We start from the raw sequence: 109,863 nt of genomic DNA on the forward strand, positions 1-109,863 counted from the left end.
CTGCTCGAGCTGGTGGAAATGGAAGTGCGCGAGCTGCTCTCGAAGTACGACTTCCCGGGCGACGACACTCCGATCATCAAGGGTTCGGCCAAGCTGGCGCTGGAAGGCGACAAGGGCGAGCTGGGCGAAGTGGCGATCATGAACCTGGCCGACGCGCTGGACACGTACATCCCGACGCCGGAGCGCGCGGTTGACGGTACGTTCCTGATGCCGGTGGAAGACGTGTTCTCGATCTCGGGCCGCGGTACCGTGGTGACGGGTCGTATCGAGCGCGGCGTGGTGAAGGTCGGCGAAGAAATCGAAATCGTGGGTATCCGCCCGACGGTGAAGACGACTTGCACGGGCGTGGAAATGTTCCGCAAGCTGCTGGATCAAGGCCAGGCTGGCGACAACGTGGGCCTGCTGCTGCGCGGCACGAAGCGCGAAGACGTGGAGCGCGGCCAAGTGCTGTGCAAGCCGGGTTCGATCAAGCCGCACACGCACTTCACGGGTGAGGTGTACATCCTGTCGAAGGACGAAGGTGGCCGTCACACGCCGTTCTTCAACAACTACCGTCCGCAGTTCTACTTCCGTACGACCGACGTGACTGGCTCGATCGAGCTGCCGAAGGACAAGGAAATGGTCATGCCGGGCGACAACGTGTCGATCACCGTCAAGCTGATCGCCCCGATCGCCATGGAAGAAGGTCTGCGCTTCGCCATCCGTGAAGGCGGCCGTACCGTCGGCGCCGGCGTCGTGGCAAAGATTCTCGACTAAGCAATTGTTCCTGGGACAGGTCTTCGGGCATGTCCCCTTTTATCTGGGCGCACGCGCTCATCGCTCTTTCAAGGAAATATCATGCAGAACCAGAAGATCCGTATCCGCCTGAAGGCTTTCGACTATCGCCTGATCGACCAGTCGGCCGCCGAAATCGTGGATACCGCCAAGCGCACGGGCGCGATCGTCAAGGGCCCGGTGCCCCTGCCGACCCGCATCCAGCGTTTTGACATCCTGCGTTCGCCGCACGTCAACAAGACCAGCCGCGATCAGTTCGAGATCCGCACCCACCAGCGCCTGATGGACATCGTCGACCCGACGGACAAGACCGTTGACGCGCTGATGAAGCTGGACCTGCCGGCCGGCGTGGACGTCGAGATCAAGGTGTAAGCTTGCCTGACCCGGGCCGGTTCGCCGGCTCGCTGCAGCACAGAACGGCGGACGCAAGTTCGCCGTTTTTGCTTATTGGCAACACGAGTGCTACCCGGATGGCGCCCGTATCGGCACGCAACGTGTCGAAATTTGCTCGGAAGTGCGGGAATCGGCCCACTTTCAGGCGGAAGAAGGCTGGCACCCTCAAGAAAAGGCGCGGTGCATGTTGCCCTTTCCAAACTACTGCGATATAGTGTAAGGCTACCCGTTTATCCGGGTAGTGGGGACCGTTTTGGTCGTGCGCAATCCTTTTCGCGCAACCCGCACATCGCACAGTTTTCGTGTATCAATCAGCCCCGGCCAATCGCAGCTGGGAATGGAGCAAACCATGAGCCTTGGCCTTGTAGGTCGCAAGGTTGGCATGACCCGTATTTTCACGGACGACGGTGATTCGATTCCCGTTACCGTGGTCGAGGTCGGCGACAACCGCGTGACGCAAATCAAGACGGACGAGACCGACGGTTATACCGCGGTTCAAGTCACCTTCGGCAGCCGCCGCGCAAGCCGCGTTACCAAGCCGCTGGCGGGTCACCTCGCCAAAGCCGGCGTGGAAGCCGGTGAAGTCATCAAAGAATTCCGCATCGATGCAGCCAAGGCTGCCGAGCTGCAAGCTGGCAGCTCGCTCTCCGTCGACCTGTTCCAGGTTGGCCAGAAGATCGACGTGCAGGGCGTGAGCATCGGTAAGGGCTACGCCGGTACCATCAAGCGCTATCACTTCGCATCGGGTCGTGCCACCCACGGTAACTCGCGTTCGCACAACGTGCCGGGTTCCATCGGTATGGCGCAGGATCCGGGCCGTGTGTTCCCCGGCAAGCGCATGACCGGTCACCTGGGTGATGTCACCCGCACCGTCCAGAACCTGGAAATCGCCAAGATCGACGCAGAGCGCAAGCTGCTGCTGGTCAAGGGCGCCATTCCCGGCTCCAAGGGCGGCAAGGTCGTCGTTACCCCGGCCGTCAAGGCCAAAGCCAAAGCTTAAGGAGCGCATGTAATGGAACTCAAGCTCCTCCAGGACAACGGCCAGATCGGCGCCGGCGTTGCCGCGTCGCCCGAAGTGTTCGGCCGTGACTACAACGAAGCCCTCGTTCACCAGATCGTCGTCGCTTACCAGGCCAACGCGCGTAGCGGTAACCGTAAGCAGAAGGATCGTGAAGAGGTCAAGCACACGACCAAGAAGCCGTGGCGCCAGAAGGGTACGGGCCGTGCTCGTGCCGGTATGTCTTCCTCACCGCTGTGGCGCGGGGGTGGTCGTATCTTCCCGAATTCGCCGGAAGAGAACTTCACCCAGAAGGTCAACAAGAAGATGTTCCGTGCCGGTATGCGCTCGATTTACTCGCAGCTCGCACGTGAAGGTCGTATCAACGTGGTGGACGGTTTCACTGTCGACGCGCCCAAGACCAAGCTCTTGGCCGACAAGTTCAAGGCCATGGGCCTGGACTCGGTGCTGATCATCACCGACAGCCTCGACGAAAACCTCTACCTGGCTTCGCGCAACCTGCCCCACGTGGCAGTCGTGGAGCCGCGCCAGGCCGACCCGCTGTCGCTCGTGCACTACAAGAAGGTGCTCGTGACCAAGGCCGCCGTCGCGCAGATCGAGGAGTTGCTGAAATGACGCAAGTAGCCAAGAACGATCATCGTTTGATGCAGGTGCTGCTCGCGCCGGTGGTTTCCGAAAAGGCAACCCTGGTCGCCGACAAGAACGAACAAGTCGTGTTCGAAGTGGCTCGCGATGCCAACAAGGCAGAAGTGCGCGCCGCCGTTGAACTGCTGTTCAAGGTCGAGGTGCAGTCCGTTCAGATCCTGAACCAGAAGGGCAAGCAAAAGCGCTTTGGCCGCTTCATGGGCCGCCGCAACCACGTAAAGAAGGCTTACGTGTCGCTGAAGCCGGGTCAGGAAATCAATTTTGAAGCGGAGGCCAAGTAATCATGGCACTCGTCAAGACCAAGCCGACTTCCCCGGGCCGTCGCTCGATGGTGAAGGTCGTGAACAACGACCTGCACAAGGGCGCCCCGCACGCTCCGCTGCTGGAAAAGCAATTCCAGAAGTCGGGCCGTAACAACAATGGTCATATCACCACCCGCCACAAGGGCGGTGGTCATAAGCACCACTATCGCGTGGTCGACTTCAAGCGCAACGACAAGGACGGTATTCCCGCCAAGGTCGAGCGCCTGGAATACGATCCGAACCGTAGCGCCAACATCGCGCTCGTGCTGTTCGCCGACGGCGAGCGCCGGTACATCATCGCCACGAAGGGCATGGTGGCTGGCCAGTCGCTGATGAACGGCTCGGAAGCGCCGATCAAGGCCGGTAACAACCTGCCGATCCGCAACATCCCGGTTGGTACCACGATCAACAACGTGGAAATGCTGCCTGGCAAGGGTGCGCAAATCGCCCGCGCTGCTGGTGGTTCCGCTGTGCTGCTGGCCCGCGAAGGCGTGTACGCCCAGGTGCGTCTGCGCTCCGGCGAAGTGCGCCGCGTGCACATCGAGTGCCGCGCCACCGTTGGCGAAGTGGGTAACGAAGAGCACAGCCTGCGCGTCATCGGCAAGGCCGGTGCGACGCGTTGGCGTGGTATTCGCCCGACCGTCCGCGGCGTGGTGATGAACCCGGTGGATCACCCGCACGGTGGTGGTGAAGGCAAGACCGCCGCTGGTCGCGATCCGGTTTCGCCGTGGGGTACCCCGGCCAAGGGTTACCGTACCCGCAGCAACAAGCGCACTGCCAGCATGATCGTGCAGAAGCGCCACAAGCGTTAATCGGTAGGTAGGAGCCTAGAACATGACACGTTCCGCAAAAAAGGGTCCGTTCTGTGACGCCCACCTGCTGAAGAAGGTGGAAACGGCTGCAGGCGGCAAGGATAAGAAACCCATCAAGACTTGGTCGCGTCGCTCGACCATTCTGCCGGAGTTCATTGGCCTGACGATCGCCGTTCACAACGGCCGTCAACACGTGCCGGTGTACGTTACGGAAAACATGGTTGGCCACAAGCTCGGCGAATTTGCGCTCACGCGCACGTTCAAGGGCCACGCGGCTGACAAGAAAGCCAAGAGGTAAGGTGCCATCATGGAAGTGAAAGCGATTCATCGCGGTGCCCGTATCTCCGCCCAGAAGACGCGTCTGGTTGCTGACCAGATTCGCGGTCTGCCGATCGAGCGCGCGCTCAACGTCCTGACGTTCAGCCCGAAAAAGGCTGCCGGGATCGTGAAGAAGGTGGTCGAATCGGCCATCGCCAACGCCGAGCATAACGAAGGCGCCGACATCGACGAACTGAAGGTCAAATCGATCTTCGTCGACAAGGCAACCTCGCTCAAGCGCTTCACCGCACGGGCAAAGGGCCGCGGCAACCGCATCGAGAAACAAACCTGTCACATCACTGTGACGCTCGGCAACTAAGGAGTCACGATGGGACAGAAGATTCATCCGACTGGCTTCCGTCTGGCCGTCAGCCGTAACTGGGCTTCGCGTTGGTACGCCAACAACACGAAGTTCGCCGGCATGCTGAAAGAAGACATCGAAGTTCGCGAGTTCCTGAAGAAGAAGCTCAAGAACGCATCGGTTGGCCGCGTCGTGATCGAGCGTCCTGCCCGTAATGCCCGTCTCACCATTTACAGCTCGCGTCCGGGCGTGGTGATCGGCAAGAAGGGTGAGGACATCGAACTGCTCAAGGCCGAGCTGCAACGCCGCATGGGTGTGCCCGTGCACGTGAACATCGAGGAAATCCGCAAGCCGGAAACCGATGCGCAGCTGATCGCCGACTCGATCACCCAGCAGCTCGAGCGCCGTATCATGTTCCGCCGCGCCATGAAGCGCGCGATGCAGAACGCGATGCGCCTCGGTGCCCAGGGTATCAAGATCATGAGCTCGGGTCGTCTGAACGGTATCGAAATCGCACGTACCGAGTGGTACCGCGAAGGTCGTGTGCCCCTGCACACCCTGCGCGCCGACATCGACTACGGCTTCTCCGAAGCCGAGACCACCTACGGCATCATCGGTGTCAAGGTGTGGGTCTACAAGGGTGATTACCTGGGCCGCAATGACGCGCCTGTGGTGGAAGAGCCCCAAGAAGACCGTCGTCGTCGCCCGGGTCGTCCGGAAGGCCGTCGCCGTGAAGGCGAAGGTGGCCGTCCGGGTGGCAACCGCCGCGGTGGTGCAGGTGCTGGCGCTGGTCGCCGCGCTGCGCCTGGCGATGCGAAGAGTGGAGAATAAGAATGCTGCAACCGAAGCGTAGGAAGTATCGCAAGGAGCAGAAAGGCCGCAACACGGGTAAGGCTACCCGTGGCAACGCCGTGTCTTTCGGCGAATTCGGCCTGAAGGCAATGGGCCGTGGTCGTCTGACCGCGCGCCAGATCGAGTCGGCACGTCGTGCGATGACCCGTCACATCAAGCGTGGCGGCCGCATCTGGATCCGGATTTTCCCGGACAAGCCGATCTCGAAGAAGCCCGCCGAAGTCCGTATGGGTAACGGTAAGGGCAATCCGGAATACTACGTGGCTGAAATTCAGCCGGGCAAGATGCTGTACGAAATGGATGGCGTGAGCGAAGAGCTGGCGCGTGAGGCATTCCGCCTTGCGGCCGCCAAGCTGCCGATCGCCACGAATTTCGTGGTGCGTCAGGTCGGGACGTAAGGAGAGCAGGGATGAAAGCATCCGAACTTCGCGGCAAGGACGCCGCAGGGCTGAACCAGGAGCTCTCCGAGCTTCTGAAGGCCCAATTTAGCCTGCGCATGCAAAAGGCCACCCAACAGCTGCAGAACACCAGCCAGCTGAAGAAGGTGCGCAAGGACATCGCGCGTGTGCAAACCGTGCTGAGCGAAAAGGCAGACGCGAAATGACTGAAGCTGCAAAGACTGAAACGTCGCTTCGCCGGACTCTCGTAGGCCGTGTCGTTAGCGACAAGATGGACAAGACCGTTACGGTCCTGATCGAAAACCGCGTCAAGCATCCTCTGTACGGCAAGTACGTGCTGCGTTCGAAGAAGTACCACGCACACGACGAAGCCAACCAGTACAAGGAAGGCGACAAGGTCGAGATCCAGGAATCGCGTCCGCTGTCGCGGACCAAGTCCTGGGTGGTTTCCCGGCTGGTAGAAGCTGCGCGCGTCATCTAAGAACAACAGTTCTTCGCTGACTTGCAAGTCCAGGATTATGTTGCTATAATCCTGGACTTCCGCTTTGTAGCGTTCGTCGAAGCTTCACCAACACGGCGTACCTCTGAAGCGAGCCAAGGCCTGGTGGTCCTGGAGTTGTCCGGGCTGCCTGGTGACTACCGACTTCCAAGTTGATCAACCCAAGCGGTACTGGCGCAAAGCCGGGGCCGACGGGACCAAGACTGACCGGCGGACTTCCATCTTGAGAAATCCGGCGGATTAAGTTGGGAAGATAACACCATGATTCAGACAGAAAGCCGGCTCGAAGTGGCCGATAACACTGGTGCGCGCGAAGTGCTGTGCATCAAAGTGCTGGGTGGGTCCAAGCGCCGCTATGCGAGCGTGGGCGACATCATCAAGGTGACCGTCAAGGACGCAGCGCCGCGCGGTCGCGTGAAGAAGGGCGATATCTACAACGCCGTTGTTGTACGTACCGCCAAGGGCGTGCGCCGTGCAGACGGTTCGCTCGTCAAGTTCGACAGCAATGCCGCTGTCCTGCTGAACACCAAGCTCGAGCCGATCGGCACCCGTATCTTCGGGCCGGTGACTCGTGAACTCCGTACCGAGCGCTTCATGAAGATCGTGTCGCTCGCACCGGAAGTGCTGTAAGGAGCCGCCATGAACAAGATTCGTAAAGGCGACGAAGTCATCGTCCTGACCGGCAAAGACAAGGGCAAGCGCGGTACCGTGCAAGCCATGCTCGGCGACAAGGTCGTTGTGGAAGGTGTGAACGTTGCCAAGAAGCACGCTCGCCCGAACCCGATGCTGGGCACCACCGGTGGTGTGGTCGACAAGGTCATGCCGCTGCATATTTCCAACGTTGCGCTCGTGGATGCCAATGGCAAGCCGTCGCGCGTCGGCATCAAGGTTGAAGACGGCAAGCGCGTGCGCTTCCTGAAGTCGACCGGCGCCGTCGTGGCCGCTTGATTCTGGGCACAGATAGGAGTTGAGCATGGCAGCACGTCTGCAAGAGTTTTACAAAGAGAAGGTTGTGCCGGCGCTCATGGAGCAGTTCGGTTACAAGTCGGTCATGGAAGTGCCGCGCATCACCAAGATCACCCTGAACATGGGTCTTGGCGAAGCCATCAATGACAAGAAGGTCATTGAGCTGGCCGTGGGCGACCTGACCAAGATCGCTGGTCAGAAGCCGGTTGTGACGAAGGCCAAGAAGGCCATCGCCGGTTTCAAGATCCGCCAGGGCTACCCCATCGGTGCGATGGTGACCCTGCGTGGCGAGCGCATGTTCGAATTTCTCGATCGTTTCGTGACCGTGGCCCTGCCGCGCGTGCGTGACTTCCGTGGTGTGTCGGGTCGTTCGTTCGATGGCCGTGGCAACTACAACATCGGTGTGAAAGAGCAGATCATTTTCCCCGAAATCGAGTACGACAAGATCGACGCACTGCGTGGTCTGAACATCAGCATCACGACGACGGCAAAGAACGACGAGGAAGCCAAGGCTCTTCTGAACGCGTTCAAGTTCCCGTTCCGCAATTAAGGGGTTACCGTGGCTAAACTGGCTCTGATTGAACGTGAGAAGAAGCGCGCCAAGCTGGTGGCGAAGTACGCCGCCAAGCGCGCAAACCTCAAGGCCATTATTGACGACCAAGAAAAGTCGGAAGAAGAGCGTTATCTGGCGCGCCTGGAGCTGCAACAGCTCCCGCGCAACGCGAACCCGACCCGCCAGCGTAATCGCTGCGCGATCACCGGTCGTCCCCGCGGTACCTTCCGCAAGTTTGGCCTGGCGCGTAACAAGATCCGCGAAATCGCCTTCAAGGGCGAAATTCCGGGTCTGACGAAAGCCAGCTGGTAATTACGCACAGGCTACAGGAGAAACAGTATGAGCATGAGCGATCCTATCGCCGATATGCTGACGCGCATCCGCAACGCCCAGGGCGTGCAGAAGGCGTCGGTGGTCATGCCCTCGTCGAAGCTGAAAGCGGCGATCGCCAAGGTCCTGAAGGACGAAGGCTACATCGACGACTTCGCAGTGCAGGAAGAAGGCGGCAAGGCACAACTGAGCATCGGTCTGAAGTACTACGCCGGCCGTCCGGTCATCGAGCGCATTGAGCGCGTCTCGAAGCCCGGCCTGCGCGTGTACAAGGGCCGTAGCGAGATCCCCCAGGTGATGAACGGCCTCGGCGTGGCGATCATCTCGACCCCCCAGGGTCTGATGACCGACCGCAAGGCACGTGCCACCGGCGTGGGCGGCGAAGTTCTCTGCTACGTCGCTTAAGGAGCAAACATGTCCCGTGTAGGTAAGGCTCCCATCTCGCTGCCGAAAGGCGCGGAAGTGAATGTGGCGGCTGGCGTGCTCTCCGTGAAGGGCCCGCTCGGTACGCTGTCCCAGCCGATTCACAGCCTGGTCAAGGTCAATGTCGAGAACGACACGCTGACCTTCGCGCCGGTTGACGAATCGCGTGAAGCAAACGCCCTGCAAGGCACCATGCGCGCCCTGGTGGCAAACATGGTCAAGGGCGTGACCACTGGTTTCGAGCGCAAGCTGAACCTCGTTGGCGTGGGCTACCGTGCCCAGCTGCAAGGCGCTGCGCTGAAGCTCCAGCTTGGTTTCTCGCATGACGTGATCCATGAGATGCCGGAAGGCGTGAAGGCGGAAACGCCGACGCAGACCGAGATCATCATCAAGGGTGCGGACAAGCAGAAAGTCGGTCAGGTTGCCGCTGAAGTTCGCGCGTACCGCCCGCCTGAGCCCTACAAGGGCAAGGGTGTTCGCTACGCTGACGAGCGCGTCATCCTGAAAGAAACCAAGAAGAAGTAAGGGGTGCAATGATGAACAAGAAAGACGCTCGTTTGCGCCGTGCACGTCAGACCCGCGCCAAGATCGCGGAACTGAAAGTCAATCGTCTGACCGTGTTCCGTACGAATTCGCACATTTACGCTCAGGTGTACTCGCCGTGCGGCACGCAAGTGCTGGCATCGGCCTCGACCGCCGAAGCAGAAGTGCGCAAGGAACTGACCGGCAGCGGCGCGACTGTTGCCGCCGCCACCGTGGTTGGCAAGCGCGTGGCCGAGAAGGCCCGTGCAGCCGGCGTGGAAACCGTCGCGTTCGATCGTGGCGGCTTCCGCTTCCACGGCCGCGTGAAGGCCCTGGCTGACGCTGCGCGCGAAGCCGGCCTCAAGTTCTAAGCGCACAAAGAGAGATACGTCATGGCAAAGATGCAAGCAAAAGTCCAGCAGGACGAACGCGACGACGGCCTCCGCGAGAAGATGATCTCGGTCAACCGTGTCACCAAGGTGGTGAAGGGTGGCCGGATTCTCGGTTTCGCTGCGCTGACCGTGGTGGGTGACGGCGATGGCCGCATCGGCATGGGCAAGGGCAAGGCCAAGGAAGTTCCGGTGGCCGTGCAGAAGGCAATGGACGAAGCCCGTCGCAAGATGGTCAAGGTTTCGCTCAAGAACGGCACGCTGCAACACGAAGTCATCGGCAAGCACGGCGCTGCCAAGGTGCTGATGATGCCCGCCAAGGAAGGTACCGGCGTGATCGCCGGCGGCCCGATGCGCGCAATCTTCGAAGTGATGGGCGTGACGAACGTGGTGACCAAATCGCACGGTTCGACGAACCCGTACAACATGGTTCGCGCCACCATCGATGGTCTGCAAAAGATGAGCACGCCGGCGGAAATCGCTGCGAAGCGCGGCAAGTCGGTTGAAGACATCCTCGGCTAAGGTGAACGATATGTCGCAACAAACCGTAAAAGTGCAACTCGTGCGCAGCCTGATCGGCACGCGCGAGGATCACCGCGCCACCGTCCGTGGCCTGGGCCTGCGCCGCATCAACTCGGTGTCGGAGCTGCAGGACACGCCCGCCGTGCGCGGCATGATCAACAAGGTCTCGTACCTGGTGAAGGTTCTGGCCTGATCCCGGGGACTTGGAGAGCAACATGCAACTGAATAACCTGAAGCCGGCCTCCGGTTCGAAGCACGCCAAGCGTCGCGTCGGCCGTGGTATCGGTTCCGGCCTGGGCAAGACCGCCGGTCGTGGTCACAAGGGTCAGAAGTCGCGTTCGGGCGGCTTCCACAAGGTGGGTTTCGAAGGCGGTCAGATGCCGCTGTATCGCCGCCTGCCGAAGCGTGGTTTCACCTCGCTGACCAAGGCGTTCAACGCCGAGGTGACCCTGCGTGACATCGAACGCCTGGAAGCTGCTGAAGTGGACCTGCTGGTCCTGAAGCAAGCTGGCCTGGTGGGCGACCTGGTCAAGAACGCCAAGGTCATCAAGGCTGGCGAACTGACCCGCAAGGTAACGATCAAGGGTCTGGGCGCCACCGCTGGTGCCAAGGCCGCGATCGAAGCCGCTGGCGGCCAGATCGCTGAGTAATTCTGCAGCAGTATTCGCAGCATAGGCGAAGTCACAGTCGGAGCATCGTTTGGCCACGGCGAAACCCAATGCAAGCGCGCAGGCTAGGAACACGGCGAAGTACGGCGATTTGAAGCGCCGGCTGATGTTCCTGGTGCTGGCCCTGATCGTCTACCGCATCGGTGCACATATTCCGGTGCCGGGAATCGATCCGGAACAGCTCGCGAAGCTTTTCCAGAGTCAGTCGGGTGGCATCCTCGGGATGTTCAACCTGTTCTCGGGCGGTGCGCTGTCGCGCTTTACCGTCTTCGCGCTCGGCATCATGCCGTACATCTCGGCGTCGATCATCATGCAGTTGCTGACGATCGTGCTGCCGCAGCTGGAGACGCTGAAGAAGGAAGGGCAGGCGGGGCAACGCAAGATCACGCAGTACACGCGCTACGGCACTGTGGTTCTGGCCACGTTCCAGGCGCTGTCGATTGCGGTCGCACTGGAGTCGCAGCCAGGTCTGGTCATCGATCCGGGCCTGATGTTCCGAGCGACGGCGGTGATCACGCTGGTGACCGGTACGATGTTCCTGATGTGGCTGGGTGAGCAGATCACCGAGCGTGGTCTGGGCAACGGCATCTCGATCATCATCTTTGGCGGTATCGCAGCGGGCCTGCCCAACGCGATCGGCGGACTGTTTGAACTGGTCCGCACGGGTTCCATGAGTGCGTTCGCGGCGATTGTCATCGTAGCGATCGTGATCGGTGTGACCTTCGCCGTGGTGTTTGTCGAGCGGGGCCAGCGCAAGATCCTGGTGAACTATGCCAAGCGTCAGGTCGGCAACAAGGTGTACGGCGGTCAGTCGTCGCACCTGCCGCTGAAGCTGAACATGGCAGGGGTGATTCCGCCGATCTTTGCATCGTCGATCATCCTGTTCCCGGCGACGATCGCGGGTTGGTTTACGTCCGAATCGACGGGCGCGGTGGGACGGTTCATCAAGGACCTGGCCGCCACGCTCTCGCCGGGCCAGCCGGTCTACATCCTGCTGTACGCTGCTGCAATTGTTTTCTTCTGCTTCTTCTATACGGCTCTGGTGTACAACAGCCGGGAAGTTGCGGATAACCTGAAGAAAAGCGGTGCCTTCATTCCGGGCATCCGTCCGGGCGAGCAAACGACGCGCTATATCGACAAGATCCTGGTGCGCCTGACGCTGGCTGGTGCGATCTACATCACACTGGTCTGCCTGTTGCCGGAATTCCTGGTGCTGCGCTGGAACGTTCCGTTTTATTTCGGCGGAACCTCGCTGCTGATCATCGTGGTCGTCACGATGGACTTCATGGCCCAGGTACAGTCCTATGTCATGTCGCAGCAGTATGAGTCGCTGCTGAAGAAGGCGAATTTCAAGGGTAATCTGACCTTGCGTTGATGCCGGGTCGGAACAGGCTCTAGGTATGGCAAAAGACGACGTCATCCAGATGCAAGGGGAGGTCCTGGAAAATCTCCCCAACGCGACGTTCCGCGTCAAGTTGGAGAACGGCCACGTAGTACTCGGGCATATCTCGGGCAAGATGCGAATGAACTACATCCGGATACTTCCGGGTGACAAGGTGACTGTCGAGCTGACCCCATATGATCTGTCACGCGCACGCATCGTCTTCCGGACGAAGTGAAGCGAACAGGAATTGAAGGAAAGAGGAAAATCATGAAAGTGCTGGCTTCTGTGAAGCGCATTTGCCGCAACTGCAAAATTATCAAGCGCAACGGTGTCGTGCGCGTGATCTGCTCGTCGGATCCCCGCCACAAGCAACGCCAAGGCTAATCGGAAAGAGGATTGACGAATGGCACGTATCGCAGGGGTTAACATCCCGAACCACAAGCATACCGAAATCGGCCTGACGGCTATTTACGGTATCGGCCGCTCGCGCGCTCGCAAGATTTGCGAGGCCACCGGTGTTCCGTTTGACAAGAAGGTCAAGGACCTGACCGACGCCGACCTGGAAAAGCTTCGTGACGAAGTGGGCAAGGTCACGGTCGAGGGTGACCTGCGTCGTGAAACCACGATGAACATCAAGCGTCTGATGGACCTTGGTTGCTATCGTGGCGTCCGTCACCGCAGGGGCCTGCCGATGCGCGGCCAGCGTACCCGCACGAACGCCCGCACCCGCAAGGGTCCGCGTAAGGCCGGCGTGGCTCTGAAGAAGTAAAGCCGAAGGCATAGGAAGAAACTAATGGCAAAAGGTCCGAACAACGCCGCCCAGCGCGCGCGTAAGAAGGTCAAGAAGAATGTTGCCGACGGCATTGCGCACGTCCACGCTTCGTTCAACAACACCATCATCACGATCACCGACCGTCAGGGCAACGCCCTGTCGTGGGCGACCGCCGGTGGCCAGGGCTTCAAGGGTTCGCGCAAGTCGACCCCCTTCGCTGCCCAGGTTGCTGCCGAGAACGCCGGCCGCGTGGCGCAAGACCAGGGCATCAAGAACCTGGAAGTGCGCATCAAGGGCCCCGGTCCTGGCCGCGAATCGGCTGTCCGTGCGCTGAACGCGCTGGGCATTAAGATCGCCGTGATCGAAGATGTGACGCCGGTGCCGCACAACGGCTGCCGTCCGCCGAAGCGCCGCCGTATCTAAGCGCCCGGTTGGTCGGGAGGCGAGCAAGGTTTCTCGCTCGTCGCCCGAGATGTGGTAGTATCGCGCGTTGACCTGCTGCAATTCATTGCGGCAGGTTTTCGTTTTGCGTTCGCGCTTTGCAGGGCGCCAGGCAACTGGTGCGCTCGGCGTGGGCGATATCGTTATGCTTTTGCGTTGCCTCCGCGTGGCCTCGGCCGCTGCGGATGAAGAACCATAAGCCCACCGTCCGTCACATGCAGATGACGGACTCGCGGCGCGTCCGAATGGCGTCGCGATCGATCAAAGGAAGATAAAGTGGCACGTTATACCGGCCCGAAGGCCAAACTTTCCCGCCGCGAAGGCACCGATCTGTTCCTGAAGAGCGCCCGCCGCTCGCTGGCTGACAAGTGCAAGCTGGACAGCAAGCCGGGCCAGCACGGCCGCACCTCGGGTGCCCGTACGTCTGACTACGGCAACCAGCTGCGTGAAAAGCAGAAGGTCAAGCGTATCTACGGTGTGCTCGAGCGCCAGTTCCGTCGCTACTTTGCCGAAGCCGACCGCCGCAAGGGCAACACGGGTGAAAACCTGCTGCAACTGCTGGAATCGCGTCTGGACAACGTCGTGTACCGCATGGGCTTCGGCTCGACCCGCGCTGAAGCACGCCAGCTGGTGTCGCACAAGGCGATCCTGGTGAACGGCGTGGCCATGAATGTGCCGTCGGCCCAGATCAAGTCGGGCGACATCATCACCGTGCGCGAACAGTCGAAGAAGCAAGTGCGTATCGCTGAAGCGCTGTCGCTGGCCGAACAGTCGGGTTTCCCGACCTGGGTGGCCGTGGATTCGAAGAAGTTCGAAGGCACCTTCAAGCAAGCCCCGGATCGCACCGATATTTCGGGCGACATCAACGAAAGCCTGATCGTCGAATTGTATTCGCGTTAATCGCCGAATCGATCATCGGACGATTCAGCGCTTGCCCCTACCGCAAGGCTTCGCTTTCAGCCCGACGCGCCGTTTGGCGCGCCGGGCTTATTGCCCATCGTGCGATGGGATTTTCAGGTTCCAAACGTCAGCCTTATCGGTGTAACGAGCCGAGGGTATTGAAAAGGACAACCTAATGCAAACAGCACTCCTCAAGCCAAAAATCATCGCCGTCGAACCGCTTGGCGACCATCACGCCAAAGTCGTGATGGAGCCGTTCGAGCGCGGCTACGGCCATACGCTCGGTAACGCCCTGCGTCGCGTGCTGCTGTCGTCGATGGTCGGCTATGCCCCGACGGAAGTCACGATCGCTGGGGTGGTCCACGAGTATTCCACCATCGATGGCGTGCAAGAAGACGTCGTCAACCTGCTCCTCAACCTGAAGGGCGTGGTATTCAAGCTGCACAACCGCGACGAAGTCACGGTGTCGCTGCGCAAGGATGGCGAAGGCGTGGTCACGGCTGCCGATATCGAGCTGCCGCACGACGTCGAGATCATCAACCCGGGTCACGTGATCGCCCATCTGTCTGCCGGCGGCAAGCTGGACATGCAGATCAAGGTCGAGCAAGGCCGTGGTTATGTGCCGGGCAACGTGCGCAAGTTCGGCGACGAGTCGGGCAAGGTCATCGGCCGTATCGTGCTGGACGCGTCGTTCTCGCCGGTCCGCCGCGTGTCGTACGCCGTGGAATCCGCCCGTGTGGAACAGCGTACCGACCTGGACAAGCTGGTGATGAACATCGAAACCGACGGCGTGATCTCGCCCGAGGAAGCGATTCGTCAGTCGGCTCGTATCCTGGTTGACCAGCTGTCCGTGTTCGCTGCGCTGGAAGGCACCGAGTCGGCCGCCGAGGCCGCGTCGAGCCGCACGCCGCAGATCGATCCGATCCTGCTGCGCCCGGTGGACGACCTCGAGCTGACGGTGCGTTCGGCCAACTGCCTGAAGGCCGAAAACATCTACTACATCGGCGATCTGATTCAGCGTACCGAGAACGAACTGCTCAAGACCCCGAACCTGGGTCGCAAGTCGCTGAACGAGATCAAGGAAGTCCTCGCCTCCCGTGGCCTGACCCTCGGCATGAAGCTCGAGAACTGGCCGCCCGCAGGTCTGGAGAAGTAATTGGCGGTGCGGGATTCCGGTAACGGGGTCCCGCCTGTCATCGCGCCAAGGGCATGTCGCCCGCGGCATTGAAGCACTACCGGCCCGCGCCCGTGCCCACGCATTGGCGATAGAAGAGCTGGTCAAACACTGAAATCGAAAGGAATCATCATGCGTCACCGTCATGGTTTGCGGAAACTGAACCGCACCTCTTCGCACCGTCTCGCGATGCTGCGCAACATGTCCAACTCGCTGTTCCAGCACGAGCTGATCAAGACCACCCTGCCCAAGGCCAAGGAACTGCGCAAGGTTGTCGAGCCCCTCATCACGCTGGCCAAGAAGGACACCGTTGCCAACCGCCGTCTGGCTTTTGCCCGTCTGCGCGACCGCGACATGGTCACCAAGCTGTTCACCGAACTGGGCCCGCGCTACAACGCTCGTCCGGGCGGCTACACCCGTATCCTGAAGTTCGGCTTCCGTCAGGGCGACAACGCGCCGATGGCGCTGGTCGAGCTGGTGGATCGTCCGGAAATCACCGAAGCTCCGGCTGAAGAAGCTGCGGAATAAGTGATGGCCGTGCCCGTCCTCGCTGACGGGCAATCGAGCACCGCTTTACAATCGAGCCAGGCTTTTTGCCTGGCTCTTTTGTTTTTGGCGACGTTTTCCGAGAATCACATGACCGTTTCAGAATCCGCTGATATCCAGCCGGCCGGCGAGGCGGCAGAATCGATACTCGTGGCGATGACGAACCTGCCCGACGAGGCTTCAGCAGCGCGTGTGGCGCGCGCTGTGCTGGAGGCTCGCGTGGCGGCGTGCGTGAACCGGCTCGCCCCGTGTCAGTCCGAGTACTGGTGGCAGGGCAGGCTGGAGCAGGCGCAGGAGTGGCCATTGCTGATCAAGACTACGCGCGCCCAGTATGCGGGCCTCGAAGCGGTGATCCGCACGGAGCATCCTTATGATGTCCCGGAGATAGTCACCTGGCCGGTTGGAGCAGGTTTTGCGCCGTATCTGGCGTGGGTGCGGGAGGAGGCCAGCGGCAAGCCCGCTGGCGACGCGACCGCACCGCGCTAACACATTGAAGCATCGGAAAAGCGACATGGGATCGACGGGAACGGGCATCGGCATGGGGTGGAGCGCCGGAGCGGGATGGCAAATGCGGGGTCGGCGAGTGCGGCAAATCGTCGCAATGCTGCTGATGCTGTGCGCCTGCCTGCTGCTCGGGCACGTGGCCCATGCCGCGACCGAGGAGGATTTCCTGCCGCCAGAGAAGGCGTTCCAGTTCGCGGCGAAACAGTTGGACCCGCAGACGATCGAAGTCCGCTTTGATGTGGCGGACGGCTACTACATGTACCGTGAGCGATTTGCGTTCGCCACCCAGCCGGCCACGGTCAAGCTCGGGCCGCCGGCGTTGCCGCAAGGTCAGGTCCATTTCGACGAGAACTTCGGCAAGAACATGGAGACCTATCGTGGCAGCGTGGTGGTGCGCGTGCCCGTGATCCAGGCCCCTGGCGATGGCCGTTGGTCCCTGGTGGTGACCTCGCAGGGCTGCGCGGACAAGGGGCTCTGCTATCCGCCGATGGAGAGCATCTACAAGGTGGGCGGGTCGGTGCTCGGCAACCTGTTCGGCGACCGTGCGACCCCCGCGCCTGCAACGCAGGCGCCTGCAGCGCCCGAACCACCTGCCGCATCCGCCCCAATGCCGCAGGAAACAACCGGGGCCGCCGTCGCGCTGCGGGACGACAACGATCGGATCGCCGGGGCGCTGGCTAGCCGCAACCTCGGTCTCATCGCCGCGCTGTTCTTCGGACTGGGCCTGCTGCTGACCTTCACGCCGTGCGTGCTGCCCATGGTGCCGATCCTGTCGTCGATCGTCGTAGGCGAGCATGTGACGCGCGGCCGGGCGCTGCTGGTCTCGCTGGCCTACGTGCTGGGGATGGCGGTGGTCTACACTGCCGTGGGCGTGGCGGCCGGCCTCGCCGGGGAAGGGCTTTCCGCCGCGCTGCAGAACCCGTGGGTGCTGAGCGCATTCGCTGCGCTGATGGTGGCCCTGGCCCTGTCGATGTTCGGCCTCTATGAACTGCAATTGCCCCAGCGCTGGCAGACGAGGCTTGCTGCATCGTCCAACCAGCGCCGGAGTGGGCAGATCTTCGGGGCGGCGGCCATGGGGGCGATCTCGGCCCTGATCGTCGGCCCGTGCGTCACCGCGCCGCTGGCCGGTGCGTTGGCCTACATCGCCCAGACCGGCGACGCGTTCACCGGCGGTGCAGCGTTGTTTGCGATGGCCATTGGCATGGGGGTGCCCCTCGTGCTGGTGGGCGTGGGCGCTGGCAACCTGTTGCCCCGCGCGGGCAAGTGGATGGAAGCTACCAAGCGCTTTTTCGGATTTCTGCTACTTGGCGTCGCGCTCTGGATGGTGACGCCCGTGGCGCCCGTATGGGCCGTGATGGCTGCCTGGGCCGCCTTGTTGATCGTGGCGGCGGTCTACCTGGGGGCCTTCGATGCGCTGGGCCCTGATCCGCGTGGGCTGATGCGGCTGGGCAAGGGCCTTGGCCTTCTGGCCGCGCTGGCGGGCGCTATTCAACTGGTGGGGCTTGCGTCGGGCGGGCGTGACCCGCTGCAGCCGTTGTCTCATCTTGGGCTGGTGAGCGCTGGTGCCGCGTCGCAGGTGCGTGCGGATCACATTCGCTTCGAGCGCATCCGGTCGGTGGCGGAACTCGACGCCCGCGTGGCGCAGGCAGCCGCCAGCGGCCGGCCGGTGTTGCTAGACTTCTATGCCGACTGGTGCGTGAGTTGCAAGGAAATGGAGAAACTGACGTTTCCCGATGCGAAGGTGCGCGCCCGGCTTGCCGACGTTGTCCTGTTGCAGGCTGACGTCACCGCCAACAATGCCGACGACCGCGCGCTGTTGAAGCGCTTCGGGCTGTTCGGGCCCCCCGGCATCATCCTGTTCGGCCCTGACGGGCGCGAGCGCCCCGTTCGCGTGATCGGTTATCAATCGGCCACACGCTTCCTGGATAGCCTCGAACGCGCGCTCGGCCCCAAGACGCGTACCTGAACCCGCGTCAGCGGTCCAGCCAGCGACCAATCGCCCAGATCGCGCCGATGGTGGCCACCACGCCGCCCATCAGGCCGATCGACCACCAGAACCCATTCGCTTCCCGCAGCCACGGCATCCGGTCGAAATTCATGCCGAACACGCCGGTAATCAGGGTCAGCGGCATGAACAGCGCGGTGATGACGGTGAGCGTGCGCATGGTGCGATTGGTCCGGTGGGCCACCGCCGAGAAGTGGATCTGCACCGCCGACTCGATCGAGTCCTCCAGCCGCCGCGCGTGGGCCAGCACGCGCAGGATGTGCTCCATCAGGTCCGCGATGCGGACCAGCAGGACCTCATCCCGGCCTGCCACCACGGTGCCTTCGCTCCCGTCGGCGGCTTGGGGATCATTGTTGCTGTAGCGATTGTCGAGCAGGCTGTCGCGGAACTCCTGCAGCGCGTCGCGTTGCTCCTCGCTCAGGTGCTCGAGCCGGCGCAATTGGATCCGCGCGTCGAGCAGGCCCTCCCAACTCGAAAAATTCTTCTGCGTGCTGAGCAGGGCGCGTTGCCAGCGGTCCAGCTGGCGAGTGAGTGGCGCGCGCAGGTCGAGGTAGCGGTCCACCATCGCATTGAGCAGCCGCAGCATCAGGTCCTCGGGGCGCGTGGGCGGCCGCACGCCGTGCACGAGCGGCGTCTGGCCATTGGCGCGCGCGGAGGCGGGGCGCGGGGCGCCGCATAGTTCGAGCAGCCGCTGCCGGACCTGATCGACGGTTCTGGAGGGCCCGGGGCGCACCGTCACCAGCACGCTGTCGAAGACGAAGAAGGTCACGGGCTGGGTGTCGATGCGGGCTAGCGCCGGCAGGAAGCCGGCCGGATACTTGCGTGCGGGCTTCTGCGACGTGCTGGCCGGTGCTACGGGCACATCCGCCACAGGCGCGGGTGCCGCAGGCGAGCCCGCCACGGGAGCGATCCCCGCCGCCGGCTCGACCGAGGCCCCGGGCGTACTCACCGCTGCGCCCGCTGCCACGCCGCTCGCGGCGTCAGCTTCCGCGAAGAGCCTGCTCGTTTCAAACGTGAGCTTCCGGAAGATCATCATGTCGTACGCATTGGTCGTGTCGAAGAACGACGGATGCGTGGGATTGATGGCATCGACCAGGTGCAGGTCGTGGATCGGCGAGCCGGTCAGGCCCGCCAGACGATCGCGCCACGCGGCTGGCGCCGGGCTGACTTCGTCGAAGAGAAAGTCGGCCCAGACAAAGCGCGCGGCGGCGTTGCCGGCCAGGAAGTCGTGGGCCTCGTCCAGCGTAGCCAGCGGATGGACCTGGCTGGCCGAGAAGCCAAGCAGTTGCATGCGCGGGGATCAGCCGGCCAGCAGCCGCGCGGCGTCTCGCGCGAAATAGGTCAGGATGCCATCGGCACCGGCCCGACGGAACGCCAGCAGCGACTCCATCATGACCTTGTCGTGGTCCAGCCAGCCGTTCTGCGCCGCCGCCTTGAGCATGGCGTACTCGCCGCTCACCTGGTAGACGTAAGTCGGGAAGCGGAACTCGTCCTTCACGCGCCGCACAATGTCCAGGTAGGGCATGCCGGGCTTCACCATGACCATGTCGGCGCCTTCCATAATGTCCTGGGCCACCTCGCGCAGCGCCTCGTCCGTGTTGGCGGGGTCCATCTGGTAGGTCATCTTGTTGCCCTTGCCCAGATTGGCCGCCGAGCCCACCGCGTCGCGGAACGGGCCGTAGAACGCCGACGCATACTTGGCCGAGTACGCCATGATGCGCGTGTGGATGTGTCCGGCGTCTTCCAGCGCCGCGCGCACGGCGCCGATGCGGCCGTCCATCATGTCCGACGGTGCGACGATGTCCACGCCGGCTTCGGCCTGCACGAGCGCCTGCTTGACGAGGATCTCCACCGTGATGTCGTTGATCACATACCCGTTGTCGTCGAGCACGCCGTCCTGGCCGTGACTGGTATACGGGTCCAGCGCCACGTCGGTCAGCACCCCCAGCTCGGGGAAGCGGTCCTTCAGCGCCCGCACCGCACGCGGCACCAGGCCTTCGGGGCGCGTCGCCTCGATGCCATCCGGGGTCTTGATCGACGGATCGATCACAGGGAACAGCGCGATTACCGGAATGCCGAGCTTCACGCAGTCCTCGGCGATGGGCAGCAGGAGGTCCACCGACACGCGCTCCACGCCGGGCATCGACGCCACTTGCTGGCGCTGGTTCTGCCCTTCCAGGATGAAGACCGGATAGATCAGGTTGTCGGGCGAGAGACGATTCTCACGCATCAGACGGCGCGAAAAATCGTCGCGACGCATGCGGCGGGGGCGGTACTCGGGGAAAGTGGACATGTCGGGATCGAGGCAGATAACTGGACGAAAGCGGGACGAAAGCGGGACGAAATGCGGGACGAATGCGCGGGGCGCATCACCGCGAAACCCCGCGGCCGGCCATCTCGATCGCGCGCCGAAAGAAAAACTAAACTTTTGTGCCTGCCCGCTATCATACTCGCGGACACCTTGTGTTGCTTCGCGCAGCGCGGATGTCCCCCGCTACTCCTCCCTGAGCGGGTACCCGCCCTGAACCGGTGGGAAAGTTCGTCCCCGTTGCTTGCAACGGGGCTTTTTTTTGCCGGTTCGATGGAGAGCGATTCAGGCGGCGGGCGCCTCCGGGGCCACCGGCGGCTGGGCCTCGGGCAAGGACAGCCATCCGGCCACCACGCGCTGGGCTTCCTCGATGCCGCGACGCTTGAGGCTCGAGAACAGCTGGGCGCTCATCGGCGGCGGATTGTTCATCTGGGCCGAGTATTCGGCCAGGATGCGGCGCGTCTCGCGCAGCGCATTGGCGTTTTCGTTGTTCGTCAGCTTGTCGGCCTTGGTCAGCAGCACGTGGATCGGCCGCCCCGTGGGCAGGAACCACTCCACCATCTGGCAGTCGAGGTCCGTGAAGGGGCGGCGTGCGTCCATCATCAGCACCAGGCCGGCCAGTTGCTGGCGTGTCTGCACGTAGTCGGACAGCAGGCCCTGCCAGTGGAACTTGGCCGAACCGGACACCTCGGCGTAGCCATAGCCGGGCAGGTCGACGAGGAAGGCCAGCGGGTCCGGCGCCTTCACCGGCGCCACCGAGAAATAGTTGATGTGCTGCGTGCGGCCGGGCGTGCGCGAGGAGAACGCGAGCCGCTTCTGGTTGCACAGGATGTTGATGGCCGTGGACTTGCCGGCGTTGGAGCGGCCGGCGAAGGCCACCTCGGGCACGGCCGTGGCGGGCAGGTCGCGGAGGTGGTTGACGGTAATAAAGAAGCGAGCCTGGTGTAGGAGCGACATGCGGGCGGTGCGTTGAAGCACGGTGAGGCGTTGAGGCGGACGAGCGCGCGCGCCGTGGGCGCGCGGGCGGTTTGCTCGCGCCGCGGGAAGGAGAGCCGGGACGGCTGGTGCGCCGGAGCCACACGGGCAGGGCCAAGACCTGAGCCAAGTCAATCCGGAAAGCGATTTATTGTACAATAACCCGGTTTACGGTCTCCTGAGCGGGTGACGTGTGGCATCCTTGCGGGTTGTAGTGCAGGGTGCCCTGTCCGGTCCGGGGCACCTTCGTGTATCCGGTTCCATCGTGGTCGGATGCACGATGCTCAGGCTCTTGCAATAAGGCGCGTCCTCACCGCCAGCAGGGGCAGATCGGCATGCATTACGGTGTTCATAACAATTCTGACAAGGTGTGCGAATGAACCGCATTGCGAAACTTCTGGGAGTCATGGCGCTGGCTGTTCCGGCTGCCGCGATGACAGGGCTGGCATCTGCCGCAGAGCAGGCCGCCGCCAAGGCTGATCCCGCCAAGGGCGAAACGCTGTATACCCAGGGCGCGCCCGATCGCAATGTTCCCGCATGTCTTTCCTGCCACGGCGCCGCCGGCAATAGCGGCGCGGCCGCCAATCCCAAGCTGGCAGGCCAGCAGGCCGAGTACACTCACAAGCAGCTCGCCGATTTCAAGGCCAAGACACGTTCCAACGCCATCATGACGCCGTATGCGTCCGCCCTGAGCGACCAGGAAATGAAGGACGTCGGCGCGTACCTGGCCAAGCAGCAGCTGAAGCCGGCCACGGCCAAGAACAAGGAAACGATCGAGGCTGGTCAGAAGATCTACCGCGGCGGTATCGCAGCCAAGGGCGTGCCCGCGTGCGCGGCCTGCCATGGCCCGACCGGCGCCGGCATTCCGGCCCAATACCCGCGCATCGGCGGTCAGTACTCCGAGTACACCGAAGCGCAACTGGTGGCGTTCCGCCAGGGCACCCGCAAGAATAATTCGGTCATGAGCACGATCACAGCCAGGATGTCGGATGCCGAGATCAAGGCCGTGGCGGATTACGTCGCTGGCGTCCGTTAAAGTCGTACCGGCCCGCGCGCCGCGGCACCTCCAGGGGTGAACCGGACGCGCGGGCAACAATCGAAGAGGGTGGCCTGCTTGCAAGCGGGACCACCCTTTTTTCATGTTTTTGCGACATCAGCCGCATGCTGCACCGGCATTACCCAGAAACCTGTCACCGCCCATGTCCACCCCATCCACTTCAGGGCTGCACCTGAAGACCCCTCACCGCGTGCTGCGCGACGGCGTGGAATTGCTGTCCTCGATGCGCTTCGCCATCACGCTGCTAACGGTGATCGCCATCGCCAGCATCATCGGCACGGTGCTCAAGCAGAACGAGCCGTATCCGAACTACGTCAACCAGTTCGGGCCGTTCTGGGCGGACCTGTTCCACGCGCTGTCGCTCCAGAAGGTCTACAGTTCCTGGTGGTTCCTGCTGATCCTGGCTTTCCTCGTGATATCCACGTCCCTGTGCATCACCCGCAACGGCCCGCGGATGATTGCCGACATGCGCTCGTGGAAGGATCATGTGCGCGAACGCAGCCTGCGCGCGTTCCACCATCGTGCCGAGTACGAGGCCCCGCGCAGCCGTGACGAGGCGGTGGACCGGCTGACCGCACTGCTGCGCAACCGTGGCTACCGCGTGAAGCCGGTGGCGCACGAGGGCGCCACGCTCCTGGCGGCCAAGGCCGGGGCGGCGAACAAGCTCGGCTACATCCTGGCGCACACGGCCATCGTGGTGATCTGCATTGGCGGCCTGCTCGATGGCGACATGCTGATTCGCGCCCAGATGTGGTTCGGCGGCAAGAGCCCGATCGACGGCAACGCCATCATCAGCGAGATTCCGGCCAAGCACCGGCTGTCGGCGAGCAATCCCGGGTTCCGGGGCAATGCCTTCGTGCCCGAGGGCGCCACGGTGTCCACAGCCATCCTGAACATTGCCGACGGCGCGCTGGTCCAGGACCTGCCGTTCACGATCACGCTCAAGAAATTCTCGGTGGATTACTACACCACGGGCATGCCTAAGCTGTTCGCCTCGGACGTGGTGGTGACGGACCGCGCCACGGGCAAGCAGACCGAGGCGACGATCAAGGTCAATGAGCCGCTGATCGTCGATGGCGTGGCAATCTACCAGTCGAGCTTCGAGGATGGCGGCTCCAAGCTCAAGTTCGTGGGCTATCCAATGTCGGGCGCCGCGCACGGCACCTTCGCGCTGGCCGGCACGGTTGGCGGCAATGCCAAGCTGGCCGGCACCGGTACCGGGGCGGACCAGGATGATCTGACCGTCGAATTCAGCGATTTCCGACTGATGAACATCGAGAACGTCACCGATGCCTCGGGCAAGCCCGATGCCCGTGGCGTGGCGCGCAAGTCGCTGAACCAGACGCTCGAGCAGCATCTGGGCGCGGCGGCAAGCACGGACAAGGACAAGACGCTGCGCAACGTCGGCCCGTCGGTGCAATACAAGCTCCGTGACCGTACCGGCCAGGCGCGCGAATACAACAACTATATGGTGCCGGTGCAGCTGGAGGGCCAGTCGGTGTTCCTGGCGGGCATGCGGGAGTCGCCGAGCGAGGCGTTCCGCTACCTGCGCATTCCGGCCGACGACCAGAACAGCGTGGCCGACTGGATGCGCCTGCGTGCCGCGCTGCAGGACAGCGCGATGCGTGGCGAGGCCGCGCGCCGCTTTGCGGCCATCTCGATGCCCGGCGCCGACAAGGACACGCTGCGCAAGCAACTCGCCGAGAGCGCCCAGCGCGCAATGGACCTGTTCGCCGGCGCCACGCGCAGCGCGCCCGATGCGCCGCCTGGCGGCTTTACCGCCATCGCCGCGTTCCTCGAAAAGTCCGTGCCGCCCGCCGAGCAACAGAAGGCGGCCGATGTGCTGCTGAGGATTCTCAATGGCTCGATGTGGGAATTGTGGCAACTGTCACGCGAACGCGACGACCTGCCGGCGATCGCCAACGATGCGAAAAGCGGCGCCTTCCTGCAGCAGGCCATCAACACGCTGTCGGACAGTTTCTTCTACGGCGCGCCGGTTTTCTTGCAGCTTGACGACTTCCAGCAAATCAAGGCCAGCGTGTTCCAGATGACGCGTGCGCCGGGCAAAAACATCGTGTATCTTGGCTGTTTGCTACTGGTTCTTGGCGTTTTTGCGATGTTCTACATCCGCGAGCGGCGCGTGTGGATCTGGATCAAGGACAGTGCCGCGCAGGGGCCGGACAGTGCGGCGCAGCAGGCCGCCAGTCATGTGCTGATGGCCATGTCGACGCAGCGCCGGACGATGGATTTCGAGAAGGAGTTCACGGCATTGCGCGACGACATCGGGCGCGCAGCCGGCGCCGGGCCATCGCCGGAGACGCACCCGTCAGCCGATCCGTCGGTACATTGATGCGCATCGATCACTGGGATTCACGGCATCAATGCCCGGTGATATGCAGGTGCGATCGATATAGTACATATGCATAACTCCCAAAAGCGCAGGAAATAGAGCAGGAATGTCATGTCGTCCAATGTCAACCACGCCAACCCGGGCCTGAGCCCGTCGCGCGCCAGCACTAACGCCGCCAATGTCGCCAACGCCACGATGGCGATGGACGCGTCCGAGGCCTACCTCGAACCCTCGTTCCTGCGCCGGCTGGGCTGGCTCGACTGGGCCTTCGCACTGTTGCTGGTGGTGGGCGCGGGGTTTGCGCTCACCCGCTACGGCGCCTGGATGAATGTGTACGACAAGGCCGTGCTGGTGGCCGCCGTGCCCACCTTCGCGCTGCTTGGCTGGCACTGGAAGCCGGTGCGGCCGCTGATGGTCGGCATGGCCGTGCTGGCGCTGTTCGCGATCCAGCTCTATCAGGGCAACCTTGCCCGCGCCGAGCAGGCCTTCTTCCTCAAGTACTTCCTGTCGAGCCAGTCGGCCATCCTGTGGATGAGCGCGCTGGTCTTCCTGTCCACGCTGTTCTACTGGATTGGCTTCACGGCGCGGTCCGATACCGGGTCGAGCCTCGGCAGCAAGCTGCTGTGGGCAGCCGTGGTACTCGGCTTCACTGGCTTGCTGGTGCGCTGGTACGAGTCCTACCTGCTCGGCGCGGACATCGGCCATATTCCCATCTCGAACCTGTACGAAGTCTTCGTCCTGTTCACATTGATCACCTCGCTGTTCTACCTCTATTACGAAAGCCACTACGCCACGCGCGCGATGGGGCCGTTCGTGATGCTGGTGGTGTCGGCGGCGGTGGGCTTCCTGCTCTGGTACACGGTCAGCCGCAATGCGCAGGAGATTCAGCCGCTGGTGCCGGCGCTGCAAAGCTGGTGGATGAAGATCCACGTGCCGGCCAACTTCATCGGCTACGGCACGTTCGCGCTGGCTGCGATGGTATCGGTGGCGTACCTGCTCAAGGAGCGCGGGATCCTGTCTGAGCGGCTGCCTTCGCTGGAGCTGCTCGACGATGTCATGTACAAGGCCATCGCGGTCGGCTTCGCGTTCTTCACCATCGCCACGATTCTGGGCGCGCTCTGGGCCGCCGAGGCCTGGGGTGGGTACTGGAGCTGGGATCCGAAGGAGACCTGGGCGCTGATCGTCTGGCTCAACTACGCGGCGTGGCTGCATATGCGCCTGATGAAGGGCCTGCGCGGCACGGTGGCGTCGTGGTGGGCGCTGGTCGGACTGCTGGTGACGACCTTCGCGTTCCTGGGCGTCAACATGTTCCTCTCGGGTCTGCACAGCTACGGCGAACTCTGACCCGACATTCCCGGTTGGATCGACAAAGGCCCGCTCTCCGTAGCGGGCCTTTTTCTTTGCGGCTCGCCCACAAACATGACGTATTCGTCTCTTATTGGCGTCTGCACCACATTTTTTTAACTTTTCGGGAATAAACGGATCACATCAGGTGTTTACTGAGGAAGTACGGCGTCGACTGGCGGCGCCGCCTGGAGAAAAGGAGACCCAATGATGACCACTCATCGTCACACCGCTGCATCGCTGCTGCGTCCCGCCCTGCTGGCCGTGGCTTCCGCGTCCGTCGTGCTGCTGGGCGCGTGTTCCAGCATGGGCATGGGCGGCGGCAGCATGCCTCCGACCGTCAAGGTGACGAACGGCGCGCTGACCGATCCGCAGGGCCTGACGCTGTACACGTTCGACCGCGACCCGGCGAACGGCGGCAAGAGTGTCTGTAATGCCACGTGTGCGACCAACTGGCCGCCGCTGCTTGCGGAACCGGGCACCAGCGGCTCGGGCAATTACACCATCATCACGCGTGACGACGGCACCCGCCAGTGGGCCTACAAGGGCATGCCGCTGTACCGCTTCGCCAAGGACGCCAAGGCTGGCGACCGTACCGGCGACAACCTCAACAACGTTTGGCACGTGGCCAAGCCCTGACCGTCCACGCATGGCTCCCCGGGCCACGTCCGGGGAGATGTCGGGCGGCAAACGGTGGGGAAATAGTTGTCAGGTTTCCCCGCACCATCCGACCAAGCCCCATGTCCAACAGAACATGCGGCCATCAGGAACGCTCCCATCATGTTGATCCCTTCCCCCAAATGGCTTCGTGGTGACGATATCGCCACGTCCGAGATTACCCCGCGCCATATTTTCGAATCGCGTCGTCGCCTGCTCGCGCTGGCCGCCGCCGGCGCCGCAGGCAGCGCGCTGACACCGTGGTTCGCGCGGGAGGCGTTCGCACAGGCCGGCCCGGGCAAGGGCCAGCGCCTGGCGGCCACGCCGAACAACAGCTACGTGATCACCGAGAAGCGCACGCCTTACGAGGACGTGACGACGTACAACAATTTCTACGAGTTCGGCACGGACAAGTCCGATCCAGCCCGCAATGCCGGCACGCTGCGGCCCCGGCCGTGGCAGGTGTCGGTGGAAGGGCTGGTCAAGCAGCCGAAGGTCTACGACATCGACGAACTCGTGAAGCTCGCCCCGCAGGAGGAGCGCGTCTACCGGCTGCGCTGCGTGGAGGGGTGGTCGATGGTGATTCCGTGGATCGGCTATCCGCTCGCCGAACTGATCCGTCGCGTGGAGCCGCTTCCCGGGGCGAAGTTCGTCCAGTTCATTACGCTGGCTGACAAGAAGCAGATGCCCGGTATCAGTAGCTCCGTGCTCGACTGGCCGTATAGCGAAGGGCTGCGCATGGACGAGGCGATGCACCCGCTGGCGCTGCTCACCTTCGGCCTGTACGGCGAGGTGCTGCCGAACCAGAACGGCGCGCCGGTGCGCATGGTGCTGCCGTGGAAGTACGGCTTCAAGAGCGCCAAGTCCATCGTCAAGATCCGCTTCCTGGACAAGCAGCCGCCCACCAGCTGGAACCTGGCCGCACCGAACGAGTATGGCTTCTATTCGAATGTGAACCCGGACGTCGATCACCCGCGCTGGAGCCAGGCCACCGAGCGGCGCATCGGCGAAGAGAAGGGCGGCGGCGGGTTCTCCGCGCTGTTCGCACCCAAGCGCAAGACGCTGCCGTTCAACGGCTACGGGGCGCAGGTGGCGTCGCTGTATCAGGGCATGGATCTGAAGAAGAACTTCTGATGGCGGAGCCGGACATGATCGCGAATCAAGCCACGGTGTCACGCGCGCCGCCCGCGCCACGCGCCGGCGGGCTGGCGACGCTGTCGCCTTCGGGCGTGCGCGCCATCAAGGTGTTGGCGTGGATCCTGGCGCTGCTACCGTTCGCCCGGTTGCTCTACCTCGGCGCCACGGCGCAGTTCGGCGCCAATCCGCTCGAATTCGTCACGCGATCCACCGGAACCTGGACGCTGGTCATGCTCTGCGCCACGCTGGCCATCACGCCGCTGCGCCGCTTCACGGGGTGGAACTGGCTGATCAAACTGCGGCGCATGCTCGGGCTGTTCGCGTTCTTCTACGCCGTGCAGCACTTCCTGCTGTGGCTGGGCGTGGATCGTGGGTTCGACGTCGCGTACATGATCAAGGACATTGCAGAACGTCCATTTATCACGGTGGGGTTTGCCGCGTTCGTGCTGTTGGTGCCGCTGGCGGCCACATCGACCAACGGCATGGTCAAGCGGCTCGGCGGCAAGCGGTGGCAGGCGCTGCACAAGGCGGTCTATGCGATCGCCGTGCTCGGCATCCTGCATTTCTGGTGGCACAAGGCGGGCAAGAACGACTTCAGCGAAGTATCGATCTACGCCGCCGTGGTGTTCGTGCTGCTGGGCCTGCGGATGTGGTGGTGGGCGCGCAAGCGCGCCGCGTAGCGAGTACTGCGCCCCCCCCCGCCGTGGGGAGAGGGGCGCCGCCGGATCAGCCCTTGAGCAGGTGCTCGCCCTTGAACAGGTCGGCCGGCAGTTCGCGCTCGCGCACCAGGTGCACGGCGTCGCCGTCGACCATCACCTCGGCGGCGCGGCCCCGGGTGTTGTAGTTGGAACTCATCACAAAGCCATAGGCGCCGGCAGACATCACCGCCAGCAGGTCCCCCGGCTGCACGGCCAGCGCGCGGTCGCGGCCGAGCCAGTCGCCCGATTCGCACACCGGGCCTACCACGTCATAGGTCACGGGCGCGTCGGCGCGCGGCGCCACGGGTTCGATCCGGTGGTAGGCCTCGTACATCGCCGGGCGGGCCAGGTCGTTCATCGCCGCATCGACGATGCAGAAGTTCTTGGCCGCGCCGGGCTTCAGGAATTCCACCTGCGTCAGCAGCGCGCCGGCGTTACCCACCAGCGAGCGGCCGGGCTCGAACAGCACCTCGCGGTGGCCGTGGCCACGGGCGGCCACGCGGTCCAGCAGCGTGGTGGCGAAGCCGGTGATGTCCGGCGGGGTTTCGTCGGCATAGGTAATGCCCAGGCCACCGCCCACGTCGATATGGTCCAGGCGGATGCCTTCGCGCTCGAGCGCTTCCACCACGTCGAGCACCTTGTCGAGCGCTTCCAGATAGGGCGCCACTTCCGTGATCTGCGAGCCGATATGGCAGTCGATGCCGACCACTTCGAGGTGCGGCAGTGCAGCCGCGGCGCGGTAGGTCGGCAGTACGTCCTCGAACGCCACGCCGAACTTGTTGCCCTTGAGACCCGTTGAGATATAGGGATGCGTCTTGGCATCCACGTCCGGATTGATCCGCAGCGACACGCGCGCGCGCTTGCCCAGCCGGTCGGCCACGGCGTTCAGCCGGTCCAGTTCGGGGATCGATTCGACGTTGAAGCCGCGTACGTCGTGCGCCAGCGCCAGCGCCATGTCGGCCTCGCTCTTGGCCACGCCCGAGAACACCACCTTGCGCGGGTCGCCGCCGGCGGCCAGCACGCGCAGCAGTTCGCCGCCGGACACGATGTCGAAACCGGCGCCCAGCTGGGCAAAGACCTGCAGCACGGCAAGGTTCGAATTGGCCTTCACGGCGAATTGCACATGCGCGTTGCGGCCCTTGCAGGCGGCGGCGTAGGCCTGGTAGGCCGTGGTCAGTGCGGCGCGCGAGTAGACGTAGGTCGGCGTGCCGAACTCGGCCGCGATACGGGCCAGCGGCACTTGTTCGACAGCCAGGGCGCCGTCGCGGCGGGTAAAGAAATCAGTCATGTTCAGCGTGCGGAGGGGCGAGGCGCCCGGGTTACTTCGTCGAATTCGTGGTCGTGGCCGGTTCGGCGGGAACCGGCGCGCTGGTGGCGGGTTCGCCCATCGGCCGTGCCGGCGCCACGGCGCCTGCCTGGCCCAGACCCGGATCGGGCACGGTGGGCGGGGTCGGGGCGGGCGGTACCCGGGGCATGGTCAACGGGCCGCGAACGCCGCATCCGGCCAGGGTCATCACGAGTGTGGCGGCAAACGCCGATACAATCGCACCACGACGCAGCTTCGGGGAGTCCTTCATTGTCTGAATGCCTTGGATGGCTTGGGGTGACTTTCTGGATGGCTGGTGAAACGGCCCGGAATCCGCAGGAATCCGCGGCAAATCCCGACAATTTTCCATTTTTCCGCCAGCCGGATCGCGCTCCGGGACGTCTGTCCGGGCGCGCTGCCGGCGGCCTTGGAGTGTAGCATGCCCCCCCTCACCGAAAGCGAGTTCCTGGTACTGGCCGGCAAGGCCCTTGACCGGCTTGAAGCCGATATCGAAGCCGCCGCCGATGCGGCCGATGCCGATGTCGAGATCAACCGCACCGGCAATGTCATGGAGCTGGAATTCGAGGATGGCTCGAAGATCATCGTCAACAGCCAGGCGCCGATGCAGGAACTGTGGGTGGCGGCCAAGGCCGGCGGTTTCCACTTCCGCCACGACGGCGCCAAGTGGATGGACACGCGCAGCGGCGCTGAACTTTATGCGGCGCTCTCCACCTATATGAGCCAGCAGGCGGGCGCCACGCTGACGCTCGGCTGAGACCGCACCGGTCCCGGCCAACAAAAAACCGGCCACGAGGGCCGGTTTTTTGTTGGGGCGAAAATAATCGTCCGGATGCCGTTCTGGGATTCAGGCGCCGCCGAACATTTCCAGGATCTTGCGCTTCTCGGCTTCGGTATCCTGCACTGGGCGCGCGCTCTCGTCGGGTTTGCCGGGCCACGGATCGCCCAGCCCCACCGAGGCCACGCCGGCACCCGCGGCGTTCTCCTCGAGCGTCCAGTCGCCGGCCACCATCACCACGCCCTCCGGCGCCTGCCGCTCGGGGCTCTCGGGCACGCCCTTGAGCGCTTTGCTCATATAGCTGACCCAGATCGGCAGCGCCAGGCCGCCACCGGTCTCGCGCACGCCCAGGCTCTTGGGCTGGTCGTAGCCCATCCACGCAATCGCCACGAGTTTCGGTGTGTAGCCGGCGAACCAGGCATCCACGGCATCGTTCGTGGTACCGGTCTTGCCGGCCATGTCGTTGCGGCCCAGGCGCTGCTTGGCCGGGTTGGCCGTGCCGCTGCGCACCACCTCGCGCAGCATGCTGTCGGCGATGAACGCGGTGCGGGCGTCCAGCACGCGCACGGCGTCCTGGCCAGCCTTCTGCGGACGGGTCTCGGAGATCACGTTGCCGCGCGAATCCACCACGCGCTGGATCAGGTACGGGTTGACGCGATAGCCGCCGTTGGCGAACACCGAGTAGGCGCCGGCCATCTGGAGCGGCGTCACCGCGCCGGAGCCCAGCGCCATCGGCAGGTAGGCTGGGTGTTTGTCGGCCTCGAAGCCGAACCGCGTGATGTAGTCCTGCGCGTACTGCGTGCCGATGGCGCGCAGAATTCGTACGGATACGAGGTTCTTCGACTTGGCCAGCGCGCGGCGCATCGTCATCGGGCCCTCGAACTTGCCGTCATAGTTCTTCGGCTCCCAGACCTGGCCGCCGGTGTCAGGGCCGATCGTCAGTGGGGCGTCGTTGATCACCGTAGCGGGCGAGAAGCCCTTCTCCAGCGCGGCCGTGTAGATGAACGGCTTGAAGCTCGAGCCCGGCTGGCGCCAAGCCTGCGTCACGTGGTTGAACTTGTTGCGGTTGAAATCGAAGCCGCCGACCATCGCCCGGATCTCCCCATCTTCAGGATTCAACGAGACGAAGGCGGCCGCCACCTCGGGCAGCTGCGTGACGGACCACGTATTGTCCTTGGCATCCTGCGTAACGCGGATGATCGCGCCGGGGCGGATCTTGACCTTCGGCTGGGCATTGGCCGACAGCGACGGCGCGATAAACCGCAGCGCGGTGCCTTCGATCGTCGCCACCTCGCCAGAGAGCAGCGTGGCGCGCACCTGTTTCGGCGTCACGCTGGTGACCACGGCCGAGCGCAGGTCGTCACTGCCCGGGTGCTCTACCAGGGCGTCGTCGATGGCCTGTTCGCGTTCGGACGGATTCGACGGCAGGTCGATAAATGCCTCCGGGCCGCGATAGCCGTGCTTGCGCTCGTAGGTCATGATGCCGCCGCGCACGGCGTCGTAGGCGGCATCCTGGTCGGCCTTGTTCAGCGTTGTGTAGACGTTGAGGCCGCGCGTATAGGTTTCCTCGCGATACTGTGCGTACATGAGCTGGCGCACGATTTCCGCGACATATTCGGCATGGGTGGAGAACTCGTTGCCCTCGCCACGCACCTTCAGCTCCTCGCGCACGGCCTGCTCGTACTGCTCCGGCGTGATGTAGCCGAGGTCGCGCATGCGCTGGAGGATGTACTCCTGGCGCACCTTGGCGCGGCGCGGGTTCACCACGGGGTTGTAGGCCGACGGCGCCTTCGGCAGGCCGGCCAGCATGGCGGCCTCCGCCGGCGTCACGTCCTTGATCGACTTGCCGAAGTAGACCCGCGCGGCGCTGGCGAAGCCGTACGCGCGCTGCCCCAGGTAGATCTGGTTCATGTACAGCTCGAGGATCTGGTCCTTGGTCAGGTTCGCCTCGATCTTGTACGCCAGCAGCATCTCGTAGATCTTGCGCGTGTAGGTCTTCTCGCTCGAGAGGAAGAAGTTGCGCGCCACCTGCATGGTGATGGTGGAGGCGCCCTGCGACAGCCCGCCGCGCAGGTTGGCCAGCCCGGCGCGCAGCACGCCCACGAAGTCCACGCCGCCGTGCTCGTAGAAGCGGTCGTCCTCGATCGCGAGCACGGCCTTCTTCATGACGTCCGGGATCTCGGTGATCGGCACGAAGTTGCGGCGCTCCTCGCCGAACTCGCCGATCAGCACGTTGTCCGCCGTGTAGATCCGCAGCGGGATCTTCGGGCGGTAGTCGGTGATGGTGTCCAGCGACGGCAGGTTGGGCGCGGCCACCACCAGCGCATAGCCCACCAGCAGCGCCACGGCGACGAGCCCGGCGACAAGCAGTCCGATCAGCCCGAACATGATCCGCGCCCAGAGCGGACGGCGGACGGGAAGGGACGGCTTCTGTTGTGCTGTGGCCATAAGGGTTTACCTAATCAGAGTGCCCGGATTATATCGTCGGGGATGGGGCGCCCCCGGTGCGCCGTGCCGCAAAAGGCGCTATCGCGCTGTTACAAGATGTAATCCTGTTGAGATCAGGTTGTCACGGCGCGCAGGTCTTCGGCGCAGGGCGGGTTGGCGGGTGTTACGGAGGAGGGGGCAGCCGGGAGGCCGATCTGGCGCCAACGATGCTGTGGCGCGACGCTATGTAACGGGCCTGAGGTGGACCGTGGGATTTTGGCAACGCTTTCGCGCGGCCCGTCTGAAAAAGAAAGCGTGGTCAGATCGGCACATTGCGCGCGCCTCTGCTTTTTGTGAGAATCCACGAACATAAAAGAGCAAACGTTTCATCCAAGAAACTAACTGGCTCGCCCCATTAGAGCAGTCATGCCGTGGGCGAGTTCAAATGTCAGGGGGTCACCTTGCGACGGGGCATCTTGTCGGGTCTTCTGCGCCGGACTACGGTCGGCGTGGATATCGGGTCGTCCAGCGTCAAGGTCGTGGAGCTGTCCGTTGGGGCGGGCAAACACGACTTCAGGCTGGAAAAATGCGCCAGCGAACTGCTGGACCGCAACGCCGTTGCCGATGGCAACGTCGTCAACATCGAGGCCGTGGGCATCGCGCTGAAGCGAGCCCTTGGCAAGGCCGGTATTCGTACCAAGGACGTTGTCCTTGGCGTGCCGTCCATGCTGACGGAATCTCAGACTGTCAGTCTTCCGGACAACCTGTCCGAGGACGAACTCTATTCGCAGGTCGAATCGGAGGCGCACCGCCTCTATCCGCCTTCCCAGGCGGTGAATTTCGACTTCGCGGTGATTGGCCCCAACGAGACCGAAGGCGGGATTGGCGTGCGCGTGACGGCCGCCAACAGCGATCGCGTGCAGGAGCGGGTAACGGCGGCCGAAATGGCTGGCCTGAAGCCGCAGGTGATGGATGTCGAGGAGTACGCCGTGCAGCGCTCGGTCGTGCAGATGCTCGGCGTGCCGTCCTCCCTGACCGAGACCGACGCCAAGGATCTCCCCGTGGTCGCCGTCATCCACCTCGGTGGCAGTCGCTCCAAGGCGATCTTCTACCAGGGCTGGAAGGAACTCTACGAACAGCCCCTGAACAGCTACGGCGACCAGCTCACGCAGAGCGCCGCGCGCATGTTCACGCTGGATGCCCTCAAGGCCGAGATCAAGAAGCGCAAGAACACGCTGCCTGAGGCGTGGCGCGCGCAATTGCTCAAGCCGTCGCTGGAAGCCCTGGCGATGGAAGTGCAGGGCGCCATCGGCAACTTCGTAGCCAGTTCCAGCCTGGGCCGGGTCGACGAGATCCTGCTCTCGGGCGGACATGCCTCGCTGCTGGGGGTGCAGGCCGCCATCCAGCAGCAGACGCAGATCACTACCACGCTGGCCAATCCTTTCGCCAACATGATGACCGCAGGCAACGTCAACGAGCGCTATCTCCAGCGCGACTTGCCGGCCTACATCGTCAGTGCGGGACTGGCATTGCGCGGGCTGCAATAACCCACGGGGGGAGAAGCATGTCCACGACGACGAACACCATCCCGTCGGTCAACCTGCTGCCGTATCACGAGGCCCGCAAGGCCGCGCGGCGCAAGAAGGTCTATTCGCTCCTGGGCGGCGCGGCAGCCGCCGGCGCGGTCATCGTGCTGATCGGCGGGTTCTATATCGACTCGCAGATCGAGGCCGTGACGGCGCGCAATGCCGTGCTGCAGCAGGCCAATGCGCAGATGGACGGCCAGATTCGCGAGGTCAACACGCTCAAGAAGGATATCGAGGCCCTGCTGGACCGCCAGCGCGCCATCGAAAGCCTGCAGGCGGAGCGCAACCTGCCCGTGCAGCTGCTCGAGGAGCTGGTGCGCCAGGTGCCGGAAGGCGTCTACCTGACCAGCCTGAAGCAGACCGGCGACAGCTTTGTCATGGCAGGCGTGGCGCAGTCCAACGAGCGCGTGTCCGAACTGCTGCGCAATATCGACCAGGTGACGTGGCTCGACCGCGCCGAACTGGTGGAATCGAAGGCCGTGACGATGACCAACAACCTGCGCGAGCAGCGCCGGCTGTTTGATTTCTCGATGCGGTTCTCCTATCGCGCGCCGGAAGTGCCCGGCGACAAGAAGAAGGGCGCCGCGTCCGATGCCGCGGCCAAACCTGCAGCGGGGAAGGTCTGATCATGGCACTCAATTCGGATATTTCCTTGCAGGACATCACCGCGCAGTTCCGCGGCCTGAACCTGAACGAGCCCGAGACCTGGCCGGCCGCGCCGCGCCTGCTGTTCTCGACGCTGGCCGCCGTCATCGTGCTGGTGCTCGGCTGGCAGTTCTACTGGAGCGACAAGAACACCGAACTCGACCGCAAGCACGCGGAGCACGAGACGCTGAAGCAGTCGTTCAAGACCAAGGTGGCGCAGGTGGCCAACCTGGACGCGCTGCGCGCCCAGAAGGTGGAAGTGGAAAAGCGCGTGGCGCTGGCCGAGCGCCAGTTGCCGAACAGCACCGAGATGGATGCGCTGCTGGCCGACGTGAATCACGCCGGCGTGGCGCGCGGTCTCCAGTTCGAGCTGTTCAAGCCGCAGCCCGCCTCCATCAAGCCGTATTTCGCCGAAATTCCGGTGAACCTGAAGGTCACCGGCCGCTATCACGACGTCGCGCTGTTCAACGCGGACGTGGCGGCGCTCTCCCGGATCGTTTCGATGCGCAACCTGAACATGGCGGTGGCCAAGGACGGCACGTTGTCGATGGAAGCGCAGGCCATGGCCTACCGCGCCCTGGACCCGGACGAGCAGGCCGCCCAGCGCCGCGCCGCCGCGGACGCCGCTGCCAAGAAGGCCAAGGGAGGTGCCAAGTGAGCCGGCTGACACATCGCCCCCCGCATCGCATTGCCATGATGTCACGCACATCCCGCACGCCGCGCCGGCTGGTCGCCGCCGCCGTCGCGGTGCTCGCCGCCACCACGCTGACCGCCTGTGGCGCCAGCGAGGACGAAGGGCTGCAGCAATGGATGAGCCAGACGCGCGCCGCCAAGGCGCCGCCGCCGGAGCCGCTGCCCGAGGTCAAGCCGTACGTGCCGCGCGAGTACGGCGGGCGCACGTCGCCGGAGCCGTTCGCGCAGACCAAGATCGGTGAACTGAACAAGACGATGTCTGAGTCGCCGGAGGCCGGACGGCGACGCGAGCCGCTTGAGGAATTCCCGCTGGAAAACTTCAAGATGCTCGGCATGCTGAAAAAACACGGCGAGACCTACGGTGTCGTACGCGTAGATAACAAGATCCACCACGTCAAAGTGGGTCAGTATCTCGGCCAGAGTTATGGCCGGGTGGTCCGCATCAACGATCAAGAGATCGTGTTGCGCGAATTGGTTCGGGAAGGGGTCTCAGATTGGAAAGAGAAAATGACCAGCCTGAAGCTGGAGGCATCCGCATGATCACGGCACGATGGTACCGGGCGCTTGCGGGCGCGGCAGCGATGGCATTGGTGCTGGCCTCTCCGGCCGCACACGCTCAGACTAACCAGCTCAAGCAGGTGGAAGCCAACGTCGTTGGCGAGCAGACCGTGTTCACGGTCGACCTGCAAGGGCCGCTCGCGCAGAAGCCTGCGGACTTCACCACGCAGAATCCGGCGAAGATCGCGATCGACTTCTTCGATACGGGCTTCCCTGCCGGCCGTGCGCAGTACGAGTACGCCGGCAAGGTGCTCAAGAGCGCCAATGTGATGCAGATCGGGGACCGCACCCGCGTGGTGCTGAACCTGAGCCGTTCGGCCACGTATCGCACGGAAGTGCGCGGCAACCAGTTCGTGGTGTTGCTGGACAACGTGACGCAGACCGGCACGACGGCGGCACCGACGTTCGCGGCCAGCCCGGCGCCGGCCCAGGCGGCCAACCGCGCGGCGCTACGCAATATCGACTTCCGGCGCGGCACCGACGGTGCGGGCCGGGTGGTCGTGGACCTGTCCTCGCGCGACTCGGGCATCAATATCCAGCAGCAGGGCCAGAACCTGGTGGTGGATTTCATGGGCACCTCGCTGCCGCAGGATCTGCGCCGCCGCTTCGACGTGACGGACTTCGGCACGCCGGTGCAGGGCATGCGCGCCAGCGACACCAACGGCAACGCCCGCCTGACCATCGAGCCGCGCGGTAACTGGGAGTACAGCTCGTACCAGACCGACAACCAGTTCGTGGTGGAAGTGCGTCCGGTCAAGGACGACCCGAACAAGCTGATCGCCGGCCAGGGTTACCGGGGCGAGCGCCTGTCGCTGAACTTCCAGAACATCGACATCCGCTCGCTGCTCCAGGTGTTCGCCGACTTCACGAACCTGAACATCATCACGAGCGACACGGTGCAGGGCAACCTGACGCTGCGTCTCAAGGACGTGCCGTGGGACCAGGCGCTCCAGATCGTGATGGATTCGAAGGGGCTGGCCTCGCGCCGCAACGGCAACGTGCTGTGGGTGGCGCCCAAGGCGGAACTGGCCACCAAGGAAAAGCTCGAACTCGAGGCGGCGCAGCAGATCACCGAGCTTGAGCCGATCCGCAGCCAGGTCTACCAGCTCAACTACCAGCGGGCGGACGATGTGCGCCGCATGCTGCTGGGCCAGAGCACCGGCGGTGCGGGCGCCAGCTCGGGTGGCGTGGCCTCGGGTGGTGCGGCAGGGACGATGGGCGCGACGCGCATGCTGTCCAAGCGAGGCTCGCTGACGGCTGACCCGCGTACCAACCAGCTGTTCGTGTCGGACGTGGCGAGCAAGCTCGAGGAAGTGCAGAACTTCCTGACGAAGATCGACATCCCGGTGCGTCAGGTGATCATTGAGGCACGTATCGTCGAGGCCAGCGACACTTTCAGCCGCAACCTCGGCGTGAAGCTGGGCTTTGCCTCGCAGCGGTCGGGTGCGGGCTACGGCAACTCGTACACCAACGTGGTCAGCCCGGTCACCCAGGACGCCACGTGGGATAACGGCCCGGCCTTGAGCCTGCCGGCCGCCGCGATCAACGGCACGAACCCGGCATCGGTGGCGTTCAGCATCTTCAACGCCGGTGCGGGCCGTTTCCTGGCGCTCGAACTGTCGGCGCTGGAAGCCGACGGCAAGGGCAAGATCATCTCCAGCCCGCGCGTGGTCACCGCCAACAACATCAAGGCGCTGATCGAGCAGGGCACGGAGCTGCCGTACCAGTCCGCCACGTCGAGCGGTGCCACCTCGGTGCAGTTCCGCAAGGCCAACCTGAAGCTCGAGGTCACGCCGCAGATCACGCCGGAAGGCAACGTGCTGCTGGATGTGGACGTGAACAAGGACAGCGTGGGTATCCAGACCACCAACGGCTTCGCCATCGACACCAAGCACGTGCAGACGCAGGTGCTGGTGGAGAACGGCGGCACCGTGGTGATCGGCGGTATCTACAGCCAGGAAGAGAGCAACAACTACAACAAGGTGCCGTTCCTGGGCGATATCCCGGTGCTCGGCTACCTGTTCAAGAACAACGCCAAGGTCAACAACCGCACCGAGCTGCTGGTGTTCCTGACGCCGCGTATCCTGAACGACAATGTGTCGCTGAAATAACCGCACCGGGTGCAGTACCGGGCCCGGATGCAGTAGACTGAGAGGCCGCGTCGCTTGCCGACGCGGCCTTTTTTCATTGGCGGTGTCGTCAGGCAGCCATGGCCGGAAGCGCGCGATGCCGCGTGATGTATTGTCATCACCTGTTTTGCGAAAGTCCCGGCCGGGGCGATAATGCGAAGCCGCCAGGCACCACGCCTGCTTGACCTCGATACCCCAGTGACCGCGCAAGCCACTCGCCCGAATCTCTTTTTCGTTGGCCTCATGGGCGCCGGCAAGACTACCGTCGGCCGCACCGTGGCCCGGCGTCTCAACTACCCGTTCTTCGACTCCGACCATGAGCTCGAGGCGCGTTGCGGCGTGCGGATTCCGATCATTTTCGAACACGAGGGCGAAGCAGGCTTCCGCGACCGCGAGGCGCATATGATTGCCGAGCTGGCTTCGCGCCAGGGCATTGTGCTGGCCACGGGCGGCGGCGCTGTGCTGCGCCCGGAGAACCGCGAGGTGCTGAGTGCCAATGGCACCGTGGTCTACCTGCGCGCGAGCCCGCACGACCTCTGGCTGCGCACCCGCCACGACCGTAACCGGCCGCTGCTCCAGACCCAGGACCCCAAGGGCCGGCTCGAGGCGCTGTACGCCGAGCGCGACCCGCTGTACCGCGAAGTGGCGGATTTCATCATCGAAACCGGCAAGCCGTCCGTGGCACAGCTTGCTAATATGGTTCTGATGCAACTTGAGATGGCCGGCTTTGTGTTTCCGCCCGCGGAAGCCACCCCGGACGCCGATGCGGCCCCGCCCGCGGCGCCGGACCAGCCGGCGCAGGACACCCATTCATGATTACGCTTGAAGTCGACCTCGGGACGCGCAGCTACCCGATCCATATTGGTAGCGGCCTGCTCGACCGCGCCGAACTGCTGGCCCCGCACGTGCGTGGCCAGCACGCCGTCATCGTCACCAACGAGACGGTCGGTCCGCTGTACGCCGCCCGGGTGGAAGCCACGCTGGCCGCGCTCGGCAAGACCGTGCGCGTGGTCACGCTGCCGGACGGCGAGCGTTTCAAGCACTGGGAAACCCTGAACCTGATCTTCGATGCGCTGCTGGGCGCCGGCGCCGACCGCAAGACCACGCTGATCGCACTGGGCGGCGGCGTGGTGGGCGACATGACCGGGTTTGCCGCTGCCTGCTACATGCGCGGCGTGCCGTTCGTGCAGGTGCCGACCACGCTGCTGGCGCAGGTGGACTCCTCGGTGGGCGGCAAGACCGGCATCAACCACCCGCTCGGCAAGAACATGATTGGCGCGTTTCACCAGCCCAACGCGGTGATCGCCGACATCGACACCCTGCGCACCCTTCCGGCCCGCGAGCTGGCGGCCGGCCTGGCCGAGGTCATCAAGCATGGCGCGATTGCCGATACGGCCTACTTCGACTGGATCGAGAGCCATATCGCCGGCCTGAATGCCTGCGATACCAGCCTGATGGCCGAGGCCGTGCGCCGCTCCTGCGAGATCAAGGCCGCCGTGGTGGCCCAGGACGAGCGCGAGGGCGGCCTGCGGGCGATCCTGAACTTCGGCCACACCTTCGGGCATGCCATCGAGGCGGGCATGGGCTACGGCGAGTGGCTGCACGGCGAGGCGGTGGGCTGCGGCATGGTCATGGCTGCCGACCTGTCGCACCGGCTGGGCTTCATCGACACCGAGACGCGCGCGCGCATCCGCGAACTGACCCGGGCGGCCATGCTGCCCGTGGTGGCGCCGGAACTCGGCATCGACCGCTATATCGAACTGATGAAAGTGGACAAGAAGGCCGAGGCGGGCAGCATCAAGTTCATCCTGCTGAAGAAGCTTGGCGAAGCCTTCATCACCACCGTGCCCGACGCGGACCTGCGCGAGACGCTGCGCCATGCCACGTTGAAACCCCCAACCGAGGCACCGGTCGCCTGAACCCAAGCGATCGGCCATGCCTTGCAACCCCAAGCCCCGCCACCGGATTGCCGCATGACCGACCTCGAATCCCACCTCGCCCCGTACGCCGCCCACTCGACGCAGTCGCGGGGGCGGGTGCATGCCGAATCGGCGTCGTCGTCGCGCAGCGAATTCCAGCGTGACCGCGACCGCGTGATCCACAGCACCGCGTTCCGGCGCCTGGAGTACAAGACCCAGGTGTTCGTGAACCATGAGGGCGACCTGTTCCGCACCCGGCTCACGCACAGCCTGGAGGTGGCGCAGATAGCGCGGTCCATCGCGCGCAACCTGCGCGTCAACGAGGATCTGGTCGAGGCGATCTCGCTGGCCCACGACCTTGGCCACACCCCGTTCGGCCATGCCGGGCAGGATGCGCTGAACCTCTGCATGAAGAACCACGGCGGCTTCGAGCACAACCTGCAGAGCCTGCTGGTGGTGGACGAGCTGGAGGAGCGCTACGGCGGCTTCAATGGGCTGAACCTGACGTTCGAGACCCGTGAGGGCATTCTCAAGCATTGCTCGCGGGTCAACGCGGCAGCGCTCGGGGAGCTGGGGCGGCGCTTCCTCGAGGGCGCGCAGCCGTCGCTGGAGGCCCAGCTGGCCAACCTGGCCGACGAAATCGCCTACAACAACCACGATATCGACGATGGCCTGCGCTCGGGGCTCCTGACGCTGGAGCAACTGGACGAAGTGCCGATGTGGGGCCGCCACCGGGCCGAGGTCACGGCCGCGTTCCCGGGCATCAATGGCCGGCGCGCCATCAATGAGACGGTTCGCCGCATGATCAACACGCTGATCGTGGACCTGATCGAGACAACCGGGCGCAATATCGCCGCGGCCAACCCCAAGAATATCGATGCCGTGCGCGCCGCCGGTGCGCTGGTCGCCTTCAGCCCCAAGGTCCACGAGGAGGCGGCGGCGCTCAAGCGCTTCCTGTTCCGTCATCTATATAGGCACTACTTGGTGATGCGGATGTCCGCCAAGGCCCAGCGGATCATTTCGGACCTGTTTGGCGCCTTCATGCAGGATTCCCGCCTGCTGCCGCCGCAGTACCAGGCCAGCCATGGCGGCGACCAGCCGCGCCTGATATCCCATTACATCGCCGGCATGACGGACCGCTACGCGATTCGCGAGCACCGCCGCATCTTCGCCGTCAGCGAGAGCGACTGATCCCGCCACGTCCCCGAATTAAATGGGGACGGATCAGGCTATCATGCGGGGATTGCTGATGCAGGTTCCCCAAATCCCCGTATGGCGCGCCTTCCCCGATTCTCCCCAGCCGGTTTGCCGGCCCTCGTGTTGCAACGCGGCAACAACCGTCAGCCCGTGTTCCTGGGCCCGGACGATTACCTCCATTACCTCGATTGCCTGCGCATGGCCGCGCGCGAGCATGAACTGGCCGTTCATGCCTACGCGCTGCGCCCGAACCATATCCATCTGGTGGCCACGCCCAAGGGGCCCGATTCCCTGAGCCTGGCGATGCAGGCGGTCGGCCGCCGCTATGCGCGCCACTTCAACCGGGTGGCCAATCGCACGGGTACGCTCTGGGAGGGGCGCTTCCGCTCGGCCGTGATCGAACCCAATGCTTGGCTGCTGCCGGCGATGCTCTATGTCGAAGGTAATGCGCTGCGCGCTGGCGATGTCATGACGGCCGAGGCCGACCGCTGGAGCAGCTATCGGCATCACGCGGGCATCGAGTCGAGCCCGCTTGTGAGCGATCACTCCGCCTACTGGGAGCTTGGCAATACGCCTTTTGAGCGCCAGTCGAACTATCGCGCATTGACTGCCGAGGGACTGTCGGGAAAGACGCTCGCCACGCTGCGCCAGCATGCCCATAGCGGATGGCCGCTCGGCGACGCGGCCTTCCTGACGCAGCTGGAGCGTCACGCCACACGGCGCGTGCAGCCGTTGCCGAAGGGCCGGCCGCGCCGGGCCGGCGAGGAAGATCTCGACGAGGCAACGGCCGGCGATGCACCAGCCTGACGCCTAAGTGCGGCAAAGCTAATGTGTCCCCATTAAAAATGCGCCCTGAACCGGGGCGATTTTTAATGTGTTCTGACCCCATTTAAAATTTTTGCGATACATTCCCGATTCTCATATAGTTGCTCCACCCACAGTCATTGTGCGGCGCGTCACGCTCGTGTACGCCGCTGCGGCCCCGCTGCCTGCCACCCGCCCGTCAAAGAGGCGCCTGCATCCAGCCACCCCGTTCGGTCTGCCTTGCCGCGCGCGCTGCCTTCACCGGAATTCAGCCCGTGGACCACTCGCAACACCCCGCCGATCCCATCGATACCGCCGCCCGCCCGCAAGCGCAGGGCCTCTATGACCCGGCCAACGAGCACGACGCCTGCGGCGTCGGCATGGTTGCGCACATCAAGGGCCGCAAGTCGCACGAGATCATCTCGCAGGGCCTGAAGATCCTCGAGAACCTCGACCATCGCGGCGCCGTGGGCGCCGACAAGCTGATGGGCGACGGCGCCGGCATCCTGATCCAGATCCCGGACCAGTTCTACCGCGAGGAAATGGCCAAGCAGGGCGTGACCCTGCCGCCGAACGGCGAGTACGGCGTGGGCATGATCTTCCTGCCGAAGGAACACGCCTCGCGCCTGGCCTGCGAGCAGGAGCTCGAGCGCACGGTGCGCCTGGAAGGCCAGGTCGTGCTGGGCTGGCGTGACGTGCCGGTGGACTGCAACATGCCGATGTCCCCCACGGTGCGCACCACCGAGCCGGTGATCCGCCAGATCTTCATTGGCCGTGGCCGCGACATCATGACCACGGACGCGCTGGAACGTAAGCTCTACGTCATCCGCAAGACCGCCAGCCACGCCATCCAGGCGCTCAAGCTCAAGCACGGCAAGGAATACTTCGTGCCGTCGATGTCGGCCCGTACCGTGGTGTACAAGGGCCTGCTGCTGGCCAACCAGGTGGGCGAGTACTACCTCGACCTGCAGGACCCGCGCGCCGTCTCGGCCCTGGCCCTGGTGCACCAGCGCTTCTCCACCAACACCTTCCCGGCCTGGGAACTGGCCCACCCGTACCGCATGGTCGCCCACAACGGCGAAATCAACACGGTCAAGGGCAACGTCAACTGGGTCAACGCGCGCACGGGCGCCATTTCGTCGCCGGTGCTCGGCGACGACCTGCCCAAGCTGTGGCCGCTGATCTATCCGGGCCAGTCCGATACGGCATCGTTCGACAACTGCCTCGAACTGCTGACGATGGCCGGCTACCCGCTCGTCCACGCGATGATGATGATGATCCCGGAAGCCTGGGAACAGCACACGCTGATGGACGACAACCGCCGGGCGTTCTACGAGTACCACGCCGCCATGATGGAGCCGTGGGACGGCCCCGCCGCCATCTGCTTCACCGATGGCCGCCAGATCGGCGCCACGCTGGACCGTAACGGCCTGCGTCCGGCCCGTTTCTACGTGACCGAAGACGACGTGGTCGTGCTGGCCTCGGAAGCCGGCGTGCTGCCGTTCCCCGAGTCGCGCGTGGTGCAGAAGTGGCGCCTGCAGCCCGGCAAGATGTTCCTGATCGACATGGAACAGGGCCGCATCATCGACGACAAGGAGCTCAAGGACAACCTGGCCAACGCCAAGCCGTACAAGAGCTGGATCGATGCCGTGCGCATCAAGATGGACGAGCTCGAGGCCAAGCCCGAGGACGTGGCCGCCGAGAAGAAGCCCGCGGCGCCGCTGCTGGACCGCCAGCAGGCCTTCGGCTACACGCAGGAGGACGTCAAGTTCCTGATGGCGCCGATGGCGCTGGCCGGCGAGGAAGCCACCGGCTCGATGGGCAATGACTCGCCGCTGGCCGTGCTGTCGTCGAAGAACAAGACGCTGTACCACTACTTCAAGCAGCTGTTCGCCCAGGTGACCAACCCGCCGATCGACCCGATCCGCGAGAACATGGTCATGTCGCTGGTGTCGTTCATCGGCCCGAAGCCGAACCTGCTCGAACTGAACAACATCAACCCGCCGATGCGCCTCGAAGTGTCCCAGCCCGTGCTGGACTTCAAGGACATCGCCAAGATCCGCAACATCGAGCACTACACCGGTGGCAAGTTCCGCGCTTATGAGCTGAACATCTGCTATCCGACGGCATGGGGCAAGGAAGGCATCGAGGCGCGCCTGGCGTCGCTGTGCGCCGAGGCCGTGGATGCCGTGCGCTCGGGCTACAACATCCTGATCGTGTCCGACCGCCGCGTCGATGCCGATCATGTGGCGATTCCGGCACTGCTGGCGACGTCCGCCATCCACCATCACCTGGTGGAAAAGGGCCTGCGCACGTCCGCCGGCCTGGTGGTGGAAACCGGCTCGGCGCGTGAGGTGCACCACTTCGCGCTGCTGGCTGGCTACGGCGCCGAGGCAGTCCACCCGTACCTGGCGATGGAAACGCTGGCCGACATGGCCACCGGCCTGTCTGGCGACCTGTCGCCCGAGAAGGCGGTCAAGAACTTCGTCAAGGCCATCGGCAAGGGCCTGTTCAAGGTGATGTCCAAGATGGGCATCTCCACGTACATGTCCTACACCGGCGCGCAGATCTTCGAGGCCATCGGCCTGTCGCGCGAACTGGTGCAGAAGTATTTCCACGGCACGCCGTCCAACGTGGAAGGCATCGGCATCTTCGAGGTCGCCGAGGAAGCCATCCGCCTGCATCGCGACGCGTTCGGCAACAACCCCGTGCTCGAGACCATGCTCGAGGCCGGCGGCGAGTACGCCTACCGCGTGCGGGGCGAGGAGCATATGTGGACGCCGGATTCGGTGGCCAAGCTCCAGCACTCGGTGCGCGCCGATGACGGCAAGGGTGCCTACCAGACGTACAAGGAATACGCGAACATCATCAACGACCAGAGCCGCCGCCACATGACGCTGCGCGGCCTGTTCGAGTTCAAGGTGGATCCGTCGCGCGCCATTCCGCTCGAGGAAGTGGAGTCTGCCAAGGACATCGTGAAGCGTTTCGCCACGGGCGCCATGTCGCTCGGCTCGATCTCGACCGAAGCCCACACCACGCTGGCCGTGGCGATGAACCGCATCGGCGGCAAGTCGAACACCGGCGAAGGCGGCGAGGACGAGAAGCGCTACCGCAACGAACTGCGCGGCATCCCCATCAAGCAGGGCGATACCCTCAAGGGCCTGCTGGGCGACCACGTGATCGAGCGTGACCTGCCGCTGCAGGAAGGCGATTCGCTGCGCAGCAAGATCAAGCAGGTGGCGTCGGGCCGCTTTGGCGTGACCGCCGAGTACCTGGCGTCGGCCGACCAGATCCAGATCAAGATGGCCCAGGGCGCCAAGCCCGGCGAGGGTGGCCAGCTGCCTGGCCACAAGGTGTCGGACTACATCGGCAAGCTGCGTTACTCGGTGCCGGGCGTGGGCCTGATCTCGCCGCCGCCGCACCATGACATCTACTCGATCGAGGATCTGGCGCAGCTGATCCACGACCTGAAGAACGTGAACCCGGTGTCGGACATCTCGGTCAAGCTGGTGTCCGAAGTGGGCGTGGGCACCGTGGCGGCCGGCGTGGCGAAGGCCAAGGCCGACCACGTGGTGATCGCCGGCCATGACGGCGGCACCGGCGCCTCGCCGTGGTCGTCGATCAAGCACGCCGGCACGCCTTGGGAGCTGGGCCTGGCCGAGACGCAGCAGACGCTGATGCTCAACGGCCTGCGCAACCGCATCCGCGTGCAGGCAGATGGCCAGATGAAGACCGGCCGCGACGTGGTGATCGGCGCGCTGCTGGGCGCCGACGAGTTCGGCTTCGCCACGGCACCGCTGGTGGCCGAGGGCTGCATCATGATGCGCAAGTGCCACCTGAACACCTGCCCGGTGGGCGTGGCCACGCAGGATCCGGCGCTGCGCAAGAAGTTCCAGGGCAAGCCCGAGCACGTGGTGAACTTCTTCTTCTTCGTTGCCGAGGAAGCGCGCGAGATCATGGCCCAACTGGGCATCCGCACCTTCGACGAGCTGATCGGCCGCGCCGACCTGCTCGACATGCGCAGCGGCATCGAGCACTGGAAGGCGCGCGGCCTGGACTTCGGCCGCATCTTCTACCAGCCGGCGTTCGCCGCCGACGTGCCGCGCTTCCACACGGACGTGCAGGACCACGGCCTGTCGGTGGAAGCCGGCAAGGCGCTGGACCATGTGCTGATCGCCAAGGCGCGCCAGGCCATCGACAAGGGTGAGCGCGTGTCGTTCATCCAGCCGGTGAAGAACGTGAACCGCACGGTGGGCGCGATGCTGTCCGGCGTGATCGCCAAGCAGTACGGCCACGAGGGCCTGCCTGACGACACCATCCACATCCAGCTGCAAGGCACGGCCGGCCAGTCGTTCGGCGCGTTCCTGGCGCACGGCATCACGCTGGACCTGGTGGGCGACGGCAACGACTACGTGGGCAAGGGCCTCTCCGGCGGCCGCGTGATCGTGCGCACGCCGCACGAGTTCCGTGGCGACCCGACGCGCAACATCATCGTCGGCAACACGGTGCTGTACGGCGCCATCGCCGGCGAGGCGTTCTTCAACGGCGTGGCCGGCGAACGCTTCGCGGTGCGCAACTCGGGCGCCGTGGCGGTGGTCGAGGGCACGGGCGACCATGGTTGCGAGTACATGACCGGCGGCACGGTGGTCGTGCTGGGCGGCACGGGCCGCAACTTCGCGGCGGGCATGTCCGGCGGCGTGGCCTACGTCTATGACGAGGATGGCCTGTTCGACAAGCGCTGCAACACCTCGATGGTGGCGCTGGAGGCGGTGCTCGCCTCGGCCGACCAGGAGAAGGGCCAGCCCAAGGCACAGTGGCACAAGCAGGGCGGCAAGCGCGAGCTGGACGAAGTGATCCTGCGCAACCTGATCGAGCAGCATTTCCGCTACACCGGTTCGGAGCGCGCCAAGGCGCTGCTGGCGGACTGGACCACGGCGCGCCGCAAGTTCGTCAAGGTCTTCCCGACCGAGTACAAGCGCGCCCTGGGCGAGATGTACGCCAAGGAGCAGGCCGCCCGCGACAACGACCGCGAGGCGATTGCCGCCTGACGGCGCGCATCGGCCACCCCACGAGATGGCGCCGCGCGGCATGCCCCGCGGCGCCAACAAGATACTGACCCCACGCGAGGCCGGCCCAGCCGCCTCGCGCCCAGCTAGACCAAGGACGCAACATGGGTAAGGCGACTGGCTTTCTCGAATTTCCCCGCCAGAACGAAGGCTATGAGCCGGTAGTCAAGCGTGTGAAGCACTACAAGGAGTTCGTCTTCGCACTGTCCGACAGCGAGGCGAAGATCCAGGGTGCGCGCTGCATGGACTGCGGCATCCCGTTCTGCAACAACGGCTGCCCGGTCAACAACATCATTCCGGACTTCAACGACCTGGTGTACCGCCAGGACTGGAAGACGGCCATCGAGGTCCTGCACCAGACCAACAACTTCCCCGAGTTCACGGGCCGGATCTGCCCGGCACCGTGCGAGGCGGCCTGCACGCTCGGCATCAACGAGCTGCCGGTGGGCATCAAGTCGATCGAGCACGCCATTATCGACAAGGCCTGGGAAGAGGGCTGGGTGGCGCCGCACGTGCCCGCGCACAAGACCGGCAAGACCGTGGCCGTGGTCGGCTCCGGCCCGGCTGGCCTGGCTGCCGCGCAGCAACTGGCCCGCGCCGGCCATGACGTGACGGTGTTCGAGAAGAACGACCGCATCGGCGGCCTGCTGCGCTATGGCATCCCCGACTTCAAGATGGAGAAGACGCTGATCGACCGCCGCATCGAGCAGATGCAGGCCGAAGGCGTGACGTTCCGGGCGGGCGTGATGGTGACCGAAGGCGAACTGCCCGCCGGTATCGTGAACTACGCCCGCGAGACGGTGTCCGCGCAGTCGTTGATGGACCAGTTCGACGCCGTGGTGCTGGCCGGCGGCTCGGAAGTGCCGCGCGACCTGCCGGTGCCGGGCCGTGAGCTGGCCGGCGTGCACTACGCGCTGGAATTCCTGATCCCGCAGAACAAGGAAGTGGCCGGCGACGCCGTGAACGACATCCGCGCGGATGGCAAGCACGTGATCGTGATCGGCGGTGGCGATACGGGTTCCGACTGCGTCGGTACGTCGAATCGCCATGGCGCGGTGTCGGTGACCCAGTTCGAACTGCTGCCGCAGCCGCCGGACGAGGAAAACAAGCCGCTGGTGTGGCCGTACTGGCCGATCAAGCTGCGCACGTCGTCGTCCCACGACGAAGGCTGCTCGCGTGACTGGTCCGTGGCCACCAAGGAATTCATCGGCGAGAACGGCAAGCTCACGGCCCTGAAAGCCTGCCGCGTGGAGTGGAAGGACGGCCGCATGCAGGAAGTGCCGGGCAGCGAATTCGTGCTGCCGGCAGACCTGGTGCTGCTGGCCATGGGCTTCACCAACCCGGTGGGCTCGGTGCTGGAGGCCTTTGGCGTGGATACGGACGCCCGCAAGAACGCCAAGGCCTCCACCGAAGGCGATCGCGCGTACTACACCAACGTGCCCAAGGTCTTCGCCGCCGGCGACGTGCGCCGCGGCCAGTCCCTCGTGGTCTGGGCCATCCGCGAAGGCCGCCAGGCCGCCCGCTCGGTCGACGCCTTCCTGATGGGCCACACGGTACTGCCGCGCTGATTGCAGGCGTTCCAGGTAAAGAGCCCGCCCGGGGTTTCTCGGGCGGGCTTTTTGTTTTGTGGACGGGGTGGACTAGAGCGTCATGGTCCACGGTACAGCGGCGGCGGCGATCGTCAGCACCGCCATCCATCTCGCCGATGCGCGTCTCGCCCGGCATGCCATGCCGCTATCGCCAGGAAGACCATGGTTGCCAGGACCGCCTCGTTGCCTGAGGCGTCCTCGATTGCGCCACGCGGAATCGAGGGGGCCATCTCGTACATCCAGCTATACGAGTTGCCCGCTAGAGCCGCCAGGAGAAGCACTCCCCAGATGCAAGAAGCTTGGGCAAGCCAGCGGATCGCGGATCTCATGGCGTTTCCCAGGCGCCCGACTCGATCGCCCGTTCCAGCATGCCGACGGTCAGCGGCATCTTTTCGTACTTCAGACGAAGCTTCCGTGAGAACGGCATGGCGAGGATCTCGAGCAGGCTGAAGCCCTCTTCGCAGAAGTAACGCTGGAACGCATAGTCGCCACGCTCGATGCCGAAGTGCGTGAGAAATTCCTCCATGAAATCAAAGGCTTCGTCGCCGGTCAGGTCCAGATCGCGCTCAAGGCTGTCGGTGCGGGAAATGCGCTGGCCTTCCGGAAGGCCGGTGCTTTGCCGGATAAAGGCAGTAACTGCCGCAAGCGTGGCGTCTGTCATTAGAAGGCCCTGTCTTCGCTTTTGACCAAACGGTTGTACTGGCCCACTGAGTTAGCAGTGATGATGGCTACGTCTCGAGCGAAGAGTGCCCAGCCGAGAACCGGAACGGAGCGGCCGACGAAAGTGCCAAGGTTTCGCGTCATGAACACTTTGAGTTGTCTGACGCTCGCATTCGTGACAGTCGGCAAGATCTTTCGCTTCAGATCGTAATTCAGGTAGGTTCGCGCGAGTTTTGAAGCCACGGAGGGTCGCGGCGTGGCCCCGTGAAATTTACCTCGCGTGGGCACCCAGTTCTGGCCCGCCAGAATCGCTCCAACAGTAGCGAAATCTTCAATCCCAAGCTGCTTGCAGGTTTCGTCGATGGTGACCAGCAGGAACAATTCTCCGGGCGAAAGGTTTTCGTGGATGCCATAGCGATAAGTGTTGCCCATACGTAGATCTCCAACTCTGTTGAGCTGGAAACCGTATCGCCACACCGCCGGTGAAGAAATCGGACTTCATCGAGTTCCCGGTCGGGCTTGCTGCACGTCAAACACGCGCGACGCGCTTGCCACCGCCCACCCTGTCAGCCTCCCGTCAGCCGCCAAACCTACGCTCCATGAGGATTGCATCTGCGCCGTAGGCGGCCAGTTTTTGGGCATGCGGGGCGGCGTCGTGTGCGGTCAGCGGGGCGTACCCGATCCTGCGCCACCAGGCGGCGGCGGACTGAACGGCGATCAGGCGCGATGAGGTCAGGCCCAGCGTGCGGGCCGACTGTTCGGCGGCGGTGTAGAGGCGGGCGGCCAGGCCAGCGCCCTGGCCGGCGGGCGCCACGGCCATGTCGTGGACGAACCAGGTCAGGGGAGTGGCGGGCGGCCAGTCGCGCGCCAGCACGCCGTCGAGCGGTGGCAGCGTGGCTTGCGGCCAGGCGTGGGTGAACAGGTAGGCGGCCAGCCGGCTTTGGGGCAGCGCGGCCACCCAGCAGGTTCCGGGCGACAGCGCGAGGCGGCTGGCGAGGGCGTCGGCGGATTCGATCAGCGTGGAGGCATAGCACTGCGCCTGGACGGCGAGCACGGCGGGCAGGTCGGCGGCCAGCATCCGCCGCAGGACAATTTCAGACATCGGGCGATTATAAAAGAGGGATCCATTGCGCCCCACGATCACCCATTGGGGTCCACCCGGCTATGGTTTACGTGGTCTGTGCCGTCCTGAGCGTTGTTCGTACAATGCCCAAAAAGCGATAACAAGAGACTGCCTCGAAATCCCTTTCAGCCGATTTGGTGCCATGGCCTTGCGTCGTGGTCCGGAGGAAATTGATGCCCGAAGTGCGCAAAAGGTCGCGGCTTTGGCGAGGTAATACGGAGTTGCCGACACTCGCTGCCTCCCCGGCGGCCCCGCGCCCTTCGTGGCGGGCCGTCCTGATGCTGCCCGCCTTCCTCGGTGCGGCAGTGGCATTCGCGCAGCCTCCCGCCGGACTGGCCACCGCACAATTCGCCGCCATTCCCAACGGCAGCCGCCCCGAACTGCTGAACCGTCCCGTGTCCTTCCCGGCGCGGCCCATCCGCATGATCGTGCCGTTCCCGGCCGGCGGTGTGGCCGATGCCACGGCGCGGCTGGTGGCCGAGCGCCTCGCGGTGCGCCTGGGCGTGCCGGTCGAGGTGGACAACCGCCCCGGCGCGGCGGGCACAATGGCCGGCGATGTCGTCGCCAAGTCCAGTTCCGACGGTCACACGCTGCTGTTCCACCAGGCCAACATGTTGATCCAGCCCGGCCTGGAGCCGGTGCCCTACGACGTGGTGCGCGACTTCACGCCCGTGGCGCGTGTGGCCACGATGCCGCTGTTCCTCGTGATCGATGGGCGCCTGCCGATGCAGACGCCGCAGCAATGGGTCACGGCGGTGCGGTCGAGCCCGGGCTCCTATAGCTATGGCTACGGCCAGCCCGGCAGCCCGGCCCACTTCTATGCCGAATACGCGGTGCGCGGCATCCCGAGCGGGGTGCCGCTGGTGACGGCCAAGGGCGAGGCCGCCGTGGTTCTCGAAATGCTCGCCGGCCGCATCAGCGCCTGCTTCTGTTCCTATACAGCCGTGCAGAACCACGTGCGCAGCGGCACGCTGCGCTTGCTTGGCGTCACCGGCGGCCAGCGCTCGCCGCTGGCGCCACAGGTGCCCACGCTGCAGGAAGCGGGCATGGATGGCTATGGCGCCACGGCCTGGTACGGCGTGATGGCCCCGGCCAAGACGCCGCGCGCCATCGTTGCCCGCCTGGCCACGGAGCTGGATAACGTCACCAACGAGCGCGAAGTGCGTGCGCGGCTGATGGCTGCCGGGCTCACGGCGGTGCGCGATTCGCCGGAGGCGTTCGCCACGGCCATCCGCGCCGAGACCCTCCAGTGGCAGATGCTGGTGCGCCAGTCGACGCAGGGCGCGGAGCCCTGACTGGCCGCCAGCCGGCGATTTGTTCCATTTCGGGAACACTGTTGTCCGGACTGGAATGTAGCGGTCGCCACACAGCAACCCGCGCGTCTAGGTGGTAGCCCTTATAATGGCGCCCTGCCCAATCCGGTGCCAACGTGACCGCTACCGTACCGAACCTCCCTGCCCAGTCCCTGATCAGCCCGGACATCGTCGAACTCGCCGATGTCGATTTCGCCTATGCGGCGGGCGACAAGCCGGTGCTCGCCGGCCTGTCGATGCGCTTCCCGCGCGGCAAGGTGGTGGCCGTGATGGGCGGCTCGGGCTGCGGCAAGACCACGGTCATGCGCCTGATCGGCGGCATGGTGCGCCCCTCCAGCGGACGGGTGACCTTCAACGGCGCCGACATCGATGCCATGGACCAGCCCGGCCTCTACGCCGTGCGGCGCCAGATGGGCATGCTGTTCCAGTTCGGGGCGCTGTTCACCGACCTCTCGGTCTTCGATAATGTGGCGTTTCCGTTGCGTGAGCACACGGACCTGCCCGATTCGATGATCCGCGACCTCGTGCTGATGAAGCTCAACGCGGTGGGCCTGCGCGGCGCGCGGGAGCTGATGCCGGCCCAGATCTCCGGCGGCATGGCGCGGCGGGTGGCGCTGGCGCGGGCCATCGCGCTGGACCCGGCGCTGCTGATGTATGACGAGCCGTTCGCTGGCCTTGACCCGATCTCGCTCGGCCTCACCGCCAACCTGATCCGCAGCCTCAACGACGCGCTGGGCGCCACCACGATCATCGTCTCCCATGATGTGCAGGAGACGTTTCTGATTGCCGACTACGTCTATTTCATCGCCAACGGCCGGATCGCGGCCGAGGGCGAGCCGGACGCGCTGCGTGCCTCGACCGATCCGTTCGTGCGCCAGTTTGTCCATGCCGAGGCCGACGGCCCGGTGCCATTCCATTACCCGGGCCCCTCGCTGGCCGATGACTTCGCCGCCGGAGGTAGCCGTTGACCGCCTTCTTCACCAGCATCGGCGCCGCCGTGCGCAATTTCGTGGGCGGCGTCGGCCACGCCACGCGCATGTTCTTCGCGCTGCTGGCGCTGTCCCCGGCGTTGCTGCGCCGGCCCCGGCTGGTCACCGACCAGGTGTTCTTCGTCGGCAACCTGTCTCTGGTGATCATCGCCGTGTCCGGGCTGTTCGTCGGCTTCGTGCTGGGCCTGCAGGGCTACTACACGCTGAACCGCTATGGCTCGGAGCAGGCGCTCGGGCTGCTGGTGGCGCTGTCGCTGGTGCGTGAGCTGGGGCCGGTGGTTTCGGCACTGCTGTTCGCGGGGCGCGCGGGCACCTCGCTGACGGCCGAGATCGGCCTGATGAAGGCGGGCGAGCAGCTCACCGCCATGGAAATGATGGCCGTGAACCCGTTGCAGCGCGTGATTGCGCCGCGCTTCTGGGCCGGCGTGATTGCCATGCCGGTCCTGGCGGCCATCTTCAGCGCCGTGGGCGTCCTGGGCGGCTACCTGGTGGGCGTGCAGCTGATCGGGGTGGACGCCGGCGCGTTCTGGTCGCAGATGCAGGGCGGCGTGGATGTGCGCGCCGACGTGCTCAATGGCGTGATCAAGAGCTTCATTTTTGGTATCGCGGTGACGTTTATTGCCTTGTACCAGGGCTTCGAGGCCCGCCCGACGCCGGAAGGCGTGTCACGGGCCACCACGCGTACCGTGGTGATGGCCTCGTTGGCCGTGCTGGGCCTGGATTTCCTGCTGACCGCGCTGATGTTCAGCTGACGCGGCGGCAAACGAAACGCATTCGACAAGAGACTCGCATGAAGAAAAAATCACTCGACTACTGGGTGGGGCTGTTCGTGGTGGTGGGGTTTGTCGCGCTGCTGTTCCTCGCGCTCAAGGCCGGCAACATGAGCAGCTTCTCGTTCCAGGAGACCTACTCGGTCCAGGCGCAGTTCGACAACATCGGCGGGCTGAAGGCGCGTGCGCCGGTCAAGAGCGCCGGCGTGGTGGTGGGGCGCGTGGCGTCCATCCGCTTCGATGACAAGTCCTACCTGGCCACGGTGGAGCTGAACCTGGACAAGTCGTACCAGTTTCCGAAGGACACCTCGGCCAAGATTCTGACGTCCGGCCTGCTGGGCGAGCAGTACATCGGCCTCGAGGCCGGCGGCGACACCGCCATGCTGGCCCAGGGCAGCAAGATCACGATGACCCAGTCGGCAGTCGTGCTTGAAAACCTGATCGGTCAGTTCCTGTACAACAAGGCCGCCGACGCCGGCGCCGGCGGGGGTTCCGCCTCGACGGCTCCGGCTGCCGCGCCGTCTTCCGGCGCCGCCGCGCTGCCGGCCGCACCGGGCACGGAGGGCGCGAAATGAGCCGCCGTGTCAGGCATCGGCGCCCGCGGGCGCCTGGACAACTGTGTGCCGCCGCCTTCGCTGCCCTGATGCTGGCGGGCTGCGCCACCGGCCCCGACGCCAATCCGAAGGACCCGCTCGAACCCCTGAACCGGGGCGTGCAGACGGTCAACGAGCAGGTGGACAAGTACGCGCTGAAGCCGGTTGCCACGGTCTACGCGGACTATGTGCCGTCGCCGGTCCGGACCGCCGTGGGCAACTTCTTCTCGAATATGTCCGATGTCTACTCGGCGGCGAACAACCTGCTGCAGGGCAAGCCGTCGCGCGCGGCGGAAGACACCATGCGGGTGGCCATCAACAGCGTGCTCGGCATTGGCGGGCTGATCGACATCGCCACGCCGGCCGGGCTGCCCAAGTACAAGGAAGACTTCGGCCAGACGCTCGGCGTGTGGGGGGTGCCGTCCGGCCCGTACCTGGTGCTGCCGCTGTTCGGCCCGAGCACCGTGCGTGACACCGGCGGCATGCTGGTGGACCGCCTGATGGACCCGTCCGCCTATATCTACCCGGTGTGGGCGCGCAATACCGCCGCCGGCGTGCGCATCGTCGATGGCCGCTCGCAGCTGATGGGCGCCTCGAACCTGATCGAGGCGGCTGCGCTGGACCGCTATGCCTTCCTGCGCGACTCCTATATGCAGCGCCGCCAGTACCTGATCTATGACGGCAATCCGCCATCCCAGGATGATCAGGACCAGGAGGGTGCTTCATCGGCCAGCCCGGCGAGTTCGACAGCCCCGTCCGACGCGGCGCCGGCCCAGGACAAGCCCGCCAGCGAAGCCCCGGCCGACCAGGGCACCCAGCCGGCCCAGCCGATGCCCGTGCCGACCCCGAACCTGATTGGTCCGGGCGGCGCGCTCCGTTTCGGCCGGTGATCGATTTGCCAGCCCCGTGCTGGCTGGGGTTTGCGGCGACTGTGCCAGCGCTGTGAGCCCTGCAACAAAGTGTTTGAAAGTGGTGTTTGAGGCGCTTGGATGCCAAGCGCTTCCCGGGCGCCTATGTTTCAATGAGTGCGCGGTTTGGCAGCTCCACGCCAGCCGCAGCGGTTTCCTGGGCACCTGGCGTCATGCGTTGGCCGACGCGAAGCCCTTGATAGATAAGGATATTTACGATGCTGAAGCGACTGTTGGTCCCCTTTGTTTCCGTCTTCACCGTGCTGGCCTTCACCGGCACCGCGCAGGCCCAGCAGGCCACGGACGCGTCCTCGCCGGACGCGCTGGTCAAGACCGTGGTGAACGACGTCATGGCCTCCGTGCGCGCTGACAAGGACATGCAGGCCGGCAACCTCGGCAAGATCACGGCGCTGGTCGAGCAGAAGATCCTGCCGAACGCCAACTTCGGCAAGACCACGCAGATCGCGATGGGCCGCAACTGGTCGAAGGCCACGCCGGAACAGCAGAAGATCATCACCGATGAGTTCAAGACGCTGCTGATCCGTACCTATGCCGGCGCCATCGCCCAGATCCGCGACCAGCAGGTGCAGTTCCGCCCGTACCGCGGCACGGCTGAGGACACTGACGCCACGATCCGTACACAGGTCATCAACAAGGGCGAGCCGATCCAGATGGATTACCGCCTCGAGAAGACCGCCCAGGGTTGGAAGGTCTACGACATCAACGTACTCGGCGCGTGGCTGACCGAAGCCTACAAGGGCAGCTTCAACACGATCGTGACGCAGCAGGGTGTGGACGGCGTCATCAAGACCCTGCAGGACCGCAACCGGCAACTGGCCAACGCCAAGAGCTGATGCGGAATCTGGTTGCGGCGCAGCACGCCGCAGCCATTCCGGTCTACAATGGCCGCTCGGCGCCAACCTGTTTCTCGTAGAAATATGCGTGGGCGCCGGTTTCCCGACCTCGATTTCCCTTCTTCGATCGATCTGATGCCTGCGCTCGGCCCTTCGCTGACCAACCGCAACGCCGCCGCCGTGCTGCGTGAGGGGCTGTCGCGCGTGTCCCAGGGCGATGTGGCCGTCGATTGCAGCGCGCTGGCGCAGGTCGATTCGGCTGCCGTGGCCGTGCTGCTGGCGTGGCAACGCGCCGCCGCCGCCCGGGGTCAGGCGCTGGCGCTGCATGGCGTGCCGCCGCAACTGGCCTCGCTGGCCACGCTTTACGGCGTGGAAAGCCTGCTGGGCCTGCCGCCCGCGCCGATCTCCCACCCGGAACACCACCACCACCGACATTGAACCGGCATCCATGGCTGCGCGTGATTGGCGCGGCCGATGCGATGCCCCGGCGTCAGGCTGCGGCCGGCGCCGCGTCGGAACGGTAGCGGGGCCAGTCGGGCCAAAGCGAGACACCCCCCGCATCCCCTATAATTCCGGGTTGTTCGTCCCCAAGTCGCCCCCAAGTGTCCTGACACGGCTCCACCAGGTGCTGCGCGGCTAACCTCAAGGACGTTCCCCCCAACTCCAGTGAGGCGGCCCGCCCAGGCGCCCCTCACAAGACCATCGGCCATGAAAGCCATCGAAATTACCGATGTCCGCAAGCGCTACCGCAACCTGCAGGCGCTCAAGGGTGTCAGTTTCACCGTCGAGCGCGGCGAGTTCTTCGGCCTGCTCGGTCCCAACGGTGCCGGCAAGACCACGCTGATCTCGATCCTCGCGGGCCTGAACCGCGCCGATTCGGGCCGCGTGAGCGTGCTCGGGCACGATGTGGTGGACGACTACCGCATGGCGCGCCGCATGCTCGGCGTGGTGCCCCAGGAACTGGTTTTCGATCCGTTTTTCACGGTTCGGGAGACGTTGCGGCTGCAATCGGGCTATTTCGGCCTGACGCGCAACGACGACTGGATCGACGAAATCATGGCCAACCTGGACCTCACCAGCAAGGCGGACGCCAACATGCGCCAGTTGTCCGGCGGCATGAAGCGGCGCGTGCTGGTGGCGCAGGCGCTGGTGCACCGGCCGCCCGTGATCGTGCTCGATGAGCCGACCGCCGGCGTGGACGTGGAGTTGCGCCAGACGCTCTGGAAGTTCATCTCGCGCCTGAACAAGGAAGGTCACACGATCATCCTGACCACGCACTATCTCGAGGAAGCCGAGGCGCTGTGCGACCGTATCGCCATGCTGAAGTTTGGCGAGGTGGTGGCGCTGGACCGCACCAGCAACCTGCTGACCCAGTTCGCGGGGCTGCAGCTGGTGCTCACGCTGTCGCGCGGCACGCTGCCGCCGGCGCTGGAGGCGCTGCGCACGCCGTCCAACCCCGGCGAGCGCGCCCACCGGCTGCGCCTTTCGGGCTACGAAGCCGTCGAACCGATCCTGGCCGCGCTGCGCGAGGCTGGCTGCGAAGTGGAAGACATGGAAATCAGCAAGGCCGACCTCGAAGACGTGTTCGTCCAGATCATGCGGCGAGAAGGGCACATGCCGGGCGCGGTGCCCGATGCGTCCCTGGAGGCTGCGGCATGACCCGACCTATCGACCAACTCGACAATCGCGCCTCGGAGCTGTCCGACCTGACCGACAAAGCCCGGCTGGATGCCATGGCGGTGGGCGGCTTCGTCGGCTTCCGCACGCTGCTCTACAAGGAAGTGCTGCGTTTCTGGAAGGTGGCGTTCCAGACCGTGGCCGCGCCGGTGCTGACCGCCGTGCTGTACCTGCTGATCTTCGGCCATGTGCTGGAAGACCGCGTGCGGGTGTACGACCAGATCAGCTATACCGCTTTCCTGGTGCCGGGGCTGGTGATGATGAGCATTCTCCAGAATGCGTTTGCGAACAGTTCGTCGTCGCTGATCCAGTCCAAGATCACCGGAAACCTGGTGTTCATCATGCTGCCGCCGCTGTCCCACTGGGAAATGTTCGGCGCCTACGTGGCGGCGTCGGTCATCCGTGGCCTGAGCGTGGGGCTGGGCGTGTTGCTGGTGACGGCGTGGTTCGCGCACCTGCATGTGTACAACGTCGCCTGGATCCTGGTCTTCGCACTGGGCGGGGCCGGCATTCTCGGTACGTTGGGGCTGATTGCGGGTATCTGGGCCGAAAAGTTCGACCAGCTGGCCGCTTTTCAGAATTTTCTGATCATGCCGGCGACGTTCCTGTCCGGCGTGTTCTATTCGATTCACTCGCTGCCGCCGTTCTGGCAGGCGGTGTCGCACGCCAACCCGTTCTTCTACATGATCGACGGGTTCCGCTACGGCTTCTTTGGCGTATCGGACGTGCCGCCCCTGCACAGCCTGGCCGTGGTGGCCGTGTCCTTCGCGGTGCTGGCCGGGCTGGCGCTGCGGCTGCTCAGCACCGGCTACAAGCTGCGCCACTGACGCTACCCCGCACGCGATCGACACAAATTCACAAGAGACAGACATGCTGCCTACACCGGAACAAGTCAGGGAATACATTGCCCAAGGGTTGCCCTGCGACCATCTGGAAGTGGAAGGCGACGGCCAGCACTTCTTTGCCACCATCGTCAGCGCGGAGTTCGACGGCAAGCGCCTGATCCAGCGGCACCAGCGCGTCTACGCGGCGCTGGGCGACCGCATGCGCGCCGAGATCCATGCGCTGTCGATGAAGACGCTGACCCCGGCCGAATGGAAGGCCGGGTCGGGCGCTGCCTGATGCCCGTCCCGGGACGCATCACGCCGCCTAACGCTGCATAACGAATACCGACACAACATGGACAAATTCCAGATCGAGGGCAACGGCCCGCTCAAGGGCGAGATCCGGGTTTCGGGCGCCAAGAATGCGGCGCTGCCGATCCTGTGCGCCAGCCTGCTGACCGCCGATGCCATCACCATCGACAACGTGCCGAACCTGCAGGACACGCGCACGATGCTAAAGCTGCTGCGCCAGATGGGCACCCGGGCCGACATTGACGGCGCCACGGCCACGCTGGCCGCCGCCGACATCAATGCGCCCGAGGCCCCGTACGAGCTGGTGAAGACCATGCGCGCGTCGATCCTCGTGCTGGGGCCGCTGGTGGCGCGCTTCGGCGAGGCCCGCGTCTCCCTGCCGGGCGGCTGCGGCATCGGCGCGCGGCCGGTGGACCAGCACATCAAGGGCCTGCAGGCGATGGGCGCCGAGATCTCCATCGAGCACGGCTTCATCCACGCCCGCGCCAGCCGTCTGAAGGGCGCGCGCGTGGTGACGGACATGATCACCGTGACCGGCACCGAGAATCTGCTGATGGCCGCCACGCTGGCCGAGGGCGAGACCGTGCTGGAGAACGCCGCGCGCGAGCCCGAGGTGACCGACCTGGCCAACCTGCTGGTGAAGATGGGTGCGAAGATCGATGGCATCGGCACTGACCGCCTGGTGGTGCAGGGCGTGGACCGCCTGCATGGCGCGCGCCATGCCGTGGTGGCAGACCGCATCGAGGCCGGCACCTTCCTCTGCGCGGCCGCGGCCACGCTGGGCGACGTGACGCTGCGCGACATCCCGCCGACCATCCTGGACGCCGTGCTGATCAAGCTGCGCGAAGCCGGCGCCACGATCGAGACCGGCGACGACTGGATCCGCCTGGCCATGCCGCGCCGCGCGCAGGCCGTGAGCTTCCGCACCTCGGAGTATCCGGCCTTCCCGACCGACATGCAGGCCCAGTTCATGGCGCTCAACGCCGTGGCCGAAGGCACCGCGCGGATCACCGAGACGATCTTCGAGAACCGTTTCATGCACGTGCAGGAACTGAACCGCCTGGGCGCCAACATCACCGCCGAAGGCAACACGGCTGTGGTGACCGGCGTGCCGCGCCTGTCGGGCGCGAGCGTGATGGCGACCGACCTGCGCGCCTCGGCCGGCCTGGTGATTGGCGGCCTGGTGGCCGATGGCGAGACCGTCATCGACCGCATCTACCATCTGGACCGCGGCTACGACCGCATGGAAGCCAAGCTGTCGGCCGTGGGCGCGAAGATCCGCCGCATTGCCTGAGACGGCCCCTGAAACACTGCAAGAAGAATTGAAGAACGTACGATGAGCCCAGCTTTCAACGCCTCGCCCGACCAGCTTACGCTGGCGCTGTCCAAGGGCCGCATCTTCTCCGAGACGCTGCCGCTGCTGGCGGCCGCCGGCATCCACGTGACCGAGGACCCGGAGACGTCGCGCAAGCTGATCCTGCCGACGTCGGACCCGGCGGTGCGCGTGATCATCGTGCGCGCCTCGGACGTGCCGACCTACGTGCAGTACGGCGCGGCGGACTTCGGCGTGGCGGGCAAGGACGTGCTGATGGAAACCGGCATGACCGGGCTGTACGCGCCGATCGACCTGAATATCGCCCGCTGCCGCATGTCGGTGGCGGTGCCGGCCGGCTTCGACTACGCCAATGCGGTGCGCCAGGGCGCGCGGCTGGCCGTGGCCACCAAGTACGTGCAGACCGCGCGCGAGCACTTCGCCAAGAAGGGCGTGCACGTCGACCTGATCAAGCTGTACGGCTCGATGGAGCTGGGCCCGCTGGTGGGCCTGTCCGATGCCATCGTCGACCTGGTGAGCACGGGCGGCACGCTGCGCGCCAACAACCTCGTCGAAGTGGAAGAGATCGTGCAGATTTCGTCGCGGCTGGTGGTCAACCAGGCCGCGCTCAAGCTCAAGCGGGAACGGCTCACGCCGATTCTCGAAGCATTTGAACGGGCCTCGGCGGCGCTCGCCTGAGGCATTGCCGCACCCGGGGTGCCCGTGAGGAAGGAAGTCATGAACGAAAGCGAAATGGATAACCTGTCGATACGCCGGCTGGACGCGGCGGAGCCGGGCTTCGCGCACGCGCTGCGCCAGGTGCTGGCGTTCGAGGCCTCCGAGGACGAGGCCATCGACCGCGCCGCGGCCGAGATCCTGGCCGATGTGCGCCAGCGCGGCGACGACGCCGTACTCGAATACACGCGCCGCTTCGACCGCCTGGAGGCGGCATCGATGGGCGCGCTGGAGCTGTCGCAGTCCCAACTGGAAGCCGCGCTGGAAGACCTGGAGCCCAAGCGCCGCGCCGCGCTGGAGGCCGCCGCCGCGCGCGTGCGGGCCTACCACGAGAAGCAGAAGATCGAATGCGGCAGCCATAGCTGGGAATACACCGAGTCCGACGGCACGATGCTGGGCCAGAAGGTGACCCCGCTGGACCGCGTGGGCCTGTACGTGCCGGGCGGCAAGGCGGCGTATCCGTCGTCGGTGCTGATGAACGCCATTCCGGCCCGCGTGGCCGGCGTGAAGGAAGTGATCATGGTCGTGCCCACGCCCGGCGGCGTGCGCAACGAGCTGGTGCTGGCCGCCGCGCAGATCGCCGGCGTGGACCGGGTGTTCACGATCGGCGGGGCCCAGGCCGTGGGCGCGCTGGCCTACGGCACGGCCACGCTGCCGCAGGTGGACAAGATCGTCGGCCCCGGCAACGCCTACGTGGCGGCGGCCAAGCGCCGCGTGTTCGGCACGGTCGGCATCGACATGATCGCCGGGCCGTCCGAGATCCTGGTGATCTGCGATGGCACCACCGACCCGGACTGGGTGGCGATGGACCTGTTCTCGCAGGCCGAGCACGATGAACTGGCGCAGTCGATCCTGCTCTGCCCGGACGCCGAATACCTGGACCGCGTGGAGGCGAGCATCCGCCGCCAGCTGCCGACCATGCCGCGCCGCGAGGTGATCCATGCCTCGCTGGCGGGCCGGGGCGCGTTGATCAAGGTGCGCGATATGGAGGAGGCGTGCGAGATCGCCAATGCCATCGCCCCGGAACACCTGGAGATCTCCGCCGAGAACCCGCGCCAGTGGAGCGAGAAGATCCGCCACGCCGGCGCCATTTTCCTGGGCCGCTACACCAGCGAGTCGCTCGGCGACTACTGCGCGGGCCCGAACCACGTACTGCCGACCTCGCGCACGGCGCGCTTCTCGTCGCCGCTGGGCGTGTACGACTTCCAGAAGCGCTCGAGCCTGATCGAGGTCAGCGAGGGCGGCGCGCAGATGCTGGGGCAGATCGCCGCCGAACTTGCCTATGGCGAGGGCCTCCAGGCCCACGCCCGCAGCGCGGAATACCGTTTCAAGCGCGGCTGATGCCAGCGCGCGCAACTCTTTGAACATAAAGGATTTTTCATGTCGGCCGCAGACCCTTCCCTGATCGAACGCATCATCCGTGACGACGTACGCGCCATGGGCGCCTACCACGTGGCGGACTCGCACGGTCTGGTGAAGCTGGACGCCATGGAGAATCCGTACCGCCTGCCGCCCGCGCTGCGCGACCAGCTGGCCGCGCGGCTCGGCGAGGTGGCGCTGAACCGCTACCCGGTGCCGAGCAGCGAGGCGCTGCGCGCCCGGTTGCGCGAGGTGATGGACGTGCCGGCTGGCATGGACGTGCTGCTGGGCAACGGCTCGGACGAGATCATCAGCATGCTGTCGCTGGCGGCCGCGCGCCCCGGCGCCAAGGTGCTGGCGCCGGTGCCCGGTTTCGTCATGTATGCGATGTCGGCGCAGTTCGCCGGGCTGGAATTCGTCGGCGTGCCGCTGCGCGCCGATTTCACGCTGGACCGCGCGGCGATGCTGGCCGCCATGGCCGAGCACAAGCCGGCCATCATCTATCTCGCCTACCCGAACAACCCCACCGGCAACCTGTTCGATGCGGCCGACATGGAGGCCATCGTCCGCGCCGCCCAGGGCGAGGTCTGCCACAGCCTGGTGGTGGTGGACGAGGCCTACCAGCCGTTCGCCCAGGAAAGCTGGATGCCGCGCCTGACCGAATTCGGCAATCTGCTGGTCATGCGCACGGTGTCGAAGCTGGGCCTGGCCGGGATCCGCCTCGGCTACGTGGCCGGCGCACCCGAGTGGCTGGCGCAGCTGGACAAGGTGCGCCCGCCGTACAACGTCAACGTGCTGACCGAGGCCACCGCGCTGTTCGCGCTTGAACATGTGGATGTGCTCGACGAGCAGGCGGCCCAGCTGCGCGCCGAACGCGGCCGGCTGGCCGAGGCGATGGCTGCCCAGCCGGGCGTGACCGTGTTCCCGAGCGCCGCCAACTTCCTGCTGATCCGCGTGGCGGATGCGGCACAGACGTTCGACCGGCTGCTCGCGCGGAAGGTATTGATCAAGAACGTGAGTAAAATGCACGCATTGCTGGCCAACTGTCTGCGCGTGACGGTCAGCACACCCGAAGAAAACGCGCAGTTTCTTGAAGCATTTGCCGCTTCATTGCAGGATTAACCCCACCATGCGTGTAGCAGAGGTCACCCGCGATACCTCGGAAACGCAGATCCGCGTTTCGCTGAATCTTGATGGCACCGGTCGCCAGAAGCTGGCCACCGGCGTGCCGTTCCTCGACCACATGCTGGACCAGATTGCCCGCCATGGCATGGTCGACCTCGAAGTCGAGGCCCGCGGCGACCTGCATATCGACGACCACCACACCGTGGAAGACGTCGGCATCACGCTCGGCCAGGCCGTGGCCAAGGCGATCGGCGACAAGAAGGGCATCACCCGCTACGGCCACAGCTACGTGCCGCTGGACGAGTGCCTGTCGCGCGTGGTGATCGACTTCTCGGGCCGCCCCGGCCTGGAATTCCACGTGCCGTTCACCCGTGCGCGCGTGGGCAGCTTCGACGTGGACCTGACCATCGAATTTTTCCGAGGTTTCGTCAACCACGCCGGTGTGACGCTCCATATCGACAACCTGCGCGGCATCAATGCCCATCATCAATGCGAAACGGTGTTCAAAGCCTTCGGGCGGGCGCTGCGCATGGCGGTGGAGCTCGACCCGCGTGCCGGCAACACGATTCCATCGACAAAAGGGACGCTTTAAGGCATAAGGCGAGGGGCCCGCTACCGGGCCCGACCCGAACCTGAGGGCGTGCCGGCCGGTTGCGGCGCCCGCTGACGCTCACCCGACCGCGCAACCGATGGATACGCTCAAGTCCTTTATCTCGCTGCTGGCGCTGATCAATCCGATCGGGGCGATCCCGTTCTTCATCAGCCTGACCAGTCAGCAGACGGAAGCGGAAAAGCTGCGTACCATCAAGACGGCGTCGATGTCGGTGGCGATCGTGGTGGCGGTTTCGGCGCTGCTGGGGCAGCAGATCATCGAGTTCTTCAATATCTCGGTGGCGTCGCTGCAGGTGGGTGGCGGGCTGATCATGATCATGATGGCCATGAACATGCTGAACGCGCAGACCAGCCGCACCAAGGCCACGCCCGAGGAAGAGGACGAGGCCGACGCCAAGGCCAGCATCGCGGTGGTGCCGCTGGCGATTCCGCTGCTGACCGGGCCGGGGTCCATCAGCACGGTGATCGTTTATGCCGGCAAGTCGGCGCACTGGTGGCAATCGCTGGTGCTGGTGGGGATTGGCGTGGTGCTGGGGGCCGTGGTGTACCTGACGTTCCGCGCGGCGGACCCCATCGCACGGGTGATGGGGCGCACCGGGATCAATATTGGCACGCGTCTGATGGGTTTGATCCTGTCGGCGCTGGCCGTCGAGTTCATTGTGGACGGGCTGAAGACATTGTTGCCTGTTTTGAAATCATGACTACCATAGCAATTGTGGATTACGGCATGGGCAACCTGCGCTCGGTGGCGCAGGCGTTGCGCGCCGCGGCACCGGAAGCGGATGTCCAGGTGGTGGATCGGCCCGAGGCCATCCGCGCGGCGGACCGCGTGGTGCTGCCGGGGCAGGGCGCCATGCCCGACTGCATGGGCGCGCTGGGCGCGTCCGGGCTGCAGGAGGCCGTGGTGGAGGCGGCCGCGAGCAAGCCGCTGCTGGGCGTGTGCGTTGGCGAACAGATGCTGTTCGACCGTAGCACCGAAAGTCGCACTGGCAATGCCGCCACGCCTTGCCTGGCGCTGATGCCGGGCGAAGTGGTGCGTTTCGAGCTGGAAGGGCTGACGCAGCCCGACGGCTCGCGCTTCAAGGTGCCCCAGATGGGCTGGAACCGCGTGCGGCAGTCGCGCGCGCACCCGCTCTGGCAGGGAATTCCGGACGAAAGCTGGTTCTATTTCGTCCACAGTTACTATGTGCGCGCGCAGGATGCGTCGCACATCGCGGGCGAAACCGACTACGGCGGCGTGTTTACCAGCGCGGTGGCACGCGATAATATTTTCGCCACGCAGTTCCACCCGGAGAAGAGCGCCGCGATGGGTTTGCAGCTTTACCGGAATTTCGTGCACTGGAATCCGTAACGCGCCGTGAAGCGCGTGAGAAGCATCCCGAGAACCGAAGCGCCCCGATACTGACCAGCGATCGTTCAGAGCCACCGACCAGACTGCGCATCCAACTGCCAAACTGACATGACCTGAGCCCACCGGCGCCCGTGCCGGCATCGCTGCCTTTTTCCTTTTTACACAACCACCACGCTCGTCACGCTTATGTTGCTCATTCCGGCCATCGACCTGAAGGACGGTCAGTGTGTACGCCTCAAACAAGGCGACATGGACCAGGCCACCGTCTTTTCCGAAGATCCCGCCGCCATGGCACGTCACTGGGTCAACCAGGGCGCGCGTCGCCTGCATCTGGTCGACCTCAACGGCGCCTTTGTCGGCAAGCCCCGCAACGAGGCCGCCATCAAGGCCATCATCGCCGAGGTGGGCGACGAGATCCCCGTCCAACTGGGCGGCGGCATCCGCGACCTCAACACCATCGAGCGCTGGCTGGATGACGGGCTGTCGTACGTCATCATCGGTACCGCGGCGGTCAAGAACCCCGGCTTCCTGAAGGACGCCTGCTCGGCCTTCGGCGGCCACATCATCGTCGGCCTCGATGCCAAGGACGGCAAGGTGGCCACTGATGGCTGGAGCAAGCTGACCGGCCACGAAGTGGCGGATCTGGCACGCAAGTACGAGGATTACGGCGTCGAGGCCATCATCTACACCGATATCGGCCGCGACGGCATGCTCCAGGGCATCAATATCGACGCCACCGTGAAGCTGGCGCAGTCGATGTCGATCCCGGTGATCGCCAGCGGCGGGCTGTCCAACCTGACCGACATCGAGCAACTGTGCGCGGTGGAGCGCGAAGGCGTGGAAGGCGTGATCTGCGGCCGTGCCATCTACTCCGGCGACCTCAACTTTACCGAGGCGCAGGCGCGCGCGGACAAGCTGGGCGAAGAGTAAGCCGCCCCGGCGCGGGTGCGCCGGGCAAGACGCCGCCACCCGGCAAGGGGCGGGCGGCAAGGAAACCCATGTTAGCCAAACGTATCATCCCCTGCCTGGACGTGACCAACGGGCGGGTGGTCAAGGGGGTCAACTTCGTCGAACTCCGCGACGCAGGGGACCCGGTCGAGATCGCGCGCCGCTATGACGAGCAAGGTGCCGATGAAATCACTTTTCTCGACATCACGGCGACCAGCGACGGTCGCGACCTGATCCTCCACATCATCGAGGCGGTGGCCTCGCAGGTGTTCATTCCGCTGACCGTGGGCGGCGGGGTGCGCGCCGTGGAAGACGTGCGCCGGCTGCTCAACGCCGGGGCGGACAAGATCAGCGTGAACTCCTCGGCCATCGCCAATCCGCAACTGGTATCCGATGCCGCGGGCAAGTACGGCTCGCAGTGCATCGTGGTGGCCATCGACGCCAAGCGCAGTTCCGCGCCGGGCGAGCCGCCACGTTGGGAAGTCTTCACGCACGGCGGCCGCAAGGCTACCGGCCTGGACGCCGTGGCATGGGCGAAGGAAATGGCCGCGCGCGGCGCCGGCGAGATCCTGCTGACCAGCATGGACCGCGACGGCACCAAGAGCGGCTTTGACCTGGAACTGACCCGTGCCGTCAGCGACGCGGTGCCGGTGCCCGTGATCGCCTCGGGCGGCGTGGGCGGCCTGCAGGACCTGGCCGACGGCATCCGCCTGGGCCACGCCGACGCCGTGCTGGCGGCCAGCATCTTCCACTATGGCCAGCACACGGTGGGCGAGGCCAAGGCATTCATGGCCCGCGAGGGCATTCCCGTCCGGATGTGATCATGGCGAAGAAGTGGCTGAACAAGGTGAAGTGGGACGACAACGGCCTGGTGCCGGTGATCGTCCAGGAAGTCGGCTCGAACGATGTGCTGATGTTCGCGTTCATGAACCGCGAGGCGCTCCAGCGCACCGTGGAACTGGGCGAGGCCGTGTTCTGGTCGCGCTCGCGCAAGCGGCTCTGGCACAAGGGCGAGGAATCGGGCCACGTGCAGAAGGTCCATGAGATGCGTCTGGATTGCGATGAGGACGTGGTGCTGCTCAAGGTGACCCAGGTGGACAGCATCGCCTGCCACACCGGCCGTCATTCGTGCTTCTTCCAGAAATTCGAGGGCGATGTGGAGTCGGGCGACTGGCAGACCGTGGAGCCGGTGCTCAAGGACCCCTCCACCATCTACGCCAAATAACCATGAGCGATACCCCGAACCCCGCCGTCCCGGCGGACCTGGCCGATGTGCTGGCGCGCGTGGCCGCTACGCTCGAGTCCCGCAAGCCCGAGAACGGCGGCGATCCGGACAAGTCCTACGTGGCCAGGCTGTTCCACAAGGGCGACGACGCCATCCTGAAGAAGATTGGCGAGGAAGCCACCGAGACCGTGATGGCCGCCAAGGACGCCCGCGCCGCTGGCCTGAGCGCCGAGGCCACCGGCAAGGTGGTCTACGAGGTGGCCGATCTGTGGTTCCACACCATGGTGCTGCTGGCGCGCTTCGGGCTGAGTCCGGCCGACGTGGTCGGCGAACTGGCGCGGCGCGAGGGACTTTCCGGCCTGGCCGAGAAGGCGAGCCGCAAGGCGTAGCATAATGCGCATGTGGGCGCGGGAATCGTCCCGCGCCGCGCGCCATGCACGCAACGGACGCTGGAGGGTACGATGTCGACTGACACCACCACGCAAGTCACTACCACGGCTGAAGACGACAGGTTGAGCGGCTTGCGCAAGCTCACGCATATCCTGTATGCGCTCTACGCCATTTTCTGGCTGACGGGCGGCATCACGGCGCTGATCGCGATCGTGGTGAACTATGTGAAGCGCGACGACACGCGCGGCACGCTGTATGCCTCGCATTTCGCCTGGCAGATCCGCACGTTCTGGTGGTCGGTGCTCTGGTTCGCGCTGAGCTGGGTCCTGTTCTTCACCATCCTGCTGGCGCCGGTGGCATGGGTGATGTGGTGCGTGTTGTCACTTTGGATGCTGTATCGTATCGTCAAGGGTTGGCTGTACCTGAACGACCGCAAGCCCATGTACCCGGACCAGCAGTTCTGAGAACGCGACGATCCGACATCCCGCAACAAAAACGTCATGAAATCTCAGGACAATTGCATTTTCTGCAAGATCGTGGCCGGCCAGATCCCGTCGAACAAGCTGTTCGAGGACGACGAACTGCTGGCATTTCACGACATCCATCCCAAGGCGCCGGTACACTTCCTGCTGATTCCGAAGACTCACGTCGATTCGCTGGCGGATTGCGGACCCGGCGAGGGGGATGTGCTTGCTAGAATAATGCTCAAGGTGCCTGAATTGGCGCGCCAGGCTGGCTGCGATAACGGCTTCCGGACGGTGATCAACACCGGCCCGGACGGCGGGCAGGAGGTGTACCACCTCCATGTCCACGTGCTCGGCGGCCCGCGCGAACAGTGGAAGGCACCGGCGCCCTGAGCAATCGGGGCAGCCAGGGTATCAGCGGACCGGGACTCGCGTCCCGGCCATGTGCTGCGTCGGCAACCGTCGCCCGACGCGGCCTTTGAGGGACGGAACTACGGGGCCGGGCGGCCAATCTCCATCGCCCGCGGCTTCATCAGGAGCAAGAAATGGGTTCGTTTAGCATTTGGCACTGGCTGATCGTGCTGGTCATCGTCATGCTCGTGTTCGGCACCAAGAAGCTGCGCAACATCGGCACCGACCTGGGTGGCGCGGTCAAGGGCTTCAAGGATGGCATGAAGGACGGCAATGGCAACGCGGCCGAGGAGCCGGGCGCCCCGGCCAAGGAACTGCGCGATACCACCACGATCGACGTGGAAGCCAAGGACAAGTCGCGCCAGCAGTAAGCCGAATTGCCTGAATTCCTCATGGCGGCCGCGTTCGATGCGGTCCGCCCCCCTCGTGTCCCTGGCTCCATGTCCGCATGATCGATCTCGGCATTTCCAAGCTGGCACTGATTGGCGCCGTGGCGCTCATCGTGATCGGTCCCGAACGGCTGCCCAAGGTGGCACGCACCGTGGGCGCGCTCGTCGGGCGCGCGCAGCGCTATATCAATGATGTGAAGGCGGAAGTCAGCCGCGAGGTGGAACTGGACGAACTGCGCAAGATGCGCACGGAGTTCGAGGACGCCGCGCGCGACGTCGAGCGCACGATCCACAAGGAAGTGAACGAGCAGACCCAGGCGCTCAATGAGGCCCTGGGCGGCACCGACACGGCGGCTTCCGACGCCGGCAGCCCCGGCGTGGGTGGCGGCTACGTGCCAAGCTGGGACGCCGCGCACAAGTCGCACAACGGACGCAAGAGCTGGCGCGTCAAGCAGGGCGCGCGGCCGATCTGGTTCAAGCGTCAGCAGGGTACGCGCGTGTGGGTGCAGTCTGGTGCCGCACGTGTGAAGCGGCACCGCCCGCCCACCGGACGTTCCCGCTCGTTCTTCGAGTAACCATGCCGTGCTGCGCCGTCCCGCTGCCGTGCAGGCTGGCGGCGGCCGCCACGATAACTACGATGCCAGCCAGCGCGGCTGAAGCGGCTACGCCATGAGCGACTCCCCCTCCCAAGACCCCAACGACGAATCCCAGCAGGAAACCTTCATCTCCCACCTGATCGAGCTGCGCGAGCGGCTGGTCAAGGCGGTGGCGGGGGTCATCATCGTCTTCCTCAGCCTGATCTACTGGGCGCCGCAGATTTTCAACCTGTTCTCCGCGCCGCTGATGGAATCGCTGCCCAAGGGCGGCAGGATGATCGTGACGGATGTCACCGGCTCGTTCTTCGTGCCGATGAAGGTGACAATGCTGGTGGCGTTCCTGATCGCGCTCCCGTGGGTGCTCTACCAGGTTTGGCAGTTCGTGGCGCCGGGCCTGTACCAGCATGAGAAGAAGCTGATCATGCCGCTGGTGAGCAGCAGTTACCTGCTGTTCCTGTGTGGCGTGGCATTCGCCTATTTCCTCGTGTTTCCCACCGTGTTCCATTTCATGGCGCATTACAACGCGCCATTGGGCGCGGATATGTCCACGGACATCGATAAATACCTGAGTTTCGCCATGACGACGTTCCTGGCGTTCGGGATTACCTTCGAGGTGCCGGTGGTGGTCATCGTCCTGGTGCGATTTGGCGTGGTGGAGCTCGAGAAACTGAAGCAGATCCGCCCGTATGTGATCGTCGGGGCCTTCATCGTCGCCGCCGTGGTGACGCCGCCCGATGTGATGTCGCAGTTGCTGCTCGCGGTGCCGCTGATCGCGCTCTACGAACTGGGCCTGTTGCTCGCCCGATTTGTGACCAAGCAGCCGCTTGGAACGCCCGCTCCGGGCGAAAATCCCGCCGACTGAGTTCCCCGTTACTTGTAACGGAGATGTTTCTGCCACGTCCGAATGGGCGGTTTTGCACCAATTTGGGGAAAAATGCTGCGTTTGTTGTTGCTTGATGACAACAAACCACGTTGGTAAACCGTGTTTACGGCGAAAAAGTCTTCTGGCGGGCAGGGGGGGTGTCACATAATACGACGCAGACGTGAAGGTTAATGCGTCGCCCAAGCACTTGGGCAACCAAGATTTCCCAATCAGTTGACAAGGAAAGTGTCGATATGAAGATGAAACTGTTTGCAGCTGCCGTTGCCGCCATGGCCGCCGGCGGTGCGTATGCCCAGTCGAGCGTGACCCTGTACGGTGTGGTTGACGCTGGTATTGAATACCAGAACCACCAGCCGAACGTGTCCGGTAGCCACGACGTTGTGCGCCTGAACTCGGGCAACATGTCCGGCAGCCGTTGGGGCCTGCGTGGCGTGGAAGATCTGGGCGGCGGCCTGAAGGGCGTCTTCGTCCTGGAAAGCGGTTTCAGCGTTGACACCGGCACGTCGGGTCAAGGCAACCGTCTGTTCGGTCGTCAGGCTTTCGTTGGTGTGCAAAGCAACTACGGCACGCTGACCCTGGGCCGTCACCAGACGCCGTTCTATGACTTCGGCCTGGCCTTCGATCCGATGGCCATCGCTTCGAACTACTCGATCACCTCGCAAGGTACCGAGTTCCAGTCGCGTGCTGACAACTCGATCAAGTACATCGGCAAGTTCGGTGGCCTGACCGGTAGCCTGCTGTATAGCCAAGGCACCAATACCGGTGCTACCGCTACGTCGGCTACGGCCTACCAAGGCACGGCTGGTGAAGTGCCGGGCAACTACAAGCTGGGTCGTTCGTACTCGGCCAGCCTGATCTACGCAGCAGGTCCGTTCTCCCTGGGCGTGATCTATGACGAGACGAATCCGGGTATCGCTGCTCTGCCGGGCGACGCCAAGATCCGCCGCGCTTCGGCTGCTGGTACGTACGCCTTCGGCCCGGCCAAGGTGTTCGCTGGCTACCGTTGGGCGAAGGCTCAAGACGGCGCACGTCTGCCGGGCGGCACGCTGGCTGACGGCACGGTTGCTGCTGACCGTTCGAACCTGTACTGGCTGGGCATGGGTTACCAGCTGACCCCGGCTCTGTCGCTGACGGGTGCTGCGTACTACCAGGACTTCAACAACACCGGTTCGGATCCGTGGAGCTTCGTGGCTTCGGCTGACTACGCTTTCTCGAAGCGCACTGACGCTTACCTGAACGTGGCCTACGCCCTGAACAAGGATGGTTCGACCCTGGGCCTGTCGGGCACGGGCGCTGCTGGTTCGGGCTTCGGCGCGACCAACGGCTCGGCCAACCAGTTCGGCGCTGTGGTTGGTGTGCGTCACAAGTTCTAATTTGACGCGGGTGTAAGCCCGCATCAGATTCGGCTTGATCAGAACGCCGGCATCCGAAAGGATGCCGGCGTTTTGTTTTGTGACGTGGGATGGGGGCTGGCTGATGGCGCACCAGGTGCCCTGGCTTGATCGGCAAAGCCTGTAAGGCCCCCCCCTACCTTAGGACTCGCGGCGCGGGTTGCACAGCCTGCCCGTGGCTTGCAGCGCTCAGCCGGCGCTGCCCTCAGCTCAGGATCCTCGCTCCTCGCTCCAACAAAAAACCCCCGCCAGCTACCCGGCGGGGGTTTTTGCATCCAGGGCTACCAGGTGCTTCAGCGTTCCTTCAGCATTCCATCAGCCTTCCGGCCAGTCCTACTCTTCCTCATCCAGCGGCATCGCGCGCCGTGGCGGGGGAGGGCGCTTGCCGATGGTCACCGTGACGTCAGCAGGTTTGCCGCGCCGAATCACCTTCATTTTGACGTCGGCGCCCGGCTTGAGCTGCGCAATAGCATTGAGCAGCGCGGTGGTATCGGAGATCACCTGGTTATCCACCGATACCAGCACATCACCCGGCTTCACCCCGGCCTTGTCCGCCGGTCCGCCCTGGACCACTGCCGCGATCAGTGCGCCGTCCTTGGCATTGAGCCCAAACGACTCGGCTATCTCGGGCGTCAGGTCCTGCGGCTCCACACCAATCCAGCCGCGAGTGACCGTGCCGGACGAAATGATCGATTCCATTACCTGCTTGGCGGTAGAGACGGGAATCGCGAAGCCAATCCCCAGCGAGCCGCCCGAGCGCGAGTAGATCGCCGTGTTGATCCCGAGCAGGTTGCCCTGTGCGTCAACCAGCGCACCGCCCGAGTTGCCGGGGTTGATCGCCGCATCGGTCTGGATGAAGTTCTCGAAGGTGTTGATGCCCAGGTGGCTGCGGCCCAGCGCCGAGACGATACCCATCGTCACGGTCTGGCCAACCCCGAACGGGTTGCCGATGGCCAGCACCACGTCGCCGACCTTCACGTTCTCGATCCGGCCCAGCGTGATCGCCGGCAAGTCATTGAGCGTGACCTTGAGTACGGCCAGGTCGGTTTCCGGATCGGAGCCTACGACCTTGGCGTTGGCCTTGCGGCCATCGGTCAGGGCGATCTCGATCTCGTCGGCCCCGTCCACCACGTGGTGGTTGGTTAGAATATAACCCTCGGCGCTGACGATCACGCCCGAGCCCAGGCTGGACACCGGTTCCTGGCGCTCCGGCAGCCGGTCGCCAAAGAAGAACCGGAACCAGGGATCCTCGGTTTGCGGATTGGGCGACCGCCGCGAGCCGTTCTTGCTCGTGAAGATATTCACCACCGCAGGCATGGCCTGGCGCGCGGCGTCACTATAAGAGCCCTCGGCCGCGGAACCCGTCACACTCGGCACCACTTCCTTCAGTGCCACAATCGGTGAGCCCGATTGCACGGCCACCCGCCCGCGCTGCAGCCACTCGGGTTTCAGCGTGGCCACGACGAACCACACGGCCAGCACCACGGTGACAGCCTGGGCGAAAAAAAGCCAGAATCGGCGCAACATATTGGAGTTTTGAGCAGAAAATGAAAACAAAAGAGCTTGAATTGTACTTGAACGATCTACTGGAAGTTTCTCGTTTCAAGGACTATTGCCCGAACGGCCTCCAAGTGCAAGGTAGATCGGAGATCACCCACGTGGTGACCGGCGTGACGGCCAGCCTGGCCCTCGTCGACGCGGCGATCGAGGCCGGCGCCGATGCCATCCTGGTCCATCACGGCTATTTCTGGAAAAACGAGGACGCCCGGGTCATCGGCCAGAAACATGCGCGCCTGAAACGGCTGCTTGGCGCCGACGTCAACCTGATGGCTTTCCACTTGCCGCTGGATAACCATCCCGAACTGGGAAATAACGCGCAGCTCGGCCTGCAGCTTGGCTTCATGCCGAACGGCCGTTTCAGCGATGATCAACTGGGCTGGACCGGTACGCTGCCGCAGCCGATGCCCCTGCACGCGCTGGCCGCGCATGTCGGTGCGGTGCTCCAGCGCGAGCCGCTGGCGATTGGCGACCCCGATCAGATGATTCGCAAGGTGGGCTGGTGCACGGGCGGCGCGCAAGGCTATTTCGACGCCGCCGTGGCGGCTGGCGTCGATGTGTACCTGAGTGGGGAGGTCTCGGAGCAGACCACGCACCTCGCGCGTGAGAGCGGCGTGGCCTACCTGGCCGCTGGCCATCACGCCACGGAGCGCTACGGCATCCGCGCGGTGGGGGAGCACCTGGCGCAGCGTTTCGGGCTGCGCCATACTTTCATCGATATTCCGAACCCGGTCTGAGCCGGGCTCTGGGCTCCGGGGCGCGGCGCGCGGTCAGGCGCGCGGCGTCTTCAGGCTGTCGCGGATCTCGCGCAGCAGCACGATATCTTCGGGCGTGGCCGCCGGCGCGGCCGGCTCCTCGTGCTTCGCGGCCATCCGGTTGAAGGCGCGGACCATCATGAAGATGATGAACGCGAGGATGACGAAGTTCACCACGATGGTGAGGAAGTTGCCGTACGCGAAGACCGGCACGCCGGCTTTCTTCAGCGCATCGAGCGTATGCGGCACGCCGGGAGGCGGGTCCGCAAGCATGACGAACATGTTCGAGAAGTCCAGTTTGCCGATGATGCGGCCGATCACTGGCATGATCAGGTCATTGACGACGGAATCCACGATCTTGCCGAAAGCTGCGCCGATGATCACGCCGACGGCAAGATCAATCACGTTGCCGCGCATCGCAAAAGTACGGAATTCGCTGATCATGCTCATTGGTTATTCTCCGCTTTGTTGTTTCAGATTAACGTTTGCGTTTGACAAAGACTGCATCATCGCACCCCTGAGCGCAAGCCCGCGCGCGGGATTCGCGCTGCCATGACCGATTATCGACCAGTCGGCTATCGGTAGTTCGCCTATCGTCGCGGGATGTGCCTCAGGTATAATTTTTGGTTGACGCAAGATCTAATTGATGACATCCCCTGGGGTTTGGAATGAGTGACCAGCAAAACGTGAAGAACGTGGACAAAGGTCGCCGCAATTGGTTGATCGCGACATCTGTCGCGGGCGGCGTAGGAGGCGTAGCTGTAGCAGTGCCCTTTGTCAGTACCTTTGCACCGTCGGAGAAGGCCAAAGCCGCCGGGGCACCTGTCGAGGCCGATGTCGGTGGCCTCAAGCCCGGCGAGATGATGACCGTGGAATGGCGTGGCAAGCCGGTCTGGATTCTTCGTCGCACCCCTGAAATGCTGGCCTCGCTCCAGAAAACCGATAGCGAGGTGGCTGATCCGAAGTCCGCTGTGCCATTCACGATGGAGACGCCGGACTACGCCAAAAACGAGACCCGCTCCCGTGCCGAACACAAGGACCTGCTGGTCGTCGTCGGCATCTGTTCCCACCTTGGCTGCTCGCCGTCCGGTCCGTTCGCGTCCGGCGCCAACCCCCAGCTCGGCGCCGACCCCGGTTTCCTCTGCCCCTGCCACGGCTCGACGTTCGACCTGGCGGGCCGCGTGTTCAAGAACAAGCCGGCCCCGCAGAACCTTGACGTCCCCCCGTACCAGTTCCTGTCCGACACCAAGATCGTGATCGGCAAGGACGAGAAAGGAGAAGCCTGATCATGGCGGCCGAAAAAGAAGTCAAGACCACCGGGCTGCTGGGCTGGATCGACGCCCGTTTCCCCGCCACCCAGCTCTGGGAAGATCATCTCTCCAAGTACTACGCGCCGAAGAACTTCAACTTCTGGTATTTCTTCGGCTCGCTGGCGCTGCTGGTCCTCGTGATCCAGATCGTCACCGGCATCTTCCTGGTGATGAACTACAAGCCGGACGGCACGCTCAACGCAGCCGGCATTCCAGTGGCGTTCGCCAGCGTGGAATACATCATGCGCGAGGTACCGTGGGGCTGGCTGGTGCGCTACATGCACTCCACCGGCGCCTCGGCGTTCTTCGTCGTGGTCTACCTGCACATGTTCCGCGGGCTGCTGTACGGTTCGTACCGCAAGCCGCGTGAACTGGTCTGGATCTTCGGCTGCCTGATCTTCCTGTGCCTGATGGCCGAGGCGTTCATGGGCTACCTGCTGCCATGGGGCCAGATGTCGTACTGGGGTGCGCAGGTGATCGTGAACCTCTTCTCGGCGATCCCGGTGATCGGCCAGGACCTGTCGCTGTTCATCCGCGGCGACTATGTGGTGAGCGATGCCACGCTGAACCGCTTCTTCTCGTTCCACGTGATTGCGGTGCCGCTGGTGCTGCTGGGCCTGGTCGTGGCGCACATCATCGCGCTGCACGAAGTGGGCTCCAACAACCCGGACGGCGTGGAGATCAAGGCCAAGAAGGACGAGAACGGCATCCCGCTGGATGGCATCCCGTTCCACCCCTACTACTCGGTGCATGACCTGCTGGGCGTGGGCGGCTTCCTGTTCTTCTTCTCGGCGGTGATCTTCTTCTTTCCGGAAGTGGGCGGCTATTTCCTCGAAGCCAACAACTTCTTCCCGGCCGATCCGCTGAAGACGCCGCCGCACATCGCGCCGGTCTGGTACTTCACCCCGTTCTATTCGATGCTGCGCGCCACGACGTCGAACTTCCTGCCGGTGCTGTGGCTGTTCTTTGCGGTGGTGCTGGGCATGGTGGTCCTGCGCAGCAAGGATGTGCGCGTGAAGATCGGCTCGGTGGCGATCCTCGTGATCCTGGCGGCGGGCTTCTACTTCATCGACGCCAAGTTCTGGGGCGTGCTGGTGATGGGTGGCTCGGTGGTCGTGCTGTTCTTCATGCCCTGGCTCGACTGCTCGCCGGTCAAGTCCATCCGCTATCGTCCCGCCTTCCATAAGACCATTCTGATGGTCTTCGTGGTGGTGTTCCTGGTCCTCGGCTACCTGGGTGTACAACCGCCGTCGCCGGTGGGTGAGAAGGTGTCGCAGCTCGGTACGCTGCTGTACTTCGCCTTCTTCCTGACCATGCCGCTGTGGAGCCGTGCCGGCGAGTTCAAGCCGGTGCCGGAGCGTGTCACGTTCCATCCGCACTAAGCGCCGCGCGACCCCCAAAAGAGGACAAGGACACAAGATGAAAAAGTTGCTTTCGATCTTCGCACTGGTCGGCGCGTGCTTCGCGGCCATGCCCGCGATGGCTTCCGAGGGGGGCTACCCCCTGGAGCCGGCGCCGCTCGACACCAGCGACGTATCGTCGCTGCAGCGCGGTGCCAAGCTGTTCGTCAACTACTGCCTGAACTGCCACGGTGCGTCGATGATGCGCTACAACCGGCTCAAGGACCTGGCACTGACGGACGACCAGATCCGTCAGAACCTGCTCTTCACGGCCGAGAAGGTGGGCGAGACGATGACGATCGCGATGCCGCCGAAGGACGCCAAGACGTTCTTCGGCGCCATGCCGCCGGACCTGTCGGTCATCGCCCGCGCCCGCGGCAACGACTGGCTCTACACCTACCTGCGTACCTTCTACCGTGACGACACGCGCGCCACGGGCTGGAACAACCTCGTCTTCCCGGCTGTCGGCATGCCGCACGTGCTGTGGGAACTGCAGGGCCAGCGCACGGCCAAGTTCGCCGAAGTGGAAGAACACGGCCAGAAAGTGCACAAGTTCACCGGCTTCGAGCAGGTCACCCCGGGCAAGCTGAGCACGCAGGAATATGACCAGGCCGCAGCCGACATCGTGAACTACCTGAACTGGATGGCCGAACCGGCGCAGAGCCACCGCAAGCGCCTGGGCGTATGGGTGCTGCTGTTCCTCGGCGTGTTCACGGTCTTCGCCTGGCGCCTGAACGCGGCATTCTGGAAGGACGTGAAGTAAGTTGTAACAGCCGTCTGCAGTGGCCGGCAGGGTCGGCGCGGAAGTTGCACTGTTGCAGCACCGCGCCGGCCCTTTTCCGTTGCGGATCGGCAGTGCAGGTGGCTTGGGCGTCGCTTTCGCTATTTGTAACTTATTTGCTTTTCGATGGGGCGTTCTGACAGAATGTTTGCCCTGTCCGATCTAGCGCTGCCAAGTTCGCCGTCATGCACTGCATCCGGCGACTTTACACCCAAGGAATTCAACCATGATGGTGTTGTATTCGGGTACGACTTGCCCGTTTTCCCAACGTTGCCGCCTTGTCCTGTTCGAAAAGGGCATGGATTTCGAAATCCGCGACGTTGACCTGTTCAATAAGCCGGAAGATATTTCGGTGATGAACCCGTACGGCCAGGTGCCGATCCTCGTCGAACGTGACCTGATCCTGTACGAATCGAACATCATCAACGAATATATCGACGAGCGCTTCCCGCACCCGCAGCTGATGCCGGCCGACCCGGTGCAGCGTGCACGCGCCCGCCTGTTCCTGTTCAATTTCGAAAAGGAACTGTTCACCCACGTGTACGTGCTCGAGAACGAGAAGGGCAAGGCTGCCGAGAAGAATCACGAGCGCGCCCGCGCCGCGATTCGCGACCGCCTGACGCAGCTCGCACCGATCTTCGTGAAGAACAAGTACATGCTCGGTGAAGAGTTTTCGATGCTCGACGTCGCCATCGCGCCGCTGCTGTGGCGCCTGGATCACTATGGTATCGAACTGTCGAAGAACGCCGCGCCGCTGCTCAAGTATGCGGAGCGGATCTTCAGCCGCCCGGCGTACATCGAGGCGCTGACCCCGTCTGAAAAGGTCATGCGTCGTTAAGACGGTATCGACGCCACCGGAAGCGTAATGTCTGAAACATCCACCAAGCCCTACCTGATCCGCGCCATTTACGAGTGGTGTACAGACAACGGTTTTACGCCGTATGTCGCCGTGTTTGTCGACGGGAATACGAACGTGCCGCGCGAATTCGTGAAGAACAACGAGATCGTGCTGAACGTGAGTTTCGACGCGACAAGCGGGCTGGACATGGGTAACGAGTGGATCGGCTTCAGCGCACGCTTTGGCGGTGTGTCCCGCAAGATCGACGTGCCCGTGGAAAACGTGCTGGCGATCTACGCGCGCGAAAATGGCCAGGGCATGGCGTTCCCGGTGGAGCGCAGCATCCCCGAGACGCAGGCCGCCACCGAGCGCGAAAACAATCCCCCGCCAAAGCTGGCGCCGGTGGATGCGGACACGCCGGTCACGGCCGAAGAGGGCGGCACGGACGACGATCCGACCCCGCCCCCGGTGCCGCGAATCGGCGGCAAGAAGCCGTCGCTGAAGGTGGTGAAGTAGCCATCGTCAAAGTGGATCGCATGCAGTAGAATCGCGGTCTGCATCAAAATGCCGGCTTAGCTCATCAGGTAGAGCAGTTGATTTGTAATCATCAGGTGGCGGGTTCGAGTCCTGCAGCCGGCACCAGATAAAACAAGGGGTTACAGCAAGCGCTGTAACCCCTTGTCCGTTGTAAACTGCTTGGTTTTTCGATCGGAAACCGGCGGTATGTCCCATCTGCCACGGCGCACTGCCCATAGCGGCCCGACGCTCGTTCGGCTCCTGTCTCGCCTGATCCACGTCGATGCCGCGGAACCTGCCAGTTCCCTCTCCCACCAGCTAAGCCAATGGCTCGGGTGGACGGACGCCATCGCCCTGTCCGCCGCGCTCACCAGCCATCCGGCGCCGGGATCGTCGCTGCCGCCGCGCCCGGGGAATACCGAGGCGCGCGATGCCGTGCGCGTGCGCGCCGCGCTGGCCAATGCGATTGTCGATGACGGTGCATCCGGCGCGCGGCGCCGTGGGCCGGGGCGGCCAGCCGTGCCGGCGGAGTCGCCTGACGCGACGGTCGATTTCGCGGTCTATCGTCACAGATATCTGACTACGCAACAAACCATGGCGACGGACATCGGCATTTTGCGAGCTCGGCTGCGCAAAGCACTGACCGCCCGCCAGCCCGTGATGGCGAAGCTGGCGATGGTCGATACGGTCATGGAGCGCGTGGTAGGCGCACGCGAGCAGAGCCTGCTGTCGAGCGTGCCGGGGCTGTTGGAAACCCATTTCGAGCACCTGCGCCAGGCCTCCGGGCATGCGCCCGGCGCCTGGCTCGCGCAGTTCCGCAAGGACATGCAGGCCGTTCTGCTGGCCGAACTGGACATCCGTTTTGAACCGGTCGAAGGGCTGCTCGCCGCCCTGCGCGCTGGCTAACCGCATAGACATGAACAGAATTCTTCCTCATATCGTCGCCTTCATGGCGGGTCTCGCCGTCGTTTGCTGGATCGGTGCCGGCTACGCGGGCGCGAACGCGCTCGCCCTTGGCGTAACGCTCGTGATCGGTGCCTTCTACGTGACCGGCGCGTTCGAACTTCAGCGCTATCGACAGGCGACGGCCTCGCTGGCGCATGCGGTGTCGAAATTGTCCGAGAGCCCGGCAAGTCTCGGCCACTGGCTGGACACGCTCCCCGCCGGTCTGCGCGATGCCGTCCGGCTGCGCGTCGAGGGCGAGCGCGTGACGCTGCCCGCACCGACGCTGACGCCATATCTCGTCGGATTGCTAGTCCTGCTCGGCATGTTCGGCACCTTCCTCGGCATGGTGGCCACGCTGCGCGGCACTGGCATGGCCCTGGAAGGCGCGACGGACTTGCAAGCCATGCGCGCCTCGCTGGCGGCGCCGGTGAAGGGGCTGGGTTTCGCGTTCGGCACCTCGGTGGCGGGCGTTGCCACGTCGGCGATGCTCGGCCTGATCGCCGCGCTGTGCCGGCGCGAGCGCATTGAAGCGGTGCGGCAGCTCGACACCCGGATCGCCACCACGCTGCGCCCGTTCTCGCGCAGCCATCAGCGCGATGAAATGTTCCGGCTTGTGCAACGTCAGGCCGAGGTCATGCCGACGCTGGTCGACCGTCTGCAAGACATGATGGCCACGATGGAGCGCCAGAGCCGGACCCTGGCCGAGCGCCTTGCCACGAGCCAGGAGGCGTTTCACGGTTCGACCGAGGCGTCATACACGCGGCTGGCATCTTCTGTCGAAGAAAGCTTGAAAACCAGCATAGCCGATAGCGCGCGCGTGGTCAGCGCGGTGGTCGAGCCCGCCGTCAGGGAGACGATGGCCGGTCTCGCGCATGAGATGTCGGCCTTGCGGGACACCGTCTCCGGGGCGGTGCGGCAACAACTCGAGGGCATTTCGACAGAATTTGCGACAACCACCGCCAATGTCGCCGATATCTGGCAACAGGCGTTGGGCGAACATCGGCACGCAAGTGAAACCCTGACCCGCGACCTGCGCCAATCGCTCGATACTTTCGGTGAAGCCCTGGTCCGCGAAAATCAGCAAGCACTGGCTCGAACTTCGTCTAGTTTCGCCGCGCAATCGACTTCGCTGGCGGCGGCGGTAACCCAGTCGCACGCCGATCTTCAGGTCCAGTTGCAGGCCCGCGACGAACAGCGTCTGACCGCGTGGACGGATGCGCTCGGCGCCATGGCCGCCGCGATTGCCACACAGACGCAGGCGCAGGCCAGTGAGACGATTGCGGAAGTGTCTCGCCTCGTCGAGGCGACGACAGCGGCCCCCAAGGCGGCGGCCGCCATCATCGAGGAGTTGCGGGAGAAGCTGTCCGAAGGACTCGTACGCGACAACGCAATGCTCGCCGAACGCGGCCGCCTGCTGGCATCGCTCGAAACCCTGCTTGATGCCGTGAACCATGCCTCCACCGACCAGCGCGTTGCGGTTGACGGGCTCGTGACGACCACGGCCGAGTTGCTCGAGCGCGTTGGCGCCCGGTTCGCCGAGTCGGTCGAGTCCGAAACCGAACGCATGGCGACGATTGCCGCGCAGGTGTCGTGCAGCGCTGTCGAGACCGCCAGCCTTGGCGAGTCGTTTGGCGCCGCCGTGCAGGTGTTCAGCGATGCCAACGGGCAACTGGTCGCGCACCTGCAACGCATCGAGGCTGCGCTCGACAAGTCGATGGCGCGCAGCGACGAGCAGCTCGCCTACTACGTGGCGCAGGCGCGGGAGGTTGTCGATCTCAGCATGCTCTCGCAGAAGCAGATTCTCGAAGACCTGCAACGGCTGGCAGCACCGGGCGCGGCCAACGGACCGGGCGCGGAGGCCGCATGAGCGAGGACCTCGACGCCGGCGTGGAGTCAACCGCGCCGGTCTGGGCCGTCTTTGGCGACCTGATGTCCGTGCTGCTGGGCGGCTTCGTGCTGATCCTGCTTGGGGTGATCGGCTTCCAGATGGAGCTGTCGGCCCGGCTCGAAGCCGAGGTCAAGCAGCGGCAGGAGGAGATGCAGCGGCGCGAGACGCTCGAGAAGGCGCTCGCCGGGCCGCTTTCGGCGGGCCGCGTGACGCTCGTGAACGGGCGCATCGGCATTAGCGGGAACGTGCTGTTCGCGGTGAATTCGGACCAGTTGCAGCCAGAAGGGCGCGAGTTGCTGAAGGGCCTTGCCGCGCCGCTGGGGGCCTACCTGCATGCGCGTGACGAGATCCTGATGGTGAGCGGCTATACCGATGACACCCAGGTGCGCGACAGCAATCGCCGCTTTGCCGACAATTGGGAGTTGTCTGCCCAGCGCGCACTGACCGTGACGCGTGGGCTGATCGAGGCGGGCATTCCCGCCGCGATGGTGTTCTCGGCCGCGTTTGGCGCCGAGCAGCCGGTGGTGCCGAATGCCGACGCCGCGAGCCGCGCCAGGAACCGCCGCGTGGAGATCGCGCCGATTCCGAGAGTGTCCACGGGGGCGGCAAAGTCTCATGGCTGATTTGGACCCGCGCCAGGACCCGCGCGCTCGTCTCGCCGCCTGGCGCGAGAGCGGCGCCGACCGGATCGACCCGGTGCGCTTTCGGCTGCTGGAAGCGCTGGCGCGGCGCTCGTCGAACCAGCATGGCGAAGCGCGCGAACTGCTCGATGCGCGGCTGGCACACCTCGTGGCCGCGTATGGCGACGCGCTCACGCACGCTGCCCCGCGCGCCGACCGGCCAGCCAAGCCAGATGCCAGCCCGCTCGGCGGGCTTGTGGCATACATCGCGGCGCGCTCCTCGGCCAGTGCGCTGCCACCTGTCGCTGGTGCGCAACGCGGTCCCGAGCCGGCGCCGGCCCTGATCGACTATTTCCGCGACAGCTGGGCGCGCGTCAGCGCGGACCGCCAGTTGCGCGAGGCACTGGACAGCGTGCCGGCGAACGCCGGGCCGCTCAATACGAATCATCTTGTACATGGCGCACTTGCGCTGATGCGGGACGTGTCGCCGGGCTATTTCCAGCGTTTCCTGTCCTATGTCGATGGTCTGGCGTGGCTGGAACAGATGAACCCCGGTGCTGTGACTCCGGCCGAGCCAACAGCCCGCCGCGCCGCCAGCGCCCCAAAACGGCCGCGCGTCAAGCGCCGTGCCGCCGAAGCCGACCCCCTTGCCTGATCGCCTATGCTTGCACGCATAATGTGTCGCATACATTTGGGATAACAACAGGAAGGGTCAATGATGCAAAACAATCAGAGCATGGGCGGCCTCGCGCGCCTGGCGCGCCTTGCCGCGGCGGTGGCCGTCGCAACGCTTGCCGCCTGCGGCGGCGGGGGGGATGACGACGGCGGTTCGGTCGTCCGCGTCTCGGAGGTTGCCGCCACGACGAGCAAGTCCACCGCCAGCGTACTCCCCACCACGCGCTGGATGCCAGCCGTCACGGACACGTGGCAACTCCAGCTCCAGGGCAGGCTCAACACGTCGTACAACGCCGTCGTGTTCGATTTCGACCTGTTCGACACCCCGCAGTCCACCATCGACACGCTGAAGTCCCAAGGCAAGCGCGTGGTCTGCTACTTCTCCGCCGGTAGCAGCGAGAACTGGCGTTCAGATTATTCTCAATTCACGGCCGCTGACCAGGGCAATCCGCTCGATGGCTGGGCCGGCGAGCGCTGGCTCGACACCCGTTCCGCCAACGTCCGCAGGATCATGACGGCGCGGATGGACCTGGCGAAGTCGAAGGGGTGCGATGGCATCGACCCGGATAACGTCGACGGCTACACCAACAACCCGGGTCTGCCGCTGACGGCCGCGACGCAGCTCGACTACAACCGCTTTCTGGCCACCGAGGCCCACGCGCGCGGGCTGGCCATCGGACTCAAGAACGATATCGACCAGGTCTCCCAGCTTGCTGGCGATTTCGATTTCGCGGTCAACGAGCAGTGCTTTCAGTACAACGAATGCGGGGTCTACGCGGCGTTCACCACGCAGGGCAAGGCCGTGTTCAATGTGGAATATGCGACGAAATGGAAGGACGCCACGCGGCGCGCCACGCTCTGCGCGAAGGCCCAGGCGCTGAACCTGCGCACGCTGGTGTTGCCGCTGAAGCTGAACGATAACTTCCGCTACACCTGCGACTAGGCTGTTGCAATTGGGGGGGGCCGGTGGAGGCCGGCGGGGCGTGCCTCAGTCTGGCGTCTTGCCGGTCTTCTCCAGCTCGCGCCAGGCCAGGAACAGGCGCGTATCGAATTCGAGCTGGTGATAGCGTGGCTCCATGTGCTCGCAGAGACGATAGAACGCCTTGTTGTGGTCGCTCTCTTTCAGGTGGGCCAGTTCGTGGACGACGATCATGCGGAGAAAGTCCGCTGGCGCCTCCTTGAACAGCGACGCCACGCGGATTTCCTTCTTGGCCTTGAGCTTGCCGCCCTGCACGCGCGAGATGGCGGTGTGCAGGCCGAGCGCGTGCTGCGCGGTGTCGAGGCGCGCGTCGTAGCCCACCTTGTGCAGCGGCGGCGCGCTGCGCAGGTATTCCTGCTTGATGTCCGACGTGTAGTCGTACAGCGCGCGATCCGTCTGGACCGTGTGCGGCGCCGGATAGCGCCGCGCAAGGTGATCCCCCAGCCCGCCCGCCGCGATCAACGCGCGCACCTGGTCGAGCACCCCGGGCGGATAACCACCCAGGAAGCGCATCGGATCCTTCACGCCGGGGCGGCAGCCTTCGCTCACAGACCCTTCCTATTTAGTGGTGATGATGGTGGTGGTGCATCCAGCTGTTATCCACCGAGTTCACGAACGACTCGACGGCGTCCTTGTCCCCGGTGGCATGGCGCATCATCTCGCCGCACTTGCAGAAACCCTGGTACGGCAGGATGTGCGAGCAGGCCGACGTCTTCTGCAGATACAACGTGACGGGTTTGGTGCACTTCTTGCACTTGAACTTCAGGGTAAGGGCAGCTTTCATGGCAATTCGGACCGATTGTCGGAGGACTCGCGAGATTCGCGGGATAAAGGCGACATTGTAACGATGCCCGCGAATCAGCGTGGATCGCTGGTTTTCGACGGGGCAATCCGGAACGGCTCGATTTCGTACTGCTCGCCATGCTTGCGACAGTCGTCGGCGATGGAGATCCACCAGTCCACCGTGACGATATACGTGCTGCCGTTGATGTCGTTCTCGGTGGCAACGGTGTCGCGGCCGAGTTTGAGATTTCGGCGGGCCATCGTCAGGGCTTTCAAGCGGGTGTCGGCGTAGAGGCTGGGGTCCCAGAGCATCATCAGCCGTTCTTCTTCCCAGACCACCCAGGCCAGTTCGTTGCCGCTGGGGAATTTATAGCCCACGACACAAAAGCGATTCCGCTCTCGGTTTGCTCTCTCTATCGCGAGGAGGTACTTGATTGTCGCCCTTGGGTCTAGGTAGCCCGGATCAGCGGAGACTCTGAACCGCCCGGAGGCATTGCCGGCAACAGCATCAGGTAGATCATGATTCGCTTGTGTACTGCTCCACCCTAGAAGTGCGCATAGCAGGAAGCCCCAAGGCGCTATCTTCATTGACGCGGCTCCGTGATCGCGAACGGCTCGATTTCGTACTGCTCGCCATGCTTGCGGCAGTCATCGGCGATAGAGATCCACCAGTCGACTGTGACGAGATAGGTGCTGCCGTTGATGTCGTTCTCGGTGGCTACGGTGTCGCGGCCGAGCATTAGGCTGTGGCGCGCCATTGCCAAGCCGGCCAGCCGCATGTCCGCGTCAGAGCTTCCTCGCCAGAGCAGGAGGGTTCGCTCCTCCTCCCACAAGGTCCAGACCACCAAATATCCTTGCGGCATCCTGTAGCCAACAGTGCAAAATCGATTGCGCTGTTGGTTCTTGCCGCTACTGGCGACCAGATAGCGAATGGCTTTAGCGGGATCCCTGTAATAGGGGTTCGTCGAAGCTCTTGTGCGTCCCGTTGCGGTTTCCGAAACGGCGTCCGGTAGCTTGTCTTTGGCCATGGCATTTATCGAGCAGAAGGCCAAGAGAGCCAGGATTGTCTTTCTCATGGAAGTCGCCCTATTTTTTGGCATTCAACTGCGCAAGAAACGACTTGGTCAATGTTTAGAACTGCTGGCCTCCAAGTTGTTGAAATGGCTCGAAATTGGGCCCCGGTGGCTTTGACGGAAGCGTTCGCCATGCGTACATCTCGCCGGCAGATGGGTCGTTTCCAAAATGCTTTCCACTGGCGACCGCTATCGCATTTTCCACGTAGGTTCGGAAGGCCGCGTTTTTTGCGTGCGTACCGTCGTTCGCAATGTTCATGGTTTTGTTCAGCAGAAGCGCCGGACGGTCCGCAATGATCGGGTAGCTTTCGAAACCCTCTACCTGATTGGGTGCCTTGATAAGATCGGTCAAGCTGGTGGCACCGCGCGCTGCAAAATGTGTTGCCCCGAGGCGTAGCCGATTACGCATGACATGCACCATCCATTGCATGCACTTGAGCGCCTCATCCAGACTGCTGAATTTGTCGCTATCGGGGTTCGCGTTCTCCACCACCAACATCCGCGCCAGAATCCCCGCCTCGGTCCCCGCATCCGGTAGTTCCAGCCTTGGCAACACCTCCACCGTCAGCCTCGGCGTATTCGCATCCCGCTGGGTGGTGCCATATATATAGGCATCGACATGCACCACCCGCCGGCTCACGATGCCGGTTTCGCTGACTTCGATCTTCAGTTGTTGCTCGATATCCCGGTCATTGACCTTGAGCGGGAGGATTCTCAAGGTGGAGTCGCTGCTCCGGAAGGCGAGATGCCTGCGGTTCGGGCCCAGGCCCGAGACCCTGAAAGGGAGTTGGTTTCCAGCGATGAGCGTGATTTGCGCGCCCATTGCCGCGCCGCTGCGGCGCAAAAGTTTTGCCATGTCGGGTCCGATCCAGTGGTGAACCCGCCTGATTCTCCGAACCGCTCCTTGCCTCTGCAATGAGACGAGTCTGAAATTGGGCGCCATTTTTGCCGCGCTCGCGGCACGCCGGCCCCGCCCATCCGCCTGCTACACTCCCGCCATTCCTAGTCACACACCGCACACCTCCATGGCACAGTACGTTTTCACCATGAATCGCGTGGGCAAGATCGTTCCGCCCAAGCGTCACATTCTCAAGGACATTTCGCTGTCCTTCTTCCCCGGCGCCAAGATTGGCGTGCTGGGCCTGAACGGCTCGGGCAAGTCCACGGTGCTGAAGATCATGGCTGGCCTGGACAAGGAGATCGAGGGCGAGGCCACGCCGATGCCGAACCTGAACATCGGCTACCTGCCGCAGGAACCGCAGCTCGACCCCGAGCAGACCGTGCGCGAGTCCGTGGAAGAGGCGCTCGGCGGCGTGTTCGAGGCGCGCAAGAAGCTCGACGAGATCTACGCGGCTTATGCCGAGCCGGACGCCGATTTCGACGCCCTGGCCGCCGATCAGGCGAAATACGAAGCCATCCTGGCCGCCAGCGACGGCAACAACGTCGACCTCCAGCTCGATATCGCCGCCGATGCGCTGCGCCTGCCGCCGTGGGAAGCCAAGGTCGGCCATCTGTCCGGTGGCGAGAAGCGCCGCGTGGCGCTGTGCCGCCTGCTGCTGTCGCGCCCGGACATGCTGCTGCTCGACGAACCGACCAACCACCTGGACGCCGAGTCCGTGGACTGGCTCGAACAGTTCCTCACGCGCTTCCCGGGCACCGTGGTGGCCGTGACCCACGATCGCTACTTCCTCGACAACGCCGCCGAATGGATCCTGGAGCTGGATCGCGGACACGGCATTCCGTGGAAGGGCAACTACAGCTCGTGGCTGGACCAGAAGGAGCAGCGCCTGAAGCAGGAGGAGTCGACCGAGTCGGCGCGCCAGAAGGCACTGAACAAGGAACTGGAGTGGGTGCGCCAGAACCCCAAGGGCCGGCAGGCCAAGTCGAAGGCGCGTCTGGCACGATTCGACGAACTGAACAGCCAGGAATACCAGAAGCGCAACGAAACCCAGGAGATCTTCATCCCCGTGGGCGAGCGTCTCGGCAACGAGGTCATCGAGTTCGAGAACGTGAGCAAGGGCTATGGCGACCGCCTGCTGATCGACAACCTGAGCTTCAAGGTGCCGCCGGGCGCGATCGTCGGCATCATCGGGCCGAACGGCGCCGGCAAGTCCACCTTCTTCCGCATGCTGACCGGCAAGGAGCAGCCGGACAGCGGCGAGATCAAGATCGGGCCGACCGTGAAGATGGCGTTCGTCGACCAGAGCCGCGATGCGCTGGATCCGAACAAGACCGTGTTCGAGGAGATCTCGGGCGGTTCGGACGTGCTGACCGTGGGCCGCTACGAGACCCCGTCGCGCGCCTACATCGGCCGCTTCAACTTCAAGGGCGGCGACCAGCAGAAGCACGTGGGCACGCTCTCCGGTGGCGAGCGCGGCCGGCTGCACATGGCCAAGACGTTGATTGCCGGCGGCAACGTGCTGCTGCTCGATGAACCGTCGAACGACCTCGACGTGGAAACGCTGCGCGCGCTGGAAGATGCGCTGCTGGAATTCGCGGGCTGCGTGATGGTGATTTCGCACGATCGCTGGTTCCTGGACCGTATCGCCACGCACATCCTGGCGTTCGAGGGCGATTCCCACGTGGAATTCTTCCCAGGCAACTACCAGGAATACGAGGCGGACAAGAAGCGCCGCCTCGGCGAGGAAGGCGCCAAGCCGAAGCGCATCCGCTACAAGCCGATCGCGCGTTGATCGTGGCAGCCCCTCTCCCGCCCGGGGGAGGGGCCTGCGCAGGCATTACCCCCGCACCAGCCTCACCTTCGTGATTTCCGAAGGCGCCCCGAAGCGTTTCGGCGGCCCCCAGTAGCCCGTTCCGCGGCTCACATAGACCCACAGGTTTTCATGCCGGTTCAGCCCATGCACATAGGGCTGCTGCATCGGCACGAACAGGTTCCACGGCCAGAACTGCCCGCCGTGGGTATGTCCGGACAATTGCAGCTCGAAGCCGGCCGCCGCCGCCGCCGGCGCGGTACGTGGCTGGTGGGCCAGCAGCACCCGCACCGCCGCGTGTGCCGGCGCGCCGGCCAGCGCCTGCGCCGGGTCGCTGCGATGGCTATCGATGAAATGGCCTGCCGAATAGTCGGTCACGCCGCCCAGCACCAGCGCTGCGCCGCCGCGCTCCACCACCACATGCTCGTTCATCAGCACGCGCAGGCCCAGCCGGCGCAGCTCGACGATCCACGCCTCGGCGCCCGAGTAGTACTCATGGTTGCCGGTCACGACGAAGGCCCCGTGTTTGGCCGATAGCCGGCCCAGCGGCGCGGTGTGATCGGCCAGCTCGCGCACCGTGCCGTCCACCAGGTCGCCGGTCACGGCCACCGCATCGGCCTGCAACTGGTTCACGCGGTCCACGATGCGGTCCAGGTAGGGCTTCTTGATCGTCGGGCCGACGTGGATATCGCTGATCTGGGCGATGGTGAAGCCGTGCAGCGCCTCGGGCAGGTTGGGAATCGGCACATCCACCTCGACCACCCGGGCCAGCCCGCGCGCATTGAAATAGCCGACCACGCTGACGAACAGCGCCAGTCCCAGCACGGCCACCGCGCTGTCGGGCAGCAGGGCGGGTGGATGCCAGCCCACGGCCAGCGTGCCCAGCAGGAACAGGTCGCGCGCCACGGTCAGGATCAGCAGCGTTGAGAAGAATCCCATCGCCAGCATGCCGAGCCAGGAAATCCGGTCCGCCCAGGGCGGGGTCAGGCGCCGCGCCAGCAGCGCGGTGGGCAGCAGCAGGGCCGAGATGACGAGCCACAGCGCGCCCAGGCAGGCCACGGCCATCGGCACGGGCAGGTCCGGCAACAGCCGCACGCCGATATAGCCATGCAGCAGCGCCGTGATGGAGGCGGCAAAGAGGATCGAACGGCGGGGCGGCAGGGCGCTCATCGGATGGCCTTAGGCATCGTAGTTATCCGAAGAAGGTGAGGCTGGCATAACGCGGCTTCAAGGGCCGGGGGCCAGATTCAGAGGATTCTCAAGCGAAGCAAGATGCACACCCGGCCCCCTGCCGGGCGGCGCGAACCGTACCCAGTGCTGCGGTGATCTGCGCCGTTTCATCGTACGAAGTGAATGTTTTCGAGAGGGATTGTTCCGCCTGGGCGCCTCCATTAGATTCCTCTCAGCAGCCCGGTTGTGCCGGATGCTGCGCAATTCGACGGAGTCGCCATGTCGTTCCGCTTCATGCGTGGGTTGTCCTGCCGGGCGATGGTCGCCCTGGCCTTGCTGGGCGCCGCCGCGCCAACCCTGGCTGCACAGCCGCCGGCGCGCTCGCCGCTCACCCCACTGACGTGGCCGCGCAACTTCGATACCGCCGGCGACCACATCGAGCTCTATCAGCCAGAGATCGAGAAATGGGATGGCACCCGCATGTCGGGCCGGGCCGCCGTGGCGGTGGGCCCGCGCGATGGCACGCCGACCTACGGCGTGGTGCATTTCTCGGCGACCGCCGATATCGACAAGCCCTCGGCGCTGGTCCAGCTCTCCCAGATCCAGATCGAAAGCGTGGAAGTCCCCACCCGCCCCGATGCGGCCGACACGGTGCGGCAGGCGGTCATCGCGCGGCTGCCGGCCAAGGGGCTGACGGTGCCGTTGGACCAGTTGCAGGCCAGCTACGCGGTGTCCCAGCAACTGGGTCGCGCGGTGCGCGTGCCGGTGAAGAACGATGTGCCGCAGATCCTGTTCGCCACCACGCCGACCTTGCTGGTGCATGTCGATGGCGAGCCCGCGTGGCGCGCCGTCGGTGGCACCTCGCTGGAACGGGCGATCAACAGCCGCGCCCTGCTGTTGCGCGAAGCCGGCGGGGAGCTCTGGCTCAACGCCGCCGGTTACTGGTACAAGTCCGAATCGGCGGGCGGTGCGTGGGCCGTGGTGCCGTCGCCACCGGCGGCACTCCTCGGCGCGGCCAGCAAGATCCGGGCAAACAAGGCCGAGCCGAAGCCTGATCCGATGTTGCCCGCCAGCGGCAAGCCGCCCGCGCAGGCGCCGGCCGTGCTGCTGGCCACGCAGCCGGCCGAACTGGTCGTCACCAGCGGCGAGCCGAAGATGACCCCGGTGGGCGGCACCAGCCTGCTCACGCTGTCCAACGCCGATCACGCGGTCTTCGTCGATCCGTCCACCAATCAGTATTACGTGCTGCTCTCGGGCCGCTGGTTCCGCGCGCCGATGCTGACCGGGCCGTGGACGCACGTCACCGGGAACCAGTTGCCGGCGGACTTCGCCAGGATCTCGCCGCAGGACCCCAAGGCCAACGTGCTGGTCTCCGTGCCGGGCACGCCGCAGGCGCGCGAGGCCGAGATCGCCGCCACGATTCCGCAGACCGCATCGGTCGCGCGGGCCAAGGCCACCGTGGCCGTGGTCTATGACGGCACGCCGAAGTTCGTGCCGATCACCGGCACATCGCTGCAATACGCGGTGAACACGGGCACGCCGGTCATCGAGGTGGATAGCAACCACTATTACGCCGTGTCCAACGGCGTCTGGTTCACGGCGAGCGTGCCGGGCGGACCGTGGCATGTGGCCACCGAGGTGCCGTCCGCCCTCTACACCATCCCGCCAAGTTCGCCGATCTACTACGTCACCTACGTGCGGATCTACTCGGTCACGCCTGAGACCGTGGTGGTCGGCTACACCCCCGGCTACATGGGCGTGGTGGTCAACCCCGACGGCACCGTGGTCTACGGCACCGGCTACGTCTACCCGCCCTACGTGGGCGCCTACTACTACGGCTACCCCGCTACCTACGGCTATGGCGCCGGGTTTGCCGTGGGCGTGACCGAAGGCTTCGCGTTCGGCTTCGCGGCTGGCGCCATCTGGGGCGCGGCGTCGCCGTACTGGGGCCCCTACTGGTGGGGCGGCGGCTACGGCTGGAACTACGTCAACGTGAACCAGGCGAATTTCTATGGCCGATGGGGCCAGGGCACGGTCACGCACGCGCAGGGCTGGAACGCGTGGACCGGCACCCAGTGGCGCGGCACGGCGGGCTCTGGCTACAACCCGGCCACGGGCGCGCGCTACCAGGGCAGCCGGGGCGCCGCGTTCAATCCTTATTCGGGCGACTACGCCGCCGGGCGGCAGGGCTCGTTCTCAAATCCGTCCACCGGGCGTGAGGGTGCCGGGCGCGGCGGCGTGGTCGGCAACGAATACACCGGCAACTACGCCGGCGGCCGGCAGGTGGCGGGCTACAACGCGCAGACCGGCCGGGCCGGCGCCGCCGAGTTCGGCGTGGCCGGCAACACCCAGACCGGCGACCGCACCGCCGCCAGCCGTGGCGTGGTGGTCAATCCGAACAAGAACAACGCCGTGGCGTGGAACAACGGCAATGTCTACGCCGGCCACGACGGCAACGTCTACCAGCGCACCGACGATGGCTGGCAGCAGCACACCCCCAACGGCTGGCAGCCGGTGCAGCCGGTGCAGCCAAACAGCGACGTGCAGAACCGGCTCGACCAGCAGCGCCAGGCGCGCGACGTGGGCCAGCAACGCTTCGGCAACTCCGCGCAACAGTGGCAGGGCCGTGGGGGCGGCTTCCAGGGCGGGGGCGGACGCTTCGGGGGCGGCGGATTCGGTGGCGGAGGCGGCGGAGGCGGTCGTTTCCACGGCTTCCGGCGCTGACCGCGCGCAGTCTCGAACCGGCCTGTCCGCAGCGTCTCGATCCAACGAATTTGTTAAAGGCGGCGACGAAAAGATTGAATGGTGACGCTGCCGACACCGCTTTAACCTGCCCACACGAACGTTGTGCGGCATGCCGCGCAGCGAGGCCCAACCGCAGCGGAGCGGCACATGAAACTGCTTTCCCCCCTCGTCCTGGCTGTTGCCGCGCTCGGCCTGGGTGCCTGCAAGAAATCCGAACCCCCGCCGGCCGCCCAGCAGGCCGTGCCGGTGCAGGTGGTCAAGACTGCCGCGCAGGACCTGCCGGTGACCTTCGACTTCGTCGGCCAGACCGAGAGCGACCAGGCCGTCGATATCCGCGCCCGCGTGGCCGGCTTCCTGATCAAGCGCAACTACACCGAAGGCGCGGTGGTCAAGGAAAACCAGTTGCTGTTCGAGATCGACCACAAGCCATTCCAGGTCCAGCTGGACGCCGCCCGGGCGCAGCTGGCCCAGCAGAAGGCCCGGTTCGAGGTGGCCCGCGCCAACCTCGCCCGCGTGAAGCCGCTGGCGGCGCGCAACGCGCTCTCGCAGAAGGACCTCGATGATGCCAACGGCAACTTCCACGAGGCCGCCGCCGGCGTGGAGCAGGCCCAGGCCGAGGTAAAGACCCAGGAACTGAACCTGTCCTATACCTACGTGCGCTCGCCCGTGGATGGCGTGTCCAGCTTCGCCGTGCTGCCGGTGGGGGCCTATGTCAGCACGTCCAACAGCCTGCTGACCACGGTCTCCACGCTCCAGCCGATGCGGATCAACTTCAGCATCTCCGAGCCCCAGACGCTTGAATTCCGCGCCCAGCGCGAGGCGAAGTCGCTGGTGGTGCCGCCTGACGAGCAATACACGGTGACCGTGGTCATGGCCGATGGCAGCGAGTATCCGCACAAGGGCCGCATCGCCTTCGCCGACGCCACCTACAACCAGCACACCGGCACCTACCTCGTGCGCGCGCTGATGCCGAACCCGGGCGGCCAGTTGCGGCCCGGCCAGTTCGTGCGCGTGCTGGTCAGCGGCGCGAGCCGGCCCGGCGCCATTGTGGTGCCGCAGCGCGCGGTCATGCACGGCCCCAAGGGCGATCTGGTCTACGTGGTGGACAAGGACAACAAGGCCCAGCCGCGCCCGGTGATGGTGGGCGAGCTGTCCGGCTCGATGTGGCGCATCGCCAAGGGCCTCCAGCCGAACGAGACCGTGGTGGTGGACGGCGCCGGCAAGCTGGCGGCCGGCGTGCCGGTGCGCGTGACCGGCGAGGCCCCGCCTGCGGCGGTCGGCGAGGGCAGCCGCCCGGCCACGGCCTCTGGCGGTGCCCCCGTCAGCGCCCCGGTCGCCCCGGCCGCCCCGGCCAAGACCTGAACCGGAGCGCCCCATGATTTCCGCCTTCTGCGTCAAGCGGCCAATCTTCGCGGTGGTGATGTCGATGATCATCGTCATCGGCGGCGGCGTGGCAATGTTCGCGCTGCCGATCGCCCAGTACCCGGACATCACCCCGCCCCAGGTCACGGTCAGCGCCACCTACGCCGGCGCCGACTCGGACACCGTCGCCCAGACCGTGGCCGCGCCCATCGAGACCCAGGTGAACGGCGCGGACAACATGATCTACATGCAGTCCACGTCATCGCCCACCGGGTCGATGACGCTCAATGTCTACTTCGACATCGGCACCGACCCGGACACCGCCCAGGTGCAGGTGCAGAACCGCGTGAACCTGGCGCTGCCGCAGCTGCCCGAGGCGGTGCAGAAGACCGGCATCAACGTGGAGAAGCGCTCCACCAGCTTCCTGCTGCTGATCGGGGTCTATTCGCCGGATGGCCGCTTCGACCAGCAGTACATCAACAATTACGCGAACCTGTACGTGCTGGACGCCATCAAGCGCGTCAACGGCGCCAACCAGGCGCAGATCATGGGCTCGGCGGACCTCGCCATGCGCATCTGGCTGCGGCCAGACCGCATGGCGGCGCTCGGCATCACCAGCAAGGACGTGCAGAACGCGGTGCAGAGCCAGAACGAGCAGTTCGGCGCCGGCAGCGTCGGCCAGTCGCCGAACGCCAACCCGGTGGAGCTCTCGTTCCCGCTGGTCACGCCGGGCCGGCTGACCACGCCCGAGCAGTTCGAGAACATCATCCTGCGTGCCGATGCCACGGGCGCCGCCATCGTGCGGCTGCGGGACGTGGGTCGCGCCGAGATCGGCCAGCAGCAGTACATGCTGCGCTCGGCCCTGAACGGCAAGCCGGCGACGATCATCGCGGTCTACCAGCAGCCCGGCTCCAACGCGCTCCAGGTGGCCAACGACGTGCGCAAGACGCTCGACGAGATGGCCAAGACCTTCCCGGCCGGCGTGGCGTACAAGGTCTCGCTGGACACCACCGAGTTCGTCAGCGCCTCCATCGAGGAGGTGGTCCATACGCTGGTCGAGGCGGTGATCCTGGTCGTGCTGGTGGTCTTCATCTTCCTGCAGAACATCCGGGCGACGGTGATCCCGGTGCTGGCCGTGTTCGTGTCGATCATCGGCACCTTCGCCGGGCTGCTGGCGCTGGGCTTCTCGATCAACCTGCTGACGCTGTTCGCGCTGGTGCTGGCGATCGGCATCGTGGTGGACGACGCCATCGTGGTGGTGGAGAACGTCGAGCGGAACATGGCCGAGTTCAAGCTCTCCCCGCGCGAGGCCACCCTGCGGGCGATGGAGGAGGTGACCGGCCCGGTCATCGCCATCGTGCTGGTGCTCTCGGCGGTGTTCATCCCGGTGGCCTTTGTCTCGGGCACGACCGGGCAGCTCTACCGGCAGTTCGCGCTGACCATCGTCATCTCGGTGGTCATCTCGGGCTTCTGCGCGCTCACGCTCTCGCCGGCGCTGGCGGCGCTGATCCTCAAGCCGGGGCATCACACGCCGTGGCGCGGCTTTGTCTGGTTCAACGAGCGGTTCGACCGCCTGGTGCACCACTACGGCGACTGGGTGCGCACGGTGATGCGGCGCTCGGTGGTCGCGCTGGCGATCTTCGGGGCGATGCTGCTGGCCACGTGGCAGCTGTTCGCGCACATCCCCACGGCCTTTGTGCCGTCCGAAGACCAGGGCTACATCCTCGTGGCGGTGATCATGCCGGACTCCGCCAGCCTGGATCGCAGCGAGAAGGTCACCTCGCAGGTGGCCGAAATGTTCCGCAAGCACCCGGCCGTGGAGGATGCCTCCGCGCTGACCGGCTACAGCTTCATCGACAGCCAGTACAAGACCAACGCCGGCACGGTGTTCGTCGGCATGAAGAGCTTCAAGGACCGGGGTTCCGCCGATCTGGGCGTGCCGGCGATGCTGGCCGAGATGACGCCCAAGCTGCGCGCGATTCCCGAGGCGGTGATCATCCCGGTCAATCCGCCGTCGATTCCCGGGCTGGGCTCGCAGGGTGGCTTCGAGTTCTGGATCCAGAACCGGGGCACCGGCAACACGGCCGAGCTGGAAGGCGTGACGCGCCGCTTCATCCAGGCGGCGGCCGCGCACAAGGAGCTGGGGCGGCTCACCAGCACGATCCAGTCGGCATCGCGCCAGATGCGGGTGGAGGTGGACAAGGAGAAGGCCGAGACCATGGGCGTGCCGATTGCCGATGTCTACGGCACGCTGCAGACCCAGTTCGGCTCGCTCTACGTCAGCCAGTTCACGCAGTACAGCCGCGTGTGGCAGGTGATCCTGCAGGCCGAGCCGCAGTACCGGGCCACGCCGACCAATCTCGAATACCTGTACGTGCGCGGGCGGGACGGCAAGATGGCGCCGGTCTCCGGGCTGCTGAAGACCTACTACTCCAGCGGGCCGGACCTGCTCTCGCGCTTCAACAACTTCCCGGCGGCCAAGATCACCGGCGATGCCGCGCCCGGCCACAGCTCGGGCCAGGCGCTGGCGGCCATGGAGGCCGTCGCCCGGGAGGTGCTGCCCGCCGGCTACAGCTTCGCCTGGAGCGGCGAGGCGTTCGAGCAGAAGAAATCCGGCAACACCACCACTATCGTCTTCGTGTTCGGCATCGTCATGGTGTTCCTGATCCTGGCGGCGCAGTACGAGTCGTGGTCCTTGCCGCTTTCGATCCTGACCGCCGTGCCGTTCGGCATCTTCGGCGCCTTGATGGCGATCCTGCTGCGGGGCTTGTCGAACGACGTGTACTTCCAGATCGGCATGGTGACGCTGATCGGGCTGGCGGCGAAGAACGCCATCCTGATCGTGGAATTCGCGGTGATGAAGCACAAGGAAGGGCTCTCCCACGCCGATGCCGCCGTGGAGGCCGCCAAGCTGCGCCTGCGGCCGATCGTGATGACCTCGCTCGCCTTCATCCTCGGCGCGGTGCCGCTGTTCATCGCCTCGGGCGCGGGGTCGAACTCGCGGCACTCCATCGGCACCGGCATCATCGGCGGGATGATCGCGGCCACCTCGCTCGCGCTGCTGTTCGTGCCGCTGTTCTCGTGGCTGGTGGGCACCGCCGCCGACAAGTGGGCGGCCCGCCGCCCGCGCAGGCGTGTGGCGCCGTCCACGTCATCCACCGCTGGGGAGCCATCATGAACGCCGTTCTGCGCAGCACCGCGATGTCGGCCGCCTGTCTGGCGATCCTGGGTGGCTGTGCCATCGGCCCGGACTACGCGCGGCCGGAGGCGGCCGAACCGCCCAGCTACCGGATCGATGCCGGCGTGCTGACCGTGGCCGCCGACAGCGACTGGTGGAACAGCTTCAACGACCCGGTGCTGACCGCGATGGTGGAGGCGGCGCTGCGCAGCAACTACGACGTGCGCATCGCGGCGGCCCGCATCGAGGAATTCCGGGGCCAGCTGATGGTGGCGCGCTCGGGCTTCTATCCGCAGTTGAACGCCACCGCCTCGGCGGCGCGGCAGAAAAGCGGCTCGTTCAACGGCACGCCGTTCGCGGCGCTGGGCGGCCCGCGCAACAGCTACGAGACGCTGCTGAACGCCAGCTGGGAGATCGACCTCTGGGGCCGCATCCGCCGCCAGGCCGAGTCGGCCGAGGCCAGCCTGTGGAATGCCGAGTACACCCGGCGCGGCGTGGTGCTGGCGCTGGCGGCCTCGGTGGTGCAGGGCTACGCCACGCTGCGCGGGCTCGATGCGCAGCTCGACGTGGCGCGCGCCACGCTCGACGCACGCGGCCGCGCGCTGGACATCTTCCAGCAACGCTATCAGGGCGGTGTGATTTCGCAGGTGGAGCTGTCGCAGGCGGAGAACGACTTCTATTCGACCGAGGCGACCATCCCGCCGCTGCGCACGTCCATCGCCCAGACCGAGAACGCGCTGTCCGTGCTGCTGGGCCGCGAGCCGGGGCCGGTGGAGCGCGGCAAGCCGGTGAACGCGCTGATGGCGCCGGCCATCGGCGCCGACCTGCCAGCCGCGCTGCTGGCGCGCCGGCCGGACGTGCTGCAGGCCGAGCAAACCGCCGTGGCCGCCAACGCCCAGGTGGGCGCCGCGCTGGCGCTGTTCCTGCCATCGGTCAATTTGTCGGGGTTCTTCGGCGCGCTGGCCACCTCGCCGGCGGGCCTGTGGCAAAGCGCCTCGCAGATCTGGGGTTTTGGCGCCAACCTCGCCCAGCCGGTGTTTCAGGGCGGGGCGATCCGGGGGCAGGTGAACACAGCCGAGGCGGTGCGCGATCAGGCCATGCTCGGCTATCAGTTCAGCGTGCTCAATGCGCTGGCCGATGTGAACAACCAGTTGTCCAACGGCCTGGAAACCCGCAACCGGCTCGGCAGCCTGCGGCGGCAGGAGCAGAGCCTGCTGATCTACGCGGACCAGTCCAGCGCGCGCTACGAGGGCGGCTATTCCAGCTACCTCGAGGTGACGGACGCGCAGGAGAAGCTGTTTACGGTGCAGCTGGCGGCGATCCAGGGTCAGGTCGATGTGCTGACCGCCACCGCCGCGCTGTACAAGTCGCTCGGCGGCGGCTGGCCGGCCATCCCCAGCGACGTGCGGGACGCCGGCCTGACCGGCGACGCCCGCGCCACTGTGCCGCCTCCGCCCCCTCCCGCTAAATAGAAGTCCCTTCCCTCAGCGCGGCGACCACTCGCCGCGCCGCACGCCCAGCGCCGTCACCAGCCCATAAGCCGTGATGCCGAGCGCCACGCCGAGGAAATGGCCGTCGATGCCCATCCCCGCCACGTTGGCGAGCAGCCAGCCGCCCCCGGCGGCCAGCGCGATGCGGCACAGCCCGGCGGCGATGGGGCCGCGCATCCGCCCGGCGCCCAGCGAGGCGAAGTAGAGCGCCATGCCCAGCCCGAAGCCGCCGAAGGCCGGCCCCACCCAGGACAGCGCCCGCGCGGCAATTTCGCGGACTTCGGCATCGTCGGTGAACAGCGCCGCGAACGACATCGGCGCCAGTCCCACGGCGGCGCCCACGGCCCCCGCGATGACGAGCGCGATCAGCGCGCCCACCCACGCCGTGCGGCGCGCGGTATGCCAGTCCCCGGCACCCACGGCCCGGCCGACCAGCGCGGTCAGCGCCGAGCCCACGCCGAATGCGAGCGGGATCATCAGGAATTCCAGCCGCGCCGAAATGCCATACGCGGCCACCACCGAGGTGCCGTAGTGGCGCAGTTGCGCGGTGACGAGGATGGTCGTCAGGTTGGCCACCGAGGCCAGCGCGCAGGCCACCAGCCCCACTGACAGGATGCGATGGAACAGCGCGCCGGACGGCCGCACACGTAGCGTCGGCACGAAGCCGGCGCCCCCGCGCAGCACCACCCAGGCCATGGCCAGCGAAGCCGCCCAGGACACCGCCGCCAGCGCCGCGCCGATGCCGGCGAGGCCCATGCCCATACGCTCGGCGAAATACCACGACAGCACCGGGAACACGATCCACATCACGCACAGCACGCGCGCGGCCAGCGCGTGGCGCCCGCCGCCGCGCAGCACCGAGGCCAGCGTGTTGGTCAGCCAGGCGGGCACCGCGCCCACGCCGAACAGCCAGATCGCGTAGGTGGCGGCGGCCTCGGCGGTGGTGGGGCCGGCCACGGCGCCGAACACGGCGTGCGGGAAGCCGGCCAGCGCCACGGCGAAGACCAGCCCGGCCACCACGGCGATGATCACCGCGTGCATGACCAGCGACGAGGCGTCCTCGCGCTTGCCGGCCCCGAGCGCGCGGGCGATGGCGGACACCACGCCGCCGCCCATCGCGCCGGCGGACATCTGCTGGAGCAGCAGCGCGAACGGCAGCACCACGGCCCAGCCGGCCAGCGCGGCGGTGCCCTGGCGCGCGGCCAGCCAGGTTTCGATCAACTGCGCGCCGGCCTGGAGAAAGGCCACCAGGCTGGTCGGCGCGGCCAGCACGGCAATGCGGCGGGCCAGTTCGGAGGCGGGAACGGGATCGGCAGGGGCCTGGGCGCCCGCGCCGAGGGTGAGGGCGTCGGGCTTATTCATGGTCGATGGCCTCCGTGCCGGCGCCGGCTTCGACGTTGTCGTCCGCATTGCCAAAGCGCGCGCGGATGTAGCGGCCCGCGCCGGGGCCGGGCAGTACGCGCAGGTCGTCCACGGTGATCGTGCTGCCATCGGGCCGGGTCAGGCTGCCGGCGACGATCTCGCCGCCGTCGCGCTTGTCCTCGAAGATCGTTGGCGGTCCCTTTTCATCGGCCAGCCAGCGCTCTGCCCAGTGCTTGAGCGCCACGTACACGGGGAAGAAGTCGCGCCCCATCTGGGTCAGCGTATAGATATGGCGCGCGCCGCCGCCCGGGGCGGGCGACTTCTCCAGCAGGCCATGGCTGACCAGCGTCTTGAGCCGTGCGCTGAGAATGTTCGGCGCAATGCCGAGGTGCCGCTCGAACTCGTCGAAGCGCGTGCTGCCGTAGTAGGCCTCGCGCATCAGCAGGATCGCCCAGCGCTCGCCGAGCATCGCCATCGAGCGCGCCACGGGGCAGGGCATGTTGGAAAAATCGGTCGGGGCCATGTCTCCTCTTTTTACTTTTGGCTTGCAAGTTGAGGGGAGAATAGCTTGCAAATTGAAAGTTTGCCAGCCCGTTTTCTAGGATGTGCTGAAGACGTCGAGCCCGGCAACGGCCTCCCGCAGGAACGAAATCAACGCCCGCGTGGCCATCGACGGATGCGGATTCGGCGTGGTGATGATGTAGAGCCGGTTGCCCAGCCCTTCGGGCTTCCAGTCCGGCAGCACGGGCACCAGTGACCCGCGCCGCACATCCTCCCAGCCGGCGTAGACCGGCAGCAGGCTGATGCCGTGGCCTTCCCGCACGGCACGGATCAGGAAGGGAAAGTGTTCCGACTGCAGGTAAGGGGTGACCTCGACGTTACGTCGCTCCGGCCCATGGGCGGTGTCGCGTCCCAGAGTCAATGAGAATCGTCTGGTTGTGTAGGGCGGACAGAGAAAACGACATGCGGCGAGGTCGGCGGGCTCCCGCACGGGCGGCACCTGGGCGAGGTAGCCCGGTGAGGCGCACAACTGCCAGCGGATGGCGCAGACCTCGCGCGCCACGGTGTCCAGCGGCGGTTCGGAGGTCACGCGCAGCGCCACGTCGATCTCGGCGGCAATCAGGTCTGTCACGCGGTTGGCGAAGAACACGCGCAGCGAGATGCCCGGGTGCCGCTCGGCAAACTGCAGCAGCAGCGGGGCGATAAAGGCGTCCCCCAGCCCGGTGGGTACGCTGACCCGCACATGGCCGCGCAGCGTCTTGCCCAGGCTGTCGATCTCGGCCTGCGCCGCCGCCACTTCCTGCAGGATGCGCAGGCCATGCTCGTAAAGGGACTGCCCCGAGTCCGTCATCTCCAGCCGCCGCGTGGTCCGCCGCAGCAGTTGCGTGCCGGCCTGATCCTCAAGCTGGCCGAGTTGCCGGCTGATCTGCGAGCGCGTGACGCCACGCCGGCGGCCCGCTTCGGCAAGGTTGCCGGCTTCCACGATGTCGACGAAGGCCTGAATCAGATTGAGGTCCATGCGCGATGTCTGAAAGATTGTAAAGTCTGGCGCAACATTGTGATTCCGAAATGCTGGATTGTCGATGTCGGCAGCGGGCCTTACGATGGCCTGCTAATTAGATGTTCAGATGTCCAGGAGACCCGCATGCCCGCAGACCTTTGGTTCGAATCGCTGCACCGACCCGGCGCGGAGGTGCTGGCGCGCGGCACGCACCTCGCGGGCGGCTTGCGGCGGCTGGGTTTGCAGGAGGGCGACGTGGTGGCCGTGCTGCTGCGCAACGACCCGGTCTTCGCCGATGTGATCTTCGCGTGCCGCACCGCTGGCACCTATTACTGCCCGATCAACTGGCACTTCACGGCCGAGGAAGTGCGCTTCCTGCTGGAGGACAGCGGCGCGCGCGTGCTGATCGCCCACGCGGACCTGCTGCCGGCGCTCCGCGCGGTGGTCCCCGCTGGGGTGGCCGTGCTCGCCGTGGGCGGCACCCATCCCGGCACCCATCCCGGCACCCATCCCGGCACCGCCGCCGACGCCATCGATTACGAACCCTGGCTGGCAGCCCAGACCCCGTACGACGGCCCGCGCGTGGCCCCACGCGGCCATCTGGCCTACACCTCCGGTACCACGGGACGCCCCAAGGGCGTGCTGCGCGAAGCCGTACCGCTCGACCAGCTCGACGATCAGCTCACCCGCATGCGCTCCGTGGTGGCCAAGGCCATCGGCGTAGTGCCGGGTTGCCGCGCGCTGATGTCCGCGCCGCTCTATCACAGCGCGCCGGGCGTGTTCATCCAGAACGCCCTGCAGATGGCCGAGCGGCTGGTGCTGACGCCGCGCTTCGACGCCGAGCAGGTGCTGGCGCTGGTGGAGGAACACCGGATCGACGTGCTCTACCTCGTGCCGATCATGTACGTGCGCCTGCTGAAGCTGCCGGCGGAGGTGCGCGCGCGCTACGACCTGTCGTCGATCCGCTTCGTGGCGTCAACCGGCTCGCCGTGCGCACCCGAGGTCAAGCGGGCGATGATCGAATGGTTCGGGCCGGTCATCCACGAGACCTATGCGTCGAGCGAGGCCGGCATGATTACCGTGGCCACGCCCGAGGACGCCGCGCAGCGCCCCGGCACGGCGGGCCGTCCCGTCGACGCGGCCAGCGTGCGCATCCTCGACGAAGCGGGCCAGCCGTGCGCGCCGGGCGAGACCGGCCTGGTCTACGTGCGCCAGCCGGCTTACCCGGACTTCACCTACCTGAACAACGACGCCGCGCGCCGCGCCATCGACCGCGAGGGCCGGGTCACGCTGGGCGACCTCGGCCACCTCGATGCCGATGGCTACCTGTTCATCTGCGACCGCGCCTCGGACATGGTCATCTCGGGCGGCGTGAACATCTACCCGGCCGAGATCGAGCATGAACTGGTGCGCTATCCGGGCGTGGCCGACTGCGTGGTGTTCGGCGTGCCGGACGACGAATACGGCGAGCGGCTCCACGGCGTGATCGAGCCAATGCCGGGCGCGGAGATCGTGCCGGCGGCCGTGATCGACTGGCTCAAGGCGCGGCTGTCGGGCTTCAAGGTGCCGCGGACGATCGAGATCACCGCGCGCCTGCCGCGCGACGAGACCGGCAAGCTGGCCAAGCGCCGGCTGCGCGACCAGCACTGGGCGGGGCGCCAGCGGCGGGTCTGAACCCCGGCCCGGCGCACCCGCCTTCTATATATATAAAACCAGACAGGAGACAACCATGCATCGCACATTCGCCCACCTGGCGGCGGGGGCGCTCGGCCTTGCGCTGGCCATCGGCCACGCACCGGCCACCTTCGCGGCCTGGCCCGAGCGGCCGGTCAAGCTGGTGGTGCCCTACACCCCGGGCGGCTCCACGGACCAGTTCGGCCGGGCGCTGGCCGAAGGCATGGCGCGCGACCTGAAGCAGCCCGTGGTGGTGGAGAACCGCCCCGGCGCCAACACCATGGTCGGCACGCAGAGCGTGGCGCGCGCCCAACCGGACGGTTACACCATGCTGATGGGGACCAGCGCGAGCATGGTGCTCAATCCCATGCTGTACAAGAAGACCGGCTACGACCCGAAGGACTTCAAGGTCATCGCCATCGGTATCGAGGTGCCGCTGGTGGTGGTCACCAATACGCAGGTGCCGGCGGCCAATATCCGGGACTTCGCGGCCTATGCCAAGGCGGCGGGCGGCAAGCTGAACTACGCGTCCGTGGGGCTCGGCAACCCGCTGCAACTCGCTACGGAGATGCTGAAGTCCGAGCTGGGCATCGACATGACCCACGTGCCCTACAACGGCAGCGCACCGGCGCTGTCGGCGCTGCTGGCCAATGACACCCAGTTGATGGTGGATGTGGTCAGCACCTCGCTGCCCCATATCAAGGCTGGCAAGCTCAAGGCGCTGGCCGTGACCAGCAACGCGCGCCTGGACGTGCTGCCCAATGTGCCGACGGTGGCCGAGAGCGGCTATCCGGGCTTCCATGCAGCCACGTGGTTCGGCCTCGCGGTGCCCGCGCAGACCCCGCCGGAGGCCGTGGCCCGGCTCCAGGCCGCCGCCGCGCGTGTGTTGACCGACCCGCAGTTCCGCAACACCTTCGGCGCGCTGGGGCTGGTGGTGCAGGCGCCGCGCACGCAGGCGGAGATCGACCGCTACGTGGCCGCCGACCGCGACAACTGGGGCAAGGTTATCCGGGCCAACCACATCAGCCTGGACTGAGCCGACGGGGCGATCGGGGGCAGCTTGGGGGAGGGTGGGGGCGTATAGTACGGGGACGTTTCGATCCTCACCGCCCCCGCCATGACCGATTCCGCCGAGCCGCCTGATCCGTCCGCTTCGTCCGCTTCGTCCGCTTCGCCTGATTCGTCCGCTTCGTCCGCTTCGCCTGATTCGTCCGCTTCGCCTCCCTCGTCAGATTCCCCGACGTCCCCCCCGTCCGCCGATTCCCGCTCCGCCGCCGAGACCAGCCGCCTGCGCGCGCTGCGGCTGCAGGCCCGCCACGCGGCCCGGCGCAAGACCCGCCAGGTCAGCCGGATCTCGCGCACCTCGCTGCGCTACGGCGTGTTCATGTGCGGCGCCGGCTGCGTCGCGCTGTTCTCCATCGTCTTTGCCTATATCGCCGAACTGGCGCTGCGCTGGAACGCGCAGGTCACCACGGCTACGCCGTGGCTGGCGTTCGTGCTGCTGCCGTTCGGGCTGGCCGCGCTGCGCTGGCTGACCATCCGCCTCGCCCCGCAGGCGCGCGGCAGCGGCATTCCGCAGGTGATTGCCGCGGTCACGCTGCCGCCGGATGGGGTGGCGCAGGGCGTGCTGGTGTCGTTCCGCCAGTCGATGTGGAAGGTGCTGCTGACCACCGGCGCGCTGATGGCCGGTGCCTCGGTGGGCCGCGAAGGCCCGTCGGTGCAGGTGGGCGCGGCGGCGATGCTGGCCTGGGGCCGCTGGTGCCAGGACAAGTTCCGCTTCCGCATCGGCTTTCATCCCAATGCGCTGATCGCCGCCGGCGCGGCGGGCGGCCTGGCCGCTGCCTTCAATACGCCGCTGGCCGGCGTGGTGTTCGCCATCGAGGAACTCGGGCGCGGCACCGCCGTGCGCTGGGACCGCCTGGTGCTGTCCGGCGTGCTGACGGCCGGCTTCCTGTCGCTGGCCGTGCTCGGCAACAACCCGTATTTCACCGTGAAGGTGCCGATGCTGGTGCTCCACGACGCCTGGGGCCCGGTGCTGCTCTGCGCCGTGGTCAACGGCGTGTTCGGCGGGCTGTTCGCCAAGATGCTGATCGCGGGCGTGCCGGGGCTGACGCCGTCGCGCTGGCGCGCGTGGGTGGTCGCCCATCCGATCTGGGTGGCATTCGGCTGCGGGCTGGTGGTGGCGGCGCTGGGCTGGGCCACGGCCGGGGCCACCTTCGGCACCGGCTACGAGCAGGCGTCCGCGCTGATCAATGGCGAATCCCACCACACGCTGTGGTTCGGGCTGGCCAAGCTGGGGGCCACGGTGGTGTCGTACTTCGCCGGCATTCCGGGCGGGATCTTCACGCCGGCGCTGGCCATCGGGGCGGGTATCGGCGAAACCGTGTCGCACTTCCTCTCGGGCATGACCGAGCCGCGCGTGCTGGCGCTGGTGTCGATGGCCGCCTTCCTGGCCGCCGCCACGCAGGCGCCGATCACCGCCAGCGTGATCGTCATGGAGATGACGCGCACGCAGGACCTGACGCTGTTCCTGCTGGCGGCGTCGCTGCTGGCGTCGTTCCTGTCGCGCCAGTTCAACCCGCATCCGTTCTACCACCACATGGGCCACGCGTTCCGGCGCGAGGCGATGGCCATCGGCCGCAAGGCCGCCCCGGGCTGACCTCCGGCCGACGCCGGCGGAGGGTGTCTCCGTTTCGCATCGCCCCCCCTGGCCGTTGTGGCGTGGCGACTGCCGATGTCATACCATGTGCCGCGCGCGGACCGGCAGCAGCAGACTTCCCGGCCGCGCGGTGTACCGGCGGCACACCGCGATGCGTCGGGAATCTTCTGAGGGGGAGCTGGAATGGGATCGCAACGACCGGCCGGCACGCGCCCGGCCACCAAGCCGACGACATCGACCGCCACGCATCGTCCAATCGTGCAGGACCTGGGCGCCGACACGGCGATCTGGCACACGCGCGGGCTGCAAACCAATTCCCGCATGCGCGCGCCGCTGGTCCAGCGCACGCCGCCGACGCAATTGCCGCCGAGCATCGTGCCGCGCCTGATGCTCTGGGCCGTGGTCATCGGCGTGGCCCTGATTGGCTACCATTTCCTGAAGCAAGTGCTCCACTAGGCGCTCTTGCGCGCCGTGGTAAGGTCGCGGCTGGAACCCCTGCCACGGGGTGGGCTCCAATGCGGAGCCGATTTCAGGAGTCAGTTTTGAGAGTTTCCCTCGCCGGGCTGGCCGCTGCCGCCCTGCTGGCGGCCACGGCCGCCCATGCCGCACCGAAGGCGGCCGCGTCGCAGCCTGCCGCTACCCCAGCCACCCCAGCTACCCCAGCCACCCCAGCCGCGTCGTCCACACCCGCCACGCTGTCCGCGAATGACTTGCTGGCGCCGATGCTGAGCGTGCTCGAGATCGGCAATCCGCTGCCCACGCTGCCCGATTGCGCCGATCATCGCACCCCCGATGGCCGCGACGTGACCGCGTTCTGCGTGGAATTGCGCGGCGACGGCGTGATGCGCCAGGTGGGCGTGCCGCGCGACAAGCGTCCCGCGTTCATGGATGGCGCGCGCCTGGTGGCATTCGTCGATGGCAACGCGCTGGTCGGCGTGATCGTGCCGACCGATGGCATCCGCTCGCAGGACGCCGCGGTGCAGTCGCTGACCGCGCGCTATGGCAAGCCGTTCCGGCAGGAACAGGAAGACATGAAGGACAAGGCCGGCAAGCCTGTGAAGTCGATCCATGCCGGCTGGATGCGTCGCCCGCTCACCGTGGAGCTGTACGCGATTCCCGAGAACCCGAACGAGGGCACGATCGAGCTGATGCTGCCGCAGGCGCGCGCGCTGATGGCCAATCGCGATGCCGAGGTGGACAAGGCGCTCGCCCCGCCGGCTTCGGCCCCGGCCGCGAAGAAGGCGGAAAAATCCGAGAAGTCGGACAAGTCAGACAAGTCAAAGAAGGAACCGGCCAAGCCGGTGAACCCGGGTTCTTGGTGATTGGGGGATGCGTGGCGGCGCATCCCATCCGCGCCGCCGCCATCCCTGCCTACAGCCCCTCCATCACCTTATCCAGCCCCCGCACCAGACCGCGCAGCCCGCGCACCTTGCGGATGGCCAGCAGCGCGCCGGACACGTACGGCTTCGAGCCATCGCCCGCCTCGTGCTTGAGGTGCAGCCGCTGGCCGTCCGCGCCGAAGATCACCTCGACCCCCAGCTGGTACCCCGGCAGCCGCACCGCATGGACCTGCGAGCCGGACATCGTCGCGCCACGGGTCTCCTTCGGACCGTTGACCTGATCCACCGGCACCGCCAGCGTGGCGGTCTTGACCTGGCCGAGCCGGAAGGCCAGTTCGCGCACCGTGCCGGACGGCACATCGACCTTGCCAGCCTTGGCGTAGTCGATGATTTCCCAGTGGTCGAGGTGGCGCGCCGCCATCTCGGCGAACTTCTGCAACAGCACCACCGTGATCGCGAAATTGCCGCAGGCGAGCACGCCACGGTCGGCCTGGCGCGCGGCGGCGTCGATCTCGGCGTAGTCGTCGTCGGTCAGCCCGGAGGTGCCCACCACCACATGCGCGCCATGCGCCAGCGCCTGCAGGATGTTGTGCTTGGCGATGTTCGGCTTGGTGTACTCGACGTAGACGTCATAGGGCGTGGCGCCCAGCGCCTCGATGCTGGCGGCGGCCACGCCGGGGGTGTCCGCATGGCCGGTCACCTGCGCCAGCGGCTGCCCGGCGGCACCGCGCGAGAGGCCGGCCACCAGCGTCATGTCCGGCGCGTGCGCCACGCCGCGCGCCAGTTCGCCGCCGGCCCAGCCGGTGACGCCGCCTACCGCAACGCGAATCCGATCGCTCATCGTCATCTCCTTAATCGTGGCCAAAGCGCCTGACCAAAGCGCCTGACCAAAGCGCCCAAGCATAGCGCGCTATCCGGCCGCGCGCCGGCGGTCGATCTTGCGCGCCAGCACGATCGACGTGGTGGTGTGATTCACCCCATCGAGCATGCCGATCTCGTCTAGCAGTTTGTCGAGCCGGGCGTGGGTATCGCAGCGGATCACGGCCATGTAGTCCACCGGGCCGCTGACCGAGTTCAGTTCCTCGATCTCCGGGAAGCGCTGCAGCGCGCGGACCACCGCGGGCGCCGCCTTCGGCTGCACGGACAGGCCGCAGAAGGCCAGGATGGCGTTGTCCTCCATCCGGCCGCCCAGCCGCACGCCAAAGCCGGCAATCACGCCGGTCTTCTCGAGCCGGGCGATGCGCGCCACCACCGTGGTCCGGGCGATGCCCAGCACGCGGGCGAGGTTGGCCGCGCTCTCGCGCGCGTTGCCTTGCAGCAGGGACAGCAGGTGCCGGTCGGTCTGGTCGAGGTCTGCCATAGTTTTTCGCTCGGGCTGACGTTTCGTCAGGAGTGATCGTCGATACGTCCGATTATGGGGCGCTTTCGTCGATCTTGCAGCTACAAAACGTGCGCAGGGCTGCCCATACTTCCCTTACGGATTCATGCATTTTTGAGGGGGAGCCATCATGCAACCATCCAACCTTGGTCCCGGCGCCGCGCGGGACCTGACCCAATCGCCCCGGCCGCTGTCGGTCGTCGTGCTCGGCGCCGGCAAGATCGGCCGTGTGATCGCGACGATGCTCGCGGATACCGGCGACTACCGCGTCTGTCTGGTCGACCATGACCCGCACCGGCTGGACGGC

General features: G+C 65.3%; 121 protein-coding genes and 1 tRNA gene (1 of these 122 only partly in view). 100 read left to right on the forward strand and 22 right to left on the reverse strand.

Going from position 1 to position 109,863, the window contains the following annotated elements; all coding sequences use genetic code 11:
* The 32 genes from SB751_RS23335 to dsbD form a co-directional block, all read left to right on the forward strand.
* On the forward strand, nt 1-756 hold a 756-nt coding region (locus SB751_RS23335; RefSeq protein WP_410748627.1), incomplete at its 5' end, for an elongation factor Tu.
* A gap of 81 nt (nt 757-837) precedes the next feature.
* The gene (gene rpsJ / locus SB751_RS23340; RefSeq protein ID WP_006160488.1) at nt 838-1,146 is read left to right on the forward strand and encodes a 30S ribosomal protein S10; all 309 of its coding nucleotides are present in this window, start codon (nt 838-840) and stop codon (nt 1,144-1,146) included.
* A gap of 370 nt (nt 1,147-1,516) precedes the next feature.
* The gene (gene rplC, locus SB751_RS23345) at nt 1,517-2,167 is read left to right on the forward strand and encodes a 50S ribosomal protein L3 (RefSeq protein ID WP_144200323.1); all 651 of its coding nucleotides are present in this window, start codon (nt 1,517-1,519) and stop codon (nt 2,165-2,167) included.
* 12 nt (nt 2,168-2,179) lie between these two features.
* A complete protein-coding gene (gene rplD, locus SB751_RS23350) occupies nt 2,180-2,800 on the forward strand; it encodes a 50S ribosomal protein L4 (protein ID WP_092299449.1) in 621 nt (206 codons plus the stop codon).
* Nucleotides 2,797-3,111: a 50S ribosomal protein L23 gene (gene rplW / locus SB751_RS23355; protein WP_092299446.1), complete on the forward strand. Its 315-nt coding sequence runs from the start codon at nt 2,797-2,799 to the stop codon at nt 3,109-3,111. Before rplD ends, rplW begins: the two co-directional genes overlap by 4 nt.
* A gap of 2 nt (nt 3,112-3,113) precedes the next feature.
* Nucleotides 3,114-3,944 (forward strand): 50S ribosomal protein L2, encoded by an 831-nt coding sequence (gene rplB, locus SB751_RS23360; protein ID WP_144200325.1) that lies wholly within the window; start codon nt 3,114-3,116, stop codon nt 3,942-3,944.
* Nucleotides 3,945-3,966: 22 nt separating this feature from the next.
* Nucleotides 3,967-4,242: a 30S ribosomal protein S19 gene (rpsS, locus tag SB751_RS23365; protein WP_092299440.1), complete on the forward strand. Its 276-nt coding sequence runs from the start codon at nt 3,967-3,969 to the stop codon at nt 4,240-4,242.
* A 9-nt stretch (nt 4,243-4,251) separates the two neighbouring features.
* Nucleotides 4,252-4,581, forward strand: a complete 330-nt coding sequence (gene rplV, locus SB751_RS23370; protein ID WP_010812393.1) for a 50S ribosomal protein L22 — start codon at nt 4,252-4,254, stop codon at nt 4,579-4,581.
* Nucleotides 4,582-4,590: 9 nt separating this feature from the next.
* Nucleotides 4,591-5,394 (forward strand): 30S ribosomal protein S3, encoded by an 804-nt coding sequence (gene rpsC / locus SB751_RS23375; protein WP_092299437.1) that lies wholly within the window; start codon nt 4,591-4,593, stop codon nt 5,392-5,394.
* A gap of 2 nt (nt 5,395-5,396) precedes the next feature.
* Complete coding sequence (gene rplP / locus SB751_RS23380; RefSeq protein WP_006576240.1) at nt 5,397-5,813, forward strand: 50S ribosomal protein L16; 417 nt, start codon at nt 5,397-5,399, stop codon at nt 5,811-5,813.
* 11 nt (nt 5,814-5,824) lie between these two features.
* Nucleotides 5,825-6,019, forward strand: coding sequence for a 50S ribosomal protein L29 (gene rpmC, locus SB751_RS23385; protein WP_092299434.1), 195 nt, complete (start codon nt 5,825-5,827; stop codon nt 6,017-6,019).
* On the forward strand, nt 6,016-6,294 hold the full coding sequence (gene rpsQ, locus SB751_RS23390; RefSeq protein WP_092299431.1) for a 30S ribosomal protein S17: 279 nt from the start codon (nt 6,016-6,018) through the stop codon (nt 6,292-6,294). Before rpmC ends, rpsQ begins: the two co-directional genes overlap by 4 nt.
* Nucleotides 6,295-6,573: 279 nt before the next feature.
* Complete coding sequence (rplN, locus tag SB751_RS23395) at nt 6,574-6,942, forward strand: 50S ribosomal protein L14 (RefSeq protein WP_017225233.1); 369 nt, start codon at nt 6,574-6,576, stop codon at nt 6,940-6,942.
* Nucleotides 6,943-6,951: 9 nt separating this feature from the next.
* Nucleotides 6,952-7,260, forward strand: a complete 309-nt coding sequence (gene rplX, locus SB751_RS23400; protein ID WP_144200327.1) for a 50S ribosomal protein L24 — start codon at nt 6,952-6,954, stop codon at nt 7,258-7,260.
* Between the two features lie 25 nt (nt 7,261-7,285).
* Nucleotides 7,286-7,828 carry a 50S ribosomal protein L5 gene (gene rplE, locus SB751_RS23405; protein ID WP_092299425.1) on the forward strand — a complete coding sequence of 181 codons (543 nt, stop codon included), beginning with the start codon at nt 7,286-7,288 and terminating at the stop codon, nt 7,826-7,828.
* 9 nt (nt 7,829-7,837) lie between these two features.
* Complete coding sequence (rpsN, locus tag SB751_RS23410; protein WP_092141234.1) at nt 7,838-8,143, forward strand: 30S ribosomal protein S14; 306 nt, start codon at nt 7,838-7,840, stop codon at nt 8,141-8,143.
* Nucleotides 8,144-8,170: 27 nt separating this feature from the next.
* The gene (gene rpsH / locus SB751_RS23415; protein WP_092141231.1) at nt 8,171-8,566 is read left to right on the forward strand and encodes a 30S ribosomal protein S8; all 396 of its coding nucleotides are present in this window, start codon (nt 8,171-8,173) and stop codon (nt 8,564-8,566) included.
* Between the two features lie 9 nt (nt 8,567-8,575).
* Nucleotides 8,576-9,109, forward strand: a complete 534-nt coding sequence (gene rplF, locus SB751_RS23420; protein ID WP_144200329.1) for a 50S ribosomal protein L6 — start codon at nt 8,576-8,578, stop codon at nt 9,107-9,109.
* Nucleotides 9,110-9,120: 11 nt separating this feature from the next.
* Entirely contained in the window at nt 9,121-9,477 is a 357-nt protein-coding gene (gene rplR, locus SB751_RS23425) for a 50S ribosomal protein L18 (protein WP_092299512.1), read from the forward strand.
* 21 nt (nt 9,478-9,498) lie between these two features.
* Nucleotides 9,499-10,017 carry a 30S ribosomal protein S5 gene (gene rpsE / locus SB751_RS23430; protein ID WP_092299417.1) on the forward strand — a complete coding sequence of 173 codons (519 nt, stop codon included), beginning with the start codon at nt 9,499-9,501 and terminating at the stop codon, nt 10,015-10,017.
* Nucleotides 10,018-10,027: 10 nt separating this feature from the next.
* Nucleotides 10,028-10,210, forward strand: a complete 183-nt coding sequence (rpmD, locus tag SB751_RS23435) for a 50S ribosomal protein L30 (protein ID WP_006160440.1) — start codon at nt 10,028-10,030, stop codon at nt 10,208-10,210.
* Between the two features lie 22 nt (nt 10,211-10,232).
* The gene (gene rplO / locus SB751_RS23440) at nt 10,233-10,667 is read left to right on the forward strand and encodes a 50S ribosomal protein L15 (protein ID WP_144200334.1); all 435 of its coding nucleotides are present in this window, start codon (nt 10,233-10,235) and stop codon (nt 10,665-10,667) included.
* A 49-nt stretch (nt 10,668-10,716) separates the two neighbouring features.
* Complete coding sequence (gene secY, locus SB751_RS23445) at nt 10,717-12,060, forward strand: preprotein translocase subunit SecY (RefSeq protein WP_144200336.1); 1,344 nt, start codon at nt 10,717-10,719, stop codon at nt 12,058-12,060.
* Between the two features lie 25 nt (nt 12,061-12,085).
* A complete protein-coding gene (infA, locus tag SB751_RS23450) occupies nt 12,086-12,304 on the forward strand; it encodes a translation initiation factor IF-1 (RefSeq protein WP_010812378.1) in 219 nt (72 codons plus the stop codon).
* Between the two features lie 32 nt (nt 12,305-12,336).
* Nucleotides 12,337-12,453: a 50S ribosomal protein L36 gene (gene rpmJ / locus SB751_RS23455; RefSeq protein ID WP_008642959.1), complete on the forward strand. Its 117-nt coding sequence runs from the start codon at nt 12,337-12,339 to the stop codon at nt 12,451-12,453.
* Nucleotides 12,454-12,472: 19 nt separating this feature from the next.
* Nucleotides 12,473-12,838, forward strand: a complete 366-nt coding sequence (gene rpsM, locus SB751_RS23460) for a 30S ribosomal protein S13 (protein WP_039007551.1) — start codon at nt 12,473-12,475, stop codon at nt 12,836-12,838.
* A gap of 24 nt (nt 12,839-12,862) precedes the next feature.
* Nucleotides 12,863-13,264 (forward strand): 30S ribosomal protein S11, encoded by a 402-nt coding sequence (rpsK, locus tag SB751_RS23465; protein ID WP_008642963.1) that lies wholly within the window; start codon nt 12,863-12,865, stop codon nt 13,262-13,264.
* 294 nt (nt 13,265-13,558) lie between these two features.
* On the forward strand, nt 13,559-14,182 hold the full coding sequence (rpsD, locus tag SB751_RS23470; protein ID WP_144200338.1) for a 30S ribosomal protein S4: 624 nt from the start codon (nt 13,559-13,561) through the stop codon (nt 14,180-14,182).
* A 175-nt stretch (nt 14,183-14,357) separates the two neighbouring features.
* Nucleotides 14,358-15,338, forward strand: a complete 981-nt coding sequence (locus tag SB751_RS23475) for a DNA-directed RNA polymerase subunit alpha (protein WP_092299399.1) — start codon at nt 14,358-14,360, stop codon at nt 15,336-15,338.
* Nucleotides 15,339-15,488: 150 nt separating this feature from the next.
* The gene (rplQ, locus tag SB751_RS23480) at nt 15,489-15,884 is read left to right on the forward strand and encodes a 50S ribosomal protein L17 (protein WP_011299296.1); all 396 of its coding nucleotides are present in this window, start codon (nt 15,489-15,491) and stop codon (nt 15,882-15,884) included.
* A gap of 108 nt (nt 15,885-15,992) precedes the next feature.
* Complete coding sequence (cutA, locus tag SB751_RS23485) at nt 15,993-16,388, forward strand: divalent-cation tolerance protein CutA (RefSeq protein WP_144200547.1); 396 nt, start codon at nt 15,993-15,995, stop codon at nt 16,386-16,388.
* Between the two features lie 52 nt (nt 16,389-16,440).
* On the forward strand, nt 16,441-18,372 hold the full coding sequence (gene dsbD / locus SB751_RS23490) for a protein-disulfide reductase DsbD (protein ID WP_410748639.1): 1,932 nt from the start codon (nt 16,441-16,443) through the stop codon (nt 18,370-18,372).
* Between the two features lie 7 nt (nt 18,373-18,379).
* Here dsbD and SB751_RS23495 read toward each other — a convergent pair whose 3' ends face one another.
* The 3 genes from SB751_RS23495 to yihA form a co-directional block, all read right to left on the reverse strand.
* A complete protein-coding gene (locus SB751_RS23495; RefSeq protein WP_410748628.1) occupies nt 18,380-19,702 on the reverse strand; it encodes a magnesium transporter CorA family protein in 1,323 nt (440 codons plus the stop codon).
* Between the two features lie 9 nt (nt 19,703-19,711).
* Nucleotides 19,712-20,704 carry a porphobilinogen synthase gene (hemB, locus tag SB751_RS23500; protein ID WP_144200342.1) on the reverse strand — a complete coding sequence of 331 codons (993 nt, stop codon included), beginning with the start codon at nt 20,702-20,704 and terminating at the stop codon, nt 19,712-19,714.
* Between the two features lie 300 nt (nt 20,705-21,004).
* Nucleotides 21,005-21,676: a ribosome biogenesis GTP-binding protein YihA/YsxC gene (gene yihA, locus SB751_RS23505; RefSeq protein WP_144200344.1), complete on the reverse strand. Its 672-nt coding sequence runs from the start codon at nt 21,674-21,676 to the stop codon at nt 21,005-21,007.
* A gap of 394 nt (nt 21,677-22,070) precedes the next feature.
* On the opposite strand from yihA, the gene SB751_RS23510 reads away from it, so the two are divergent.
* The 6 genes from SB751_RS23510 to msrQ all read left to right on the forward strand — a co-directional run bounded on the left by SB751_RS23510 (nt 22,071) and on the right by msrQ (nt 28,919).
* Nucleotides 22,071-22,730: a c-type cytochrome gene (locus SB751_RS23510; RefSeq protein WP_144200346.1), complete on the forward strand. Its 660-nt coding sequence runs from the start codon at nt 22,071-22,073 to the stop codon at nt 22,728-22,730.
* Between the two features lie 163 nt (nt 22,731-22,893).
* Nucleotides 22,894-25,101 (forward strand): cytochrome c biogenesis protein ResB, encoded by a 2,208-nt coding sequence (locus SB751_RS23515; protein WP_144200348.1) that lies wholly within the window; start codon nt 22,894-22,896, stop codon nt 25,099-25,101.
* A 111-nt stretch (nt 25,102-25,212) separates the two neighbouring features.
* Complete coding sequence (gene ccsB, locus SB751_RS23520) at nt 25,213-26,445, forward strand: c-type cytochrome biogenesis protein CcsB (protein WP_144200350.1); 1,233 nt, start codon at nt 25,213-25,215, stop codon at nt 26,443-26,445.
* Between the two features lie 210 nt (nt 26,446-26,655).
* Nucleotides 26,656-27,084 (forward strand): hypothetical protein, encoded by a 429-nt coding sequence (locus SB751_RS23525; RefSeq protein ID WP_144200551.1) that lies wholly within the window; start codon nt 26,656-26,658, stop codon nt 27,082-27,084.
* Nucleotides 27,085-27,225: 141 nt separating this feature from the next.
* A complete protein-coding gene (gene msrP / locus SB751_RS23530; RefSeq protein WP_144200352.1) occupies nt 27,226-28,236 on the forward strand; it encodes a protein-methionine-sulfoxide reductase catalytic subunit MsrP in 1,011 nt (336 codons plus the stop codon).
* Between the two features lie 14 nt (nt 28,237-28,250).
* Nucleotides 28,251-28,919: a protein-methionine-sulfoxide reductase heme-binding subunit MsrQ gene (gene msrQ, locus SB751_RS23535; RefSeq protein ID WP_244844575.1), complete on the forward strand. Its 669-nt coding sequence runs from the start codon at nt 28,251-28,253 to the stop codon at nt 28,917-28,919.
* Between the two features lie 46 nt (nt 28,920-28,965).
* Here the strand turns inward: msrQ and lysA are convergent, their stop codons facing one another.
* Both lysA and lptM read right to left on the reverse strand, forming a co-directional pair.
* Nucleotides 28,966-30,225 (reverse strand): diaminopimelate decarboxylase, encoded by a 1,260-nt coding sequence (gene lysA / locus SB751_RS23540; protein ID WP_410748629.1) that lies wholly within the window; start codon nt 30,223-30,225, stop codon nt 28,966-28,968.
* Nucleotides 30,226-30,256: 31 nt separating this feature from the next.
* Complete coding sequence (gene lptM / locus SB751_RS23545; RefSeq protein WP_144200358.1) at nt 30,257-30,514, reverse strand: LPS translocon maturation chaperone LptM; 258 nt, start codon at nt 30,512-30,514, stop codon at nt 30,257-30,259.
* A gap of 168 nt (nt 30,515-30,682) precedes the next feature.
* Here lptM and cyaY point away from each other — a divergent pair, with 168 nt between their 5' ends.
* On the forward strand, nt 30,683-31,018 hold the full coding sequence (cyaY, locus tag SB751_RS23550) for an iron donor protein CyaY (protein ID WP_144200360.1): 336 nt from the start codon (nt 30,683-30,685) through the stop codon (nt 31,016-31,018).
* 90 nt (nt 31,019-31,108) lie between these two features.
* Here cyaY and SB751_RS23555 read toward each other — a convergent pair whose 3' ends face one another.
* Complete coding sequence (locus SB751_RS23555; RefSeq protein WP_410748630.1) at nt 31,109-33,487, reverse strand: penicillin-binding protein 1A; 2,379 nt, start codon at nt 33,485-33,487, stop codon at nt 31,109-31,111.
* A gap of 455 nt (nt 33,488-33,942) precedes the next feature.
* Here SB751_RS23555 and pilM point away from each other — a divergent pair, with 455 nt between their 5' ends.
* The 11 genes from pilM (at nt 33,943) to SB751_RS23610 (ending at nt 49,631) form a co-directional block, all read left to right on the forward strand.
* Entirely contained in the window at nt 33,943-35,013 is a 1,071-nt protein-coding gene (gene pilM, locus SB751_RS23560) for a type IV pilus assembly protein PilM (RefSeq protein ID WP_177219987.1), read from the forward strand.
* 17 nt (nt 35,014-35,030) lie between these two features.
* A complete protein-coding gene (locus SB751_RS23565) occupies nt 35,031-35,678 on the forward strand; it encodes a PilN domain-containing protein (protein WP_144200364.1) in 648 nt (215 codons plus the stop codon).
* 2 nt (nt 35,679-35,680) lie between these two features.
* Entirely contained in the window at nt 35,681-36,355 is a 675-nt protein-coding gene (locus SB751_RS23570; RefSeq protein WP_144200366.1) for a type 4a pilus biogenesis protein PilO, read from the forward strand.
* Nucleotides 36,356-36,393: 38 nt separating this feature from the next.
* A complete protein-coding gene (locus SB751_RS23575; RefSeq protein ID WP_144200553.1) occupies nt 36,394-36,930 on the forward strand; it encodes a pilus assembly protein PilP in 537 nt (178 codons plus the stop codon).
* Nucleotides 36,927-39,059, forward strand: coding sequence for a type IV pilus secretin PilQ (gene pilQ, locus SB751_RS23580; RefSeq protein WP_211942902.1), 2,133 nt, complete (start codon nt 36,927-36,929; stop codon nt 39,057-39,059). The genes SB751_RS23575 and pilQ overlap by 4 nt, the downstream gene beginning before the upstream one ends.
* A 261-nt stretch (nt 39,060-39,320) precedes the next feature.
* Complete coding sequence (locus tag SB751_RS23585) at nt 39,321-39,893, forward strand: shikimate kinase (protein ID WP_144200555.1); 573 nt, start codon at nt 39,321-39,323, stop codon at nt 39,891-39,893.
* Nucleotides 39,890-40,996 (forward strand): 3-dehydroquinate synthase, encoded by a 1,107-nt coding sequence (gene aroB / locus SB751_RS23590; RefSeq protein ID WP_144200370.1) that lies wholly within the window; start codon nt 39,890-39,892, stop codon nt 40,994-40,996. The genes SB751_RS23585 and aroB overlap by 4 nt, the downstream gene beginning before the upstream one ends.
* Nucleotides 40,997-41,050: 54 nt before the next feature.
* Nucleotides 41,051-42,187: a deoxyguanosinetriphosphate triphosphohydrolase gene (locus SB751_RS23595; RefSeq protein ID WP_144200372.1), complete on the forward strand. Its 1,137-nt coding sequence runs from the start codon at nt 41,051-41,053 to the stop codon at nt 42,185-42,187.
* An 81-nt stretch (nt 42,188-42,268) separates the two neighbouring features.
* Nucleotides 42,269-43,000 (forward strand): transposase, encoded by a 732-nt coding sequence (locus SB751_RS23600; protein ID WP_144200373.1) that lies wholly within the window; start codon nt 42,269-42,271, stop codon nt 42,998-43,000.
* 377 nt (nt 43,001-43,377) lie between these two features.
* On the forward strand, nt 43,378-48,045 hold the full coding sequence (locus SB751_RS23605) for a glutamate synthase-related protein (RefSeq protein WP_244844576.1): 4,668 nt from the start codon (nt 43,378-43,380) through the stop codon (nt 48,043-48,045).
* A 122-nt stretch (nt 48,046-48,167) separates the two neighbouring features.
* Nucleotides 48,168-49,631: a glutamate synthase subunit beta gene (locus SB751_RS23610; RefSeq protein ID WP_144200378.1), complete on the forward strand. Its 1,464-nt coding sequence runs from the start codon at nt 48,168-48,170 to the stop codon at nt 49,629-49,631.
* A 346-nt stretch (nt 49,632-49,977) separates the two neighbouring features.
* Here the strand turns inward: SB751_RS23610 and SB751_RS23615 are convergent, their stop codons facing one another.
* The 3 genes from SB751_RS23615 to SB751_RS23625 form a co-directional block, all read right to left on the reverse strand.
* Nucleotides 49,978-50,313, reverse strand: a complete 336-nt coding sequence (locus tag SB751_RS23615; protein WP_144200380.1) for a DUF1493 family protein — start codon at nt 50,311-50,313, stop codon at nt 49,978-49,980.
* Nucleotides 50,313-50,744 carry an STM2901 family protein gene (locus tag SB751_RS23620; protein WP_144200382.1) on the reverse strand — a complete coding sequence of 144 codons (432 nt, stop codon included), beginning with the start codon at nt 50,742-50,744 and terminating at the stop codon, nt 50,313-50,315. Before SB751_RS23620 ends, SB751_RS23615 begins: the two co-directional genes overlap by 1 nt.
* Before the next feature lie 145 nt (nt 50,745-50,889).
* The gene (locus tag SB751_RS23625) at nt 50,890-51,414 is read right to left on the reverse strand and encodes a GNAT family N-acetyltransferase (protein WP_211942899.1); all 525 of its coding nucleotides are present in this window, start codon (nt 51,412-51,414) and stop codon (nt 50,890-50,892) included.
* A 194-nt stretch (nt 51,415-51,608) separates the two neighbouring features.
* On the opposite strand from SB751_RS23625, the gene SB751_RS23630 reads away from it, so the two are divergent.
* The 27 genes from SB751_RS23630 to SB751_RS23760 all read left to right on the forward strand — a co-directional run bounded on the left by SB751_RS23630 (nt 51,609) and on the right by SB751_RS23760 (nt 72,848).
* Entirely contained in the window at nt 51,609-52,730 is a 1,122-nt protein-coding gene (locus tag SB751_RS23630; protein WP_144200386.1) for a tripartite tricarboxylate transporter substrate-binding protein, read from the forward strand.
* Between the two features lie 134 nt (nt 52,731-52,864).
* The gene (locus SB751_RS23635) at nt 52,865-53,716 is read left to right on the forward strand and encodes an ABC transporter ATP-binding protein (RefSeq protein ID WP_244844574.1); all 852 of its coding nucleotides are present in this window, start codon (nt 52,865-52,867) and stop codon (nt 53,714-53,716) included.
* A complete protein-coding gene (mlaE, locus tag SB751_RS23640; protein WP_144200388.1) occupies nt 53,713-54,489 on the forward strand; it encodes a lipid asymmetry maintenance ABC transporter permease subunit MlaE in 777 nt (258 codons plus the stop codon). Before SB751_RS23635 ends, mlaE begins: the two co-directional genes overlap by 4 nt.
* A 38-nt stretch (nt 54,490-54,527) precedes the next feature.
* The gene (mlaD, locus tag SB751_RS23645; protein WP_211942898.1) at nt 54,528-55,082 is read left to right on the forward strand and encodes an outer membrane lipid asymmetry maintenance protein MlaD; all 555 of its coding nucleotides are present in this window, start codon (nt 54,528-54,530) and stop codon (nt 55,080-55,082) included.
* Nucleotides 55,079-55,990, forward strand: a complete 912-nt coding sequence (locus tag SB751_RS23650) for a VacJ family lipoprotein (protein ID WP_144200392.1) — start codon at nt 55,079-55,081, stop codon at nt 55,988-55,990. The genes mlaD and SB751_RS23650 overlap by 4 nt, the downstream gene beginning before the upstream one ends.
* 236 nt (nt 55,991-56,226) lie before the next feature.
* Entirely contained in the window at nt 56,227-56,862 is a 636-nt protein-coding gene (locus SB751_RS23655) for a phospholipid-binding protein MlaC (protein ID WP_144200394.1), read from the forward strand.
* Between the two features lie 135 nt (nt 56,863-56,997).
* Entirely contained in the window at nt 56,998-57,300 is a 303-nt protein-coding gene (locus tag SB751_RS23660) for a lipid asymmetry maintenance protein MlaB (RefSeq protein ID WP_144200396.1), read from the forward strand.
* Nucleotides 57,301-57,570: 270 nt separating this feature from the next.
* A complete protein-coding gene (locus tag SB751_RS23665) occupies nt 57,571-58,521 on the forward strand; it encodes an ABC transporter ATP-binding protein (RefSeq protein ID WP_144200398.1) in 951 nt (316 codons plus the stop codon).
* A 74-nt stretch (nt 58,522-58,595) separates the two neighbouring features.
* Nucleotides 58,596-59,366, forward strand: coding sequence for an ABC transporter permease (locus SB751_RS23670; protein WP_144200559.1), 771 nt, complete (start codon nt 58,596-58,598; stop codon nt 59,364-59,366).
* A gap of 43 nt (nt 59,367-59,409) precedes the next feature.
* Nucleotides 59,410-59,661 carry a BolA family protein gene (locus SB751_RS23675; protein ID WP_149137230.1) on the forward strand — a complete coding sequence of 84 codons (252 nt, stop codon included), beginning with the start codon at nt 59,410-59,412 and terminating at the stop codon, nt 59,659-59,661.
* 57 nt (nt 59,662-59,718) lie between these two features.
* Nucleotides 59,719-60,969, forward strand: coding sequence for a UDP-N-acetylglucosamine 1-carboxyvinyltransferase (murA, locus tag SB751_RS23680; protein ID WP_144200402.1), 1,251 nt, complete (start codon nt 59,719-59,721; stop codon nt 60,967-60,969).
* Between the two features lie 42 nt (nt 60,970-61,011).
* Nucleotides 61,012-61,686, forward strand: a complete 675-nt coding sequence (hisG, locus tag SB751_RS23685; RefSeq protein ID WP_092299294.1) for an ATP phosphoribosyltransferase — start codon at nt 61,012-61,014, stop codon at nt 61,684-61,686.
* Between the two features lie 39 nt (nt 61,687-61,725).
* The gene (hisD, locus tag SB751_RS23690) at nt 61,726-63,063 is read left to right on the forward strand and encodes a histidinol dehydrogenase (RefSeq protein WP_144200405.1); all 1,338 of its coding nucleotides are present in this window, start codon (nt 61,726-61,728) and stop codon (nt 63,061-63,063) included.
* 39 nt (nt 63,064-63,102) lie between these two features.
* Nucleotides 63,103-64,203 (forward strand): histidinol-phosphate transaminase, encoded by a 1,101-nt coding sequence (gene hisC, locus SB751_RS23695; RefSeq protein WP_410748631.1) that lies wholly within the window; start codon nt 63,103-63,105, stop codon nt 64,201-64,203.
* A 7-nt stretch (nt 64,204-64,210) separates the two neighbouring features.
* A complete protein-coding gene (gene hisB, locus SB751_RS23700; RefSeq protein ID WP_092299285.1) occupies nt 64,211-64,798 on the forward strand; it encodes an imidazoleglycerol-phosphate dehydratase HisB in 588 nt (195 codons plus the stop codon).
* 97 nt (nt 64,799-64,895) lie between these two features.
* Entirely contained in the window at nt 64,896-65,519 is a 624-nt protein-coding gene (locus tag SB751_RS23705) for a YchE family NAAT transporter (RefSeq protein ID WP_144200409.1), read from the forward strand.
* The gene (gene hisH, locus SB751_RS23710) at nt 65,516-66,169 is read left to right on the forward strand and encodes an imidazole glycerol phosphate synthase subunit HisH (protein WP_186296926.1); all 654 of its coding nucleotides are present in this window, start codon (nt 65,516-65,518) and stop codon (nt 66,167-66,169) included. Before SB751_RS23705 ends, hisH begins: the two co-directional genes overlap by 4 nt.
* 186 nt (nt 66,170-66,355) lie before the next feature.
* The gene (gene hisA / locus SB751_RS23715; RefSeq protein ID WP_092299279.1) at nt 66,356-67,099 is read left to right on the forward strand and encodes a 1-(5-phosphoribosyl)-5-[(5-phosphoribosylamino)methylideneamino]imidazole-4-carboxamide isomerase; all 744 of its coding nucleotides are present in this window, start codon (nt 66,356-66,358) and stop codon (nt 67,097-67,099) included.
* Between the two features lie 68 nt (nt 67,100-67,167).
* Nucleotides 67,168-67,938, forward strand: coding sequence for an imidazole glycerol phosphate synthase subunit HisF (hisF, locus tag SB751_RS23720; protein ID WP_144200412.1), 771 nt, complete (start codon nt 67,168-67,170; stop codon nt 67,936-67,938).
* Between the two features lie 2 nt (nt 67,939-67,940).
* Nucleotides 67,941-68,342, forward strand: coding sequence for a phosphoribosyl-AMP cyclohydrolase (gene hisI / locus SB751_RS23725; protein ID WP_092299274.1), 402 nt, complete (start codon nt 67,941-67,943; stop codon nt 68,340-68,342).
* A 2-nt stretch (nt 68,343-68,344) separates the two neighbouring features.
* Nucleotides 68,345-68,731 carry a phosphoribosyl-ATP diphosphatase gene (locus tag SB751_RS23730; RefSeq protein WP_144200414.1) on the forward strand — a complete coding sequence of 129 codons (387 nt, stop codon included), beginning with the start codon at nt 68,345-68,347 and terminating at the stop codon, nt 68,729-68,731.
* Nucleotides 68,732-68,803: 72 nt separating this feature from the next.
* Nucleotides 68,804-69,196: a DUF4870 family protein gene (locus SB751_RS23735; protein ID WP_144200416.1), complete on the forward strand. Its 393-nt coding sequence runs from the start codon at nt 68,804-68,806 to the stop codon at nt 69,194-69,196.
* 36 nt (nt 69,197-69,232) lie between these two features.
* A complete protein-coding gene (locus SB751_RS23740) occupies nt 69,233-69,589 on the forward strand; it encodes a histidine triad nucleotide-binding protein (protein ID WP_144200418.1) in 357 nt (118 codons plus the stop codon).
* 152 nt (nt 69,590-69,741) lie between these two features.
* Entirely contained in the window at nt 69,742-69,978 is a 237-nt protein-coding gene (tatA, locus tag SB751_RS23745) for a Sec-independent protein translocase subunit TatA (protein WP_092299262.1), read from the forward strand.
* Nucleotides 69,979-70,055: 77 nt separating this feature from the next.
* Nucleotides 70,056-70,571 carry a Sec-independent protein translocase protein TatB gene (tatB, locus tag SB751_RS23750; RefSeq protein WP_144200420.1) on the forward strand — a complete coding sequence of 172 codons (516 nt, stop codon included), beginning with the start codon at nt 70,056-70,058 and terminating at the stop codon, nt 70,569-70,571.
* A 94-nt stretch (nt 70,572-70,665) separates the two neighbouring features.
* Nucleotides 70,666-71,454 carry a twin-arginine translocase subunit TatC gene (tatC, locus tag SB751_RS23755; protein ID WP_144200422.1) on the forward strand — a complete coding sequence of 263 codons (789 nt, stop codon included), beginning with the start codon at nt 70,666-70,668 and terminating at the stop codon, nt 71,452-71,454.
* 254 nt (nt 71,455-71,708) lie between these two features.
* Nucleotides 71,709-72,848, forward strand: a complete 1,140-nt coding sequence (locus SB751_RS23760) for a porin (RefSeq protein ID WP_244844573.1) — start codon at nt 71,709-71,711, stop codon at nt 72,846-72,848.
* Nucleotides 72,849-73,199: 351 nt separating this feature from the next.
* On the opposite strand, the gene SB751_RS23765 is transcribed toward SB751_RS23760, so the two are convergent.
* A complete protein-coding gene (locus tag SB751_RS23765) occupies nt 73,200-74,393 on the reverse strand; it encodes a Do family serine endopeptidase (RefSeq protein WP_144200426.1) in 1,194 nt (397 codons plus the stop codon).
* A gap of 20 nt (nt 74,394-74,413) precedes the next feature.
* On the opposite strand from SB751_RS23765, the gene SB751_RS23770 reads away from it, so the two are divergent.
* Entirely contained in the window at nt 74,414-75,160 is a 747-nt protein-coding gene (locus SB751_RS23770; protein ID WP_144200428.1) for a Nif3-like dinuclear metal center hexameric protein, read from the forward strand.
* 33 nt (nt 75,161-75,193) lie between these two features.
* On the opposite strand, the gene mscL is transcribed toward SB751_RS23770, so the two are convergent.
* A complete protein-coding gene (gene mscL, locus SB751_RS23775; RefSeq protein WP_144200430.1) occupies nt 75,194-75,628 on the reverse strand; it encodes a large conductance mechanosensitive channel protein MscL in 435 nt (144 codons plus the stop codon).
* A gap of 218 nt (nt 75,629-75,846) precedes the next feature.
* On the opposite strand from mscL, the gene petA reads away from it, so the two are divergent.
* From petA to SB751_RS23830, 11 genes are all read left to right on the forward strand, one after another.
* Complete coding sequence (gene petA, locus SB751_RS23780; protein ID WP_144200432.1) at nt 75,847-76,464, forward strand: ubiquinol-cytochrome c reductase iron-sulfur subunit; 618 nt, start codon at nt 75,847-75,849, stop codon at nt 76,462-76,464.
* A 2-nt stretch (nt 76,465-76,466) separates the two neighbouring features.
* Nucleotides 76,467-77,870: a cytochrome b gene (locus SB751_RS23785; RefSeq protein ID WP_144200434.1), complete on the forward strand. Its 1,404-nt coding sequence runs from the start codon at nt 76,467-76,469 to the stop codon at nt 77,868-77,870.
* A 37-nt stretch (nt 77,871-77,907) separates the two neighbouring features.
* Nucleotides 77,908-78,651 carry a cytochrome c1 gene (locus SB751_RS23790; protein WP_144200436.1) on the forward strand — a complete coding sequence of 248 codons (744 nt, stop codon included), beginning with the start codon at nt 77,908-77,910 and terminating at the stop codon, nt 78,649-78,651.
* 244 nt (nt 78,652-78,895) lie between these two features.
* Entirely contained in the window at nt 78,896-79,507 is a 612-nt protein-coding gene (locus SB751_RS23795) for a glutathione S-transferase N-terminal domain-containing protein (RefSeq protein ID WP_008643086.1), read from the forward strand.
* Nucleotides 79,508-79,534: 27 nt separating this feature from the next.
* Nucleotides 79,535-80,023, forward strand: coding sequence for a ClpXP protease specificity-enhancing factor (locus SB751_RS23800; RefSeq protein ID WP_144200438.1), 489 nt, complete (start codon nt 79,535-79,537; stop codon nt 80,021-80,023).
* Between the two features lie 50 nt (nt 80,024-80,073).
* Nucleotides 80,074-80,149: transfer RNA gene (locus tag SB751_RS23805), tRNA-Thr, on the forward strand.
* 81 nt (nt 80,150-80,230) lie between these two features.
* Nucleotides 80,231-80,929 (forward strand): DUF3348 domain-containing protein, encoded by a 699-nt coding sequence (locus SB751_RS23810; RefSeq protein WP_144200440.1) that lies wholly within the window; start codon nt 80,231-80,233, stop codon nt 80,927-80,929.
* Nucleotides 80,930-80,939: 10 nt separating this feature from the next.
* Nucleotides 80,940-82,835: a DUF802 domain-containing protein gene (locus SB751_RS23815; protein WP_410748632.1), complete on the forward strand. Its 1,896-nt coding sequence runs from the start codon at nt 80,940-80,942 to the stop codon at nt 82,833-82,835.
* Entirely contained in the window at nt 82,832-83,479 is a 648-nt protein-coding gene (locus SB751_RS23820) for an OmpA family protein (protein ID WP_144200444.1), read from the forward strand. The genes SB751_RS23815 and SB751_RS23820 overlap by 4 nt, the downstream gene beginning before the upstream one ends.
* Nucleotides 83,472-84,131 carry a DUF2894 domain-containing protein gene (locus SB751_RS23825; RefSeq protein ID WP_144200446.1) on the forward strand — a complete coding sequence of 220 codons (660 nt, stop codon included), beginning with the start codon at nt 83,472-83,474 and terminating at the stop codon, nt 84,129-84,131. Before SB751_RS23820 ends, SB751_RS23825 begins: the two co-directional genes overlap by 8 nt.
* 60 nt (nt 84,132-84,191) lie before the next feature.
* Complete coding sequence (locus tag SB751_RS23830; protein ID WP_211942896.1) at nt 84,192-85,094, forward strand: endo alpha-1,4 polygalactosaminidase; 903 nt, start codon at nt 84,192-84,194, stop codon at nt 85,092-85,094.
* Nucleotides 85,095-85,139: 45 nt separating this feature from the next.
* Here SB751_RS23830 and SB751_RS23835 read toward each other — a convergent pair whose 3' ends face one another.
* From SB751_RS23835 to SB751_RS23855, 5 genes are all read right to left on the reverse strand, one after another.
* Nucleotides 85,140-85,643 (reverse strand): M48 family metallopeptidase, encoded by a 504-nt coding sequence (locus SB751_RS23835; protein ID WP_211942914.1) that lies wholly within the window; start codon nt 85,641-85,643, stop codon nt 85,140-85,142.
* A 49-nt stretch (nt 85,644-85,692) separates the two neighbouring features.
* Nucleotides 85,693-85,914: a hypothetical protein gene (locus SB751_RS23840; protein WP_092299156.1), complete on the reverse strand. Its 222-nt coding sequence runs from the start codon at nt 85,912-85,914 to the stop codon at nt 85,693-85,695.
* 74 nt (nt 85,915-85,988) lie between these two features.
* A complete protein-coding gene (locus SB751_RS23845; RefSeq protein WP_244844571.1) occupies nt 85,989-86,291 on the reverse strand; it encodes a hypothetical protein in 303 nt (100 codons plus the stop codon).
* 206 nt (nt 86,292-86,497) lie between these two features.
* Nucleotides 86,498-86,989, reverse strand: a complete 492-nt coding sequence (locus SB751_RS23850) for a hypothetical protein (protein WP_313818826.1) — start codon at nt 86,987-86,989, stop codon at nt 86,498-86,500.
* A gap of 55 nt (nt 86,990-87,044) precedes the next feature.
* A complete protein-coding gene (locus SB751_RS23855) occupies nt 87,045-87,842 on the reverse strand; it encodes a hypothetical protein (protein ID WP_211942895.1) in 798 nt (265 codons plus the stop codon).
* 169 nt (nt 87,843-88,011) lie between these two features.
* On the opposite strand from SB751_RS23855, the gene ettA reads away from it, so the two are divergent.
* Nucleotides 88,012-89,679 (forward strand): energy-dependent translational throttle protein EttA, encoded by a 1,668-nt coding sequence (gene ettA, locus SB751_RS23860; RefSeq protein WP_211942894.1) that lies wholly within the window; start codon nt 88,012-88,014, stop codon nt 89,677-89,679.
* A gap of 45 nt (nt 89,680-89,724) precedes the next feature.
* Here ettA and SB751_RS23865 read toward each other — a convergent pair whose 3' ends face one another.
* Nucleotides 89,725-90,858 carry a metallophosphoesterase gene (locus SB751_RS23865; RefSeq protein ID WP_144200571.1) on the reverse strand — a complete coding sequence of 378 codons (1,134 nt, stop codon included), beginning with the start codon at nt 90,856-90,858 and terminating at the stop codon, nt 89,725-89,727.
* A gap of 288 nt (nt 90,859-91,146) precedes the next feature.
* Here SB751_RS23865 and SB751_RS23870 point away from each other — a divergent pair, with 288 nt between their 5' ends.
* From SB751_RS23870 to SB751_RS23885, 4 genes are all read left to right on the forward strand, one after another.
* Complete coding sequence (locus tag SB751_RS23870; RefSeq protein ID WP_186296928.1) at nt 91,147-93,591, forward strand: carbohydrate-binding family V/XII; 2,445 nt, start codon at nt 91,147-91,149, stop codon at nt 93,589-93,591.
* Between the two features lie 168 nt (nt 93,592-93,759).
* Complete coding sequence (locus SB751_RS23875) at nt 93,760-94,974, forward strand: efflux RND transporter periplasmic adaptor subunit (RefSeq protein ID WP_144200458.1); 1,215 nt, start codon at nt 93,760-93,762, stop codon at nt 94,972-94,974.
* Nucleotides 94,975-94,987: 13 nt separating this feature from the next.
* Nucleotides 94,988-98,152: an efflux RND transporter permease subunit gene (locus SB751_RS23880; RefSeq protein WP_144200460.1), complete on the forward strand. Its 3,165-nt coding sequence runs from the start codon at nt 94,988-94,990 to the stop codon at nt 98,150-98,152.
* Nucleotides 98,149-99,624 carry an efflux transporter outer membrane subunit gene (locus SB751_RS23885; protein WP_144200462.1) on the forward strand — a complete coding sequence of 492 codons (1,476 nt, stop codon included), beginning with the start codon at nt 98,149-98,151 and terminating at the stop codon, nt 99,622-99,624. Before SB751_RS23880 ends, SB751_RS23885 begins: the two co-directional genes overlap by 4 nt.
* A gap of 12 nt (nt 99,625-99,636) precedes the next feature.
* Here the strand turns inward: SB751_RS23885 and SB751_RS23890 are convergent, their stop codons facing one another.
* From SB751_RS23890 to SB751_RS23900, 3 genes are all read right to left on the reverse strand, one after another.
* Nucleotides 99,637-101,004: an MATE family efflux transporter gene (locus SB751_RS23890; protein WP_410748633.1), complete on the reverse strand. Its 1,368-nt coding sequence runs from the start codon at nt 101,002-101,004 to the stop codon at nt 99,637-99,639.
* Nucleotides 100,997-101,527, reverse strand: coding sequence for a winged helix-turn-helix transcriptional regulator (locus tag SB751_RS23895; RefSeq protein WP_410748634.1), 531 nt, complete (start codon nt 101,525-101,527; stop codon nt 100,997-100,999). Before SB751_RS23895 ends, SB751_RS23890 begins: the two co-directional genes overlap by 8 nt.
* A 75-nt stretch (nt 101,528-101,602) precedes the next feature.
* Complete coding sequence (locus SB751_RS23900) at nt 101,603-102,523, reverse strand: LysR family transcriptional regulator (RefSeq protein ID WP_144200468.1); 921 nt, start codon at nt 102,521-102,523, stop codon at nt 101,603-101,605.
* A gap of 126 nt (nt 102,524-102,649) precedes the next feature.
* Here SB751_RS23900 and SB751_RS23905 point away from each other — a divergent pair, with 126 nt between their 5' ends.
* The 5 genes from SB751_RS23905 (at nt 102,650) to SB751_RS23925 (ending at nt 108,160) form a co-directional block, all read left to right on the forward strand.
* Nucleotides 102,650-104,179 carry an acyl-CoA synthetase gene (locus SB751_RS23905; RefSeq protein WP_410748635.1) on the forward strand — a complete coding sequence of 510 codons (1,530 nt, stop codon included), beginning with the start codon at nt 102,650-102,652 and terminating at the stop codon, nt 104,177-104,179.
* Between the two features lie 55 nt (nt 104,180-104,234).
* Nucleotides 104,235-105,215, forward strand: coding sequence for a Bug family tripartite tricarboxylate transporter substrate binding protein (locus SB751_RS23910; protein WP_144200472.1), 981 nt, complete (start codon nt 104,235-104,237; stop codon nt 105,213-105,215).
* An 81-nt stretch (nt 105,216-105,296) separates the two neighbouring features.
* Entirely contained in the window at nt 105,297-106,838 is a 1,542-nt protein-coding gene (locus SB751_RS23915; RefSeq protein WP_211942891.1) for a chloride channel protein, read from the forward strand.
* Between the two features lie 183 nt (nt 106,839-107,021).
* Complete coding sequence (locus tag SB751_RS23920; RefSeq protein WP_144200476.1) at nt 107,022-107,294, forward strand: hypothetical protein; 273 nt, start codon at nt 107,022-107,024, stop codon at nt 107,292-107,294.
* Between the two features lie 86 nt (nt 107,295-107,380).
* Complete coding sequence (locus tag SB751_RS23925) at nt 107,381-108,160, forward strand: hypothetical protein (RefSeq protein WP_211942890.1); 780 nt, start codon at nt 107,381-107,383, stop codon at nt 108,158-108,160.
* 49 nt (nt 108,161-108,209) lie between these two features.
* Here SB751_RS23925 and dapB read toward each other — a convergent pair whose 3' ends face one another.
* Both dapB and SB751_RS23935 read right to left on the reverse strand, forming a co-directional pair.
* Nucleotides 108,210-109,019, reverse strand: coding sequence for a 4-hydroxy-tetrahydrodipicolinate reductase (gene dapB, locus SB751_RS23930; RefSeq protein WP_144200480.1), 810 nt, complete (start codon nt 109,017-109,019; stop codon nt 108,210-108,212).
* A 69-nt stretch (nt 109,020-109,088) separates the two neighbouring features.
* A complete protein-coding gene (locus tag SB751_RS23935) occupies nt 109,089-109,538 on the reverse strand; it encodes an Lrp/AsnC family transcriptional regulator (protein WP_144200482.1) in 450 nt (149 codons plus the stop codon).
* A 148-nt stretch (nt 109,539-109,686) separates the two neighbouring features.
* On the opposite strand from SB751_RS23935, the gene SB751_RS23940 reads away from it, so the two are divergent.
* Nucleotides 109,687-109,863: the beginning of a saccharopine dehydrogenase C-terminal domain-containing protein gene (locus tag SB751_RS23940; RefSeq protein WP_144200484.1), read on the forward strand. It continues 1,026 nt past the right edge of the window; 177 of the gene's 1,203 nt are visible here — the first part of the coding sequence; it begins with the start codon at nt 109,687-109,689; the stop codon falls past the right edge of the window.

This window comes from Cupriavidus sp. SIMBA_020 (genome assembly GCF_046535395.1).
GTDB classification, from domain to species: domain Bacteria; phylum Pseudomonadota; class Gammaproteobacteria; order Burkholderiales; family Burkholderiaceae; genus Cupriavidus; species Cupriavidus campinensis.

What these genes read in the sequence shown, in the direction of transcription:
- rpsJ (WP_006160488.1), top strand. Translation starts at nt 838, where the DNA reads ATGCAGAACCAGAAGATCCGTATCCGCCTGAAGGCTTTCGACTATCGC.
- rplC (WP_144200323.1), top strand. Translation starts at nt 1,517, where the DNA reads ATGAGCCTTGGCCTTGTAGGTCGCAAGGTTGGCATGACCCGTATTTTC.
- rplD (WP_092299449.1), top strand. Translation starts at nt 2,180, where the DNA reads ATGGAACTCAAGCTCCTCCAGGACAACGGCCAGATCGGCGCCGGCGTT.
- rplW (WP_092299446.1), top strand. Translation starts at nt 2,797, where the DNA reads ATGACGCAAGTAGCCAAGAACGATCATCGTTTGATGCAGGTGCTGCTC.
- rplB (WP_144200325.1), top strand. Translation starts at nt 3,114, where the DNA reads ATGGCACTCGTCAAGACCAAGCCGACTTCCCCGGGCCGTCGCTCGATG.
- rpsS (WP_092299440.1), top strand. Translation starts at nt 3,967, where the DNA reads ATGACACGTTCCGCAAAAAAGGGTCCGTTCTGTGACGCCCACCTGCTG.
- rplV (WP_010812393.1), top strand. Translation starts at nt 4,252, where the DNA reads ATGGAAGTGAAAGCGATTCATCGCGGTGCCCGTATCTCCGCCCAGAAG.
- rpsC (WP_092299437.1), top strand. Translation starts at nt 4,591, where the DNA reads ATGGGACAGAAGATTCATCCGACTGGCTTCCGTCTGGCCGTCAGCCGT.
- rplP (WP_006576240.1), top strand. Translation starts at nt 5,397, where the DNA reads ATGCTGCAACCGAAGCGTAGGAAGTATCGCAAGGAGCAGAAAGGCCGC.
- rpmC (WP_092299434.1), top strand. Translation starts at nt 5,825, where the DNA reads ATGAAAGCATCCGAACTTCGCGGCAAGGACGCCGCAGGGCTGAACCAG.
- rpsQ (WP_092299431.1), top strand. Translation starts at nt 6,016, where the DNA reads ATGACTGAAGCTGCAAAGACTGAAACGTCGCTTCGCCGGACTCTCGTA.
- rplN (WP_017225233.1), top strand. Translation starts at nt 6,574, where the DNA reads ATGATTCAGACAGAAAGCCGGCTCGAAGTGGCCGATAACACTGGTGCG.
- rplX (WP_144200327.1), top strand. Translation starts at nt 6,952, where the DNA reads ATGAACAAGATTCGTAAAGGCGACGAAGTCATCGTCCTGACCGGCAAA.
- rplE (WP_092299425.1), top strand. Translation starts at nt 7,286, where the DNA reads ATGGCAGCACGTCTGCAAGAGTTTTACAAAGAGAAGGTTGTGCCGGCG.
- rpsH (WP_092141231.1), top strand. Translation starts at nt 8,171, where the DNA reads ATGAGCATGAGCGATCCTATCGCCGATATGCTGACGCGCATCCGCAAC.
- rplF (WP_144200329.1), top strand. Translation starts at nt 8,576, where the DNA reads ATGTCCCGTGTAGGTAAGGCTCCCATCTCGCTGCCGAAAGGCGCGGAA.
- rplR (WP_092299512.1), top strand. Translation starts at nt 9,121, where the DNA reads ATGAACAAGAAAGACGCTCGTTTGCGCCGTGCACGTCAGACCCGCGCC.
- rpsE (WP_092299417.1), top strand. Translation starts at nt 9,499, where the DNA reads ATGGCAAAGATGCAAGCAAAAGTCCAGCAGGACGAACGCGACGACGGC.
- rpmD (WP_006160440.1), top strand. Translation starts at nt 10,028, where the DNA reads ATGTCGCAACAAACCGTAAAAGTGCAACTCGTGCGCAGCCTGATCGGC.
- rplO (WP_144200334.1), top strand. Translation starts at nt 10,233, where the DNA reads ATGCAACTGAATAACCTGAAGCCGGCCTCCGGTTCGAAGCACGCCAAG.
- infA (WP_010812378.1), top strand. Translation starts at nt 12,086, where the DNA reads ATGGCAAAAGACGACGTCATCCAGATGCAAGGGGAGGTCCTGGAAAAT.
- rpmJ (WP_008642959.1), top strand. Translation starts at nt 12,337, where the DNA reads ATGAAAGTGCTGGCTTCTGTGAAGCGCATTTGCCGCAACTGCAAAATT.
- rpsM (WP_039007551.1), top strand. Translation starts at nt 12,473, where the DNA reads ATGGCACGTATCGCAGGGGTTAACATCCCGAACCACAAGCATACCGAA.
- rpsK (WP_008642963.1), top strand. Translation starts at nt 12,863, where the DNA reads ATGGCAAAAGGTCCGAACAACGCCGCCCAGCGCGCGCGTAAGAAGGTC.
- SB751_RS23475 (WP_092299399.1), top strand. Translation starts at nt 14,358, where the DNA reads ATGCAAACAGCACTCCTCAAGCCAAAAATCATCGCCGTCGAACCGCTT.
- rplQ (WP_011299296.1), top strand. Translation starts at nt 15,489, where the DNA reads ATGCGTCACCGTCATGGTTTGCGGAAACTGAACCGCACCTCTTCGCAC.
- cutA (WP_144200547.1), top strand. Translation starts at nt 15,993, where the DNA reads ATGACCGTTTCAGAATCCGCTGATATCCAGCCGGCCGGCGAGGCGGCA.
- dsbD (WP_410748639.1), top strand. Translation starts at nt 16,441, where the DNA reads ATGGGGTGGAGCGCCGGAGCGGGATGGCAAATGCGGGGTCGGCGAGTG.
- SB751_RS23495 (WP_410748628.1), bottom strand. Translation starts at nt 19,702, where the DNA reads ATGCAACTGCTTGGCTTCTCGGCCAGCCAGGTCCATCCGCTGGCTACG.
- hemB (WP_144200342.1), bottom strand. Translation starts at nt 20,704, where the DNA reads ATGTCCACTTTCCCCGAGTACCGCCCCCGCCGCATGCGTCGCGACGAT.
- yihA (WP_144200344.1), bottom strand. Translation starts at nt 21,676, where the DNA reads ATGTCGCTCCTACACCAGGCTCGCTTCTTTATTACCGTCAACCACCTC.
- SB751_RS23510 (WP_144200346.1), top strand. Translation starts at nt 22,071, where the DNA reads ATGAACCGCATTGCGAAACTTCTGGGAGTCATGGCGCTGGCTGTTCCG.
- SB751_RS23515 (WP_144200348.1), top strand. Translation starts at nt 22,894, where the DNA reads ATGTCCACCCCATCCACTTCAGGGCTGCACCTGAAGACCCCTCACCGC.
- ccsB (WP_144200350.1), top strand. Translation starts at nt 25,213, where the DNA reads ATGTCGTCCAATGTCAACCACGCCAACCCGGGCCTGAGCCCGTCGCGC.
- SB751_RS23525 (WP_144200551.1), top strand. Translation starts at nt 26,656, where the DNA reads ATGACCACTCATCGTCACACCGCTGCATCGCTGCTGCGTCCCGCCCTG.
- msrP (WP_144200352.1), top strand. Translation starts at nt 27,226, where the DNA reads ATGTTGATCCCTTCCCCCAAATGGCTTCGTGGTGACGATATCGCCACG.
- msrQ (WP_244844575.1), top strand. Translation starts at nt 28,251, where the DNA reads ATGATCGCGAATCAAGCCACGGTGTCACGCGCGCCGCCCGCGCCACGC.
- lysA (WP_410748629.1), bottom strand. Translation starts at nt 30,225, where the DNA reads ATGACTGATTTCTTTACCCGCCGCGACGGCGCCCTGGCTGTCGAACAA.
- lptM (WP_144200358.1), bottom strand. Translation starts at nt 30,514, where the DNA reads ATGAAGGACTCCCCGAAGCTGCGTCGTGGTGCGATTGTATCGGCGTTT.
- cyaY (WP_144200360.1), top strand. Translation starts at nt 30,683, where the DNA reads ATGCCCCCCCTCACCGAAAGCGAGTTCCTGGTACTGGCCGGCAAGGCC.
- SB751_RS23555 (WP_410748630.1), bottom strand. Translation starts at nt 33,487, where the DNA reads ATGGCCACAGCACAACAGAAGCCGTCCCTTCCCGTCCGCCGTCCGCTC.
- SB751_RS23565 (WP_144200364.1), top strand. Translation starts at nt 35,031, where the DNA reads ATGTCCACGACGACGAACACCATCCCGTCGGTCAACCTGCTGCCGTAT.
- SB751_RS23570 (WP_144200366.1), top strand. Translation starts at nt 35,681, where the DNA reads ATGGCACTCAATTCGGATATTTCCTTGCAGGACATCACCGCGCAGTTC.
- SB751_RS23575 (WP_144200553.1), top strand. Translation starts at nt 36,394, where the DNA reads ATGTCACGCACATCCCGCACGCCGCGCCGGCTGGTCGCCGCCGCCGTC.
- pilQ (WP_211942902.1), top strand. Translation starts at nt 36,927, where the DNA reads ATGATCACGGCACGATGGTACCGGGCGCTTGCGGGCGCGGCAGCGATG.
- SB751_RS23585 (WP_144200555.1), top strand. Translation starts at nt 39,321, where the DNA reads ATGGGCGCCGGCAAGACTACCGTCGGCCGCACCGTGGCCCGGCGTCTC.
- aroB (WP_144200370.1), top strand. Translation starts at nt 39,890, where the DNA reads ATGATTACGCTTGAAGTCGACCTCGGGACGCGCAGCTACCCGATCCAT.
- SB751_RS23595 (WP_144200372.1), top strand. Translation starts at nt 41,051, where the DNA reads ATGACCGACCTCGAATCCCACCTCGCCCCGTACGCCGCCCACTCGACG.
- SB751_RS23600 (WP_144200373.1), top strand. Translation starts at nt 42,269, where the DNA reads ATGGCGCGCCTTCCCCGATTCTCCCCAGCCGGTTTGCCGGCCCTCGTG.
- SB751_RS23605 (WP_244844576.1), top strand. Translation starts at nt 43,378, where the DNA reads ATGGTTGCGCACATCAAGGGCCGCAAGTCGCACGAGATCATCTCGCAG.
- SB751_RS23610 (WP_144200378.1), top strand. Translation starts at nt 48,168, where the DNA reads ATGGGTAAGGCGACTGGCTTTCTCGAATTTCCCCGCCAGAACGAAGGC.
- SB751_RS23615 (WP_144200380.1), bottom strand. Translation starts at nt 50,313, where the DNA reads ATGACAGACGCCACGCTTGCGGCAGTTACTGCCTTTATCCGGCAAAGC.
- SB751_RS23620 (WP_144200382.1), bottom strand. Translation starts at nt 50,744, where the DNA reads ATGGGCAACACTTATCGCTATGGCATCCACGAAAACCTTTCGCCCGGA.
- SB751_RS23625 (WP_211942899.1), bottom strand. Translation starts at nt 51,414, where the DNA reads ATGTCTGAAATTGTCCTGCGGCGGATGCTGGCCGCCGACCTGCCCGCC.
- SB751_RS23630 (WP_144200386.1), top strand. Translation starts at nt 51,609, where the DNA reads ATGCCCGAAGTGCGCAAAAGGTCGCGGCTTTGGCGAGGTAATACGGAG.
- mlaD (WP_211942898.1), top strand. Translation starts at nt 54,528, where the DNA reads ATGAAGAAAAAATCACTCGACTACTGGGTGGGGCTGTTCGTGGTGGTG.
- SB751_RS23650 (WP_144200392.1), top strand. Translation starts at nt 55,079, where the DNA reads ATGAGCCGCCGTGTCAGGCATCGGCGCCCGCGGGCGCCTGGACAACTG.
- SB751_RS23655 (WP_144200394.1), top strand. Translation starts at nt 56,227, where the DNA reads ATGCTGAAGCGACTGTTGGTCCCCTTTGTTTCCGTCTTCACCGTGCTG.
- SB751_RS23660 (WP_144200396.1), top strand. Translation starts at nt 56,998, where the DNA reads ATGCCTGCGCTCGGCCCTTCGCTGACCAACCGCAACGCCGCCGCCGTG.
- SB751_RS23665 (WP_144200398.1), top strand. Translation starts at nt 57,571, where the DNA reads ATGAAAGCCATCGAAATTACCGATGTCCGCAAGCGCTACCGCAACCTG.
- SB751_RS23670 (WP_144200559.1), top strand. Translation starts at nt 58,596, where the DNA reads ATGGCGGTGGGCGGCTTCGTCGGCTTCCGCACGCTGCTCTACAAGGAA.
- SB751_RS23675 (WP_149137230.1), top strand. Translation starts at nt 59,410, where the DNA reads ATGCTGCCTACACCGGAACAAGTCAGGGAATACATTGCCCAAGGGTTG.
- murA (WP_144200402.1), top strand. Translation starts at nt 59,719, where the DNA reads ATGGACAAATTCCAGATCGAGGGCAACGGCCCGCTCAAGGGCGAGATC.
- hisG (WP_092299294.1), top strand. Translation starts at nt 61,012, where the DNA reads ATGAGCCCAGCTTTCAACGCCTCGCCCGACCAGCTTACGCTGGCGCTG.
- hisD (WP_144200405.1), top strand. Translation starts at nt 61,726, where the DNA reads ATGAACGAAAGCGAAATGGATAACCTGTCGATACGCCGGCTGGACGCG.
- hisC (WP_410748631.1), top strand. Translation starts at nt 63,103, where the DNA reads ATGTCGGCCGCAGACCCTTCCCTGATCGAACGCATCATCCGTGACGAC.
- hisB (WP_092299285.1), top strand. Translation starts at nt 64,211, where the DNA reads ATGCGTGTAGCAGAGGTCACCCGCGATACCTCGGAAACGCAGATCCGC.
- SB751_RS23705 (WP_144200409.1), top strand. Translation starts at nt 64,896, where the DNA reads ATGGATACGCTCAAGTCCTTTATCTCGCTGCTGGCGCTGATCAATCCG.
- hisH (WP_186296926.1), top strand. Translation starts at nt 65,516, where the DNA reads ATGACTACCATAGCAATTGTGGATTACGGCATGGGCAACCTGCGCTCG.
- hisA (WP_092299279.1), top strand. Translation starts at nt 66,356, where the DNA reads ATGTTGCTCATTCCGGCCATCGACCTGAAGGACGGTCAGTGTGTACGC.
- hisF (WP_144200412.1), top strand. Translation starts at nt 67,168, where the DNA reads ATGTTAGCCAAACGTATCATCCCCTGCCTGGACGTGACCAACGGGCGG.
- hisI (WP_092299274.1), top strand. Translation starts at nt 67,941, where the DNA reads ATGGCGAAGAAGTGGCTGAACAAGGTGAAGTGGGACGACAACGGCCTG.
- SB751_RS23730 (WP_144200414.1), top strand. Translation starts at nt 68,345, where the DNA reads ATGAGCGATACCCCGAACCCCGCCGTCCCGGCGGACCTGGCCGATGTG.
- SB751_RS23735 (WP_144200416.1), top strand. Translation starts at nt 68,804, where the DNA reads ATGTCGACTGACACCACCACGCAAGTCACTACCACGGCTGAAGACGAC.
- SB751_RS23740 (WP_144200418.1), top strand. Translation starts at nt 69,233, where the DNA reads ATGAAATCTCAGGACAATTGCATTTTCTGCAAGATCGTGGCCGGCCAG.
- tatA (WP_092299262.1), top strand. Translation starts at nt 69,742, where the DNA reads ATGGGTTCGTTTAGCATTTGGCACTGGCTGATCGTGCTGGTCATCGTC.
- tatB (WP_144200420.1), top strand. Translation starts at nt 70,056, where the DNA reads ATGATCGATCTCGGCATTTCCAAGCTGGCACTGATTGGCGCCGTGGCG.
- tatC (WP_144200422.1), top strand. Translation starts at nt 70,666, where the DNA reads ATGAGCGACTCCCCCTCCCAAGACCCCAACGACGAATCCCAGCAGGAA.
- SB751_RS23760 (WP_244844573.1), top strand. Translation starts at nt 71,709, where the DNA reads ATGAAGATGAAACTGTTTGCAGCTGCCGTTGCCGCCATGGCCGCCGGC.
- SB751_RS23765 (WP_144200426.1), bottom strand. Translation starts at nt 74,393, where the DNA reads ATGTTGCGCCGATTCTGGCTTTTTTTCGCCCAGGCTGTCACCGTGGTG.
- SB751_RS23770 (WP_144200428.1), top strand. Translation starts at nt 74,414, where the DNA reads ATGAAAACAAAAGAGCTTGAATTGTACTTGAACGATCTACTGGAAGTT.
- mscL (WP_144200430.1), bottom strand. Translation starts at nt 75,628, where the DNA reads ATGAGCATGATCAGCGAATTCCGTACTTTTGCGATGCGCGGCAACGTG.
- petA (WP_144200432.1), top strand. Translation starts at nt 75,847, where the DNA reads ATGAGTGACCAGCAAAACGTGAAGAACGTGGACAAAGGTCGCCGCAAT.
- SB751_RS23785 (WP_144200434.1), top strand. Translation starts at nt 76,467, where the DNA reads ATGGCGGCCGAAAAAGAAGTCAAGACCACCGGGCTGCTGGGCTGGATC.
- SB751_RS23790 (WP_144200436.1), top strand. Translation starts at nt 77,908, where the DNA reads ATGAAAAAGTTGCTTTCGATCTTCGCACTGGTCGGCGCGTGCTTCGCG.
- SB751_RS23795 (WP_008643086.1), top strand. Translation starts at nt 78,896, where the DNA reads ATGATGGTGTTGTATTCGGGTACGACTTGCCCGTTTTCCCAACGTTGC.
- SB751_RS23800 (WP_144200438.1), top strand. Translation starts at nt 79,535, where the DNA reads ATGTCTGAAACATCCACCAAGCCCTACCTGATCCGCGCCATTTACGAG.
- SB751_RS23810 (WP_144200440.1), top strand. Translation starts at nt 80,231, where the DNA reads ATGTCCCATCTGCCACGGCGCACTGCCCATAGCGGCCCGACGCTCGTT.
- SB751_RS23815 (WP_410748632.1), top strand. Translation starts at nt 80,940, where the DNA reads ATGAACAGAATTCTTCCTCATATCGTCGCCTTCATGGCGGGTCTCGCC.
- SB751_RS23820 (WP_144200444.1), top strand. Translation starts at nt 82,832, where the DNA reads ATGAGCGAGGACCTCGACGCCGGCGTGGAGTCAACCGCGCCGGTCTGG.
- SB751_RS23825 (WP_144200446.1), top strand. Translation starts at nt 83,472, where the DNA reads ATGGCTGATTTGGACCCGCGCCAGGACCCGCGCGCTCGTCTCGCCGCC.
- SB751_RS23830 (WP_211942896.1), top strand. Translation starts at nt 84,192, where the DNA reads ATGATGCAAAACAATCAGAGCATGGGCGGCCTCGCGCGCCTGGCGCGC.
- SB751_RS23835 (WP_211942914.1), bottom strand. Translation starts at nt 85,643, where the DNA reads ATGCGCTTCCTGGGTGGTTATCCGCCCGGGGTGCTCGACCAGGTGCGC.
- SB751_RS23840 (WP_092299156.1), bottom strand. Translation starts at nt 85,914, where the DNA reads ATGAAAGCTGCCCTTACCCTGAAGTTCAAGTGCAAGAAGTGCACCAAA.
- SB751_RS23850 (WP_313818826.1), bottom strand. Translation starts at nt 86,989, where the DNA reads ATGAGAAAGACAATCCTGGCTCTCTTGGCCTTCTGCTCGATAAATGCC.
- SB751_RS23855 (WP_211942895.1), bottom strand. Translation starts at nt 87,842, where the DNA reads ATGGCAAAACTTTTGCGCCGCAGCGGCGCGGCAATGGGCGCGCAAATC.
- ettA (WP_211942894.1), top strand. Translation starts at nt 88,012, where the DNA reads ATGGCACAGTACGTTTTCACCATGAATCGCGTGGGCAAGATCGTTCCG.
- SB751_RS23870 (WP_186296928.1), top strand. Translation starts at nt 91,147, where the DNA reads ATGTCGTTCCGCTTCATGCGTGGGTTGTCCTGCCGGGCGATGGTCGCC.
- SB751_RS23875 (WP_144200458.1), top strand. Translation starts at nt 93,760, where the DNA reads ATGAAACTGCTTTCCCCCCTCGTCCTGGCTGTTGCCGCGCTCGGCCTG.
- SB751_RS23880 (WP_144200460.1), top strand. Translation starts at nt 94,988, where the DNA reads ATGATTTCCGCCTTCTGCGTCAAGCGGCCAATCTTCGCGGTGGTGATG.
- SB751_RS23885 (WP_144200462.1), top strand. Translation starts at nt 98,149, where the DNA reads ATGAACGCCGTTCTGCGCAGCACCGCGATGTCGGCCGCCTGTCTGGCG.
- SB751_RS23890 (WP_410748633.1), bottom strand. Translation starts at nt 101,004, where the DNA reads ATGAATAAGCCCGACGCCCTCACCCTCGGCGCGGGCGCCCAGGCCCCT.
- SB751_RS23895 (WP_410748634.1), bottom strand. Translation starts at nt 101,527, where the DNA reads ATGGCCCCGACCGATTTTTCCAACATGCCCTGCCCCGTGGCGCGCTCG.
- SB751_RS23900 (WP_144200468.1), bottom strand. Translation starts at nt 102,523, where the DNA reads ATGGACCTCAATCTGATTCAGGCCTTCGTCGACATCGTGGAAGCCGGC.
- SB751_RS23905 (WP_410748635.1), top strand. Translation starts at nt 102,650, where the DNA reads ATGCCCGCAGACCTTTGGTTCGAATCGCTGCACCGACCCGGCGCGGAG.
- SB751_RS23910 (WP_144200472.1), top strand. Translation starts at nt 104,235, where the DNA reads ATGCATCGCACATTCGCCCACCTGGCGGCGGGGGCGCTCGGCCTTGCG.
- SB751_RS23915 (WP_211942891.1), top strand. Translation starts at nt 105,297, where the DNA reads ATGACCGATTCCGCCGAGCCGCCTGATCCGTCCGCTTCGTCCGCTTCG.
- SB751_RS23920 (WP_144200476.1), top strand. Translation starts at nt 107,022, where the DNA reads ATGGGATCGCAACGACCGGCCGGCACGCGCCCGGCCACCAAGCCGACG.
- dapB (WP_144200480.1), bottom strand. Translation starts at nt 109,019, where the DNA reads ATGAGCGATCGGATTCGCGTTGCGGTAGGCGGCGTCACCGGCTGGGCC.
- SB751_RS23935 (WP_144200482.1), bottom strand. Translation starts at nt 109,538, where the DNA reads ATGGCAGACCTCGACCAGACCGACCGGCACCTGCTGTCCCTGCTGCAA.